We start from the raw sequence: 94,703 nt of genomic DNA, 5'->3' as shown, positions 1-94,703 counted from the left end.
GGATCGCCGCGGTGCTCGAGCAGACGCAGCCCTTGCCGGCGGGGCCGGTGGTGTTCAAGAGCGTAGGCTGCGCGGCGTGGGATCTGGCCGCGTGCCGGGTCGCGCGTGACGCGCTGGCGCGCGGCTGACCGTCAGCGGCCCAACCGGCAAATATCGCGCAAAATATCCCGAAAAAACGACTGTCTGGCGCGCAAGGTTGGCAACTTGCGCTAACCTGCGGCAGATGCTGCCGTGCAAACTATCTCGAAACGTTGCACCATAGATGTTTGCCGGAAAAAGCGCCATAGCGGACGTGAGCCGTAGCCCGTCCGCCCGCCGCCGATTCCTGATCGACGCCTTCCCCCTAGACGCTGCGACCGTGCCATGACGACCCAACAAGCTCCTGCCACACCCGACCTCCCGCTCGACATGATCATCTTCGGCGGCACCGGCGACCTGTCGTTCCGCAAGCTGCTGCCCGCGCTGTACATGGCGCATCTGCACTGCAACCTGCCGCCCGATACCCGCATTCTGACGATCGGGCGCAAGCCCTGGTCGCGCGAGGAATACATCAGCGAATTCATGGAGCAGAAGGCGAAGCCCTTCATCGACGAAAAAGCGTTCGACGCGTCGGCGTGGGACAAATTCCTCGCGATTTTCGAATACGTGCGGATGGACGTCGATGCGGCCGAGGACTACCTGCGCCTGAAGGAAGCGTCGCGCGACGGCGTGAACCGCGTGTTCTATCTGGCGACGTCGCCGGATCTGTTCACCCATATCTGCGACAACCTGTCGTCGGCCGGGCTCGTCGACGGCAATTCGCGGGTGGTGCTCGAAAAGCCGCTCGGCCACGATCTCGCGTCCGCTCAGGAGATCAACAACGCGGTCGGCAAGCATTTCGAAGAAGCGCAGATCTACCGGATCGACCACTACCTCGGCAAGGAAACTGTGCAGAACCTGATGGTGCTGCGCTTCGGCAATCCGATTTTCGGGCCGCTGTGGCAGGCGCCGTACATCAAGAGCGTGCAGATCACAGTGGCCGAAACGGTCGGCGTGGGCAGCCGCGCGGGGTTTTACGACAAGACCGGCGCGCTGCGCGACATGGTGCAGAACCACCTGCTGCAACTGCTGTGCATCGTCGCGATGGAGCCGCCGGTGTCGCTCGATCCCGACGCGGTGCGCGACGAAAAGCTGAAGGTGCTGCGCTCGCTGCGGCCGATGACGCCCGAGGACATCGCGCGCGACACGGTGCGCGGCCAGTACACGGCGGGCGCGGTGGATGGCGAGGCGGTCAAGGGCTACCTCGAGGAAGACAACGTGCCGGCGGGCAGCCGCGCCGAAACCTTTGTCGCGTTGCGCGCGCGGATCAACAACTGGCGCTGGGCCAACGTGCCGTTCTTCCTGCGCACCGGCAAGCGGATGCAGAAGAAGCTGTCGGAGATCGTCATCGAATTCTCCGATCTGCCGTTCTCGATCATCCCGAGCGGTGGACGAACCTACGGCAATCGTCTGGTGATCCAGTTGCAACCCGAAGAGTCGATCCAGTTGCAGGTGCTCGCGAAAGAGCCGGGCAGCGGCATGCACATGCTGCCGGTGAGCCTGAACCTCGACCTGCAGCAGGCGTTCACCGAGCGTCGCGCGGAAGCCTATGAGCGGCTTCTGATCGACGTGATCCGCGGACGTCTGACGCACTTCATGCGCCGCGACGAACTCGAAGCGGCATGGGCGTGGGCCGAGCCGATTCTCGAAGGCTGGGCGAAGTCGGGCGAGCGGCCGCGCTCGTATTCGGCGGGCACGTTCGGACCGGCGGCATCGACCGCGTTGATGACGCGGGAGAACGCCGTGTGGGCGGAGGAATCGCAGTAACGGGCTTTTGACAGCGCGCTATTCGAAGCGGCTCGCGACGTTGCAGTGGCGTCGCGAGCCGCTTTTGCGTGTGCTGTCGTTGCGGCGCTGATTATTCGTCATTCATACGGCTTGCGCCTATGATGGTTTTCTTGTCCGCGTCACTCAGCGGCATTCCAAACGGGGCATCGATGGGGCGAATTCTCGTGGCATTGATCTGGGCGGCAAGCGTGGCAATCACACTCGATCTCACGGCTTGCGCCAGCAGCAGTCTCGATGCCCGGAGCGATCCGCCGAAGGTGATCATCGACAGCGACTACAACACGCTCGGCGACGACGGCCAGCTCGGGGTGATGGCCGCGCAATTGCAGGCGCAGGGCTCGCTGAAAGTGCTCGGCATTACCGTGGTGTCGGGCAATCAGTGGCTGAAGCAAGGTGTTGCCGATGCGCTGAAATCGGTCGAACGACTCGGCGTCGAACAACAGATCGGCGTCTATGCGGGCGCCAACTACGCGCTGACGCACGACTTCAAAACGATCCAGCGGGAACTGAAGGAATTCCCCGGCGGCGATGGCTATGTTGGCGCATGGAGCAAGCCCGAGCCGAAATCGGCTAGCGACCTCGTCGCGCCGCCGGACGGCTTCGCGACGCACACGAAGGTGCAGAGCCAGAGCGCGATCGACTTCATCGCTGAATCGGTCAAGCGGTACCCGGGCGAGGTGACGATCCTCGCGATCGGCCCGCTGACCAACATCGCGTTGGCCACGCGCGAGCATCCCGAGATCGTGCCGCTGATCAAGCAGATCATTTACATGGGCGGCGCGATCGACGTGCGGGGCAATACCACGCCCACCGCCGAATTTAACTGGTGGTTCGATCCCGCAGCGGCGAAAGCGGTGCTGCGTCTGCCGATCAAACAGACGGTGATTCCGCTCGACGTGACGGATACCGTGAAAATGGACAAGGCACTGTACGATCGCGTCGCGCACGATCCGGCGAAACAGACCATCATCACGCAACTGTTCAGGACGCTGAACGGCTACGGATACGACGGCAAGAACGGCTTCGAGACCAATCCGAACTACACGACGAACATCTGGGACACGCTGACGCTCGCTTATCTGATGCATCCGTCGTTCGCGACGCAGACCGTCGAGGAGTGGGTGGATGTGGATACGGGCTTCGGCGCCAACGATGGCAAGGCCACGGGCTACACGAGTTCGCCGCCGCCGGGGTTGCAGAAGATGACGGTCGTCAAACGATTTGATAATCCCGCGTTTTTTAATTTCTATGTCGATCTGTTGACGCGGCCGGTGCCGGTGCGGCCGTTGGACTAGTCAACGCGCGAGCGCCGCGCGCCCGCACCCGCACCCGCACCCGCTTCACGCGGGATGCAGGCCGCGCAGCAACTGACGCACGCGCGACAGATCCTGCTCGACGTGCCCGGCTTTCTCGAACAGCTCCGCGAGCCAATCGACGAACGCGCGCACGCGCGGCGACACGCGGCGGTTCTTCACATACGCGACCGAGACCGGCATCGGCACGGGTTTCCACTGCGGCAGCACTTCATGCAGCAAGCCCGAATCGAGGTAAGGCTGCGCGGCGATGCGCGCGGGCTGGATCATGCCGAGGCCTTGCAGTCCGCAGGTCAGGTACGCCTGTTCGTCGCTGACTTGTACGAAGCCGTTGAGCTTGACCTTGCGCGCTTCGCCGCCCACTTCGAAATCGAAGTCGCATTCGCGGCCGCTATGCGGCGACACGCAGTTGACCGCGACGTGCGCGCGCAGATCGTCGAGATCGGCGGGCGTGCCGTGGCGGGCCAGGTAGGCCGGACTCGCGCAGGTGACCTGATCGAGCGTGCCGAGTTGCCGCGCGACGAGATTGGAATCGGGCAATTCACCGAGCTGGATGCTGCAGTCGATTGCTTCGGAGACCAGATCGACGGTGCGGTTGCTGACGCCGATCGCGAGGTCGAGGTTCGGGTAACGGGTGTGGAAGTCGTCTAGCGACGGCAGCACGATTGCACTCGCTACCGCGCTGGGCATTTCGATGCGGAGGCGGCCGGTGAGGTTGTCGGTCGAATTACGGAGGCTGGCTTCCATTTCGTCGATGTCGGCCAGGATTTGCGCGCAGCGTTCGTAGTAGGCGGCGCCCTCCGGCGTGATGCTCAGGCGGCGCGTCGTACGGACTAACAGCGCTGTGCCCAGCAGGGCTTCCAGGTTCTGGACGATCGTCGTCGCCGTTGCACGCGGAATGTTTAATGACTCCGCTGCGCGGGTGAAGCTGTTGGTGTCCACAATTCGGATGAATGTGCGCATTGCAGTTATTCTGTCGATCACTGGGATGCTCCAAATGGTTTTCTGTTTTTTTGCCTGCGGCGGATTTGTCTTTGTTCTTAGGGCGTTGGCCTTTCCTTGATTTCCTGTCGGTCTATTGGCGTTGCCCCTGTGCGGGGCGGCACCTACTTTCTTTGCTGCTGCAAAGAAAGTAGGCAAAGAAGACAGCTCAAAACCGCTAATTCTTAAGCGGGCACCGTGCTTCACGAATGGCAGTGGTGCATCTGGAATCCGTCCCCCCGCACATTCCACGGCAGTGACAAAGCCGTCATCCATCCCACTCCGCACTACGTGCGTCGCGGTCGGGTATGCAAGGAAAACCAGAGTGTTTTTTTAGGTTGGTGAGGCCATCGGCTGCGCCTCGGCGACGCGCCGAAACAACCAATGGTTTGAGAACAGCGCTTCGGCGCGCGCAGCGCCGCCGGAAGAATGACGGCCTTGTCACTAACGCGGAGTGTGCGGAAACACAGATTCCAGATGCACCACTACCCGCGGTGGACAAAGGGACCCGCTTAAGAGTTAGCGGTTTAAAGCTGTCTTCTTTGCCTACTTTCTTTGCAGCAGCAAAGAAAGTAGGTGCCGCCCCGCACAGGGGCAACGCCAATAGACCGACAAGAAATCAAGGAAAGGCCAACGCCCTAAGAACACAGAAAAAGGGCGAAGGCAAAAAAACACAACAACAAAACAGAACCCCGCGCCGCAGGCGCAAAAAAACCACCCGCCGCGCGGCCAAAAAGTTGCTATTACTTCCGCATCGAATCCATATCAACCACAAACCGATACTTCACATCGCTCTTGAGCATGCGCTCATACGCTTCATTGATCTTCTGCATCGGAATCATTTCAATATCAGAAGTAATGCCATGCTCGCCACAGAAATCAAGCATCTCCTGCGTCTCGGCAATACCGCCAATCAGCGAACCAGCAAGGCGCCGCCGCTTGAAGATCAGATTGAACACCTGCGGCGACGGATGATCGTGCTCCGGAGCGCCCACCAACGTCATCGTCGCGTCACGCTTGAGCAGATTCAAAAACGGATTCAGATCATGCTGCGCAGCCACCGTATTGAGAATGAAATCGAAGCTATTCACATGCGCTTCCATCTCCTGCGGATTCTTCGAAACCACGACTTCATGCGCGCCAAGCCGCTTCGCATCCTCGATCTTCGACGGCGAGGTCGTAAACAGCACGACATGCGCGCCCATCGCCCGAGCCAGCTTCACACCCATATGGCCGAGTCCACCGAGGCCGACAATCCCGACCTTCTTGCCCGGGCCCACGCCCCACGTGCGTAGCGGCGAATACGTGGTGATGCCCGCGCACAGCAGCGGCGCGACACCCGCGGGGTCGAGATTCTGCGGCACGCGCAGCGTGAAAGCCTCATCGACGACCAGTTGCGTCGAATAGCCACCGTAAGTGACCTGTCCGTCGACGCGATCGACACCGTTATACGTGCCCACCCAACCGTTCTCGCAATACTGTTCGAGACCTTCCGCGCAGCTCGAACAGGTGCGGCACGAATCGACCAGACAGCCGACCGCGACCAGTTCACCGACCTTGTACTTCGTCACCTTCGGACCAACCGCGGTCACACGGCCTACGATCTCGTGGCCCGGCACGACCGGGTAGATCGTGTTCTTCCATTCGTTGCGCGCCTGATGCAGGTCGGAATGGCACACGCCGCAGTACAGCACTTCCATCTGCACGTCATGGGCGCGGGGTGCGCGGCGCTGGATTTCAAATGGGGCGAGCGGCGCGGTGGCGTCGGTCGCTGCATAGGCATACGTCGTGCTCATGGATGGCTCCAGCAAAGAGGGTGATGGCGCAACATGCGACGCGCCGGCGATGCGCAACACTCGGTTGCGGATGCGGCGGGCCGCAGCGTGAACCGGATCGGGGCGCGAGCGTTGGGGGCCACCATTGGCAAGCTGTCGGCGCATGGCGGTCGATGACCGCGCACGCTGCGCGCGTCGAAAAAGGCGATCCGGCAGGGTTCCCATCTTAGGGACCCGTCGCTGCCCGGGGAATACCTGATCGTCTTGAAGGTTTGCCTAAAACTCTGGAGGGGCAGCGCGACAGGCTGTTTGATGCTAAATTTCAAGCATTATTCTCCTGGCCGTCGCCATATCGTCATGTCCACTCAAGCTGTCGGTTCCATTCCGGAAGACCCCGCGCAACGCCGCTTGCTCGAACTGTTCAACCTGCTCGCGCCGAATGCCGGCATGACGCGCTCGAGCCTCGAAGGCGTCAGCCTGCTGCGCGCGAATCGTCCGATGCCGCGCATGCCGGTCATGTACGAGCCGAGCATCGTGATCGTCTGTCAGGGGCGCAAGCGCGGCTATCTCGGCGATCAGGTGTTCCAGTACGACGCACAGCAGTACCTGGTGCTGTCGGTGCCGTTGCCGTTCGAATGCGAGACCGAGGCAAGCGAACAGGAGCCGTTTCTCGGCATGTCGGTGCGCGTCGATCTGACGATGGTCGCCGAACTGCTGATGGCGCTCAACGAAACCCAGGGCCTCGCGCAATACGAACCGGCCGGCATGTATTCGACGCCGCTCGATGCCGCACTGAGCAGCGCGGTGCAGCGTCTGCTGGAGGCGCTCGCGTCGCCGCTCGACGCGCAAATCCTGGCGCCTGGCATCGTCCGGGAAATCTGTTATCGCGTGTTGACCGGCGAGCAGGGCGGCGCGATTCGCGCGGCGCTCACGCATCAGAATCACTTTGGCCGCATCGCGAAGGCGCTGCGGCGCATTCATGCGGACTATCACGCGTCGCTCGATGTCGATACGCTCGCGGCCGAGGCCGGCATGAGCCTCGCGGTGTTTCATGCGCAATTCAAGGCGGTCACCGCGACCTCGCCGATGCAGTACGTGAAGACCACGCGTCTGCATCACGCGCGTCTGTTGATGGTGCAGGATGGCTTGAATGCGGGCGCGGCCGCCGTGCGGGTCGGTTACGAAAGCGCGTCGCAGTTCAGCCGCGAGTTCAAGCGGCTGTTCGGCCTGAGTCCCGTCGACGAGGTCAAGCGCATGCGCGTCGCTCACGATGCGCCGCCGCCGCGCGCGCACAAGCCGGTGCCGCGTTATGTGACCGCGGTCTAAAGCCCACTGAACCAGTTGTAGCCCTGATCTTCCCAGTAGCCGCCCGGGTTCGTGTTGGTCACGAAGATCGCGGCGATGTGCTTCGGGTTCTTGAAGCCGAGCTTGGTCGGCACGCGCAGCTTCAGCGGATAGCCGTATCTGGCCGGCAGCGGCGCGTTGCGGAAATCGAGCGTCAATTGCGTTTGCGGATGCAGCGCGGTCGCCATGTCGAGGCTCGAGTAATAGCGGTCCGCGCATTTGAAACCGACGTAGCGCGCGCTCAGATCGGCACCGATCAGTTCGAGAAACGTGCGAAACGGCACGCCGCTCCATTGTCCGATCGCGCTCCATCCTTCGATGCAAACGTGACGCGTGATCTGCGAGACCCGCGGCAACCTGCGCAGTTGCTCGAGACTCCAGCGGCGTTTATCCGCAACGAGCCCCGATACTTCGAGCCGATAGGTCGAGCCGTCGATATCGGGCGCGTCGAACTCGGGATAGAACGCGTTGAACGGAAACGGATCGGTGATATCGCGCGCCGAATAGGTCGGCGCGAGTTTGTTGCGATTGAACAGCCACGCCTGCACGCGGTCGTTCCAGCGCGACATCGCCCATAGCACCTTGTCGACGGAATCGTTGTCCTGCAGGTTGCAGCCGGACAGCATCGCGAGCGCGCCGATCGATAGCGAGGAGCGCAGAAACAAGCGGCGTTGCAACTGCTCGATCCGCGGCCGGTGCTCGGCAAGCACGACGCGTGAGCGGCGCGCGTCTTCTCTATTGGCGTGCGTATCGTTCGCCATGTCGGTTCGTTGCGGGGCGCTCATGCGCGAGTCCTCTGGGAGGCTTGATCGATGCGTTGCGCGCTGCGCCGGGCGCGTCCGGTGACCATCGGCGGCAACGTGCGCGGCACCAGCAGCACCAGCAGCAGATGCACGACGACAAAGCCGACCACGCCGGCCATCGCGACGAAATGCACGCGGCGCGCAAAATCGAAGCCGCCGAACAGCGCGGTTAGCCACGACAATTGCACCGGCTTCCAGATCGACAGTCCCGATGCGACCAGTAGCACGCCGAGCAGCAGTACCAGCAGATACACCGCGCGCTGCACGGCGTTGTACTTGCCGGTCTCGTGCGGCAGTCTGAGGCGCAACGCCAGCGCCGCATCGCGCGCCACCTCGCGGGCACGCACCGGCAGCAGCTTGCGCCGCAAATGGCCGCTCGCGACGCCATGCGCGAGATACAGCAGGCCGTTCGCGCACAGCAGCCACATCGCCGCGAAGTGCCATGCGATCGAGCCGCCGAGCCATCCGCCGACCGTCGCCCACACGGGGAACCGGAACGGAAAGATCGGCGACGCGTTATAGATCGCCCAGCCGCTCATCACCATGCAGGCCATCGCGAACGCATTGATCCAGTGCGTCACGCGAACGACGAGGGGATGAACGACAAGAAATGCTTGCGAGTCGGGCATTGGCTTCAAAGACGAGAGGGATGAAGACGAACGACGCGCCGCTTTACATCGGCGGCGTCACGCCATGCTCGCCGGCCGAAATGAAATTCGCCGCCATCGCGCCGTCCGCTTCCTTGTGCGCGAACAGCACGACCTTCGTGCCGGGCGTGAGCAACGCGCGGCTGCCCGGCTCCAGACTGACGATGGGCACGTCCTGCGGAATCACGATCTTCTTCTCGCCATCCTTGTACTTGACAGTAATCGTGCGGCCGTTGCTGACCACGAGCGAGCCGACCGTGCCGTTCGTCATCGTGCTGTTCGCGCCGAGATCCCACGGCCGATGACCTTCGCCCGAGCCGCGCATGCTCGGCGGGAATACATGCACTTCGAGCGCCTTCAACGTGCCGTCGGGCTGCGGAATCGCGGCGGTGCCGACGTAGCTGTCCGGCTTGATGTCGCTGACGTTGGCGAGCGTGACGCCGCGAATCGGCGTGTCGGCGGCGAGCTTCACGTCGACGTCCTGACCATCGCGCGTGTGGACTTGGAGCAGATCGCCCGACAGCGACGTCACCGTGCCGCGCACGCCGGTCGGCGCGGCGGTCTGGGCCGAAGCCGCGAACGTCGTCGCGAGCAGCACGGCGGCGAGTGCGGGGACGGCGAGGGCGCGCAGCGTTCGTGCGCGGGCGATCTTGATTCGGGTCTTCATGAGGCAACTCCAGGAAGGGATGCAGCGTGGTGGACGGTGCGTTCAGACTAGCCGTCGCATCGGCTCATCAGAGTGACGGGAGGATGACAAAAACGTCATCAAGGGTCGATGGCGGCCACGTAGAATGGCCGCCGGGAGCGCTGCGGTTGTTCTCGAGCGCTGTCATCAGGCTTTTTTGCGCGTGCGAGTGCGGCCTTTCCGGTCGCATCGCGCGAGAGGAGCAGCGAGCATCATGAGCATTCTGGTCATCGAAGACGATCCGAAAACCGGCGACTATCTGAAGAAGGGCCTGCGCGAGAACGGCTACGCGGTCGACCTCGCGCGCACCGGCACGGACGGCCTGCATCTGGCGCTCGAGCATGAATACGAACTGGTCGTTCTCGACGTGATGCTGCCCGGCATCGACGGTTGGGAAATCATGCGGGCGTTGCGTGCGCGGTGCGATCTGCGGGTGATTTTCCTGACCGCGCGCGATCAGGTCAGCGACCGCATTCGCGGTCTCGAACTCGGCGCCGACGACTATCTGGTCAAACCGTTTTCGTTTACCGAGCTGGTGCTGCGCGTTCGCACGCTGTTGCGCCGTGGCGTGATCCGCGAGAGCGACGTGTTCGAAGTCGCCGACCTCAAGCTCGACGTATTGCGCCGCCGGGTCACGCGCGAGGGCGTCGACATTGCGCTGACCAACAAGGAGTTCATGCTGCTGCATCTGCTGGTGCGCCGCGAGGGCGAAGCGCTGTCACGCTCGCAGATCGCGTCGGAAGTGTGGGACATGAACTTCGATAGCGACACCAACGTGGTCGACGTGGCGATCAAGCGCTTGCGCGCGAAGGTCGATCACCCGTTCGAGCGGAAGCTGATTCACACGGTGCGCAGCATCGGCTACACGTTCGGCGACGGCGCATGAAACTCTGGAGCGAACGCTCGCTGATCGCGCGCACCACGTTGCTGTTCGCGTTGATCGCCTGCGCGGTGATCGGCTCGCTCGGCGCGTATTTCTATCATTCCGCCGAAGTCTCGCTGCAACGCCGCGCCGACGTCGTGCTGAGCGGCCGTGTCGAGCATTTCAGCCGCATCGTGCACGACCTTTATTCGGTTAGCGAATTAAAAAAGCGCCCGCTGCTGTTCGAGACGATGCTCGGTGCGGAAGAGGACGTGCTGATCTTCCGGCGGCCGGGCGAAGCGCCGTTCGTCGACGTGAATCCGGGCAGGCTCGCGGTGCCTGATCTACAGGGCGGCCCGGCGGGCAATCCGCCGGGTGCCGCCGACATGCGTCAGACGCGCCTCTCCGACGGCGTGCCGGTGCATTGGGCGATTGCGACCGCGACAGCGCGCGAGGATGGCGCCGAAGTCGAGGTGATCGCAGGCCATCCGATGACGAACGAAATGCGCATGCTGGCCGAATACCGCAACCGCATCGTGCTGGCGACGCTGAGCGGCATGCTGGCCGCGACGCTGCTCGCTTACGGCGTGCTGCGCCGCGCGCTGCGACCGGTTCGCGAGATCGCCACGCGGGCCGCGCAAATCAGTCCGACGAACCTGGCGGTCCGGCTCGACGACGAAGCGGCGCCGGTGGAACTGCGTCAACTCACACACGCGTTCAACGCGATGCTCGATCGTCTCGCCGACGGCTATCAACGCCTGCAGCAGTTTTCCGCCGATCTCGCGCACGAGATTCGCACGCCGGTCGGCGCCCTGGTCGGCCAAACCCAGGTGGCGCTCGCCCAGCCGCGCGAAGCCGACGAATATCAGCAACTGCTCGAATCGAATCTCGAGGAGTTGAGTCGCCTGAGCCATATCGCGGAGAACATCCTGTTTCTCGCGCATGCGGATCATGCGGCGTTGTCGATCGAGCGGCAGCCGGTCGATCTGCATGGCGAGCTCATCAGGATCGCCGACTATTTCGAAGGCCTGGCCGACGAACGCGGGATGCGTTTCGAAGTCGACGCGGCGGGCGTCGCGTCTGCCAATCCGATGCTGTGCCGCCGCGCCATCAACAATCTGGTCGTCAACGCGGTGCGTTACGGCGCGGGCGACACGATCGTGCGCCTGCGCGGCGCGCAGGACGAAGCAGGCGCGCTGGTGACGGTCGAAAACGAGGGCGAGCCGATTCCCGCCGTGCAACTCGACCGGCTGTTCGACCGCTTCTATCGCGGCGACGCGGCGCGCAGCGCGTTCACCGAATCGAACGGACTCGGGCTCGCGATCGTGAAGGCGATCATGCATCTGCATGGCGGCAGTGCGCGCGTGGTGTGTCCGCTGCCAGGCGTCGTGCGTTTCGAGCTGCGCTTTCCGGGTGCGTGACTTGCTAGCGACGTAGGTCCGGCGCAGCCTCAGCCGACGCCGCCTATACTTTTCAAAGCGCTTTGAAAGGACCGTTCGCTGCCGAACTCACCAGGAGTCGCATCATGGTCAAGCTCGCTTTGTATGTCCGTCTGGAAGCCAAGCCCGGCAAGGAGAAGGAAGTCGAGGCGTTTCTGCTCGGCGGCCTGCCGCTCGTCGAGCAGGAACCGGCCACCGCCGCATGGTTCGGTCTGAAGCTCGGTCCGTCGACGTACGCCATTTTCGACGCGTTCGACGACGAAGCCGGCCGCGACGCGCATCTGAACGGCAAGGTCGCGGCCGCGTTGATGGAGAAGGCGGGCGAGCTGTTCGCGTCGCCGCCGGGCATCGTCAAGCTGGATGTGCTGGCGGCCAAGCTGCCGGGCTGAGGTTGAGCGTTGCGTTGGCGTGGTGAACGCCTGACGCCGGCGAGCGTTACTTCGCCGTCGCGTCCGCCCCCGGCTGCGCCTCGTAGTGCGCGTGCTTTTCCTCGTACATCAGCAGGTCGGCGCGCTGCACGCCCGCTTCCAGCCGATCGCCGCGCTGGCAGGTCGCCGCGCCCATCGAGAAGCTCCCACAGCGATACCGGCGAATGCTCGAAGAGCCCGCGCGCGTATTCTTCCGTTGCGCGACGCGGCGCCGCGCGCCTTCGAGCTCGGTGATGTCTTCGGTCGACACCAGCACGCGGTCCCAGCGTTCCTCGTGACCGGGCAGCACCGCGCCTTTCAGCAGTACGTCGAGGCGCCGTCCACCGAGCGTGTAGTTGACCGTGTGGCTCGTGAAGTTCGACTGTCCGGCCCACAGCTGTCACAGCTCTTCGAGGTGCGTTTTCAGCATGTCGTCGCGCAACACCGAGGCGAGATTGCTCGTCAGCGTGTCGAAATCGGCGGCCTCGAATTGCGTGAGCGTCTGGCGATTGACCTTGATCACGCGGATGCGATGAGCGCATTCGGCGACGCGGCGCGGGTCTTCGGCGAAATGGGCGCGCAGATCGGTCACGCCGGTGAAGCGCAGGCGGCGACCGAGGTCCGCTATTTCTGATCGTCGCGCGCCGCGCGCGTGCCGATGTACTCGTACTCCTCGGTATTGAGCCGCGAAATGCGCAGTTCGACCGCGCTGCGGTGATACGAGTACGCGATGCGCCGGATCTCGAGCAGCGGCGCGCCGACTTCGACGCCTAGTTGTGTGCTTTCGAGCTCATTGGCGAGCGCAACGCTCACATGCTCATCGGTCTCGACCACGTTGATGCCGAAACCGTCCTGATAGAAGTTGTACAGCGTGTTCGGCCGGTTGCGCAGCTTGCTTTCCGTCAAGCCGGGAAACAGCGCTTCGGGCACGGTGATATGTTCGATCAGCACGGTCTTGCCGTGCAGCGCGAGCCCGTTGACGAACTGCAGAACGCGCGCGCCGGTGTCGATGCCGAGCGCGGCGGCCGCCTCGCGCGAGGCACGCGCCTTCCTGAACCCGATCAGCGTGACGACCGGGTAGGCCTTGTCGCCGTCGCGCCGCACGATGCGAAAGAAGCGGAAGAAGTGCCGGTCGCGCTGATGCATCGCCACGAACGTGCCGAGCCCCTGATGACGGATCAGAATGTTCTCGGCGCACAGTTCGTCGATGGCTTTGCGCAGCGTGCCGATCGACACGCCGAAGCGTTCGGCGAGGCGCTTTTCCGAAGGAATGCATTCGCCGCCTTTCCATTCGCCGGCCGCGAGCGCCGCGAGAATCGCGCTCTTGACCTCCTTGTACCGTGTGCCTCCCACTGCGGGCGCATTGATCGCGAGCGTGCTCATGAAAACCTCTGGGATACGCGAGTCGTGCCGCTCGCCGGGGTTGAACCTGCCCTGATTCTAAACGACCAGGTCATCTAATCCATCTGGATGAATCGTATGTTGTCGGTGAATCGCGACAAGGGCCCGGTTCTCGCTCAGTCGTCTTACACATATAGATGACCTAGTTGACATTGGGTAAGTCGCCGCCTAATATCGATTCACCGCGGCGCACCTGGCTGCGCTGCCCCGGCGGCACCCTCACCGCATTCAAACTACGAATGGAGACGCTCATGAGCAATCCCACGGCAGACATCAACGACACCGCAGCGGGCGCGTCGGCGCCGCGCAGAACGATCCACATCGTGCTGCACGAGGCGAAAGACACGGTCGGCGTGGCGGTGGTCGAGGGCATCAAGGCGGGCACGCTGCTCAACGCATGGATCATGGACGACGACGAAATCGTCACCGTGCCGGCGAAGCAGGACATTCCGATCGGTCACAAGATCGCGCTGAAGGACATGGCCGTTGGCGACACGGTGTTCAAGTACGGCGTCGACATCGGCAAGGTGGTCGCGCCGATCAAGGCCGGCGAGCACGCCCACGTGCACAACATCAAGACGAAACGCTGGTAGGCAGAGCAGCGCCGCGCGCGCCGCGCTCGACGGCATGATGCTGCCGTTCGGCGGCGCGAAAGGCGCGATGCTGGCGCTCGTGGTCGAGCAACTGGCCGCCGCGCTGAGCGGCGCGAACTTCGGCTGCGACGCGGGCTCGTTCCTGACCGAGGAGGGCGAGCGCTCGCGCATTGGCCACCTGTTCTGAGATGATGCTGATGGATGACGACGTGCGCCTGCCCGGTTATCGCCGGGAGCAGCTTGCGCAGGCGGCATACGAGGAGGGCGTCGAAATTCCGGATGCGCTGATCGCGCAACTGGAGGGCCGCGCTTAAACGAGCGTCCCAGCGCACCTGACCGATCTCACCCGACTGGACACGCCGTCGAAAAAAGCGCATAGCTGAAAGCGAAACCGAAACTATCGGTGCGCCGGATAGTTTTGCTCGCAAATCGCGATTTCCCTTGTGAGGCAGGTGCGAATACGATGATCGGTATCGTATGAGCAGCGCGTATGACGCGCGCTTCGGCCCACCAGAAGCAACGACGGAGATGGCCATGGAGCACCACGCCCGCACGCAGAACGAACGGCTCGATGTCAAGACCACCACCTGCTACATGTGCGCGTGCCGCTGCGGCATCCGCGTGCATCTGCGCGACGGCGAGGTGCGCTATATCGACGGCAATCCGGAGCATCCGCTCAATCAGGGCGTCATCTGCGCGAAGGGTGCCTCCGGCATCATGAAGCAGTACTCGCCCGCGCGCCTTACGCAGCCTTTGATGCGCAAGGCCGGCGCGCAGCGCGGCAGCGCGCAGTTCGAGCCGGTCTCGTGGGACACCGCGTTCGACGTGCTCGAAAAGCGTCTCGCCGCGATTCGCTCGAGCGATCCGAAGAAGTTCGCGCTGTTCACGGGCCGCGACCAGATGCAGGCGCTGACCGGCCTGTTCGCCAAACAGTTCGGTACGCCGAACTATGCGGCGCACGGCGGCTTTTGCTCGTCGAACATGGCGGCCGGCATGATCTATACGATCGGCGGTTCGTTCTGGGAATTCGGCGGACCGGATCTCGACAGCGCGAAGCTGTTCTTCATGATCGGCACCGCGGAAGATCATCATTCGAATCCGCTGAAGATCGCGATTGCGAAGTTCAAGCGCGCGGGTGGCCGCTTCATCGCGATCAATCCGATCCGCACCGGCTATGCGGCGATCGCGGACGAATGGGTGCCGATCAAGCCCGGCACCGACGGCGCGCTGTTCATGGCGTTCCTGCACGAACTGATCGCCGCCGACGCGTGGGATCACGAGTTCGTGCAGCGCTACACGAACGCGGCGGAGCTGATCGATCTCGACGAAGCGAGCGAAAACTTCGGTTTGTTCGTGCGCGATCCCGAACGGGCCGAAGGCAATTCGCTGTTTCCGCAGAATCATCTGTGGTGGGACCCGGCCACCCAGCGCGCGGTGCCGCATCATGCGAGTGGCGTGAGGCCTGCGCTCGACGGCCGTTACACGCTCGACAACGGCAAGCCGGTAACGCCGTCGTTTGCATTGCTGCGCGAGCGCGTCGCCGAGTGCACGCCCGAATGGGCGGCGGCGATCACCGGCATCGCGGCCGAGACGATCCGGCGGCTCGCCGGCGAGATGATCGAGACGGGCCGCCGGCACCGCATCACGCTGCCGATCCGCTGGACCGACGCGTGGGGCGAAACGCATGAGACGGTCACGGGCAACCCGGTCGCTTTTCATGCGATGCGCGGGCTCGCCGCGCATTCGAACGGCTTTCAGTCGATCCGCGCGCTCGCCGTGCTGATGTCGCTCCTGGGCACGATCGACCGGCCCGGCGGCTTTCGTCACAAGTCACCGTTCCCGCGCGCGGTGCCGCCATCGGCGAAACCACCGAACGACCCCGCCGCGGTGAAGCCCAATACACCGCTTGCGACGGGTCCGCTAGGCTGGCCCGCCGCACCCGAGGATCTGTTCATCGACGAACACGGCGGCCCGGTGCGCATCGACCGGGCATTCTCGTGGGAATATCCGCTCGCGGTGCACGGCGTCATGCACAGCGTGATCACCAACGCGTGGCGCGGCGATCCGTATCCCATCGACACGCTGATGATTTTCATGGCCAACATGGCGTGGAATTCGTCGATGAACACGATGAAGGTGCGCGAGATGCTCGCCGACAAACACGCGAACGGCGACTACAAGATTCCGTTTCTCGTCGTGTGCGACGCGTTCCAGTCGGAGATGACCGCGTTCGCCGATCTGATCCTGCCAGACACGACTTACCTCGAACGTCACGACGCGATGTCGATGCTCGACCGGCCGATCTCCGAGTTCGACGGCCCCGTCGATTCGGTGCGTGTACCGGTCGTGCCGCCGACCGGCGAATGCAAGCCGTTCCAGGAAGTGCTGATCGAACTGGCGTCGCGCCTGAGGTTTCCGGCGTTCACCAATGCGGATGGCGGCCGGCGCTTTCGCGACTATCCGGACTTCATCGTCAATCACACGACCTCGCCCGGTTCCGGCGTCGGCTTTCTGATCGGCTGGCGCGGCAAGGACGGCGACAAGGCGCTCGTCGGCGAGCCGAATCCGAATCAATGGGAGCAGTACGCGAAGAACAACTGCGTATTCCATTACCGCTTGCCCGAGACCTTGCAGTACATGCGCAACTGCAACGGACCGTATCTCGACTGGGCGGTCAAAAACGGTTTCCGCAAATTCAGCGAACCGATTCTGATCCAGCTTTACTCGGACGTGATGCAGAAGTTCAGGCTCGCCGCGCAAGGACGCACGAGCGGCCGGCAGCCGCCCGACCATCTGCGCGCGCGCGTCGACAGGTACTTCGATCCGCTGCCGTTCTGGTACGCACCGCTCGAAAGCGCGGCGACGGATCTCGCGCGATTCCCGCTCGCCGCGGTCACCCAGCGGCCGATGGCGATGTATCACTCGTGGGATTCGCAGAACGCGTGGCTGCGGCAGATTCATGGGGAGAACTACCTTTATGTGAATCCGAAAACGGCGAGCGGGAACGGCATCGCCGACGGCAGCTGGATCTACGTCGAATCGCAATGGGGCCGGGTGCGCTGTATGGCGCGCTACAGCGAGACCGTCGAACCGGGCACCGTATGGACGTGGAACGCGATCGGCAAAGCGGCGGGCGCATGGAATCTCGGTCCCGACGCGAACGAATCGCAGCGCGGCTTCCTGCTCAATCACCTGATCACCGACGAGCTGCCGGGCTGCGACGAGGCACCCGCGCGCATGTCGAACTCCGATCCGGTGACGGGCCAGGCCGCCTGGTACGACGTGCGCGTGCGCATCTATCCGGCCGAAGCCGACGCGCGGCACACGCTGCCGCAGTTCGAGGCGATGCCCGAATTGCCCGGCGCGGTTGCACAGAAGAGTGTGGTGTCGCGCATCGTCCAGACCTATTTCGCGGGACGCGGAGAGTTCGCGGCTCGCCTGCGCGGGACGTTGCGCCGCGCCGAAACTAACGGCGACGACCGCTAAAGCCACGGCAAGGAGCTTGCAATGACCCAGATGGCGCTGGTGATCGATCTGAATGTATGCGTGGGATGCCAGGCGTGCGTGACGAGCTGCAAGGAATGGAACACGTCAGGCGAATCGGGCAGCCTCGCCGATTTCAATCCTTACGACGCGGACCCGTCCGGCACGTTCTTCAACCGTGTGCAGAGTTTCGAAGCGGGCAGCTTCCCCGACACGGAGATGATCCATTTTCCGAAGTCGTGCCTGCATTGCGAGGACCCGCCGTGCGTGCCGGTGTGTCCCACGGGCGCGAGCTACAAGCGCAAGGAAGACGGTCTCGTGCTGGTCGATTTCGATCGCTGCATCGGCTGCAAGTATTGCGCGTGGGCGTGCCCGTACGGAGCGCGCGAACTCGACGAAGCGCGCAAGGAGATGACCAAGTGCACGCTGTGCGTCGATCGCATTCATGACGAGCATCTGTCCGAGCGCGATCGCAAGCCGGCCTGCGTGCTCGCCTGTCCGACATCCGCGCGGCTGTTCGGCGATATCCACGATCCGGAGTCGGTAGTGTCGCAAGCGATCCGCGAGCGCGGCGGCTATCAGTTGATGCCGGAGTGGGGCACGCGTCCCGCGAATCACTATTTGCCGCGCGTGCCGATCACGTCCGCGAGTTGCGGCGGCGACGGGTGCTCGTGCAAATCGTCAGGAACGACCACCGGCGATGCCACGCACCCGTCGGGCTCGCCCGACTCGCAGCTCGAAGGGCAGCTCGCGCATGGCGAAGTGCATCTCGCGTCGATCGCGAAGCGCATTTGAACGACAACGAGGCCACACGATGAATCCGGCTTTTTCCGTAGTCTTCCTGACCACGCTGAGCGGCGCGGCGCAGGGGCTGTTGATCGCGCTCGTCGGCGTCGAGAGTGCGGCGTGCCTGGGCGTCGTTGCGCAACCCGCCGCCACCGCGTTCTACGTGAGCGGCGCGGCGCTCGCGGTGCTGCTGGGCGGTCTTGGTCTGATCGCGTCGTTCTTCCATCTTGGCCATCCGGAACGCGCGTGGCGCGCGATCGCGATGTGGCGCACCTCGTGGCTGTCGCGCGAATGCCTGTGCCTGCCGGCGTTTCTGGCGTGCGCGTGCCTGTATGGCGTCGCGCACTGGCTCGGCTCGCCGTGGTCGCTCGCGCTCGGCTGGCTCGGTGTGCTCGCCAGCGCCGCGCTGTTCGTCTGCACCGCGATGATCTATGCGTGCCTGCGCTTTCTGCAGGAGTGGGCGACGCCGCTGACGCTGGTGAACTTCGTGCTGCTCGGCTGCGCATCGGGCTTGACGCTCGCGACCGCACTGAGCGCATGGTTCGCGCCCGCGCTGACGGCGGGACTGGCGGTCTGCGCGTGCCTGCTGACGCTCGCCGGTTGCGCGAGCCGCTACGCGTCGCTCATGCGCAATGCGCGCTTGCGGCCGAAATCGACGGTGCAGAGCGCAACGGGCATCCGCAATCCGAAGCTCGTGCAGGTGTCACGAGGCTTCACCGCCGGTGCGTTCAATTTGCGCGAGTTCTTTCACGGCAAATCGGCGCGGACGTTGCGTGGCGTCAAATGGGGCTTTCTCGCGGGTGCGTTCGTCGTGCCGGTCGTGTTGATCGTGCTGGGCGCGGGGCTGCGTTCGCCTGGCGGGTCGTTCGGCTTGCTGGCCGCGGCTTGTCTCGTGCAGTATGCGGGGCTCGTGGCGGAGCGCTGGTTTTTCTTCGCGGAGGCGAAGCATCCGCAGAATCTTTACTACGCGAAGGTGGGGTGAGGCATCGCCTTCAACGAGCGCGTTCGGCCTGGGTGCCAGCGCGCTCCTCGCCTCACACTACCCGCACGCCCCCACCTCCCCACACGCAGTACAAAAATCGCAGCCGTCCTTGCGAATCACCGCATTCGCGCCGCACGAAGCGCATTTGCGTCCGAGCATCGTGTGCAGTCCTTGCGTGCCGTTCGGCTGCAGCAAGGTGTCGGCGCTATCCGCTGGATTCGGACGGATGCCGAAATCGGCGGACAGCGCCATGTCGGTTTTCATGTGCCCGCGCGGCAAACGCGCGAGCATCCGCGACGCGACCTGATTGCCCTCGGCGTCGAGAAAGCCGCGTCGATACAGGATTTGCTGGATCGCGAACGCGAGCGCCGCCACTTCGGAATCGTGCCAGCGCGGCGCGCGATGACCGTCGAGACGCTGCACGTCGCCAAGCCGCACCTGTCCGCGATCCCATGACACCTTGCGCATATCCTGCAGATTGCGCGCAACGAAGCCGCCGCGCGCGGCCAGCGACAGTGAACGCATCGTCGCGGTGATCCACTGCTGCGACTCGTCGCGCTGACCGGTCGGAATGAAGAACTCGATCGGCCGCTCGATCGACACGTCCTCGCCGCCGAGCCGCCCCGTCACCTCGATGAAGGACGCCGCGACATACAGCGACTTCTTGCCCGCCTGGGTCAGATACTCGACCTTCTCGATGATCGCCGGCAACTCGCCTCTGGGCCGATGATCGATCGCGATGCGCAGCGGGTCCTGGTCCATCTCGGCGAGCGTGTCGTCGGCCTGCGCGGGCGTCACGCTCAGCACCGCGCCGAGCGTGTCGTTGGGGCGATAGGTGGCAAGGCCCTTCAGCCCGCTTTTCCATGCATCGAAGTAGAGGCTTTCGAACGCGTCGAACGGATAGTCGGCTGGCACGTTGACGGTCTTCGAGATCGACGTGTCGACGTACGGCTGGACGGCCGCCATCATGTCGAGATGGTCGCGCGCCGACATCTGCAGCGCGCTGACGAAATAGTCGGGCAGCCGGCTCACGTCGCCGCCGAGCTCGCGATAGAGCCGGTACGCGTAGTCCTCGACGTCGAACGATTCGCGGCCGCCGTCGGCCATCACTTTCACGCGCGTATAAGTCCACGAGAACGCCGGCTCGATGCCGTTCGACGCGTTGTCGGCGAACGCGAGGCTCACGGTGCCGGTCGGCGCGATCGACAGCAGGTGGCTGTTGCGAATGCCGTCGCGGCGGATCGCCTGCTGAATGTCATCGGGCAGGCGCGACGCGAACGTGCCGGCTTCCAGATAGCGCGCGGCGTCGAACAGCTCGAACGCGCCGCGCTCCTTCGCGAGCTCGACCGACGCGCGATACGCCTCGTCACGCATCAGCCGCGCGATGCGCACCGCGAAATCGCGGCCTTCCTGCGAGTTGTAGCGCAGGCCCATCATCACGAGCGTATCGCCGAGGCCGGTGAAGCCGACGCCGATGCGCCGCTTCGCGCGCGATTCGTCGTATTGCTGCGGCAGCGGCCACAGCGTGACGTCGAGCACGTCGTCGAGAAAACGCACCTGCGTGCGGGTGCGCCGCGCGAGGCCGTCCCAGTCGAACGAGGGCTGGCGGCCCTGCAACTGCGCAAACGGATCGACGACGAAGCGCGTCAGATTGAGCGGCCCCAGATTGCAGCAGCCGTAGGCGGGCAGCGGCTGCTCGCCGCACGGATTGGTGGCGCGGATCGTTTCGACGGCGCGCAGATTGTTGTCCTCGTTCATCCGCGAGATGAACACGATGCCGGGCTCGGCGACGTCGTACGTCGAGCGCATGATGCGGTCCCAGATCGCGCGCGCCGGGTGTTCGCTGTAGACCCACAGGCCGTCTTCGCGCTGCCGCACGTCGCCGGCCGCGCGCAGCGCCGGCGACGGCTCGGCGCGATGGACCAGTTGCCACGGCTCGTCGTTTTCGACCGCGCGCATGAACTCGTCGGTGACGCTGACCGACACGTTGAAGTTGTTCCAGCGTCCCTTCGAATGCTTGGCCTCGATGAATTCGAGCAGGTCAGGGTGGTTGCAGTCGAGCACCGCCATCTGCGCGCCGCGCCGCGAGCCCGCGCTTTCGACGGTACGGCACGACGCGTCGAACACGTCCATGTAGCTGCACGGACCCGAGGCGGCCGAACTCGTGGTGTGAACGCGCGCCCCCTTCGGCCGGATCGCGGAGAAGTTGTAGCCGACGCCGCCGCCGCGCCGCATCGTTTCGGCCGCCTGCAGCAGGGCCACGTAGATGCCGGGCAAGCCCTGTTCATCGACGCCCTGGATCGAATCGCCAACCGGCTGCACGAAGCAGTTGATCAGCGTCGCGGCGATGCCGCTGCCCGCCGCGCTCATGATGCGGCCCGCGCCGAGCGCGCCGTGGCGCATGTTGTCGACGAACTGTTCCTCGACCGACGCGCGCAACTCGGGCGGCTCGGCCTCGGCGACACCGCGCGCGACGCGGCGATATACATCGTCGGCCGATTGCTCGTCGCCTTTCGCATACTTTTCGAGCAGCACGTCGAGAGAGAACTGCTGCGGCGGGATCAGCAAAGCGGGAGGAGCGGAGGAGGCGGGAGGCGTGGAAGCGGCGTTGGCCGCGCGGGTTTGCGGCGTGTCTTCTGCCATGATCGGCCCTCAAACGGCGTCGCGGCGGGCGCGGCGCGGTGGTGGAAGGCGCGCGGCCGGCACCGGATAGCGAGCCGGCGGTCGGGCGGGCGCAACGAGTCCACCTTAACGCACGAGGCGCGGGGCGGCAACCGGCAGCGGGGCCGGCGCGGCGCCGCATCTTGCGATGCCGCGGCCGCCGGGCACGCGCTCGCTAAGGGCACGTAGGCAGTAGGGAGATCGCCCCCGGAACAACGAATTGAAACCCGCGCTTGGTGCGCGGGACTCGGGAACGTTCCGTGCGTCAGGCCGCTTCAAGCAGCGGTTCGAGGATTTCCGCGCAGATCATCGCGGACGCATTCGACGGCGCCGGGCGCTCGGCCGGCTTGAACACAGGGTCACCGCGACGGATCTTGCGGCGCGACACCGCGCAGGTGCCGGAAGAATGCGCCGAGCGACGGCGCCAGCGCTGCTCACCGTAGTGGCAGCGGCCCGGCTCGACCCAGCGGATCACCAGCGTCGTGTCGGAGCTCTCGAGAATTTCGATGCGTACGCCATTGCTACCGTCGAGGGGGATGGACTCCAGGGTCATCATCGGCTCCGTATTGTGGAGTGCCGAATTTAGTCCCACGCGCCCCGGATAGCTATTGTGTCACCGTTGAAACACCGTTCCGGAATTAGCAATAATCAGACTTGACATTTGCGATTCGCCGAAATGACAGGCGTTGCAAGCATTTTTTATGTGATTTTTTAATAATGCATATTTTTGCAACGCTGTGTTGCCTGTGGCGCGACGAGGAGGGCGGCCGGGAAAGAGGCGGCAACGCTTCCTTTAAGATGTCGAATGTCGGGCGGCGAACTGAGCCGTCAGTGTAGCGGGTTTGAATTTTTCAGGTCGGCTCGCGCGCACACCGTTCAAAAACACAAGAGTTCACATGATTCCACGCCCTCCCGCAGTCCCCCCCAACTCTCCCGAAGCGTCGTCCGTCGCCGCCGAGCGCCTGAAAAAGCAGAAGGCGGCATCGCTCGTGCTGTATATCGGTCTCGCGCTGCTCGCATTGTGGGTGGTGCGCGATTTCATCGTGGTGGTGGCGTGGGCCGGGGTCGTCGCGATCGCGCTGTGGCCGCTGCTGCACAAGGTGGCGGGCAGCCACTGGTTCAAGGGGCGCGCGACCTTGCTCGCGACGGTCTTCACGCTGGTGATCGCCGTGCTCGTGCTGCTGCCGGTCGGGCTCGGCATCGCCCAGGCGCTGCGCGAGGCGCACGAGCTGAACGACTGGTTCCGCAGCGTGCAGGAGAACGGCATCGCGCTGCCGGACTTCATCAACCGTCTGCCGTTCGGCGTGCAGCAGATCACTTCCTGGTGGCAGGCCAATCTTGCTCAGCCGCTGCGCGACTCGGCCGCGATGAAAGGCTTGCACAGCAATACGGTGATGACGCTCGGCCGGCAATTCGGCGCGCGCGCCGCGCATGCGGCAATGGTGTTCGCGTTCATGCTGGTCACGCTGTTCGTGATTTTTCAGGCGGGGCCGCGGTTGTCCGGCTCGCTGCTGAAGGCCGCGCGACGCGGTTTCGGCGATAGCGGCGCGGACCTCGTCGCGCATATGGGTACCGCGGTGCGCGGCACCGTGTCGGGGTTGATCGTGGTCGGCGTCGGCGAAGGCCTGTTGCTTGGCGTCGCCTACTTCGTGACCGGGCTGCCGCATGCGGCGCTGCTCGGCTTCGTCACGGCGATCGCCGCGATGCTGCCGTTCTGCGCGCCGATCGTGTTCGGTCTTGCGGCGCTGTGGCTGCTCGTGCAGGGCTCGATGGTCGCGGCGGCCGGGCTGCTGGTATTCGGCGCGGTCGTCGTGTTCGTCGCCGAACACTTCGTGCGGCCGGTGCTGATCGGCAGCTCGACGCGCCTGCCGTTTCTGCTCGTGCTGTTCGGCATTCTCGGCGGCGCGGAGACGTTCGGGCTGCTGGGGATTTTCATCGGCCCCGCGTTGATGACGGTGCTGATGGTGCTGTGGACCGATCTCGTGGAGTAGCGCGGGTGCCGAGGGACGCGGGGCCGGGCGGCCGTGCGCCTCGCGTGCCGCGCCGGCTCAAGGGCGCTGATTCGACGGATGCTCCTGCGCCGGCGGCTTCACGCAGCCGAGCGTGTATTTGAGCGCGGCGGGCAACAGCGCGCTCCACACGTCCCACGTGTGGCCGCCGTCGATGATGCGCAGCGCCGCCGGATTGCCCGCGAGCCGCAGATGCGTGTACAGCAGCGAGGCGTCGGCCTGGATGTCGAGGTCGTCGTCGCCGGATGCGATGAACATCGGTAGGCGATACGCCTGGCTCATGTAGCGGTCCCACTGCGCCGGATAGTTGAGCTCGTGCCACACGCGCGGATCGAACTGGCGCTCGCCGAACACGCCGACCCGCCGCGCCGCCGACGCGCGCGGCGGCTCGTTCGTGTAGATCGCCGGACTGAGCAGCAGCGCGCCGCAAAACATCTCGGGCTGCGTCAGCGCGTAGCGCAGCGCGCCGAAGCCGCCCATCGACACACCGCCGATCATCCGGCCTCCGCGCTGCGTCGCGACCGCGTAGTGCGTTTCGATCTCGGGCAGCAGATCGTCGAAGAACGCGCTCTCCATCTTTTCCTTGCGGTCGACGTACCAGTCCGTGCCGCCTTGGGGCATCACGATGACGACCGGGGCAATCTCCTTGCGCTCGATCAGCGTGTCCGCGGCGTTCTGCAAATGACCTTGCGTGAGCCAGTCGTTGGCGTCGCCGTTATTGCCGTGCAGCAGGTAGAGCACCGGCAGGCGCGGACCGTCCGCGCGATAGCCGCCCGGCAGGTAGATCGTGTAGTTCCAGTCGCGGCCGAGCGCATCGGAATGGAAGCTGCGGCTCGCGACCGTGCTCGCGAATGCGGGCGCGCCGACGGCGCAGGCAAGCAGTGCGAGGGCGAAACTGAGGAATCGACGCATGTCAGTAGGGAAGGACGGCGGGCGCGGGACTCGCGCGCGGCCGTCATGCTATCAGCATTGGCGCCAGATTTGAGATGGAAAGTGGCGCAGAGAAGGACGGCGCTTTATGCGCGCAAAGTTCTACGGGCGCCAAGGGTAGGTCAAGTGCCCCGATAATCGCGACGCGTCAGGGACGCGCTCGAAGGGCGCTCGAAACGTTGCCGAAAAGTTCTTCAGCCCGACGTCCGCAGCCGCCCGTCCACGAGCCGCCCGACGAACCGCTTCAGCGGTTCCACGGCCAACGCGACGGCAAACAGCGCGCCGACCGCGGCCGCATCGGCGAGCAGTCCGAGCGGATAGTTCAGGTAACCATCGGTCGCCGCGTAGAGCAGCGAGTCGATCACCAGCGAAATCACCGCGCCGGCAATGAAGCACAGCAAACCCTGACGCCCGATCACGCCGACCCACGGCAGCCGCCGCGCGACCTTCTTCGCCCAGCCGAGTTCGACCAGATTGGCGACGAGCCATGCGATCGCGAGGAAGTTCCCAGCGCGCAGATAGGACAGGTTCTGCTTGAGGCTCGCGGCAAGTGGCGCATGCAGCACAACGAGCTTGTAGTACGCGGCGCCCACGACCACCGCGAACGCCAGCACGCTGACGAGCCACCCGAATCGATGCGCGCTGGTGCGCTGATACACCGGCTGGCAGCGCGCGAGCACGCCGAGCACGAACATCAGTTGCCACGCGAACGGGTTGAAGTCCCAGTGCATGTCGGGCGCGGCGGGAAGGTACTGGCTGACCGCCGGTGCGCCGGCCCACAGCGCGACGCTGCCGGCGACCAGCAGCCAAGGCTTGCTGCGCGCGAACGGCAGGATCGCGGGCACCAGCAGCGCGAAGAACGCGTACATCGGCAGCACGGACGCGAGGTACGGCTGGCGGCGTAGCAGCACGATGTCGCGCAGCGCGGCAAGCGGCGTGTCGATCAGGTCGTCGAGATCGGTCGTGGCGAGATTCGGCCCGTCGATGCTGAATGCGGTTAGCACCGCGCTGACCAGCAGCATCAGCCCGGCGGTGACGAGAAACGCGCGATAGATCTCGAACGAGCGGCGCAGGAAGCGGCCGCGCGCGATCGTCTCATTGCGCCGCTCGGCCAGCGTCGCATAGGCGGTGGCGGTCGCGAAGCCGCCGAGGAACACGAATACTTCGGCGGCATCGCACAGCGCGTACGCATGCAGCGTCACGCGCGACAGAATGCTGCCGCCGATGTGATCGACGACGATGATCAGCAGAACCAGTCCGCGGAAAAAGTCGAGCTCGATCAGGCGGGAAGATGACTTGGCCATTGTTTGCGTCAAAAGCAGCCCCGTGCGACGGCGCGCTGATCCAGCGCGGCGGGCGTCTCACAAGGCTTTTTAATATGGGATTGGGTGCTGCGGCGGTGAGGTGATCCGTGCTGGCGTCGCCTGTGGCCCATCTCGCCACGCTCGACCGGTATCGCAAGGCGGCCGTGTCAGCGGGCTGTGAAGATGACCTTCGCGGTGACGCCGAGTTCCGTTGCATCGCAGCAAAGGCGCAGATTATATTTCTTTTCATGACGATGACGCAGCGAGACCGCAGCAGCGGCTGCTGTTTACCTGAAGCGACGTTACGAAAAAAGAGGCAGCAGCGCGCAGTGGAGAATTAGCAACATTCTCGATGCTTGGCGCATCCACTCATGGACGGCCAGACGATGTCGTGTGAGGATTTCCGGAAAAGCGCAGCCATTGGAGCAGTCTTCAGAACTGCTGGAACAGTGACGAGAATAAAGAGCAAAGAGAACAAAGCGGCCGGATCGAGTTGTCCTATCACTCGAGGTGCAGGGAGATCATCATGAACAAGCAAGTGCTCGCGCTGGCTGTCTCCATTGCTGCGTCTGCCGTTCTTGCCGCGCCTGCCGCCGCGCAGACTAGCGTCACGCTGTACGGCGTGATCGACGAAGGCATCAACTACACGAACAATGTCGGCCACGGCCATGTTTATGAACTCGCCAGCGGTCTTGCGCAGGGAAGCCGCTGGGGCCTGAAGGGCTCCGAAGATCTCGGAGGCGGCCTGAAGGCGATCTTCCAGCTCGAGAATGGTTTCGATCTGAATTCCGGGCGGCTCGGGCAGGGCGGCCGCCTGTTCGGCCGGCAGGCTTTCGTCGGACTCAGTTCACAGGCGTACGGTACGCTGACGTTCGGCCGGCAATACGACTCGGTCGTCGATTATCTCGCGCAGACCACGGCCAACGGCAATTGGGGCGGCGAGCTGTTCTCGCATCCGTACGACAACGACAACACCGACAACACGTTCCGCCTCGACAACACCGTCAAGTACACGAGCCCGTCGATCTCGGGCTTCCAGTTCGGCGGCACCTACAGCTTCAGCAACGACACGAACTTCGCCAACAATCGCGCCTACAGCTTCGGCGGCCAGTACACGTACGGCGGGCTGCTGGTCGCGGCCGCCTATCTGCAGGCCGACAATCCGGGCAACGGCTCGAACGGGGCGATCACCGCGAACGACGCCGGCTTCGTCGCGACGCGCCTGCGCGTGTTCGGCGGCGGCATCACCTATACGTTCGGACCGGCGACGGCGGGCTTCGTCTATAGCAACTCGAACTACCTGGAGCCGACCGCAAACGGCTATCTCGGCATCGAGCCGCTGGTGCCGCTCGTGCCCGTCACACCGCCGGGCGTGCTGCTGAATTCGCTCAAGTATCAGAACTTCGAGATCAACGGCAAATATCAGATTTCGCCGGTGTTGTTCGTCGGCGCGCAGTACGTGTACACGATGGAAACCTACGACGCATCGAACGGCGGCGTGAAGCCGCGCATCCATACGTTCGGCCTGATGGCCGACTACAACCTGTCCAAACGCACCGACCTCTATCTGCAGGGCGCCTATCAACAGGTCACCGGCGATTCCACGCTATCGATCCTCGATTTCGCATTCATCCCCGGCACGCAGTCGCCGTCGTCGACGTCGAAGCAGGTCGTCGTGCGCGCGGCGATCCGGCATAAGTTCTAGTTCGCTGCCCTTCAAACGCAGATCGGCCAGCCTTCGGATTTCGAAGGCTGGCTTTTTTTGCGCCCTCCGACGCGACGCATGGCTATTCAAGTTCTCCTCGCGCCTGCCGATAAGTCGAATGTCAACAAGTCTGAACGCGCCGCGGCGAAGCGGTGATGTGTGCGTCGTTGGCGTCCCGATACACGTGCGGGTCGTAACGCGGAAATACGGCTCGTAACGTCTGTATCAGAGTGTGTGGGGAAGGGCGTTTTTATTAAACGACACTTTAGAATTCCGCGAGAAATTTGATCGACAAGCAGGCAGGAAATGAGCGCCATACGAGGCGGCCTCGCCGTGCCGTCGGGAAGGCCGCGCGGCCGAAGATCGCGCACCTCGTCCGCGGCATCGGGCTATCCGGCTTGCGCATCCATACAGCAGGAGTCGAACAGGATGAGAAAGCGTTTCGACAGAACGTTATTGGCCAGTATCGCCGGCGCGTGGGTCGCGCTGGCCGTCAGCGGTTGTGCGAACGTCGGGCAGCCGAATGTGCAGAACGGTGCGGCAACCAGCGCCAACGCGGCGTCCGGCGTGCCGGCGGCGAATGCGACGGGAGCGGCGTCCGGCGTGCCGGCGGCGAATGCGACGGGAGCGGCGTCCGGCGACCCGGCGGCAGCCGCGCCGCTGTCGATCGGCGCCAGCGATAACACGCCGCTGAAAAAGTCGCCGCCACTCGTGTATCGGGTCAGGCGCGGCGACACGCTCGCGCGGGTTGCGCAGCATCATCACATCAGCGTGAAGCAGTTGCAGGCATGGAACGGATTGAAGGCATCGGCGCGGCTGAAGCCGGGGCAGGTGCTGCACGTTGCGTCGCCGGAAACGGTGCGCGCGGTGCAGGCGGCCAATGCGGCGGCCGCCGCGAAGGCGGCGGCGCAATCCGCGGCGCAGCGTGCGTCACAAGCGGCAGCGCAAACGTCGTCGCAAGCTTCGACACAGTCCGCCGCGCCGGCTCCGGATGCCACCGCAGTCCGCGAGGTCACGCAGGAAACCCGCCGGCACGCGAGCAACGTGGCGCTCGCGTGGCCTGCCGCTGGCAGCGTCGTCGAAGCGTACCAGCCCGGCGAAACACGCGGCATCGAAATCGGCGGCAAAGCGGGCGATCCGGTGCGAGCCGCCGCCGACGGCAAGGTGATGTACGCGGGCACCGGACTGAACAGCTACGGCAGTCTGATCATCGTCCAGCACAACAAGGATTTTTTGACCGCGTATTCGCACAACCGCAAGCTGATGGTCAAGATGGGCGACATCGTCCGCAAGGGACAGCAGATCGCGGAGATGGGCGACGAGAACAACTCGCGTGTGTCGGTGGGGTTCGAAGTGCGGCGCGACGGCAAGCCGGTCGATCCGCTGTCATATCTGCCTCAGGGGCGCGGCTGAGCTTCCACGTTCCCGCAAAAGCTCACCTTGGATTTATTCAGCTAAACCAGGTAATTTGATCGACCGCGCATTCCGGCGGTCGACGAATCGTTGCAAAAGTACCTTCACGTCAGAGCATTCCGCTCGATCTGCGCAAGAATACCGACGATCAACCATGCGGCCTCGACCCGCAGCCGTTTATGAACGGTGAGGCAATGCAGGAGCCGGCAGGCAGCGCACGCGCCGCCGCCGTGCCTGGCGCGGATCGCCGTTACGTCGTTTGCCCTCCGCGCAGCAGCCGCGCTACCTCGCCGTGGTAATGCAGGATCGCGGGATCGGCCTGCAAGAGCGGCAGATAACGCGGCAGGAAGTGATTGTGCGGTTGATCGGGCGAGAACAGGCCGACCACGGCCTCGGCGGTCGCGAGACGGTCGCCGGCCTCGGCTTCCGCGTCGTCGAGAACTTCGTCGACGCTCGCGATCACCGTCGACAGCGGCGTCAGCCAACGAAACCCCGAGCCGTTGATCAGGACCTGCAGGAATGCCGCCGGCGTTACCGGGCCGAACTCCTTTTCGTACGCGGCGCGTTCGTGGTCGAGAATCGCCTTGTGCAGCGCAAGCAATGGTCGGCGAATCTCCGTGAGGAATTGAGTGCATTGCGGGTCGTTCATCGGCGGCTCCAGCGGCTGAGGTGATTCGACGGAATCGTGCGTCGCAACACCACGCAGTGCGATGCAGCGGGTCGCGCGATCACGCTAACGGATCGATCCGTCGATGGTAACGCATCGCTCCAGCCCACACATGCGATCCACCGCGCACAGCATGCGATGTGCCGCCTGGCACCGCCAAAGCGAACTTCTTTCGACACGACTACAATCGGCCGGTTTTCTTGCGACACCCGCTCGCTCACGGGCCGCATTTCATGGCTTATTAGCGCGACACGCCGAACAAAACCGGTGCATGTCGGCGCTCTGGTGCGGTGTCGCGATCTAAACCGCGTGACCACAACAACATCCCCATCCGGAGCCGCTCATGACAACGCTCAATATCAACGGCGAAACCCATACCGTCGATGCCCCGCCCGACATGCCCCTGCTGTGGGTGCTGCGTGATCTCGTCGGGCTGACCGGCACCAAGTTCGGCTGCGGCATCGCGCAATGCGGCGCATGCACCGTGCATCTCGATGGCGTCGCGGTGCGCTCGTGCGTGTTCCCGGCGGCGGCGGTCGGCGACCGCAAGATCGTCACGATCGAAGCGCTCGGCGCCACGCCCACGGGCCAGAAAGTGCAGCAGGCCTGGCGTGAGCTCGACGTCGTGCAATGCGGCTACTGTCAGTCGGGGCAGGTGATGTCGGCGGCGTCGCTGCTCGCGCGCAATCCCAATCCGAGCGACGCCGACATCGACGCCGCGATGGCGGGCAACATCTGCCGCTGCGGAACCTATCACCGCGTGCGCGCGGCGATCAAGCACGCCGCGAAGGGGGCCTGACATGTCCCAGGGATTGCTCGATGCACAGAACGGCGCGCAGCCGGCTGACACCGACACGCGGCATGCGCGCGGCATCTCGCGGCGCGGCTTCCTCAAATTCGGCGTGACGGTCGGCGCCGCGGCCGGCGGCGGTCTGCTGCTCGGCTTTAGCATGCCGGCCGCGAGCCAGGATCAGAAGGCGGGCAAGAGCGTGATCGGCGGCGACGCGAACGAGGCGCCGCAAAGCGGCGTGTTCGCGCCGAACGCGTTCATCCAGATCGACAACGCCGGCAAGGTCACGCTCGTGATACCGAAGGTCGAGATGGGTCAGGGCGTCTATACGTCGATTCCGATGCTGATCGCCGAGGAACTCGAAGTGCCGCTCGGCACGGTCACGCTCGATCACGCGCCGCCCAACGAAAAGCTCTTCATGGACCCGCTGCTCGGCGGGCAGTTGACCGGCGGATCGACGTCGATCCGCTTCGCGTGGGAGCCGATGCGCCGCGCGGGCGCGACTGCGCGCGTGATGCTGATCAACGCGGCCGCGCAGCAGTGGCAGGTCGATCCGGCGAGTTGCCATGCGCAGGCCGGTCAGGTGATCCACGCGGCCAGTAATCGCACCGCGAGCTATGGTCAGCTCGCGCAGGCCGCCTCCGCACTGCCCGCGCCGCAGAACGTGCCGTTGAAAGACCCGAAGGACTTCAAGCTGATCGGCACGCCGGCGAAGCGTCTCGATTCGCCGGAGAAAGTCGACGGTACCGCGCAGTTCGGCCTCGACGTGCGCTTGCCTGACATGGTTTACGCGGCGATCGCGAACTGTCCGGTGTTCGGCGGCACGCTCGCGAGCGTCGACGATACGCATGCGAAGACGATCCCCGGCGTGCGCGAGGTCATCAAGCTCGACAACGCGGTCGCGGTGATCGGCGCTCACACGTGGGCCGCGAAGCGCGGCCTGCAGGCGCTCGACATCAAGTGGAACGAAGGCGCGGGCGCGCAGGTATCGATGAAGCGCATCGTCGACGATCTCGCGGCGGCCTCGCAACATGGCGGCGCGGTGGCGCGCAAGGACGGCGACGTCGGCCGCGCGTTCGGCGATGCGAAGTCGCGCGTCGACGCGGTCTACCAGCAGCCGTTCCTCGCGCACGCGACGATGGAGCCGGTCAACGCCACGGTCCACGTGCGCGGCGACGCCTGCGAAATCTGGCTCGGCTCGCAGGTGCCGACGCGTGTCGTCGATGCGGCGGTCGCGGTCACGGGCTTGCCCGCCGACAAGATCATCGTGCACAACCATCTGATCGGCGGCGGCTTCGGACGGCGGCTCGAAACCGACATGGTCACGCAGGCCGTGAAGGTCGGCAAACAGGTGTCGACGCCGGTCAAGGTGCTATGGACGCGCGAGGAGGACATCCAGCACGACATGTACCGACCGTACTACTACGACACGATCTCGGCCGGGCTCGACGCGAACGGCAAGCCGATCGCGTGGCAGCATCGCATCGCCGGGTCGTCGATCATGGCGCGCTTCGCGCCGCCCGCGTTCAAGAATGGGCTCGACCCCGATGCGGTGGAGGTCGCCGCCGATCTGCCGTACGACCTGCCGAATCAGCTGGTCGACTACGTGCGCGTGGAACCGCACGCGGTGCCCACCGCGTTCTGGCGCGGCGTCGGGCCGACGCGCGGCACGTTCGTCGTCGAGAGTTTCATCGACGAACTCGCCGCGCACGCGAAGATCGATCCGGTGCAGTACCGGCGCGATCTGCTCGGCAAATCGCCGCGCGCGTTGAACGTACTCAACCTGGCCGCGCAAGCGGGCAACTGGGGCAGCGCGCTGCCCAAGGGGCAAGGGCGCGGCATCTCGGTGATGCACGCGTTCGGCAGCTTCTTCGCGATCGTCGTCGAGGTCGCGCTCGAGCAGGGCGAAGTGACGGTCAAGCGCGTTAACTGCGCGGTCGATTGCGGGATGTTCGTCAACCCGAACACGATCGAAGCGCAGGTGCAGGGCGGCATCATCTTCGGCATCACGGCGGCGCTTTATAGCGAGATCACGATCAAGGACGGTCGCGTCGAGCAGAACAACTTCACCGACTACCGGATGCTGCGCATCGACCAGACGCCGCCGATCGACGTGCATATCGTGAAGAGCGGCGAGGCGCCCGGCGGCATCGGCGAACCCGGCACCGCGGCGCTCGCGCCCGCACTGACCAACGCGATCTATGCGGCCACCGGCACGCGGCTGCGGCAATTGCCGGTTGGCCGTCAACTGCACAGCGCCTGACGCGAAAGGAGCCCGACATGAAAAAAATGCTGAAGGGTCTTGGCGCGGCGCTATGCGTCGCATTGCCGTTTATCGCCCAGGCACCTGCTGATGCCGCAACGCCGGCAGCCACCGGCGCAGCCGATCAAACGCTCGTGCAACGCGGCGCTTACCTCGCTCAACTCGGCGATTGCGCCGCCTGCCACACCGCGCCGAAAGGCAAGCCGTTTGCCGGCGGCCTGCCGATGAACACGCCGATGGGCCGCATCTACGTGACCAATATCACGCCCGACGCACGGACCGGCATCGGCGGCTACACCGAAGCCGACTTCGCGCGGGCGCTGCGTGAGGGCGTCGCGAAAGACGGCCACAACCTGTATCCGGCGATGCCGTATCCGTCCTACGCGAAGGTCGACGACGACGACGTGAAGGCGCTGTACGCGTTCTTCATGCACGGCGTCGCGCCAGTGCAGCAGGCGAATCGCGAGTCCGACATCAAGTGGCCGTTGAACATGCGCTGGCCGCTGATGTTCTGGAACATGGCGTTTCTCGAGAAGGGTGCGTATCGCGACAAGCCAGGCAAGGACGTCGCGTGGAATCGCGGCGCGTATCTGGTGCAAGGGCTCGGACATTGCGGGTCGTGTCACACGCCACGCGGTGTTGCGTTCCAGGAAAGTGCGCTCGACGAAAGCGGCAGCGCATTCCTGAGCGGCGCGCTGCTCGACGGCTGGTTCGCGTCGAACCTCACGGGCGAGCACAACACCGGGCTCGGCCGCTGGAGCGACGAGGATCTGCGCACGTTCCTGAAGACCGGCGCGAATCGCCATGCATCGGCGTTCGGCGCGATGACGAGCGTGATCAACAACAGCACGCAAGCGATGAGCGATCAGGACGTCGCGGCAGTCTCGACGTATCTGAAGTCGCTGGCGCCGGTCGGCGGCACCGGCGCGGCCGCCTATACGTACGATCCGCAGGCGACGAAGGTGTCGCTCGATCGCCCCGCGAACGATGCCGGCGCACGCGTCTATACGGCGTATTGCATGCATTGCCACGGCGTCGACGGGCACGGCTTCGCGCCGATGCTCGCGCCGCTCGCCGGCAATCCGAACGTGCTCGCGAAGGACGCGTCGTCGCTGATCAACGTCACGCTGAACGGCACCGGCGATCTCGTGATCGACGGCGTACCGTCGCCGTTTCCGATGCCCGGCTTCGCCGCGGTGCTCGACGATCAGCAGATCGCCGATGTGCTGAGCTTCGTGCGGGCTGGCTGGAACAACGGCGCGCCGGCGGTCGGTGCGGCGGAGGTGGCGAAGTTGCGGCAGTCGACGCAGGCGGGGCGTTGATCGCCCGCTGAGTGCGGCGCAGAAGCGCGCTTGCCGACCTCGCGCCGTTTCAGGTCGTGGGCCAACCGACGGCAGCTATCATAGTGGGACGGCACACCGCGCCTTCGTCCGCCGCGCGGCGTCGAAGTCTCTGCGCGAAGCTCATGGACTTCCGACATGACCCTATCCAGTCAAGCCCGAAACGTGTCGGTCACACCGTCGGCTTCTCGCCTGTCGACGCTCAGTCACATACAGATCGCGTCGCTGTGGTTTGCGCTCTTTACCCAATGGATGACGGTCGTTCCAGTGCTCGTGCCGGCACAGGTCGCCGATATGCTCGGACGCGATGCCGCGTTGAAGGAAGGCGTGGCCGGCTCCGTCATTGCGTCCGGCGCATTCATTGCGATGATCGTGGCGCCACTGGCCGGCGCGCTTTCAGATCGCTGCTCTGCAAAACATGGACGCCGGCGACCGTTTCTCGTCACCGGCGTGTTCGGCATTGCGGTTGCACTGGTATGGCTTGGTTCATTCGACGGCGGGGGGAGTCTATGGATGTATACACTCGCGTTCCTGCATCTCCAGTTCTGGTGGAACTGGGCGGCGGGGCCGTACGCCGGGCTGGTGCCCGATGTCGTGCCAAAACAGGAAACCAACCGCGCGAGCGCGTGGCTCAACGTGATGACCGTGCTCGGCACGATCACTGGCAACGTGGTGCTCGTTGTCCTCTATTCGCCGGGCCACCTGTATCCTACGGTTGCCGCGTTCATTGCGATCATGTTGCTCTGCCTTTGGCTGACGATTCGCGGCTCGCGCGAGCCGACACCTGTCAGATCCCGACAACGGTTCGAGCTCGTCACGTTCATGCGCTCGTTCTATCTCGATCCACGTCTGCACCGAAACTTTTACTGGGTGCTGGTAACCCGTCTGTTCGGTAACATGGGAATCTGGTCGATCTTCACCTTCATGTTGTACTACCTGCAGGACGTGATCGGCATTCGTCATCCGACCAGTCTCCTGAATGGGCTGCTTGGCGTCGGCGTGGTGCTAGCGATCCCGGCCAGCCTGCTGGGCGCACGGCTCGCCGACCGGCACGGCGTCGTTCCCGTCGTCCGCCTGACCAGCTGGATCATGGCCGGAGCCGCGATCGGCTTTGTCCTGCTGGCGTTGCATCCAAACCTGTTGCTGGTGATCACAGTCGGGCTGGTTTTCTGCGCCGCTTACGGAACCTATCAAGCCGTCGACTGGGCACTCGCGCTGCAAGTGTTGCCAGACGATGCGTCCAGCGGCAAGGACATGGGCATCTGGCAAGTGTCGATGGTGCTACCGCAGATCCTCGGCCCTGCCGCCACCGGGTGGATGCTGTCATCGGTCAAGGCGTTTGCCGGTGCCGGACCCGCCTATGTCGTCGCGTTCGTCGTCGCAGCGGGGTGGTTCGTGCTCGCGGCGTGGTTCGTCTCGCGCATCAAGATTGCTTCCCGGCAGCACGTATCCGTGACTTGAACTACCGACCGCGAATCACCTCACCTCACCTCACCGATGCTGTCCCACCTTCTGCCGCTTTTCGAGCACGCGAGCATACCAGGTCAGCGGAAAACACATCGCGAAGTAGATCATCGCGACCATGCCGTAGATCGGAAACGGCCGGAACGCGGCATTCGTGATCATCGTGCCGGTCTTCGTCAGTTCGGCGAAGCCGATGATCGACGCGAGCGCGGTGCTCTTGACCACCTGCACGAGAAAACCGACGCTCGGCGCGACCGCGATCTTCAGCGCCTGCGGCCACACGATGTAGCGCAACTGCTGGCCGAACGTCATGCCGAGGCTCGCACCCGCGGCCCACTGACCGCGCGGCACCGCTTCGACGCAGCCGCGCCAGATGTCGACCAGATACGCGCTCGTATAGAGCGTCAGCGTGACGGTCGCGGCGGCCCACGGCGACACGTCGATGCCGATGAGCGGCAAGCCGAAGAAGGCGAGAAAAAGCTGCATCAAGAGCGGCGTGCCCTGAAACACCTCGACGTACAGCACGACGATGCGGCGCAGCCACGCGATCGGCGACACGCGCATCGCGAGCAGCACGAGCCCGACGATCCCGCCGCCGACGAACGCGATCAGCGACAGCAGCACGGTCCAGCGCGCGGCGAGCAGCAGGTTGCGGGCGATGTCCCACAGCGTAAATTCGACCATGATCAGCGCTCCGTCGGCAGGGTGCGCGCGCCGCGCCACATCAGGCGGCTGCGCCAGTTGCGCGGCAAGCCGTCGTTGCCGCTCCTACTGCTGTTGTTACCTCGTGCCGCACGGCCCGCGAACAGCCCGCGGCCGAAGCGGTTCAACAGCTGCCGCAACACGATCGACATCAGCAGATAGGCAGCCGTGATGATCACGTAGCTCTCGAACGAGCGGAAGTTGCGAGACTGGATGAAGTTCGCCGCATAGGTCAGGTCGGGCACCGAGATCTGCGACACGACGGCCGAGCCGAGCATCACGATCAGCACCTGGCCGAGCAGCGCGGGAAACACGTTGGCGAGCGCCTGCGGCAGCACGACGTAGCGGAACACCTGGCGTCCATGCAGGCCGAGCGCCTGCGCGGCCTGCACCTGGCCGCGCGAAATCGAATCGATGCCGGCGCGCACGATCTCGATCGCGTACGCGCCGAGATTGACGGTCATCGCGAGAATCGCGGCCTCTATCTCGTCGATATGAATGCCGAGGCTCGGCAGGCCGAAAAACACGAAGAACAACTGCACCAGAAACGGCGTGTTGCGGATCAGCTCGACGTAGCTCGCGACCAGCCAGCGCGCCCACTTCGGCCCGGCCGCCGCGATGCTCGCGCCGGCGATCCCCACCAGCCCACCCGCCAGGGTCGACACGGCCGTGAGGCCGAGCGTCACGGCGGCGCCGCGCGCGAGCATCCCCGCATACAGGCCGAAGCCGCTGAAATCGAACGCGTAAGTCATGGCCTCGTGCCCATCGTAGGATCAGATCGCGGCGCGGCCTTCACGGCGCCACGCCAAAGGTTTCAAAGATCGGCCGGCAGCGGCGCGCGCAGCCACTTCTGCGAAATCGCGTTCATCGTGCCGTCCTTGCGGGCCTTGGCAATCGTTTCGTCGACCTTCGCCTTCAGGCGCGGCTCGTTCTTGTTCAGACCGACGTGATCGGGCGAGCTGAACAGCGCGAACTTCTGCTCCGGATCGTTCGCCGGATGCCGCGCGAGAATCGTCGCGCCGACGTCGTTGCCGACCACCATCAACTGTACCTGACCAGAAAGAAACGCCGAAATAGCGCCGTTCGGATCGTCGAAACGTTTGATGTTCGCCGACGGCGGCGCGATCTTCGTCACGCTCAGGTCTTCGAGCGTGCCGCGCGCGACCGAGATCGACTTGCCGCCGAGGTCGGCGGCGTTTTTCACCGGCAGCGACTTCGGTCCGAACACCGCGAGGTAGTACGGCGCGTAGGGTTGCGAGAAGTCGATCACTTTTTCGCGCTCGGGCGTCTGGCCGACCGACAGCAACATGTCGGCCTTGTGGTCGGCGAGAAAGGCCATGCGGTTGTCGCCGGTGACCGGCACCAGTTCGACCTTCGCGTTGAGCGCCTTGCCGATCAGATTGGCGACGTCGATGTCGTAGCCGACCGGTTTCATGTCCGGACCGATCGAGCCGAACGGCGGATAGTCCTCGAATACGCCGATGCGCACGGTGCCCGACTTCGCGATGTCGTCGAGCGCGTCGGCATGCGCGGCCGACGGCAGTGCGCACAGCGCGCCGAGCGCGGTCATCGCGAGCGTCGCGGCGAGCGTCGCGAACACGCGGCGGGTCGATTGGAGAGCGGGGCGCTGGTTCATGATGTGTTCCTCTGTCGTAATACGGTAGTTATTCAGGCAAAGCCGTGTGATGGGTTCGGGTATCAGGCGGCGCGCGCGGCGATCAGCTTGCACGCGTGCGGCGGCAGCTCGGCGAGCACCGGCATGCCGAGCGCGAGCCCGGGCGTTTCGCGCGGCGTGGTCGCGGCGGTCAGCGTGAAGCCCACGCAATCGATCGTCGCTTCGAGCGAGGCGCCGACGTCGCGAATGAACGTGACGGTACCGGGCAGCCGGTTCGGGTTCGGTGCTTCCGTGGCCGCCTTCACGCAGATGTCCTCGGGGCGAATCAGCAGGCGGATCGCGTTGCCGGCCGGACCCGGCTGCCGCGCATCGGCGAGCGGCGCGCCCCGGTGCGGCGTCACCGCGATGCGCCGTCCGCCCGGCAGGCTCACGACGCCCGCGCCGTCGTACCGCACCGGCAGAATGTTGCCGAGCCCGATGAAGTCGGCGACGAACTCGCTGACCGGATCGCGGTAGATGTCGAGCGGCTTGCCGACCTGCGCGATGCGGCCTTTCTCCATCACGACGATCTCGTCGGCCATCGTCATCGCTTCGCGCTGGTCGTGCGTGACCATGATCGTCGTGATGCCGAGGCGTTGCTGCAGCAGGCGGATTTCGACCTGCATCGCTTCGCGCAGCTTCGCGTCGAGCGCGGACAGCGGTTCGTCGAGCAGCAGCAGTTGCGGCTCCGAAGCGATCGCGCGCGCGATCGCGACGCGCTGGCGCTGCCCGCCCGACAGTTGCGTGACCGGCCGGTTCGCCATGTGCGGCAGCTGGATCAGCTCGAGCAGTTCGGCGACGCGGCGCGTTTGCTTCTCTTTCGCGACCTTGCGCAGCTTCAGCGGATACACGACGTTCTGCGCGACCGTCATATGCGGAAACAGCGCGAGCGACTGGAACACCATGCCGAAGTCGCGCCGATTGGCCGGCAGTCGCGTGATGTCGCGGCCGGCGAAATGGATGCTGCCCTCGGTCGGCGTTTCGAGGCCTGCGATCATCCGCAGCAGCGTGGTCTTGCCGCAGCCGGACGGGCCGAGAAAGCACACGAGCTTGCCGTCGGGCACGCTCAGGTCGACGTCGTCGACGGCATGCACGGCGCCGAAGCGCCGCGTGACGGCCTGCAAGGTCAGATGGGTCATCGGAAGCTCCTGCAAGGTGGCGGGTTCACAGCGCGACGCCTTCGTCGCCGATCAGCTTTTCGAGCAGCCAGATCAGCGCGAAGTCGATCGCGACGATGACCACCGCGAAACAGAACACGGTCGGATCGAGCGACGACACCGTGCGGCTATAGAGCCATACCGGCAGCGTCATCGTGTCGATGCTGTACAGGAAGAACGTCACCGTGAACTCGTTGAACGACACGATGAAGGCGAACAGCATGCCGGCGAGAATGCCGGGGCGCATCAGCGGCAGCACCACGTCGATGAGCGCGCGGCCGGGGCTCGCGCCCATCACGAGCGCGGCTTCCTCGAACTCGGGGCCGATCGACGCGACCGACGCCGCGCAGTTCTTCACCGTGAACGGCAGCGCCAGGATCACATGCGCGATGATCAGACGGCCGACGCCCAGCTCGACCGGCAGCACGTTGAACACCAGCAGCAGCGACAGGCCGAGCATCACGAGCGGATAGACGAGCGGCAGCGCGACCAGTTGCTCGACCACCGGCTTGCCGTGAAAACGGTAGCGCGACAGCGCGTACGCGGCGGGCACGGAGACCAGCGTCGCGATCAGCATCGTCGCTAGCGCGACGACGAGACTCGTGCTCAGCGCGGCGCCCATCGACAGCGTATCGGTCGCGTCCGGTGACACGAAGCTGTGCCACGCCGCGCGGTACCAGTGCAGGCTGTACGCGTGCGGCGGGAATTCGAGCGTGTCGGCCGCGCTGAACGACATCGCGATCATCGTCAGGATCGGCAGCGCGGCGAGAAACAGCACCACGCCGGCGACGAGCGCGGTCGCGCGGCCGAGCTGGCCGGGCATCGTCTGCGGCAGGCGCGGGAAGCGTGGCGAACGAGGTTCGATGCGCGGCAGGCGCGAACTCGGCAGCGGCGTGCTCATGCGTGAGGCTCCCCGGTCAGACGTTGGGTGCGGCGCACGAGCCGTTGCGACAGCGCCATCACGGCGAGCGTCGCGATCATCAGCACCACGCCGGAAGCGGAGGCGGCCGGCCAGTTCAAGAGCGGCGCGACCTGATCGTGCACCAGCACCGCGAGCATCGGCACACGCCGGCCGCCGAGCAGCAGCGGCACCGCGAACGCGCTCGCGTTGTACGCGAACACCAGCAGCGCGCCCGACACGAGGCCCGGCATCGCGAGCGGCAGCAGCACGTGACGCAGCGTTTGCCAGCGTGTCGCGCCGAGCGTCGCGGCGGCTTCCTCGTACGAGATCGACACCGCGCGCATCGCGCTGGACAGCGGCAGCACGGCGAGCGGAAACGCGGTCTGGATCAGCCCGAGCAGCACACCATGCTCGCGATACAGCCACATCACCGGACGCTCGACGAGTCCGCTCGCGAGCAGCGCGTGATTGAGCAGACCCGCCGGGCCGAGGATCACGAGCCAGCCATAGCCTTGCAGCAGCAGATTGACGAGCAGCGGCAGCAGCACACCCGCGAGCAGCAGCCGGCGCGCGAGCCGAGATGTCGTGCGCGCCATCGCGAGCGCGACCGGAATCGCGAGCACGACCGCGCATAGCATGCTCTGGAACGCGAGCCGCAGCGTCAGCCACAACGATTTCAGGAAGTAGCCGTCGAGCAGGTCCGCGTAGTTCTGCAGCGTGAAGCTGCGCCATTCGTTGCCGGACGTGCCGAAGCTCATGCGCAGCACGACCAGTGCGGCCGCGCCGAGTATCGCCAGAAACAGCAGGATCGGCGCAAGTAGCAGCCACGGGCGCGCTTTCGCGAGCGTCGTTGCGCCGGCAGCGGGGTCGGTCACGGCCGTCGCAACAACTGCGGAAGCGGAGGCGCCGCCGCCGGGCGCTGGGCCCGGCGCGGCTTCGTCCGGCATCATCGCGGCACGCCGCGGGAAGCGCGCGAGCATCGTGGTTACGCCGAGAAGATTTCGGTGTAGCGCTTGATCCATGCCGGCTGCACGGCAGCGAGCGCCTTGTCGTCATGCAGCACGGCTTTCTCGGCGATCTGCTGCGGGCTCGGCACGAACGCGCGGCTCTCGGCCGGAATCATCGCTTTCGAATTGACTGGGCCGTTCAGCACATCGGCGGCCATGCGGCCTTGCACGCCGGCGTCGAGCGAGTGATTGATGAACGCGTGGATCAGGTCGGTGTCGCCCGGATGCGCTTTCGGAATCACCGTGAACATCAGTTGCGTCGCGAAGCCTTCCTTCATGCCGTAGGTCACGCCCATCTTGTATTCGGGCTTGCGGATCTGATCCGGGAAAAACGCGGGCGAGTAGATGCCGCCGATGTCGAGCGAGCCCGTGCGGAACAGGTCGGCCACCTGGTTCGGGTTCTCGCCGAGCGTCATCACGTGGTCTTTGAGCTGCGCGAGCTTCTTGAAGCCGGGCTCGATGTTCTGCTGCGAGCCACCGTTCATCTTCGCGGCGATGATCGCGAGATCGACCGCTTCGGCCCACTCGGGCGGCGGCAGGAATACGCGGCCGGCGTACTTCGGGTCCCACAGCGCCTCGTACGATGAAGGCGGCGTCTTGACCGTCGCGGTGTTGTAGATGAGGCCGTCGGACCACAGCAGATAGCCGACGCCGAAGCCGTTCGCGCCGGTGCGGTATGGCGGCGCGACTTCTTTCAGGTTCGGCAGGCGGTCGAGGTCGGGCTTCATCAGCAGGCCCGCGTCGGCGAGGCCGGAGGCGCCGACGCCGGCGAGCGTGATCACGTCATAGGTGGGGCGCTCGCCCGCTGCCTTGACTTTGGCGACCATGCCGGAGGTGCCGTCGGCGCGATCGGCGATGACCTTCGCGCCGGTCTTCGCGGTGAAGGTCGCGGCGATGTTGCGCAGCGCGGCCGTGCCGGTATCGTCCGACCACGTCAGGATGCGCAGCGTCTTGCCGCTGAAGTTGTGCTCCTGCGCGCGCAGGTTGAGGAACGGCATCGGCAGCGCGGATGCCGCGAGCGCCGTACCGATCGTCTTGATGGCCTGCCTTCTACCCCGTTTGATCTGCTGCATGGCGGTCTCCTGTGTTGAACGCCCGTTGCCCATGATTCGCCGTGACCGCTGCCGGATCTACCGTGCGTGGATGCACTGTAGGTTTGCCAAAATCACGCAACAATCGAAATATGCGCATGGATCGCATGACGTACGCTCATGGCTCGCCGCCGGCGAACGCGGTGGCGAGCGGTTTGGCGACACGCCGGGAAGCTACGGGCGATGGCTTATGCGGGTTAACGTCCATATCTGGCTGAGGAATCCCAGCGTGCGTCGAGGTATGAGGAAAGCTCGGTTCTGGTGCGATTGCTGAAGGCTATTTTGCACCGCGCCGGTGCGACATTCCTCGGTACGGGCGTTTTTCACGCATGCCATGAGTCGAACGCATGCGGGTTTGCCTGCGCGCCCACTCGTGCGCGCATAGCCGATCGCGTATGCTGTGGGCTTGACGGGCAGGGCGGCGAGGGGCGCTGCCGCAGCCACGCAATGATTTTTTCTGATCCTGGACATCCGATGCGACGCCTACCGCCGCTCAACGCGCTGCAGATTTTCGAAACCGTCGCGCGCCATCGCAGCTTCACGCGTGCCGCCGACCATCTGTGCCTGACGCAAGGCGCGGTCAGCCGGCAGATCATCGCGCTCGAGGAGTACTACAAGTTTCCGCTGTTCAAGCGGCACGCAAAGGGGCTGACGCTGACCGCCGAGGGCGAAATGCTGCTGCCGGCGGTCAAGGAGAGCTTCGCGCGGATCGAGGAAATGTCGCTGCGCTTGACGAGGCAGCGCACTGATCTCGCGCTCAAGGTGCCGACCTGCGTGATGCGCTGGATGCTGCCGAAGATCATGCGCTTCCAGTCCGACTATCCCGATCTGCACGTGCAGATCACGACCACCTGGCAGCACGACGTCGATTTCCAGAGCGAGCCGTTCGACGCGGCGATCATCTACGGTTCGTCGCCCGGTGCGGACGTGCAGGCGGTGTCGCTGTTCGAGGAGCGTCTGACGCCGGTCTGCACGCCCGAGCTGCTGAAGGACAAGCCGCTCGCGCAGGTGGCCGATCTCGGGCGCCACACGCTGCTGCATCCGACGCGCGATCACCGCGACTGGAAGATGTGGCTCGCGAAAGTCGCGGAAGCCGATTCGGCGGGCGCCGCGACGATCGACGCGGAGGTCGGCCCGAGCTTCGATACGCTCGACATGGCGACCAACGCCGCCGCGCAGGGCTTCGGTGTCGCGATCAGCGACCTCGCGCTAATCGACGAGGACGTCGCCGCCCGGCGCCTCGTGCGGCCGTTCGATACCGTGCTGAAGACCGGCTGGCGCTATTACTTCGTGTATCCGGATTCAGTCGCGCAACAGCAGAAGCTGAATCTGTTCCGCGACTGGATCGCCGAGCATTGGGAAGAGTGAGGTTGCCGTCCGCCCGCGCCGGGTAAGGCATCGCGTCACGGCGCGAACGACAGAAACAGATAAGCCGCGAACAGCGACAGATGCACGGCGCCTTGCAGAATCGTCGTGCGCCCGGTGCTGAGCGTCAGCGTGGCGACCACCAGCGTGAGCGCGAGCAGCACCATGTCCTTGCCATCGATGCCGAGTACGATGGGCTGACCGATGTACAGGAACACGCCGGCGACGGTGGGAATGGTCAGGCCGATACTCGCCAGTGACGAGCCGAGCGCGAGGTTCAGGCTGGTCTGCAGACGGTCGGCGCGCGCCGCGCGCAGCGCCGCAAGTCCTTCCGGCAACAGCACCAGCGACGCAATCACGATACCGACCACCGCCGGCGGCGCGCCCGCGCTCAGCACCGCTGACTCGACCACCGGCGACAGCACTTTCGCGAGCAGCACGACCGCGACGAGGCTCACGAGCAGCAGCACGCCGCTGATTGCGGCGAGGCGCGCGCCGGGCGGCTCGGCATGGACGTTTTCGTCGGGCACGCCGGCGAGGAAGTAGTCGCGATGGCGCACCGTCTGCACGAACACGAACACGCAGTACAGCACCAGCGACGACACGCCGGCAAACGCGAGCTGCGACGGCGACAGGACAGGCCCCGGGCTGGTGGTCGTGAAATTCGGCATCACGAGCGTCAGTACCGACAGCGACGCGAGCACCGCCAGCGCGGCCGCCGCGCCGCGGCTCTGGAAGTCCTGTTCCAGATGGCGGATGCCGCCCACCAGCAGACACAGCCCGACGAGCCCGTTGCAGACGATCATCACGGCCGCGAATACCGTATCGCGCGCGAGGCCGGCTTTCTCGGGACCGGACGTCAGCATCACCGAGACGATCAGCGCCACCTCGATCACCGTGACGGCGACCGCGAGCACCAGCGTGCCAAACGGCTCGCCGACGCGATGCGCGACCACTTCGGCGTGATGCACGGCAGCAAACACGGCCGCGCATAGCGACATGCCGGCCAGTGCGAGCATTAGCGTGTTGCCCGGCATCGCGTAGGCGGCGCCGAGCACGATCCAGCTAACGATCGGCGCGACGAGGGTCCAACGAGGCAAGACGGTCGCGGACGAAGTCATGCGGCCTTCCTTTCGGTGCGTGTATGAACCTGAAGTAATATCTTAACAAGTGACGTTAAGCTATTAAATTATCGGGGATAACTCGTTACGAGAAGCCGTCGCCACGCGTTCGGGTCGTCATCACGACGCGCGTAGCGCATTAAAAATATCGCGGTTTCGGGGGCGCGGGGAATCGCCGCGTCGGATGGTGCGATGGCCGGCACCGTGAGGCAATGGTGTCGAGCGCTGCATCGGAGGGGGAATTGGCGTCGCGGCGGAGCTTTCCGCCGTCGACGCCAGCTTGCTGCTGTTACCGCAACTTCTTTGGCCGTTCGACCGGATTACTGGCCGATCGCGCGGATCGACAGTGCGCTCTTCACCGACGTCACGCCTGCCACGCCTTGAGCGGCGTTCGTCGCGAGTTCGATCTGAGCCTGTTCCGGCACCGAGCCTTCCAGCGTGACGGCGCCTTCGCGTGCGCGCACGGTGATGTTCCCGACGGTCAGGCCCTTCGTACGTGCGAGCGTCGCGCGGACCTTCTTCTGCAGCGCGCGATTAGCCGCGCGAGTCTGCTTGGCGGTCGGTGCCGTTGCCGCCGGCGCTGCGGTCGCGGCCGCATCGCTGCTTTGCGCGTACGCGTTGAGGGAAGCGAGAACGACCAGCGCGCCGCCGATCATCTTGATTGCCGAGAATGCTTTCATTCAACCATCTCCTGTTGTCGTAGAACGTCGATCCCCGGATGGGATCGATTTTTTTTTACACCAGCGGGTACAGCGGGATTCAATGCCAATGGAACAGGTACAGCAGTCTGCGAACGCTTTCGGCCGACACGCAGTTTCAGCAAGCCGCGAAGTGTGCGCCGAAACATGCAAACGGCCGTGTGACCGGCCGGATGAACACAATACAACAATTGGTGCCATGTTGACTTCCATGGCGCAGAAAATGAGGCTTCGGTACAACGAATTTGTCGAGCGCAAGCGGTCGATGACGTGGGAGTGGGGCGACTGCGCGCTTGTCGCGAGGCCGTAGGTTTCAGCACCGATTTCAGCACCGACTCAAGGACACCCAGCGCATGCGAAACCAAGCTCTTCCGATCCGACCGTTGCGCCGCGAGGATCTGCCGATCGATACCGTGGAACTCGCGCGCTTCATGGTCGGCAAATATCTCGTGCACGATCTGCCAGAAGGACGCCTGAGCGGACGCATCGTCGAGACCGAGGCGTATCCGCTCGGCGACTCGACGAGCCATGCGTTCATCGGACGTCGTCCGTACAACGGGTCGATGTTCCTCGCGCGCGGTCATGCTTATGTGCGACTGACCTACGGCGTGTCTTACATGCTCAACATGTCGTCCGAAGCGGAGGAGGTCGGCGCCGGCATCCTGCTGCGCGCGATCGAACCGCTCGAAGGACTCGCGCTGATGGAAGCGCGCCGTCCCGGCGTGCCGCTGCGCGATCTCGCGCGCGGACCCGGCCGGCTGACGGTGGCGTTCGGCATCGGCCAGGCGTTCGACGGTCGCGATTTGTGTACGGGGCGGGGGCTATGGATCGGCGTGATCGAGACTGGCGACGTGCCGATCGGCGTGACGACGCGCATCGGCCTGTCGCGCGAGAGGCACCGTCCGTTGCGATTTTTCGAGCCGGGCAGCGCGTTCGTCAGCGGCCCGCGCAAGCTACTGACGATTCCGCATTCGGGCGCATGACGTCGCAGCTATGCGCGTACATCGATTCGGACGTTTCGGCGTGCGGGCGGGCGAATTTTTTCTTCAATCAGACGTATTTCGGAAACATCAGACGCAAAGGTGACGATCCCTGCAATTGTTACCCCGAAGATCATGTTAACGGAGGCGGTTCCACGATATTTCCCGAGATCGTTGCGAACTGAGCAATTTTCTATCTCGAAATTAAGGGTTTTCCCTTGGCCGTGCGGTGACTAGACTCAAGTCATTCGCTGGACACCGAGGTGTCGGCGATGCAGATAAAACCACATTGGAGGGAAGTCACCATGAAATCGCTGATCAAGGCAGTTGCCATTGCGGCCCTTGTCGCCGCGCCAGTCGTATCGTTCGCGCAGTCGAGCCAGCAGCCGGTCACCCGCGCGGAAGTCCGCAGCGAACTGATCCAGCTGGAGCATGCGGGCTACAACCCGTCGACCTCGAGCGACCCGAAGTATCCGGCCGACATCCAGGCCGCCGAGCAGCGCGTGCAAGCGCAAAATCCGGCCGTCGCGCAAACCCAGCCGACCGCTGATACCAGCGGTTACGGCGCGCCGATGGGCGGATCGACCCAGGCGGGCGGCGTGAAGCAGCCGATGAGCGGCCCGAAGAGCGTCTATTTCGGTAACTAATTTCGGTAACTAGGCAGGCAGCAGAATCTGTGTGCGCGTCGTTTGACGGCGCACACAGCGTTTCATACCCGGTACTGTTTCAAACGAGCGCGCCGCACTCATGCGCCCGAGAGCGTGTCATCCGCGCGCGTTGCGTTCCTCTTTCCGAAGGAACCTCCGCTGCCGCAAGGTAGCTTGGCCCAAGCTCTTAGAGGTTTGGGCTTTTTTTGCGCCTGGTCCCGCGCGGATGATCGATGCGGTGTCGCTCAGCGAAAACCGTGCTGCCTGTCAGAGCCGTTCGCCGTGAATATAGAACTCGAGTTGCTGAATCGTGAACTGCTGTTCCGCGATGATGTCCTTCACGAGGTCGCCAATCGACACCATGCCGACCAGCCGCTCGTTGTCGATGACAGGCAGGTGACGCATGCGCCGCTCGGTCATCAGCGCCATGCAGTCTTCGGTCGTCTGGTCCGGACGAACGAAGCGCACCGCCTTGCTCATGATGTCGCGCACCGGCGTCGCCTTCGACGACCGGTCCATCAGCACGATCTTGCGCGCGTAGTCGCGCTCCGTGATGATGCCGGCGATGCTGTCGCCGTCCGTCACCACCAGCGCGCCGATGCTTTTCTCGGCCATCAACCGGATCGCCTCGTAGACGGAATCGTCGGCGCCGATGGTGTAGACCTCGGAGGGGTTCGGTTTCGTTTTAAGAAGCTGTGCAACGCTTGTCATGGAGCGGCTCCGTTTCGCAATGCAGCACGCCGAAGTGGCGCACTGTGGTGAGGGACAGGCGATACCAGTATAGGCGCGACGTGCGCCCGCGGTACACCGGGAATACCTCGGGCGCGCCGGACGATGCGCGCTGGATTGACGCGGTCCGCGCGGGCTTGTTTCGGGTCTCGGGGTCGTGTTTCGCGTGATGCGCGCGTGCCGGGTGCGGCTTGTCGCGGGGCAGCGTCCCGTGCAAGCGAAGGGGCATCCACGTGCTGCATGCGGATTAGCGGTAAACTCGCAGTCCACACCTTATCCCCGGCTCGACCGGGTTCATGCCAGCACCATTGTTCAACGCCATGCTCACGTCTCAGGATCCATCGCCCGCAGCGGACGGCGCCGTCACCGGCGAATGCGTCGTGCTCGACGCCACCGCCACGCTGCCCACGCGCTACGGCACGTTCACTTCCTATGTGTTTCGCGTGGTCGACAGCGGCGCCGAACATCTCGCGCTCGTGATGGGCGATGTCGCCAACCAGTCGTCGGTGCTGACGCGCCTGCATTCGGAATGTCTGACGGGCGACGTGCTCGGCTCCTATCGCTGCGACTGCGGCGAGCAGCTCGATCTCGCGCTGCGCTATATCGCGGCAGAGGGTTGCGGCGTACTGCTGTATCTGCGCGGCCACGAAGGACGCGGCATCGGTCTGTCGAACAAGATCCGCGCGTATGCGCTGCAGGAGCAGGGGCGCGATACCGTCGAAGCCAACCTCGATCTCGGCCTGCCCGACGATTCACGCGAATACGATTCGGCCGCGGGCATCCTGCGCACGCTGAAGGTCACGTCGGTGCGGCTGATGAGTAACAATCCCGAAAAGTTCGACACGCTGTCGAAGCACGGCATTCCGGTGTGCGAGCGTGTCGCGCTCGCGATTCCGATGCGCGAGGAAAACGAGCGGTATATCCGCACGAAGCAGCTGAAGTTCGGGCATTACTTCGACGAGAACGAATAGCCATGTTTTCAGGCTTGTCTCGGTAAGCCCCAAGCCTTCCCAGGATATACCGCAAGTAACTGGATTTTAAGAAGAATATTAACGCTTCAGGCCCATCGGTTGGTGTGTCGACGCGTGTCTCCGCTTACCCAAACTTGTGATGCTGGCGTAGGTTTTTGTGCCGTTATGCAGAAACCTGCGCCGGGTATGCTTGTCTCGGAAAAACCTGCGCCGAGGGAAGAATGCGCTTTGATGCACGTGCCGTGGCCAAGCTGCCGAGCGGCGAGCACATGACGTTTGAGGGATTTCCAGGACTACGCCTACCAGGCTTCAACGAGCCGCGAGTCATGGACGTATCGCTATACCAGGCTTTCGATTTCCGCGAGTCGTATCCCCGTCTTAAGCATCCTTTCAGTTTCGTCTGCATACCATACGATTATCCGTTTCGTCCGGTGGCGCAGCCGATGTCCACGTCATTTGGTGGCGGTCGAGTTGATCACCAGGAAAAGAGCCCAGGGGCACCTTCATGACCTTCGGGGACTTTCGTGTTCCGCCTGACTCGCGGCGGTTCCCATGATCCATAAAAGTTCGACCGTTAGCGTACCGGCCGTGACCGATGTGCCGCGGCACATTGCAATCATTATGGACGGCAATGGCCGCTGGGCGGCGCAGCGCAGGCTGCCCCGAGTGGCCGGTCACGTGAAGGGTGTCGAAGCGGTCCGCGCAATCGTCGAGGGCTGCGCGCGGCGCGGCGTCGAATTCCTGACGCTGTTTGCATTCAGTTCGGAGAACTGGCGCCGGCCGGAGGACGAAGTGTCGTTCCTGATGCGTCTGTTCGGGGCGACGCTACAGCGTGAAACGGCACGGTTGCACAAGAATGGCATCCGCTTGCGCGTCGTTGGTGATCTATCGGCGTTCGATGCGCACCTTCGGGCGCTCGTGAAGCGAGGGGAAATCAGAACCGCCCACAATACACGTATGACGCTGACCATTGCGGCGAATTACGGCGGTCGCTGGGATATCCTTCACGCTATAAGCGAGCTACCCGCACGGAGTGCCGTCGATGGTCACGCCGTGCCGGTCGACGAAGCCAGCTTCGCGCAATATCTGGCGATGGCGTACGCGCCGGAACCCGATCTGCTGATCCGGACCGGAGGTGAGCAGCGCATCAGCAACTTCCTGCTATGGCAGCTCGCGTACACTGAACTCTACTTCACCGACATATTCTGGCCAGATTTTGACGAAGCCGCGCTTGATGCCGCACTCGCATCATATCGGGCGCGCGAACGTCGTTTTGGGCGCGCAAATGCATGACAGAGGTGTGAAGTATTCACTCATGCTAGACGCCTACTTTATCGGGAGGAGATGGGTCACTCAGACAATCTCCTGCTGTACGAAATGGCCGGTGCCATTCTGTCAGCCGCGCCGCGATCGCGGCACGCCACTGGCGTTCATTCGGCGATCATCGCAGACCGCGTCATTTACGGGGAAGGCATTGTCACGTTATTAGCAGGGGTTAAGGGGGGCGGCGACAATGTCGTTCATGAAAGCAGCCGCCCAACAGAACGCCACTGCCGTCGACAACCCGCGCTCCTGTGTTGGCTATCAATTTCCGCTTGACGTGATCAGCTACGCGGTGTGGTGGTATTACAGTTTCCCGCATCCGGTCCACCCCATTGGCCCCAGGCGACAGGTGGCACTTCGACGAAGTGGTGGCCACGATCAACGGAGAGAAGCACTGGCTTTCCCCCAAGAGGACTTCCTTCGGGGCGTGGCGCGCGGTGGACCAGCATGGCGGGGTGCCCGACGTGCTGGTGCAAAGCCGCCGCGACAGGCACGCAGCCCGGCGACTCATGCGCAAGCTGCTCAGCAGGCACGGCCGCGTTCCGCGCATGCTGATCACCGCCAGGTTCAAGAGCTACGCCGCGGCGTCGATTTCATGAACGCCTCCAGTTGGGTTGGTCAGTGCAATGAGAAGAACGTGAGAGAAGTCCAGGATACGAAGCTTATCTGATGCTTAGCGAAGTCATGTTTGGGATGACTGAGCAAACCAGAGCGATGCTTCGAGCCGTGGAATTTCTCATGTGCATTGCCTTACACGAAGAGCCGCTACCGTGACCTCGATTGCGATAGTTCAAGTTTCAGTGGAGAAAAATGGCTAACTTGCTTCAATCGACGGTGCGCGTGTTGGTCGCGTGACGGTCGTTTGTGGCCGGGGTAAGCGTCAGGAACAGGCCCAGCCGGCATCATTGTGACTGTGGGGCACAAAGCAGGCAAAAATTGGAAGCGGGCCCATGACAACGACATCCGGCAGCACGTCGCATTGGGGGCTGACCAGCGCGCAAGCCGCGCGTCTGCTGAGCGAGCGCGGCAGGAACGAGCACAACGAGCATCGCATCGGAGGGCCGACGCGTATCGCGGCACGGTTTTGGGCGCCCGTACTCTCGATGCTCGAGGCGGCGATCACCCTTCAACTGATCAACGGCGAACGTGTCGAAGCGTGCATTGTCGGCGCGCTATTGGTGTTCAATGCCGCGCCCGGCCTCTTTCAGGAAGAGCAGGCAAATGGTGTCGTCGATGCATTGAGGCAGCGCAGAGTCGGCTCGGTGTCGATCCGGCTCGCGCGTTATCGTGATGATGTGGGCCGCCGGCCTTCAATGCTTCAGGCAAGTGTCGGCGTTCTTCCATGTGCAGACGTCGAGTCCGGTGTGAATGACCGGAGGTACCGACTTCCCTTCCGCGAGGTCACGCATGACCATCGCGGCGCGGTAGCCCATTTCCTCGGGCCGCTGGCCGACGAGCACATTCACCTTGTGGTCCTTGAGCGCTTGCAGTTCGGGCCCGAGCGTATCCGCCGAGACGATCACGAACTTGCCGTTCTTGATCTTGTCCATTATCGGCGCGACAACCTGCGAAAAGGCCTGCGGCGCAAAGAGAGGCCAGCCGCCCGCTAGCAGAAAGGCGTCGAGACCGGTAGGGTGGGCGGTCAGCGTGTCCTGCATCATCTGGTTCGCCTTGGCGGCGTCGTCGTTCACGTAGAGCGGACAGCCACTGATCTCATGCCAGCCGTTCTCGCCAGCGAGCTTCGTGATCCCTTTCTTCCCGGAGAGCACATCGCGCGCACCCTGGGCCCGCTGGTTGATGTTCTCCGCTGCCGGATTGCCCATCACCAGGCAGACATTGCCGCCTTTCGGCATCAGCATCTTCAACTGCTCGCCAAGCTTGGCGCCCAGTTCGTAGTTGTCGGTGCCGACATAGCTCTTGCGCAGTGACGCATCCTTCGGCAGCAGATCGGCATCCGCGGTGATGACCGGGACCGATCCGCCGCGGCGGCGCAGCACCTCCGCCACAGCCGGCGCGTTCGCTGGCGAGATCGCCATGCTCGCGACGCCCTTGGTCAGCAGGTCGTCGATGATCTGCACTTGCGCGCTCTCGTCCGCGGCGGTCGCGGGACCGGTGTAGTAGCAGTTGTAGCCTTGCTTGTTGAGTTCCTTGTTCGCCCGTTCGCATCCTTGATGCATGAGGTCGAAGTACGGGTTGTCGAGACCCTTCACCACCAGCGCAAGGGTCTTATCGGCCGCGAAGCCCGAGGACGCCAGCATCGCAAGTCCTCCAGCCGCAGCAAGACACATCCACAGTTTCTTCATTGCTTCCTCCTGTTCGGCGCCGGCTCTACGGTGCCCATGTCGGCCTACACAGTCTTCATAACGATCCAACGTCAGGCCCGAAATCGGAACTCGGCCTTGGAGCGGATCCTCGCGGTCTTGTGAACCCATGCGTGCGGCAGTTCCGCGTCCAATCCGGCCGCACCCGCTTCCCGCGGCACCGGCCGGGAAGCGGCCGGTGCGTCCAACGACATTTCAATCTCCTTGCCGCTCGCCACCGAGCCTGTTAAAGAGCACCGCGACGACGATGAAGCTGCCGACGACCGTGCCCTGCCAGAACGCGTCGACGCCAAGCAGGATCAGGCTGTTGCGGATGACCTCGATGAGTGCCGCGCCGACGATCGTGCCGAAGGCGCTGCCAACCCCGCCGGCCAGATTGGTCCCGCCGACCACGGTAGCAGCGATTACGCGCAGTTCGTCGCCCGTGCCGAGGCCTGTCGTCACCGCGCCTAGCCAGCCGACTTCGAGAATCGCCGCGACGCCCGCCATGAGGCCGCAGAGCGTGTAGACGGAACAAACGATGCGGCGCACCGGTACGCCGGTGAGAGTCGCCGCATGACGGTTGCCGCCGATCGCGAACACATAGCGGCCCCAGCGCGTCCAGCCGAACGCGAACCAGAACAACAGCCCAAGCAGGATCAGGAACCACACCGGATTGGCGACGCCGAGCGTCGCGCCGCCGCCGAGCGCGAGGAGCTTGCTCCCGTCGGGGCCGAAATCGAAAATGGTCCGGCTGCGGGAGATCACGAGTGCGAGGCTGCGGCCGACGCTCAGCATGGCGAGCGTCACGACGAAAGGCTGCATGCCGAGATACGCGATGAGCAAGCCGTTGACGAGGCCGACCAGCCCGGCGGTCAGTAGTCCCATGCCGATACCGGCCCAGATCGGGTAGCCCGCGTTCATGACGACCGAGAGCACGATACCGCTGATGCCGATCGTCGAGCCAACCGAAATGTCGATGCCGCCCGTGACGATCACCGCCATCATTCCCAGCGCCACGATGGCGACGAAGGCGAAGTTTCGCGTAACGTTGAAAAGATTCTCGGAGGTCGCGAAGGTCGAGGTCGCGAAAGACAGGGCGATACAGGCGACGATCGTTGCCAGCACGACCCAGAACACCTGGCTTGCGAGCAATCCCGACCAGCGAGTATGCGTCCTCGCGGACTGTGGATCATCGAGCAATGGCGGCACTGTAGGGGGCCTTCGCGGCGCGTCGTTCAATGTGGTGGCTCCGATGCGAGGCAGGTTCAGGCAGCGGCGATGGCGCCGGTGATCAGACCTGTCACTTCTTCCGGGGAGGACTCTTCGGTCTTCTTGTCCGCGACCTTGCGCCCGCGCCGCATGACAACCACCCGGTGGGCGACGGCGAATACGTCAGGCATGCGGTGGCTGATGAGGATGACGGCGATACCGTGTTCGGACAGGCGTCTGATGAGATCGAGCACCTCGACGACCTGGCGCACACTGATCGAGGCGGTCGGCTCGTCCATCAGAACGAGCCTCGCTTCCGAGAGGCGCGTGCGGGCGATGGCCACCGCCTGCCGCTGTCCCCCCGACATTTGCCTGACGAGGTCGCGCGGGCGCGTCTCGGACTTCAGTGCCTTGAACAGTTCACCCGCACGCCGATACATGGTCGCGTGATCGAGCACGCGGATAGGCCCGAACCCGACTCGCAGTTCGCGGCCAAGGAAAACGTTGGCGGCTGCCGTCAGGTTGTCGCAGAGCGCGAGATCCTGATAGACGACTTCGATGCCGCGCGCGCGCGCGTCGACCGGCTTGTTGAAATGCACGGGATTTCCATCAATGAGAATTTCGCCGTGCGAAGGCGGAAAGTTGCCGGCGACGACCTTCACCAAAGTCGATTTCCCGGCCCCGTTATCGCCCATGAGCCCCACGACCTGACCTGGCTCCAGACTGAGCGTCACGTCGGTCAGGGCCTGAATGGCGCCGAAATGCCTGGAAACGCCTCTGAGCTCAAGAAGACTCATGGACAGTCGTGCTCGCTGGGTGGAGGCGTCCATGGCATTGGCCGGACGGCCAGTAGACACGCGAAGGAAGTAAATGTTTTTTAGCGCACGATAGGGCATTTAGCAAGGCACTTTGGCCATCTGTCGAACGTGCCGCCGGATCGGAAGGCGCGTCCAGTGCGGCTGCGCACGAAGCGGCGAGCGGTGGCCGCTGTGGGGCGTCGAGCCACTCGCGTCTTGAGAATGGGTCGTACGGACACGGGCTAAAGGGCTGGCACGCGGAGATCGTCGCTGGCGCGCCGGCCGTCGACGGATGCTCATCCCTGGCGCCGCTGCATGATCACCAATCTGGCGATTTGGCCGCTCCGCCAACCAGTGGTGTCTGTTGAACCTGAAACTGCCCCAGTGCCCAACCGAATGACTCGATTTCCCGCTTATGCAGCATCGCGAGCTTCAACAGGCACCGCTCGCCTTTTTCCGTCAGGTGGACCTGCACGAGTCGCCGGTCGGAAGCGTCGGGGCGACGCTCGACGAGCCCGGCTGCTTCGCAGCGGGACACGAGCGCCGCGGTGCCGTTGGGCGCTGCCTGCAACCGTTCAGCCAGCTCGCCGATACTGGCCCAGGAGCGGTCGGGAAATCCCCTGACGTGAAGGAGCATCTGATATTGCAGAGGCGTGACTCCTTCCGCGTGAGTAATTTCTTCCGAATACCGCAGGAACCTGCGTAACTGGTAACGGAATGCCGACATGGCTTCGAGATCCAGCTTGTTGGGCATGCCGACCCGGATGTGCGGTGATGTTTGCTTCACTTTGCTACCTGTCTCGTTCGGAACATGGATCAGGCGCCTGAAACCGGCTTCTCTGCAGCCTTGCTGAAATCCTGTTGCTCTATCGCAAAGCGCACCGGCAATGCGGCGTGACGGGGTGACAGCGCAAAATCGTATCAGATGGATTGCGTGCCCGCGCCGGATTGAGATGCAGTGAGCGTTGGGTGTTCCGTATCGCCACGACCATCAAGGTTGGTGAACACGCGTTGATAGGACTATAGTGCATGGCACGGCATGACATGATTGCCGAGGCCTGTCTACCCGGTCGCACCGACCGATTCAGGCGGGCGGTGCGATGTTCGATGTCCCCCCAAGACCGCTCGGCTTCTTTCTGCGTGGACCTTGTATTGCGTGCATGGGACCGCTCGAGGCTCCCGCGCCGAACGATGACGCGGTGTTGTCATGCGAGGAGAGGCGGGATATGGCCCCCACGAAGCTCGACGGCAAGGAAGGAGATTCGGCGCCTCCTGAAAACGCGCAAGAAGTCGCGAAGCCGCTCGACCTCTATCGCATGAGCATGCTGGGGTTCTGCCTCGGGATCGTGACCGGTTTTGGCGCGGTCGTGTTCAGGTTGCTGATCGGCACTATCCATAATGCGGCGTTTCTCGGACGCCTTTCGCCGCTCTACGACGCGAGCCAGTTTACCCCGCCGTCGCCGTGGGGCGCATGGGTGATTCTCGTGCCGGTAGCAGGCGGCTTCGCGGTCACGTGGCTGGTAAGCCGCTTCGCACCGGAAGCAAAAGGGCATGGCGTGCCAGAAGTGATGGACGCGATCTATTTCGGGGGCGGCGTGATCCGTCCGGTCGTGGCGGTCGTCAAGTCGCTCGCATCGGCGATCGCGATCGGCACCGGTGCGGCGGTGGGCCGGGAAGGTCCGATCATCCAGATCGGTTCGGCACTGGGCTCGACGCTGGGTCAGTGGCTGCGGATGCCCGCCAGTCAGCGGATCATTCTCGTTGCGAGCGGCGCGGGGGCCGGCATTGCCGCGACGTTCAATACGCCGATCGGCGGCGTACTGTTCGCGACCGAGCTGATGATGCCGGAAATCAGCGTGGGGACTTTTCTGCCCGTCGCACTGGCAACGGGCACCGCCACGTTCGTGGGACGGCTGTTCTTTGGCGGAGCAGCGGCTTTCCTGGTTCCCCCTCAGCTCGGAGCGCTCGATAACCATCTCGCGAGCGGCTTCACGCTGCTGCTTTACGCGCTGCTCGGGGTCGTGGCCGGCGTGGCGGCCGCGTTGCTGATTCGCGTATTGCACTGGGCGGAGGACGCCTTCGAGCGCGTTCCGGGGCGTTTTGCGCGCCACGCGCTCGGCATGCTGTTCGTCGGCGCAATGATGTATCTGCTGATGCGCTACGCAGGCCACTACTACGTGGAGGGCGTGGGCTACGCAACGATCCAGGCGACGCTCAATGAACAGTTGCAAGGTGGCCTGTTCCTGCTGCTGCTTGCGCTGTGCAAGATCGCCGCGACGTCGGTTAGCCTCGGCTCCGGCTCGTCGGGCGGCGTGTTCTCGCCGTCGCTGTTCATCGGCGCGACGTTGGGCGCCGCGCTGGCGTCCCTGTTCCATCTGCTGGTGCCGGCCGCTCCGGTCAGCGTGCCTGCATTCGCGATGGTCGGCATGGGGGCGGTGGTCGCGGGCGGCACGGGTGCCGCGATGACGGCAGTGGCGATGATCTTCGAAATGACGCGCGATTACGACATCGTGCTGCCGATGATACTTGCGGTTGCGTTCAGCATCGGCACCCGCCGGCTCCTCTCGCGCGAGACGATCTACACGATGAAACTCGTCAGGCGCGGTCATGTCATTCCGGATGCGTTGCACGCCAATATGTTTCTCGTGCAGAACGCGGGGGCGATCATGGAGGCCGACATACTGGTGCTCGACGCGGACGTCCCGTTTCGCGATCTCCTCGATCGCATGGGCGTCGCGCCGTTCCGGCACATCGTCGTCACGAAGGCAGGCATGCTGTACGGCGTGCTGCGCATCAACACCGGCCTGCGCCGCGCGGTCAGCCATGACAATCCGACGGTCACGATCGGGCAGCTCGCGCATCGCAACTTCATCGTCGTGAAGCGATCCGATGCGGCGTTCGAAGTGATCAGCGAGCTCCGGCAGCGCCGCGCGGTGATGGCGGTGGTCCTCGTCGATACCGCTGTCGATGGCGCGTTCGACGTGTCCGGCGTGATTGCGAAGGAGCATATTGCGGACGCCGTCGCGCGCAGTATCGATATTTTCCAGCCCCGGGCTCGCGCAAGGACTGCCACGTCGACGCAATCCGTGCGCGTCAACGACGCTTCGTATGCCGTGCACGGCAGGGGTCTCAAGGTGAGCGACCGTGAAGCTGAAAACTGAGTGGCGGACGTTGCGCGAGCGGCTCAAGGCCGCGGCGCACCTTGCGGATTCCGGGAGCACACGGGAAGACCGTTCGCCCGACGCAACCCCCGACCCGCGCGAGTGGGTGATCGTCTATCGCACCGAGCGCGGGTTCTGCTGCATGTACCGGGGCGAGCCGGTCGAATTCGACGAGATGCTGGACGTGCAGATATGGTCGGAGGAAGAGGACGTGCGGCTCTGGTACTTCGGGCTTTGAACTGGTCCGCGCGTCGTGCGCTGCGCGATTAACGGTACACCAGGTCGGCGCGGCGATTTTGCGACCACGACGCCTCGTCGTGCCCCAGCGCTACCGGTTTTTCCTTGCCCAGGCTGACGGCTTCCAGTTGCGTCCCGGGCACGCCAAGCGTTTCCAGCTCACGCATGACGGCCTGCGAGCGCCGCTCGCCCAGGGCGAGATTGTATTCGGTGGTGCCGCGCTCGTCGGTGTTGCCCTGTATCAGCACATGCTGGGACGGATGCCGGCGCAGATAGTCCGCATGTGCCTGGAGTAGCGCCTGATAGTCATCCCTGACCGTATAGCTGTCGAAATCGAAATAGATGCTTCGCTTTGCAAGCGGACTGTTGGGATTGTTCAGTTCGTCGATCGTCGAGGGACCGGTACTGAGCGCCGACGCATTGGCAGCCTGGCCGCTCGATGTGACCGTTTGCGGCGTTTTCGTTTCCGAATGACATCCGGCGAGCAGCGCGAGCATCACGAACGTGAGCCGGATCGTGCATTTTTTCATTCTGTCTCCCAGAAAAGTGACGACGTGGAGCAGGGCAGTACGTCGAGGGAAGCGACGTCTTGAAGTCTATGTGGCGTTTGCGTGGTGTGCCTCCGTATTTTCCCAGGCGATGCCGCCATCGGAGCAGCCGCCGTTATCTCACGAAGGTCATCTGAATGAACTCCTGCCGTGTTCCCCCTTCCTGGTTTTACGAAAAAGGTGCAGGAATCGCTTGAATAAATGTCACAACGTGCTTATCCTAAGGGCTAGTGGTATGGGACCTGGCGTGCCGATATTGCATGTTATGGCGTATGGTCCGGCAGCAAGCCCACTCGTTTTCAGGCGACAGAAGGCGATTCCCCTCCGCCCAGCTTCACGGCTGGGCTTTTTTTGCGTTGATCCATATCTGACGTTGAAATCGTCTGCCACTTTCTTCCGCATCCTGGACAGAAGAACGCTGCAACATGTTCGGCGGCTTTGGTTCCACTATGGAATCTTCTGGGTGAGCCCGTTGGTCACCGCTCTCGTTGCAGTGCTGGAAGCGCATCTGATTGACGCAGATTGTGACATATTGCGGCGTGCCGACGATCCACGTCGGCCATCGCTGATGCTTAACCTGCGGCACTTCCATCCCGCGCGATTTCGGACCATCCGCGGCGTCGATCTCGAGCACAGGCTCGCGTTCGCCGGCGCCCCCACAGGCCTGTCGGCGGCGTTCAATGCGCCGCTTGTGAACGCGGTCTTTGCCATCAAGGAATTGACCCGCAGCTTCGACGCACGCATGAGCGGCGTGATCATTACGGCGCAATCGAAGTAGGCAATTACATGCCCGGTCTGCTCGCCGTCGCGGTGCTGCTGATCGGCGTCATCTCCGGGTTGGCAAGGCCTTCGTGATTGTCATCGCGATGATCAATAGGGAGCACCGGGTGTGGGATCCATCGGTGCGCTGCACTCGCAGATAGGGAGTAAACACAGATTTATTTGGCAGAGGCCACCCGCTATCATGCAGCGACTGTGCCGTGAGGCGGCAAGTTCCAAACGTCTGAATTCTGAAGTGATACAGCGATCATTCATGAAGTCTGCGCCAGACTCATCAAAACTCCTTCGCAAGCTCACCAGGGCCGTGCTGTTGGTCGCGACAGCCATTTGCGGTAGCGTGAACGCGATGACAGGTGATCGGATGCTGGACGAGTTAGTGCCGCTGGATTCCTCTGGTCCATGGGCCAAGATGAGGTCTTCGAGCAGAGGCTCGACCTCTGAGGCAGTATCCTCTCCAACGACACCATGGTATCCGGAGCGCGCCGATCCGTATTCCCGGTCTTCTTTGGCGGACATATCGCTGGCAGCGCACGGCGAAATCCTGGCGTTTGACGATGCATACACGCCGTCACGTAATGCGTTTGGCGCAGGAAGTTTCGCACTCAGCGCGTTGGGTTTCGGGGCTTCGAGCCTCGATTAATCATCTCAATCGCGGTAGCGAGGGCCGTGGCTGGTCTTGCCTGATTGTGGGGGGGGGGGGGGAACTCACCCATTCGAAATCGGCCATCTCTGTAACGGACGCCGCGCACGAAACGCCGATGTGGTCCCACAATTTCGCGTTCGCTTTGGCGCAATCTTTGACAACCGGATCGGTTGCGAGCGCGACCACTGCCGACGATGCTGCCAGATCTCCCAACACCCGGCGCGAGCATCGGAGTTGTTCCATGCCTCAATGGAGGAAGGGTTCTTCAGAGTGGAGGTTTTCCCGAGTCTCTTTCATGCGCATCCCGGGACATTTACTGAAGCGCTTTACCCGCGCACCGCGCCGGTGTGCGTTGAATCACCGCGATAGACTGGCTGGAACTCAGACGTTTCGTTACATCTCATGGAATTATGTCATATCGTGCACTAACATTTGATATGCGTTGGAAATCCGAAGCGTAGAAATCGGAACCAGCTTTCCCAGGAGGAGAGCGCGAGCATTGCTCGGACGTGTCCATTCTGTGGGAGACCGAAATGAGAAGACTATCGACCGCGGGCCGACGGCATCGCCGGCTCGTACTGAAGGCTGCTGCCGCAGCCGGAATTGCGCAGATCGGCGCACCCTTCATCATCAAGGCGCGCGGAGAGGTTCCAATCAAATTCGGGCTCGACGACCCGTTGACAGGTACCTACGCCGAACTCGGCAAGAACGAGCAAATGGGTTGCGAATACGCGATCGATCAGATCAATGCGCGCGGGGGCATATTGGGTCGTCCGGTTCAGCTCATCGTGGAGGATTCCACCAGCGCGGATACTGGCGCTGCTGTACAGAAAGCGCGCAAGCTGATCGAACGTGACAAGGTGGACTTCCTGCTTGGCAATGTCAACTCGGCTATGGCGCTTGCGATCGGGCAGGTTTCAAACGAATTGAAAACACTGCATATTGTGACGGGTGGGCATACCGACGCCGTGACCGGTACAGATTGTCACTGGAACGTCTTTCGGGTCTGCAATACGACGAGGATGGAAACCAACTCGGTATCGAAGGTCCTGTTCGACCGGTACGGAAAAAAATGGTTTTTCATCACCCCCGATTACGCATTTGGCCACACCTTGCAACTCGGCTTCGAGGCGAGCCTGAAGAAGTTCGGAGGGGTGGAGGCTGGAGCCGCGTTGGCGCCGCTTGGCACCACCGACTATTCGTCATATTTGATCAAGGCGCAGGCTGCCGATCCTGACGTCATCCTGTTTCTTACCGCCGGTCAGGATGCAGTCAATTCGCTTAAGCAGGCGGTGCAGTTCGGCCTTAACAAGCGTTTCCACATCGCCGGGGCGCAGCAGGAACTGGAGGTGCTCGAGGGCTTGCCGCCGGATGCGCGAATCGGTACGTGGGTATTCGAATGGTACTGGGACCAGCCCAACGTACCCCACGTAGCGGAATACGTGGCCGGCATCCGTAAGAAGGCCGGGAGAGTGCCGACTGCCAGACACTGGTTCGGGCACGTCGCTGTCAATAGCGTTGCACTCGTCGCTAATCAGGAGAAGACGCTTGACGCGGTGAAACTGGCGCGGGCGCTTGAAGGCTTCAAGTTGCCGCCGGACGTAGGGCTGATGCCGGACACACCGTTCTATCGGGCCGGCAACCATCAGCTCATGCCGGATCTCTATGTGGGACATGCGGTAGCGCAAGGACCTAGACCTGATGATCTATTCCACGTCGATCAGTTGGTAAAGGGCATCGACGCGGCGCTGCCGGTCAGCGAAACCGGCTGCCGTCTCACATGGGCATGACCGGTTCGGGGAGCCAGACAGGGGCTGAGTGCCTAATGACGTCGCGCTGCCGCAACTGCCGCGCGACCGATGAGCCGGGACATCGGAAGCGGACGTCGGCAGCACAGGTAACGGTATGACGCAACTGATCCTGTTCAACGTTTTCAACGGTATCGTCATTGGCGCGTTTTACGCGCTAATGGCGCTTGGCCTGTCGCTGATCCTGAATCTGAGCGGTGTCATCAACTTCGCGCACGGCGGATTCCTGGCAATTGGCGCTTACCTCGCCTACACGATCATGCCGTATGTCGGCTTTTGGGCGGCGCTTGTTATTGCACCCTTGCTGACGGCTGCTATCGGACTGCTGATCGAGCGGGTACTGATTCGCCCGCTGTATGGAAGAGATCCCCTATACAGTCTGCTGCTCACGTTCGGGCTCGCGTTTCTGCTGCAGGACGGTAGCCGCTATATCTGGGGGCCTCAGACATTGCCGTATCAGATTCCGGACGCGCTGAACCGGCCATTGACGTCCTCGTTCTTCTTTCTAACGGGCTATCGTGTGTTCATGGTCGTACTGGTTGTGATCGTCGTGGCGGCGCTCTTCATGTTCCTGAAGTTCACTCGATCCGGCATTCGTATCCGCGCTGGTGTCGGAGACCTCGAAACGGTCGCGACACTGGGCGTGAATGTACGGTGGCTTCGCAGCATGAATTTCGGCCTCGGCATCTTTCTCGCGGGGCTGGCTGGCGTACTGGCAGCCGGCATGCTCGGACTGCAACCGACCATCGGTGATTCGCTCATCATGCCGAGTTTCGTTGCGATCATCGTCGGGGGACTGGGCAGCCTGCCGGGTACGCTGCTCGGCGGCATTCTCATTGGCGTCGCTTCTGGCCTGACTTCTGTCTTTTTCCCGTCCGCGACCGAAGCGGTGATTTACGTCCTGATGGGGCTAGTGCTGCTCGTACGTCCGCGCGGACTGCTGGGTGAGGAAGGGAGGGTCCAGTGAGATCATCACTGCAACTCGCGGGGGATGCGGCGGTCTGGCTGGCGCTCGCAGCCATGCCGTACTGGATCACCTGGCTCGGCGGCTATACGGCACTTGGTACACGCGTAGTAGTAATGGCATTGGCGGCGATGGCGCTCAATTTTCTACTCGGTTTTACAGGCGTGTTGTCGTTCGGTCACGCGGCATATTTTGGTCTCGGCGCGTATGGCGTTGGTATGACGATCCGTTATCTGGTGCCGAATACGCCGCTTGGTATCGTCATTGGGGTCGCGGCCGGCACGCTGGCGGCGGCGCTCATCGGCGCGCTGATTGTCAGGCTTCGGGGCGTCTATTTCGCGATGGCGACGATCGCATTCGGCCAGGTGTTCTACTTCGTCGCCTTTCGCTGGAACGCCGTGACTGGCGGCGACGATGGACTCTCCGGATGGCATCGCATGCCTCTCCACTTTGGCCAGCAGAGAATCGACATTCTTGGCAACAGCACCGTGTTTTACTATTTCGTTTTGCTTTGCTTTGCCGTGTCGGTTGGCGTCATGACTGCGCTGTTGCGCTCTCCGTTTGGCCGTACGCTTCTGGCGATACGCGAGAACGAAAAACGGGCGCGCTTCCTGGGGCTGCCGGTGGAGCAGCATATCTGGCTGTCGTTCGTGATCTCCTGCTTTTTCGTGAGTTTTGCCGGTACCTTGTACGCGCTGCTCAATAACTTCGCCGATCCGCATGATCTGCGGTGGGACCAGTCAGGCGATTTTGTGATCATGGCCGTGCTGGGGGGAATGCGCTCGTTGTGGGGACCGCTGATCGGCGCGGCCGTCTTCGTGCTGGTTCAGGATTACATCTCCACACGGACTGAGAACTGGATGTCGTTTATCGGCCTGCTGTTCATCCTCGTCGTTCTGTTCTTTCCCCGTGGCGTGCTGGGCATCCGGACGGGCGGGGTGCGTTCATGAGCCTGCTCGTAGTCGATCACGTATCTCACCGGTTCGGCAATCTTCGCGCGGTTAGCGATGTTTGCCTGACTGTGGAAGCCGGTGAGCTTCGCGCGGTAATTGGACCTAACGGTGCAGGAAAGACGACGTTCTTCAACCTGATCAGTGGGTTCTTTCCGCCTACGTCGGGGCGTATCGAGTTCGACGGACGCGACGTGACCCGGCTTGCGCCTCATCGCCGCGTTGCCATGGGAATGGCGCGGACTTTCCAGATTACGGAAGTTTTTCCTGAGTTGTCCGTTCGCGATAATCTGCGGATTCCGGTCGAACTTCGGGCCGGGCACAGGCTCTCGCCGTGGCTCTCGAGGGCGGCGCGCACGACCGTCAACCAGCGGCTGGAAGAATTGCTCGTGCTCGGCGGACTCGAGCAGCGTGCTCGCCGGTTGGTGGGTGAGCTGTCGCTTGGCGACCAGCGAGCCACGGAAATCATCATGTCGCTCGCACTCGAACCCAGGCTCCTGCTCCTCGACGAACCGACCGCGGGGATGGGAGATCAGGAAACCTACGACGTGACGCAACTGATACGACGCCTGCACCGCGATCGATCGCTGACGATGATTCTGATCGAGCACGACATGCGCGTCATCTTCCAACTGGCACAGCGCATCATGGTGCTCGCCGAAGGCAGGATTCTGGCAGAAGGAACGCCCGAAGAAATCACCGGCAATCAAGCCGTGCAAGCAGCCTATCTGGGAACAGCAAAATGAGTGCCCTGGTTGCCGAGGGACTGCAGACCTGGTACGGCAAGAGCCACATTCTGCATGGCGTATCGGTGGACGTTGACGACGGCCAGATTGTCGCCCTGGTAGGGCGCAACGGCGCCGGCAAGACGACAACCATGCGAAGCCTGATGGGATTGACCCGGCCACGCGCGGGAAGGGTGAACATTCTAGGCCGCGAAACGACCGGCTGGCCGCCAGACCGGGTCGCGGCGCTCGGTGTCGGATATGTGCCGGAGGGTAGGCGCATATTCGCGAGTCTCAGCGTGGAAGAAAATCTGCTTGTGCCCAACGGGCGCACCGGTCCTTGGACTATCGCACGTGTGTTTGAGCTTTTTCCCCGGTTACGCGAGCGTCGGAACAGCAAGGGCCGGCAACTCTCCGGAGGGGAGCAGGAAATGCTCGCGATCGCACGCGGCCTGCTGCTCAACCCACGCGTACTGCTTCTCGATGAGCCGTCTCAAGGTCTCGCACCGCTGATGGTGCAGGAAGTGTTTGATGTGATCGTCAGAATGCGCGCCGAAGGCATGTCGGTGCTTCTGGTTGAGCAGAACGTTCGAGCGGCTGTCGAGATTGCCGACGCGGCTTGCGTGCTGGACGATGGTCGGGTCGTTTTTTCCGGATCCGCGCAAGAACTTGCGCGTGACGAAGCTCGTGTGCGTACTCTGGCCGGGGCCAGTGCGAGCGATTGGCGCATGCTCGACGATGCTTGAATCGCATGAAGCCATGCCACGAATTTGAAATGGCACAGTGTGAACTAACGCTCGTCGAAGCGCACAGGCATTTCCAAGCCCTTTAATTGTCGCTTCGGTTCACGGCGGGAATTTTATCGCCGTCTTTGCGGTCGAAGCGTTCAGGGTGAGCCGTTCATGTATGACGGTGCGCGGATGCGCACCGCCTCTTTCGCGCAACGCCGGTTCAAAAACCGAACTCCGGGGCAGGCGCAAGGAGACCAGAAATGAGCACGATTTCCGACCTGACGCTATCGGGCAAACTGCGTCGCGATGCTGGGATAGTGGGGTTGCTGTTCGCAAGCACCACTAGCATGATTGGTTCAGGGTGGCTGTTCGGCGCCTACCATGCATCGAGAATAGCCGGTCCGTTGAGCATAGGCAGTTGGGCGCTTGGCGCTGTCATCATCATGCTGATTGCGCTATGTTTCGCGGAGCTTGCCGCCGTTTTTCCTCGTAGTGGGGCGCTGGTTCATATGAGCCACGCGAGCCATGGCGACGGACTTGGAAGGTTGTGGTGCTGGCTGCTCTTCCTCGCCTATGTCCCGGTGCCTGCAGTCGAAGCCGAAGCAATCGTCACCTATGCAAGCAACTATCTGCCATGGCTGATCCGTCCTGGCTCCGCCGGGGTGCTGAGTTTGGCGGGCTTCTTCGTGTGCGCCGGTTTGCTCGGAATCACCGCGCTGCTGAATCTGATGGTGATCAGATGGCTGCTCAACGTCAATTCAACCATTACGTGGTGGAAAATTCTGGTACCGATACTGACCATCGTCGGCTTGATGGCAGCGAGCACCCACTGGGATGTCGTGCGTGCGGCGCCTGACACCTACAAGCTCTCCGGCATGTTCACGGCACTTCCCGCAGCAGGTATCGTTTTCAGCTATTTGGGCTTCCGTACTGCGATCGACCTCGGCGGCGAAACGGCCAATCCACATCGCGACATTCCGCTAGCCGTGATTGGCTCGGTCGTGCTCGCTGCAGTGGTTTACATCATGTTGCAAGTGGCCTTTATCTGGGCGCTGTCGCCGGTCGATCTCGCGCACGGATGGGCACACCTCAGCTTCAAGGGGGAAATGGGACCGTTCGCTGGACTTGCCGCGACGCTCGGGCTCGGCTGGATGGCGACGCTTCTCTATATCGACGCCTATATATCGCCTGGCGGCACGGGGCTGATGTATGTAACCGGCGGATCGCGCGTCCTCTTTGCTACGGGCGAAATGGAGGCTGGTCCCCGCATGCTGACAAAGCTGAACCGCAACAAGGTGCCATGGCTGGCGGTTCTCGTGATGTGGGTCGTTGGCACCATTTTCCTGCTGCCGTTTCCTGCATGGCAGAAGATGGTCGACTACATTACGTCGGTTACGGTGCTGACATATGGTCTTGGTCCGGTCGCGTTGCTGGTGTTGCGCCGTAACCTTCCGGAACTGCATCGTCCATTTCGCATGTGGGCCGCGCCTGTGCTGGCGCCAGTCGCATTTATCTGCAGCAACCTCGTAATATATTGGACTGGCTTTGCAACGAACACCTTTCTGTTTGCGCTGGTGGCGATCGGTTTCGTACTCTACGCGGCGTACTACCACATCGTCTTGCGCAAAGCTGCGAAAGACTTCGGCTGGAACAACATTGCGTGGCTGTTGCCGTGGTTTGGGGGCATCTGGTTATTGTCTTGGCTCGGCGGCATCGGTGGCGGACTCGGTGTGATCGGATTCGGTTGGGACATTCTTCTAGTGGCGCTCTGGAGCGTGATCGTGATGAGGCTAGCAATGCGCTGCGCGTTGCGCGTCGAGCAGACGCGAGCAATGATGGAGCGAATGGACGCGACGAGTTGACTGGCAACGCCATCGTTCAGCGAGGGAGGAGTCAACGGAAGCTCTATCGTAAGCACCTCGCGACGGCCGTCCGCAACGCGGCGCCCGCGTGAGGCATGATCGGGAATCGGGTTACGTGTCAGCAGACGCCGATGGGCCAGCCTGCCGAGGCAGCTTCGTGGCCACGTTCCAGGGCAACAGTTCGTCGATGCGGTTAATGGGATGGTCAGCGATATGGGTCAGGACGTATCAGTGCTGCCGCCTTGCGTCCGGATGGCTCCTTCTTAAGCGTCCTTTAAGCACCACGGCCTAGCTTTAAAGCGTCAACTGTTCGAAGTTCAAGCCCTGTGAAAGTCTCGCATGCCATATGCGCCGCCGATGTGAGCGCGCAACCGCATGCGACGTCTGGAACTGGACACTCGCTGAGGAGAATGAACCATGAAAAGGCATCAGGTTATCGCTGTCACGTGCGCGTTGTTCTCCGCCGCCTATTGTGGTGCGACCGTGCAGGCCGCCGAGTCCCCGCCGGCCGTCGCGTCGGACATGGGCAAAGTCTCGGGGAAAGGAAACGAGGCCTTCCAGCAGATCGAACTTGCGCGACTCGCAATCTTCAACGGTAACGGTTCGGAGGCCGCCACGCTTGTAAAAGCCGCCCAGAAATCACTGCAGGAAGCGCAGGCTGACAATACTGCTTTTACCAAGGCTGAAAAAGACTTGAAACTTCCACCCACGGCTTCCAGCGCGCCGCATGTCCAAGCGGACGTCGCTCGCGCTTCGCAGGAGCTGATGTGGCTTCCAGTTGGCGCTGACGTAACTATCACCGACAATCTCGCCCAGTCTTCCGAGAAATCCAAAGCGGTGGCATCCGCGAACGAGCACATCAAGCAAGGTCAGCGGGATCAGGCGCTCAACGCCCTGAAGGTCGCGAATATCAACGTTGCCTACACCATGGAACTCGTTCCGCTAAAACTGGTGATCGCGGACGTCAATGACGCTGCGAGGCTGATCACTCATCACCAGTACTATCAAGCAAATGACGCGCTCCGGCAGGCGGTGGCGAGCGTGCGGTATGACTGGGTCGACCTGGACGCCATTCCTCAGCACGCACAAACCGCACAAATGGCTTCGAAGCCTGCCGAGCATTCCGCCTCGTCCGCGAGCGCACGATGAATCTGTTCGCGATGCCAAAGCGTCCCTGGCGGTACAGAGGGACAATTTAGCGTTAGCTTATTCTGAAGGGTCATCACGCCCCCAAAGAGCAGTCGATCACGGCATTTATTGCCTCCGCTTATGCCACAACAGAACGAACGTCGTGCGCAGCTAATGAGCGCTGACCGCGAGTTAGATTCAAGTCGACCTGCCTGCGCGCCGGTAAGGTATGGTCCGCGCATCTGATCTTTATATAGCACAATGTGCCACATTGTCCTACACTTTGGATATCGAGATTAGCGCAAGCCTCGTTGCTGGTTATAAGCGTCGATTGCATCAGGCGGCCGTCTCGGCGGCCGTCGCAACGGCACAGTTGTCCTTCGCGGAGAGGTCTGTATGCTTGTTAGGTTCAAGTGCCGTTCAACTCCGGACGTCGTCATGCTGCGGAACCTCGCGGAATATCTCCTCGCAGCCATCGGTAAGCAAGTCGCCACTCGTGGCGTCATCAGCCACGACGAACTGGGTACGGTGATAACGCGACTTGAACGCGCTATCGAAGATCAGGCACGCACTGAATTAGCCCTCAACGTCCTCCATCACGTGCCGAACGACCATAGTTCAAACAGTGCGGCCGCGACGGTCGAACATCGCGCCTGGCCATTGCTCGACATGATGCGCGAGGCCCATCGCCATGGCGACGATATTCTCTGGGGTATTTAGACCGTTGGAGCGCTGCGGCGCGCAGGCGCATGTCTTCGTTATCGCGAGACAGCGCCGATGCCGTTGTCAGCGCAAGGGCGTTCCAGAGGATAGACGCGATAAGTCTGCAGATGCGACCTGACGTTCAAACGATCATCGTCGCCACGCGCATCGAACCCGGCGCCGACGCATCATCTATTAGCGACCTGCCGCATCGGACCAATAATTCTCGACATGTCGCGAAGCTAAATGATTGCGATCCGACGTAATCTGCGCGAGCGGTAAATCGCGCGTGCCCTTCGTCGTGCGGCCGTAGGACGAGAGGTCTGACCGCATCCGAACCGCTTCCCGGAGCGGGAGCCCTCGCGGCGCTCAGGGTTCCAATGACCGTCTGGGGATCGTTGAAGGCCGCATAAAAGAGCGCGCCGTCCCAGATCACCAGGGTCTCAAGCAGCACGCCGGCGGCGGTGCCGCGCGCGACACGAGCGAGGGCTCACGGGCCGGGTTTTAAGTTTCGTTTAAGTTTTCGCGTCTAAATTCCGAGAAATGTCATGTCGTGCCATAATATTGCATTAGGCTTTCAGCGGGTGCGGCGCGGAATCGCGTGACTTCGACGTGTCCTCAGCTTGCCGGTCAAGCACGTCCGACTGCAGCATCGGCAGCTATCTTCACCCAGCGACTGCTGGGTTTTTTTTTACACGATATGAGCGCAACTTCCACATCGGCCACTTCCCGCTCGCGCATGAGTGCGCTCGAGCTGCGAGCGACGCTGTCGCTCGCAGCGATCTTTGCACTGCGCATGCTCGGTCTCTTCATGATCATGCCGGTGTTTTCGGTGTACGCGAAAACCATTCCCGGCGGCGACAATCTCCTGCTGGTCGGCATCGCGCTGGGGGCGTACGGCGTCACTCAATCGCTTTTCTATATCTTCTACGGCTGGGTTTCCGACAAGGTTGGCCGCAAGCCAGTTATCGCGACGGGTCTCGTAATATTTGCGATCGGCAGCTTCGTCGCCGCGGGGGCGCACGATATTGTGTGGATCATCGTCGGTCGCGTGATCCAGGGAATGGGCGCCGTTTCCTCCGCGGTGCTCGCTTTTATTGCCGACCTCACTACCGAGCAGCACCGCACAAAAGCAATGGCGATGGTGGGTGCCTCGATCGGCATTTCTTTTGCGGTGGCGATCGTGGGTGCGCCTCTGGTGTTCCACTGGCTCGGGATGAGCGGCCTGTTCTCGCTGGTCGGCGCGCTCTCGATTCTCGCGGTGGGCGTGGTGATCTGGGTCGTGCCGGATTCGCCGAACCGGCCCGTCCACTTGCGGGCGCCATTTGCCGAAGTGCTCCATAACGTCGAGCTGCTGCGCCTGAACTTCGGCGTGCTCGTACTGCACGCCACGCAAACGGCGCTGTTCCTTGTGGTGCCTCGCCTGCTCGTCGACGCAGGGCTGCCGGTCTCGTTGCACTGGAAGGTCTATCTGCCGGTCATGGGTATTGCGTTCGTCATGATGGTGCCGGCCATCATTGCCGCGGAGAAGCGGGGGAAAATGAAGGCCGTGGTCGTCTCTGCAATCGGTCTGATCCTCATTGGCCAGCTATTGCTTGGCTCGCTCGAACATACACTCGTTATCGTGCCCTCCGTGCTGTTCGTGTATTTCCTCGGCTTTAACATCCTCGAAGCGTCGCAGCCCTCGCTCGTCTCGAAGCTCGCGCCGGGCGATCGGAAGGGTGCGGCCACGGGCGTGTACAACACCACGCAGTCGATCGGCCTTGCCCTCGGCGGCGTGGTTGGCGGCTGGCTTCTAAAACACAATGGCGCGAACGCGGTGTTTTACGCGTGCTCCGGGCTCGTATTGTGCTGGCTCGCAATCGCGTTCAATATGAAGGTTCCGTCACCGCGGAAAGCCTGAGTCGCGCTTCTGGCGCGAAATGCAGCCGGTGAGGGCGTCGCCGGAAAAAACCTAGAAGAAAAACAGGGGAACAGATCGTGCGCATTCTCGCGCTGATGGACCGTCGAAAGCTGCAGCGCATCAACCGGTTATGGCTCCACTATGGCGTGTTCTGGCTGGGGGCGATCGCCGTAGGCCTGGTCGCGGTGCTTTACGCGAAGCTGATCGATTTCGGCTACGCTGTGTTCCTTCGCTATGCGGCTGACCGGTTCTGGCTGCCTCTGATTGTGGCGCCCGCAACCGGCGCCGTTACGGTGTGGCTTACACGGCGCTTCTTTGACGGTTCCGAGGGCAGCGGTATCCCCCAGGTGATCGCCATGCTGCACGGGCCGAACGAACTCGGGCCACGGCTGCTCACACTGCGTATTCTCGTTGGAAAGATTCTGGTCTCGTTCCTGGCCCTGCTCGGTGGCTTTACCATCGGCCGCGAAGGTCCGACCATTCATGTTGGCGCCGCCCTGATGTTCAGCCTGAGGCGCTTTTACCCGAGGCGTTTTCTGGCGATCCGGCCGGGCGTGCTGGAGCGCAGACTCGCGCTCGCGGGTGCGGCCGCCGGTTTGTCGGCGGCGTTCAATGCTCCGCTCGCAGGCGTGGTGTTCGCCATTGAGGAACTGATGCGCAGCTTCGAGGAGCGCGCGAGCGGCGTGCTGATCACGGCAATCATCTTCGCTGGCGTCGTTTCACTTGGGCTTCAGGGAAACTATGTGTATTTCGGCACGATCGATATCGGGTCGGGATTGCCCCGATGGATCAGCCTCGCCGTAGTGCTGATTGGTGTCCTTGCGGGCGCGCTAGGGGGATGCTTCTGCTGGCTGTTGCTCAACACGAAGCGCTGGATGCCCGAAGTTCTGCTCGAACTGCGCGTGAAGCGGCCTGTGCTATTCGGCGCGCTATGCGGCCTGGTCATTGCGGTCGTCGGCGTGAGCGCAAATGGCCATACATTTGGCAGCGGCTATGCCGAAGCGCGGAGCATGCTGGAAGGCAGCGCGCATGTCAGCGCGGCATACCCGCTCCTGAAGATGGTCTCGATGGTGGGATCGTATCTGCCAGGCGCGCCCGGAGGCCTGTTCGCCCCGTCGCTTGCGATCGGGGCTGGCATCGGCAACACGGTTCACATGGCGTTCTCGCAGATCCAGCTTCCGATGCTCATCGCGCTCGGCATGGTCGGCTATCTGGCGGCGGTCACCCAGAGCCCAATCACGGCGTTCGTGATCGTCATCGAGATGATCAACGGGCACGCGCTCGTTATCTCGCTGATGGCCACGGCGCTCATCGCGAGTCGCGTCTCGCGCCTTTTTGCGCCACCGCTGTACGAGGCGCTTTCGGAGCGTTATCTGCGCAAGCCGTGAGGCAAAGGCGACGGTAGGTCGAACAGACATCGACGGAGTTCATATGGGGATCGCAGACAGAATCGAAAAGCGTCTATTGGGCATGGCGCGCGTGCTATGTCTCATCGCGCTAGTTGGCGCCATCCTGGCGATGATCGCATTAATGTTTGCGCTTGGCGTTCCGAGGACGGCAGCTGTTATCACAGATCCGCCCGTCAGCGCGAGCGAGGTACTCTCTTCGATAGCGGGTTCGGAGGCGGCCAATGACGGTCTGAAGATCGGCAGCGCGAACGGCAACGCCATGGCGGATATCGCTGGCGCCGCGGGATTAATTATCCCCGCTTCGCTTAATGCCCTGTTGAACCAGAATAATGCAAGCCAACCGCTGCTCAAGGCGTGGCTCGAGCGTATTCCCCAAGCCGACCGACAGCAGTTCCTGGATGAACTGTCCGACGTTGTTGCGGCTGCCGGGCAGCACGCTGCTACGTGGGAATGGGACAACCGCGAGCGGTATGTTGCAGCGGCCATGGATCAGTATGCCCGTGTCAAGATTGGGCGGATTGATGCGGCCCAAAGCGCCGTTCAGGCGGCAGAGGGCAAAAACGCTCAGTTCGGTTCGTCGCTGGGAATTCTTCTCGCGTTGACAGGTTTCCTGACTTTGCTGCTACTGCTCACAGCGATCGAACGCAATACGCGTAATAGCGCGGTGAAAAGACAGGAATGAGTTGGCGCGACTTGAGATGGGATGCCGATGTAAGGTGTTTTCTGTTGCACCAGCTGTCCAGAACAGGCGCGACCTCTCGCCACTCGCACAGCGCGGGCCGGAGACGAACGCCGGATTAAAGTCGAGACAGGTGGCGCAGTCGCTCTTCTGACGGCAGAGTCGATCGCTCGACCTGCTGGTTTGATCTGTCGGCGCGTTTCGGAGGCCGCGCCAACGCGAGGCCAAACTCACTTCTTGCGATTCTGACCGATGGCCCGGGCAACGTGCCGAGCGGGAGATCACTGCGAACAGGAGCCTATCGACAGAGCAGTCCCTGGGTAGATAAGGGTCCAGGTCCGCATCGCGAAGCTCGCACAACTTACAGCTCTGCAGCCGTTAGCTTCGGGCGGCGACGCTGGCATGTGCGTCGCAGCACCGCAAATGGGCACGTCGTGCGACGCAGGGTTCAGAGAAGGTCGGTTTCACAGAACGATTGGAAAAACCCGATGGGCAATTGCGGAGGGCTATCTGATTGACGTTACATGGTCAGAGCGCTGTCATCGTCGCTATTCTCTGATCGTCTTTTTCGCGCCCCGGCGAAATATTGTCCAAGCTGCCCAGGATCGGCGCGTTTTCCATGCGTTAAGCCTACATCGGTCGACGTTACAAGTGTTCACGACAAACGGTCCACGACAAACGACGTGCTTAACGATGCATCTCGACCGTTCGGTTGACGTGCAATCTCGCTTGGTCATCAGGAGACCCGTAACCCGGCGTCCGCCCGAATCGAGCCGTTGTCCATCAGCCAATCTTGCAGAGCCGGAACTGCAGTTGCTCTTCCGTGCGCTATCAGTGCAAAGCCCTTTCAAGACCAACGATGACTTACGGTACTTTTCCAGCCTGGCTCCATAGTCTGTCAATCGCCTGGTTTGTGTTAGGCGTGGTGTGTGCCGTCATCATTGTGACTGACGAGGTAAGACATCCGCAGAAGATGTGGATCATGAGCCTGGTTTGGCCGCTGACCACGCTATTCGGCACGGTTCTCTGGCTTGCTGCCTATTATGCATGGGGACGCAACTTGCTCGCCGCCGAAGCTAGCGATAAAACGCAACCGTTCACAGTGATCGTGATGAAAGGCACGAGTCATTGCGGCGCTGGTTGCACACTCGGCGACATTGTTGTCGAATGGTCAGCCTTTGCGTTTCCAGGGTTGGCGGTGTGGTTCGGATGGCACAGCATATTCAACGAGAAAACTTTTGCCGTCTGGATCCCAGACTTCATGATCGCCTTTCTGCTAGGAATCGGTTTTTAGTATTTCACGATCAAGCCGATGCGCGACCTGTCAATTGGACAGGGCGTGATCGCTGCAGTCAAAGCGGATATTGCCTCGATAACCGCGTGGCAGATTGGCATGTATGGAGCAATGGCGATCATTCAGTTCCTATGGTTCAAGCGGGTTTTTGGCGGCATCGCGAACGTTACAAGTTGGGAGTTCTGGTTCGCCATGCAGATCGCCATGCTCGCGGGCTTCGTAACGAGCTACCCTGTGAACTGGTGGCTGATTCGTTCCGGTGTGAAGGAGAAGATGTAGACCAAACCCTCAGCGAAAAGGGCGCCGATAGCGAGAAGCAAAATCGCAACTGACGTGAAGGCGGTCCCACAGGATGTGCGGCGATTGGATACTAGCTGCGTCCCAAACGCGTTCACCCGGACAAAACGTGCATTGTGATGGATGCCGGATGACCGTAGTAATCTGGACCTCACCCGCCTTCCGCGTCCAGAAAATACCCATTGACCGCATGAAATCTGCCGCGCTTCGGAGCGGGTTGATCGCCACTGCTCTGTTCGCTGCGCGTGCAGGTCCGCCGGCGCGAACCGAAGCTTGCCGGCGGAATGTCACAGCAGACCGATCGTAGCTAGCGCGGCTACGTAGCGGCGCTGCATTAAGACCTCAGCTCGTGGTTGTACCTTAAAAGTCGTCGTTGTGGTCAGAGAAGCTCGAACCCTGGTTCAGGGTTGATCGCGTTGAAAAAGGCCGTGACCCGACTGTATCGCTGACGGTATCAACCTCTCAGTGGTCCGGCGTAAGCTTTGGCGTAGGGTTGTACGAGAAGGCTCGCCCGCGTCACCATTTCGACGAGAACGAGTAAACCGGCTCGATAAGCGGGTTGGCGGCGGCTTGCGGTGCTTGCCGCCAGGCCGGCACCTTCAGCGCCGCTTGACCCGCCCGCGGCTCATGACTGAGAACCTGGAACACGCCGAAATCGTCATTGCTGTCGGGAATCGCGGCGAGCAGGTTGGCAAGCGCGCGCCAGCCCATGAAGCTCGATAGCCTTATCGCTATGCGCAGCCAGCGCTCGGCGCGTGAGCTCGGGGGCGTTGACGGTCTTGACGCTACGCACTGCATCCGTCGCATTGCGTTTTTCGTTGATCTGGCGTCGATCGATGCGCGAAGCAACGGGCAGGTCTGCATGCTGTCTCTCCAGTGTTGAACGCCCTCGACGCTGTTCGCGCCGCGCCACGCCGTCCGCTTGCCGGACATCCACGCGGATCACCGCGCCGCCGCTGCCGCACCGGCCACGCCCGATAGCAGCGCCCTCAATACCTGTCGCAACGTGGTGGCGCCGAAGCGTCGCTCGCTGATATTCGCCTCGACGTCGATCCGTCCAGCGTTGTGCGCGTCGTACAGATCGACGATCAGTTGGGCGTGCCGCTCGCCGAGCCCGGCGCCGCGCAGCACGGCACTCCATTCGTCGCGCGGCACCCGGTGGGCGATAACGGGCCGCCCGGACAGTTCCGCCAAGGTACGCGCGACGTCGAGCGCGCTTACCCGCTCTTTCCCTTCGATACTGACCACCCGTGGCGTCGCGCGCGAAGGCCCTTCATCGAGCAGCAACTGCGCGGCAAGCTCGCCGACGTCCTGCGCCGCGACGGTCGGAAACAGCTTGTCGAGCGGATCGTGCAGACTCGGCAGCGCGCCCCGGCCGAGCGCGACCGGCAGCACGCGTGCCCAGTTCTGCATGTGCTCGGCGGCGCGCAACAAGATCAGCGACGACGCGACGGTGCGCAACTGCGTTTCGAGGTAGTGGAACAGCGTCGTGATGCCGGTGCCATCCGCGTGCTCGGCGCCGTAGTCGGACAGCGCGAGGAGCCGCGGTGGCGCGCTGATGCGCAAAGCCGCGACGCCCGCGTCGATGATGCGCCGCATCGCGGCCGCGGGATCGTCATGCGCTCGCGGCACCGGACAGAGCCATTGCACTGCCTGCGCGCCGTCGATCGCGCGCGCGACCAGTTGTGGGTCGTTCAGGTCGGCGATCGCGAGCTCGCAGCCGATTGCCGCGAGCGCTTCGGCTTGCGTGGCGTCGCGCACCACCGCGCGTACCTGGTGGCCCGCGCGACGCAAGGCGGTTGCGCTCGCGTGTCCCACGTGACCGGTCGCTCCGAAAATGACGAACACGTTGTGCTCCTTTTGAGGATCGCTATGACGTGATGGTAGGGACGCGGTGCTCGCGAGGCGCTCAGATCTGGATGACTTTGCGCAGATCTGGATGATTTTTTACGCCGATGCCGCGCAGGTCGCGCGAATCGCGTTGGCTGATCGCGAGCTACGAAGTTCCGTCACGCCGGCGAACCTGCCAAAAACGCCGCACAATGCAGGCATCTCGCCGTCATTCAGCTCACTCAGGAGACAAGCGATGAACGCCGTCACCCCGATTCCCGCGCCTGCGCCGCACAGCGGCTCGCGCATCGCCGTGCGCACGAGCAGGGCGCTTGGCTGGCAAGGCTTCGGTGCGGAGCTGGTCAACGTGTCGGCCGGTTTGCATCGGATGCCCGCGTTTCGCCATCATCGCGTGGGCGTGCACGTTGGTGCGCCGGTGACTGCGCGCTGTCTGTGCGATGCGCGCCGCCACATGCGGATTCAGGCGCACGGCGACGCCGACGTGATCCCCGCGGGGCTCGAAGGTCAGTGGAACGATGACGCCGCCTGCACGATTTTCAGCGTCTGGTTTGCCGAGGACTTCGCGCGACGGACCGTCGAGCAACTCGCGTTGAACTCGGCCGACGCGCAGCTGCGCCCGCGCTTCCAGATGCGCGATCTGCGCTTTCAGCATCTCGCCTGGGCGCTGCGCGCGGAGCTCGAAGCGGACGATGCGTCCGCTCCGCTCTACGCCGAAAGTCTGTGTACGGCGATGCTGGTGCGTCTGATCGGCGTCGAAGCCATGCCGGGCAACCGGCGGCGTACGCTCGCGCCGCGCACGGCCGCGCGTGTGATCGAGTTTATCGACGCGCATCTCGATCAGCGTTTGACGCTCGACGAACTCGCCGCGCAGGCGCAACTGAGCGTGCCGCATTTCAAGGCGCTGTTTCGCGACACGCTCGGTGTGCCCGTGCATCAGTACGTGGTACAGCGCAGGGTCGAGCGCGCGCGAACGCTGCTGCTGCAGGGACGCCTCAGCGCAAGCCAGATCGCGCTCGAAACGGGCTTTGCGCATCAGAGCCATATGGCGCACTGGATGTCGCGTTTGCTCGGTGCAACGCCGCGTGAACTGCGCGGCGCCGCGCGCGATGACACGGCCATGTCGGGGCAGGAGAACCCACGACGTTGATGCGCGAACCGCGCGGCGCGGAACCCATCCGCTTCAACCGGGCGCGGCCCCCGTCAACTGCGCATAGACATCATGCGCGAGCTGCAGCAGTTCCTTGCGATCGATCCCACCCGACACCGCATAGCCAAAATCGCCGTCGACCCAATAGAACACGTTGACGGGCCCCGCCTGATACAGCTTGAACGCAGTCGTATTCGCGTTCTCGCGACGATGCGAGATGCACAGCGTGACGCGCTCGCCGTTCGGTCCGCGATACATGAACTGCGCGGTCGGACCGTCGTCGCCGGGCAGCAGGCGGCCGCCTGACAGCATGAATCCGCTCTTCGACAGCATCGGCGGATGGACCTCGGTGCCGAGCCGGTTCGCGAGCCATTGCACGAAGTCCTGCTCGCGATCGGCGCTCATGTCGCCCGGCCGGTCGATCGCCGGCATGTAGACGACGTGCGCGAGCGCCGCCTGGCGCGCGAAGCCCTCGGCGCTGTCCGCGCTGACCGGACGATTTCCGGCTTGCGTTTCGGCCCCTGGGTCGGTTCGATCGATCGCAACCGGTGGAATCAGATCGTTCCTGTGCATGCCGATGCCCACGCCGAGCACGAGCGCCGCGGCCATGCCCGCGAACTGCGCGGCAAAACGCGGCCAGTTCGCGGCCGCTCGCGCGCGGCGCGGCACGCCGGTCTGCAGACGCTTCGGCACGGGCTCGCTGAGCACGCGGTCGTAGCGCTCGTGAAGCAGACCATTGAGCGAAAAGTAATCGCTGACGCGCGCGGCCAGCTCCGGATTCTGTTCGAGCGCGCGCTCCACCTCGTCGCGCCGCTCGCCGGACAGCGTGCCGTCCACGTACGCGTGCAAGTCTTCTTCGCCGATCGGCATTTGCGGCTCGCTCATCGCACCACCTGTAATTTCGCACCGGGCTGGGCGCCCGCCATCAAAGCCCGCAGCCGTTCGCGTCCGCGCGAGAGCCGCGACATCACCGTGCCGATCGGAACGTTCAGCGCGAGCGCGACATCGGCATAGCTCATCTCCTCGAGACCGACCAGCAGCACCACCTCGCGCTGTTCGACCGGCAGCCGCTGCAACGCGTAGTCGAGGTCGCGCATTTCGAGCGAACGCGTCTGGCCCGACGGCACCGCGAGCTCGCTTTCGGCGATGCTGTCGTCGTCGACCGCGACGTGGACTGCGCGCGCCGACGCCTTGCGCGCCTGATTCGCGAAGACGTTGTGCATGATCGTGAACAGCCACGCGCGCAGATCGGTGCCCGGCTGGAACAGACGGGTGCGGCCGAGCGCGCGCTCGAGCGTGTCCTGCACGAGGTCGTCGGCGAGTTCCCGATTGTTGATCAGCGCCCGCGCATAGCGCCGCAGACGCGGCACGTGCTCGATCAGCTCGTCACGGACATCCATGGTTGATCCCCGTCAAGGGGCGTGGGGGTGGCATCGGCTTCACTCGCGTCGGTATCGATACGCGCCGGGCCGGTCGCGGAGGCTTCCGTCGCACGATGCGTTCGAACTGCAAACACCTGTCAGCGCATTTTATTCCGCGAGGGCCGCGCGCACCGGCGTCAGCGCGCGCTCATCACGTCGGCGGCGCGCATCAGGCCGTGGGTGCGCGCATTGCCCGCGACGACGAAACGCTGCCGCTGCGCGGTCCACGTCAACAGCCGCAGCTCGCCGATGCGGCGCGCGGCCCACTGCGGCTCTTCCCGCGCAAACGGCGCCGCGGCCGACAGCACGACCACCGGTTGCTGATCGCCGTTCAGATAGACGAGTTCGTCCGCGCGTTGCAATGGCCCGAGCCGCAGCACGCGTTGCTCGACGAGGCGCAGGCCGATCGCGCCGAGATCCGGCGCGGCTGGATCGACGCGCGTCGGCGATGCCGAGGAAAAGGGCCGTGCGGTGGCTTCGGCGAGCGCCATCACGGCGGCATTATCGAGCGCCCGTGCCGACACCTGAGTCGCCAGGAGCCAACCGCTGATGGCGCTCAGCATCAGCGCGAGCGCGACGAGCGCGACGAGCGTTCGGCGTGCGCGACCACCCGGTTGCGGGCGCATGCGCAGCGGGCGCGATCCGCCGAGGCGCCCGGGCGCGGGCTCCTCGGCGGTCTGAAACGTGGCCTGGATCTGTGCGTTCAAGCGGTCGTAAAAGGCGACCCGCCGTGCTTCCGCCGGATGCTTGCCGAGGTAGTCGCGCAGCGACGCGGCGCGCTCGGGCGTCAGCGTGCCGTCCGTATAGGCCTGGATGTCGTCTTCGGAGAGCGGAGCGCCGGAGGGGCGGTGAGTCGAGGTCATGATGATGCGCGGTCTTGATTGCTGCTATCGGACGGCAAACACGGCGGCGGGGACATTTATTCCCCGCGCCGGCGATGTTTTTTTCACGCCGCGAATACAGGAATAAACGCTGCCCACCCGTGGTTCTCCCTCGTGCGAACCCGCACAACTCTCCAAGGAGTCGATCATGAAAAAGTTTTCGTTCGTTGCTTTGTCGTTCGTCGTTCTCGCCGCTTCGTCGAGCGCGTTTGCGCAGGGCAAGACACGTGCTCAGGTGTACCAGGAACTGATCGAGGCGCAGCAGAACGGTCTCGACTACATCACCGACGCGTCGTATCCCGATGTCAGTCCCGTGTTCGCACGTCAGGTCGAGCAGCGCAAGCAGGCGCTCGCCGCGCAAGCGGCGCTCGCCGCGAGCCACGTCGCGAACTCGGGAGCGCCGGCTGTTGGCACCCATTGAAGCAGCATCGGCCACTGGCGCGCGAATGGGTTTGAATGTGCGCGCCAGGGCCGGATGGAATAGACCGTAGCGAGGCGTGTTCGCCCGTACGTCGGTCGATGAGTCGATCGACCCATCGATCGAATCATCGATCCATCCGGCAAGGAGTTTCCGTGACACCACCCTTCGCACCCAAACCCAACCCCGCCGGCTCCGACCCGCGGCCGATCTGCGTGCCATGCCGGCTCGCCGCGATCGGCGCGGTCGCGCTCGCGCTCGCGGGCGGCTTCGCGTACACCGCGGGGTGGCTGACGCCCGCGCGTCTGACCGCCCCGCGCATCATCGATACGTTCGAGGCGGTCGCGGGCCCGCATCCCGGCTATCGACGCAATCACGCCAAGGGCCTGTGCGTCGACGGCTATTTCGACAGCAACGGCAATGGCGCGGCGCTGTCGCACGCGGCAGTGTTCGCGCCGGGCCGCACGCCGGTGTCGGGTCGCTTCGCGGTGCCCGGCGGCAATCCGTCCGCGCCCGATACGAGCTCGCCGGTGCGCAGTCTCGCGCTGCAGTTCCGGCTTCGCGATGGCGAACAGTGGCGTACCGGCATGAACTCGACGCCGGTGTTCGCGGTGCATACGCCAGCGCAGTTCTATCAGCAATTGCTGGCCACGAAGCCCGACCCTGCGACCGGCAAACCGGACCCCGCGAAGCTGAAGGCGTTCTACGCGGCCAATCCCGAGACGCAGCCGTTCCGGCGCTGGGTCAAGTCGCACGCGCCGTCGTCGAGCCTCGCGAACGCCGCATACTACGGCATCGACGCGTTTCTGTTTACCGATGCGCACGGCACGACGCGCGCCGTGCGCTGGGCCGTCGTGCCCGACACGCCTTACGCGCCGATCACCGCGGCGCAGCAGGCCGAAAAGAACTTCCTCGCCGCCGAGCTCGACGAGCGTCTGCAACACGGACCGTTGCGCTGGCATCTGCTGTTGACCGTCGCGCAACCGGGCGACCCGACCAGCGACGCGACGCTGCAGTGGCCCGACGACCGCCAGCGCGTCGACGCGGGGACGCTCGTGATCGAACGCACGACGTCGCAGGAGGACGGCGCCTGCCGCGACATCAACTTCGATCCGACGATCGTGCCCGCCGGCATCGCGCCATCGGACGATCCGTTGCTCGCCGCGCGCTCTGCGGCCTACGCACAGTCGTTCCAACGCCGCACGCGCGAGGAGGCGCTGCATCCCGAGATCCATCGAACCCAGCCAAACGGAGAGCCTTCATGACGCGCACCCGCACACACTTCAGTCCGCTCGCGCGGCTGCTGCACTGGACGATGGCGCCGCTGATCGTCGCGATGCTGTTTATTGGCGTGGGCATGGTCGCGACGGTATCGCGTGCCCATGATGCGTTGGTCGCGCTGCATCGGCCGCTCGGCATCGCGTTGCTGCTGCTCGTGCTGGTGCGGCTCGCGGTGCGCATGATGCGCGGCAGTCCGCCATTGCCCGCGCGCATGTCGAAGCCGCAACGAATCGCGGCGCATGCGTCGCACTTCGTGCTGTACGGGCTGATGCTCGCGATGCCGCTGATCGGCTGGGCGATGCTATCGGCGGCCGGCTATCCGGTCACGCTGTTCGGTCCGCTGCATCTGCCGCCGATCGCACCGCACAACGTCGCGCTGTTCGCGCTGCTGCGCGCGCTGCATACGTGGCTCGCGTTCGCGTTGTTCGCGACGGTGCTGCTGCATCTGGCAGCGGCGTTGTTGCATGGGCTGATTCTGCGCGACGGAGTATGGGGCAGCATGGCCCGCGGCGAACGCTAATATGGGTCGAACCGCGGCTTGACCGGGTTGCTCCCGAACTGTCCAGATCGCCCGCCCTGGCGATTTTCGTCCAACGCGTAAAATGGCCGGTTATCACTGGCAAATCGCAACTGGACAGAATCGGCCGGGCGTCGCGCGGCGCCCCGTCATGGTCCACGCGCGCTTGCCTTCGCCGGTTTGAACAGGAATGCACGCGGATGTCATCAGTTTTCTTCGATCGGGAAAGGATTGCGGAATGGCTCGGTGAGCGCACCGTCGCCAAGGCGCGCTCGGTGGGCGCGGTCAGCAACGTCAAATGGCAGGGAGACACGCTGTCGGGCGACGTGCAGGGCTCGCAGCCGCGGCCGTACCTGACACGGGTTCGCTTTCGTACCGATGGCGGGTCGCCGTCGGCCGAAGGCAAATGCACGTGCCCGGTCGGCCGCAACTGCAAGCACGTCGCGGCGCTGCTGCTCGCGGAACTCGACTACCACGACGAGATGGATCACATCACGCAGGTCGAGGACGACAGTGACCCGGCGACGTCGGCGGTGTTCATCGCGCGACGGATTACGGTGCCGGGCGCGCCGCCGGCGCCATCACCGTCTCCATCTCCATCTTCATCTCAAGGTGTGCGACCCGAACTGGTCAGCTGGCTCGAGCGTTTTCGCGCGCGCGCCCGCGCGGCCGACGCCGCCGGAAAAGACGCCGCCCGGAAGCTCGACGCCACGCGCAAGGAAACGCTCGCCTATCGGCTCAACTGGTCGCGTCTTCATATGCGCCACGAAGTCGTGCTGCATCGCGCGCGTTGCGACGCGGACGGCGTGATCGTCGAAGTCGGCGACAGCTGGGGCGACGTCGAAGGCGCGCTGCTCAGGCAGCCGCGCTTCGTGTCCGACGAAGACCTGTCGATCCTCCGCGGCCTATGGCTCGGTCGCTCGCGCGAGGACCTGGGCCAGTTCGTGCTGCGTGGCACGAGTGGCGCGGAAACGCTGCAGAAGCTGATCGCGACCGGGCGCCTGTTCTTCGACTTCGGGATCGCGCCGGGCCAGGCCGGACCGACGCCGCTCGCGCGCGCCGCCGACCGCCTCGGGCGCATCGAATGGGAGCCGCTCGCCGACGAGCGCCTGCGCCCGGTACTGCGCACCGAACCGCGCGCGAGCATGGTGCTGCCGACCGAGCCGGTCTGGTACGTGGACGGCGTCGCCAACGAGGCGGGCGTCGTGCCACTGTCGCTGCCGTTCCAGCAACTGCCCGACTACCTCGCGATGCCGCCGATCTCGCTCGCCGAGGCGCCGCTCGTCGCGTCGGTGCTGCGCGAGATCGCGCCCGAGTTGCCGCTGCCGCCGACCCACGACGCGCCCGCGATTCGGGTGATCGACGTCGAACCGGTGCCGGTGCTGACGCTGAACAGCCATGCGCTGCCCGGCGCGGGGAAGGGCATCAAAACGGCAAAAACCGCGAAGGCCGCGAAGGCCGCGGAGCGCAAGTCCGCCGCGGTAGAACTGGCCGCCGCGAGCTTCGACTACGACGGTGTCAGCATCAACGCCGACAGCAGCGTGACGCTGGTGCCGTTGCCGCGCGGCGACGTGATTCACATCCGCCGGCGCTACGACGCCGAGAAAAAGCGTCTGCTGGAATTGCGCAAGACCGGTCTGCAAAAGGTGCCGACGCGCAACCTGCATGCGTCGCGTCTGTTGCCCGACACGATGCTCGGTCTGCCCGACACCGACGCGTGGTCCGAGTTCGTCAACGACGCGGTGCCGGATCTGGTCGCGAAGGGCTGGCGCGTGACGATGGCGCCCGAGTTCCGCTACAACGTGATCGAGATCGACGCGATCGACGGCACCGCGCAGCAGGCCGGCGACGGCTGGTTCGATCTGGAGATGGGCATCCGCGTCGGCGAGCGCAACGTGCGGCTCGAACCGCTGCTGGCCGATCTGTTCCGGCGTGACCGGCGCTGGCTCTCTGGCGCGCTGGAGCGTATTCGAGACGACGAGCCGATCGAGCTGAAGACCGAGGAGAACAAGCGCCTGCGGTTGCGCGCCGATCGTCTGAAGCCGGTGGTGCGCGTGCTGGTCGATCTGTTCGATTCGCTCGGCGGCGCGCTTGCCGAAGGCGCGCCTCTGCGCGTGCCCGCGGTCGATGCGGGTCGCCTCGATGCGCTGCACGACACCGGCCGCTGGCAGTTCAGCGGCGACGATTCGATCCGCGAGCTCGCACGCCGTCTGCAAGCCGGTCCGGGCCTGCGCGAAGTGCCGGTGCCGCGCGGGCTGAAGGCCGAGCTGCGCGGGTACCAGCACCAGGGCCTGAACTGGATGCAGTTCCTGCGCGAACAGGATCTGGCCGGCGTGCTCGCCGACGACATGGGCCTCGGCAAAACCGTGCAGACGCTCGCGCACGTTCTCGCCGAGAAGGAAGCGGGGCGGCTCACGCATCCCGCGCTGATCGTCGTGCCGACCACGCTCGTGCACAACTGGCGCGAGGAAGCGCGCCGCTTTGCGCCAGAGCTGAAAGTGCTGGTGCTGAACGGGCCGCAGAGAAAGGAGCGTTTCCAGCAGATCGGCGAAGCCGAGCTGATCCTGACCACTTATGCGCTGTTGTGGCGCGATCAGAAGGTGCTCGCCGAGCACGACTATCATCTGCTGATTCTCGATGAGGCGCAGTACGTGAAGAACGCGACCACCAAAGCCGCCCAGGCGATTCGCGGCTTGCGGGCGCGGCATCGGCTGGGCCTGACGGGCACGCCGCTCGAGAATCATCTCGGCGAGCTGTGGTCGCAATTCGATTTTCTGCTGCCGGGCTTTCTCGGCAGCCAGAAGGACTTCACGCGACGCTGGCGCAATCCGATCGAAAAGAACGGCGACGACGTGCGCCGCGCGTTGCTCGCGCGCCGCATCCGGCCGTTCATGCTGCGCCGTCGCAAGGACGAGGTCGCGAAGGAGCTGCCGCCGAAGACGACGATCGTGTGTCCGGTCGATCTCGAAGGCGCGCAGCGCGACCTGTACGAAACCGTGCGCACCGCGATGCAGCAGAAGGTGCGCGCGGCGGTCAGCGCACAGGGGCTCGCGCGCAGCCACATCATCGTGCTCGATGCGTTGCTGAAGCTGCGCCAGGTGTGCTGCGATCCACGGCTCGTGCGCACCGCCAGCGGTATCGCGGACGGCGCTGCCACGGGCGGCGGCGAGCGCGCGATGCGCTCGGCCAAGCTCGATCTGCTGCTGTCGATGCTGCCCGAGCTGATCGAGGAGGGACGCCGCGTGCTGCTGTTCTCGCAGTTCACCGGCATGCTCGCGTTGATCGCCGAGGCGCTCGACGAAGCCGCGATCCCGTACGTCATGCTGACGGGCGACACGGCCGATCGCGTGAGCCCGGTCGAGCGGTTCCAGCAGGGCGAGGTGCCGCTGTTCCTGATCAGCCTGAAGGCCGGCGGCGTGGGGCTGAACCTGACCGCCGCCGACACGGTGATCCACTACGACCCGTGGTGGAACCCGGCCGCCGAGAACCAGGCGACCGACCGCGCGCATCGGCTGGGACAGGACAAGCCGGTATTCGTGTACAAGTTGATCGCGGCCGGCAGCATCGAGGAAAAGATCGTCGCATTGCAGGAGCACAAGGCCGGGCTCGCCGACAGCATTCTCGCGGAAGATGCGGCCGGCGCCGCAAAGTTCTCGGACGACGATCTCGACGCGCTGTTCGCGCCTATGCCGGACATCGAAGGCGCGCGTTGAACGCGCGGGCAAGCGACCGAACGACGCAATGCAGACGGGCCACGCAGACACGCAAGGGGGAAATCTGACGCGCCGCAGCAACGCCAATGGGGGCCATACTGTAACAAAGCGTCTGTGTATGTAAATTGCCGTTGATGGGGGCTTCAACTCATACCAATTTCGAACTCGCGCTGTGTAGGACTTGCGCGTCGCGCGCGCTGGTGCGGCGCGTAATAACTACTTCGCCAGCGGTTACAAAGGAAGTTCTTTCGTCTTGAGCCCGGCTTTTCCGCGGGCTAACGTGACGTTACTCGTGCGGTTAGACCCCGGCGAGCGTGTGTAGTGTTTGTGGCGGCGTTGCTTCGAAAGGGGCAGCGCCGCATTTTTTTGCCGGCGGCCCTAACGCTGCGCATCACCCGCTGACGGTCCGTCTCGCGGCGCGTCATCGCTCGGCCGACAATGTGAAGCAGTCAAGCCGACTGCCTCGAATGACAACTCGACCGGGACAAAATCTAACAATGTTTAAACGATTTATTTTGAGATTATTCTTATACTGAACACGCAATTGTTAAATAAGAGTACCTGAAAGGAATCTTAAAGCCGATAAGCGAGCGTGGTCAAAAAGCCGCTCCAGCAAGGATCTTCCGTCCGCAGTGTCACTTCCTTCCGGCGCCGGCTAGTGGTGGCAGACCAGACAAACCTGAAAAGCGCGTCAGCCGTTTCTGATTAGGGTTTTTCGCGACGGATTGCCGGTACACGGCAAACGGGAAGAAAGAAGGTTTTCGATTATCATGATCTGCCCTGCATAATCGCTATGGAAATTACATTTATGCGCTGATTTCCGCTTCATGAAAGCAGCGTCATGGCGGGGTACGGCGAGGGACCATTAATCAGAAAGTAACAGCCGGAATTTTTTGGGAAGCCGGATCGGCGGTGCTGCGCCGTCATCCCGGTCGTCGCCGGTATACCGGCCGTCAGCCATGAAGGCGCTGTTGCGTTGTGGGGTGTTATGAGAATTGCAGTCCTCGATGATGATTCGGCTCAGGCCGACCTTGTGTGTCAAACGCTGTCCGCCGCTGGACACGTCTGTCACGCGTATGGCGCAGGGCGCGAACTCGTGCGCCAGTTGCGTCGTCAGACGTTCGATCTGCTCGTGCTCGACTGGAACGTTCCCGACATGTCCGGCGAAGAAGTGCTTCGCTGGGTGCGCGAAAGCCTGTCCGAGCGCCTGCCGGTGCTGTTCATGACGAGCCGCGGCCGCGAAACCGACATCACTTCGATTCTGAATACCGGTGCCGACGACTATCTCGTCAAGCCCGTGTCGGGCGCCGTGCTGCTCGCGCGGGTTGGTTCGCTGCTGCGGCGCGCGTATTACCTGAAGCCGCCGGCAACGAGGGAAGTATTCGGCGACTTCGAGTTCGACCTGAGCGTCAAGCACGTCGTGGTCCGCGGCACCCCGGTCTCCGTCACGCAGAAAGAGTTCGAACTCGCGCTGCTGCTGTTCCAGCATATGAGCCGGCCGTTGTCGCGCGCACACATTCTCGACGTGATCTGGAAGCAGGCCACGGACATCCCGTCGCGCACGATGGACACTCATGTGTCGATGTTGCGCAGCAAGCTCGGTCTGCGCCCCGAGCACGGTTATCGGCTCACGCCGATCTACGGCTATGGCTACCGCCTCGAGCGGATCGAAACCGACACACCACCGGCCGCCGACGACGAACCCACTGAAGAAGCGGGGGAAGCGTGACGGTCTGCGTGGATGGGGCGGCATCGGGCAGCGCCGCCATGCCCGGCCGCCGCGCCGCCGCGTGGCTTGCCGCGGCCTGTCTGATTGCAACGGGCGCGACCGGCTGGAGCGCGCTCGCGCACGCGCAGCCCGCGCGCGGCAAGACCGGAGCGAAGGCGTCGCCGGTCTACGCTTCGTACACGACGCACGAGGGCGACACGCTGTATGACATCGCCGCCCGCTACATGGCCGATCCGACCGACTGGGCGCTGTTGAGCAGCCTCAATCACGTGCCCGCGCCGCGCCGCATGGCGGCCGGCATCGTGCTGCGTTTGCCCTCCCGAAGGCTGCGCCAGGATCGGGACACGGCTCGCGTGGTCGCGACCAGCGGTCCGGTCGAGCACGCGTTCGACTCGAGCCCCTATCTGCCGCTGAAAACCGGTGAAACGCTGGCCGAAGGCGATCGCTTGCGCACCGGCGCGAACGGGTTCGCGACGCTCGAGCTGCCCGACGGCTCATACGTGACGGTCGCGCAGAACGGCGAACTCAATATCGAGAGACTGCGGCACGTCACGCTGACCGGCGTGGCCGATCGCGTCTTTGAGCTGCGCGCCGGCGAGGTCGAGAGCCAGGTCACGCATGCGAAGCGACGCGATGATCGCTTCCAGATCCGTTCGCCTTCGGTGGTCGCCGGGGTGCGCGGCACGCGTTTCCGCGTCGATTACGACGGCGACACGCAAACCACCGCGGTGGCGGTGCTCGACGGCGCGGTCGGCGTCGATCCGGCCGCGCAGCATGGCCAGAGTGCCGCGCCGGCGCCAGGCAGGCCGTTGCAGGCGTCCGAACAGCTGGTCGAGGCAAGCTTCGGCAACGTCACGCACTCGGGCGGCGCGGTCGGCAGTCCGGTCCAGCTGTTGCCCGCACCCGGGCTCGCGCGGCCGGCGCGCGTGCAGGACGGCAAGAGCGTCGCGTTCGACGTCAACCCGGCCGAGCACGCGGTCGGCTATCGGCTGCAGATTTCGCACGACGCCGATCAACTGGACCTGGTGCGAGACCTGCGCGTGAGCGCGCCGCATGCCGACTTCGGCGATCTGCCCGACGGCACGTACTTCGTGCGCGTCGCGTCGACCGATAGCAACGGTCTCGACGGCCTGCCGAACGTGTACGCGTTCGAGCGCCGCCAGCTAGGGCTGGACGCTTCGGCCGCGCAGCGCGCGGGTAGCCGCGACTACGAGTTCCGCTGGTTCGTCAGCCGCAGCAACGTGCCGACCCGGTTCCGCTTCCTGCTCGCGAACACGGCCGAACTGAGCCATCCGGTAATCGATCGCCCCGATCTGCCGGGCGGCGAACTCGTGATCAGCGATCTGCCTCCGGGCGTCTACTACTGGACGATCGTCGCCGAGCAGTTCGACAACGGCCGCTTCTACGAAAAGAGCAGTCCGGTGCGCTCCTTTACGCTTGCGCGCTGACGCTGGTAGATTCTCGGGGCCGGCCTGCTGGCCGGTCCGTCCTCCCGTTCCCGACTACATCGTCCCGTGCCCGCCACTTCTTCGCGAATGAGCCTCGATCCGCGCGCCCGTCTCGGACGGCGCGCCGGCCGGCGCTTTCTGATCGAGTGGGTCAGCGTTGGCTGTCTCGGTCTCGTGGTGATCCTGCTGACGTCGTTCGGGCGCGTCGGCGCCGGCATCGATCTGCTGGTGTACGACCAGTTTCTGAAGCTGCGCGAGCAGCCGCTGCTGTCCGACATCGTCGTCGTCGAGATCGACAACGCGAGCATCGACGCACTCGGCCGCTGGCCGTGGCCGCGCAGCGTGCACGCGCGGCTGCTCGAGCAGATCGCCGCGGCCAAACCTGCCGCGGTGATCTACGACGTACTGTTCACCGAGCCCAATGTCGGCGACGCCCAGCTCGCCCACGCAATTGCGCTGAGCCCGACCTATCTGCCCGTGCTGCTGACGCCGCCCGATGCGAGCGGCAAGCGCACCGTCGATGAACCCGTCGCGCCGCTCGCGCAGGCTGCTGCCGGGCTCGGTCACATCAATTTCGAAGTGGACAGCGACGGCATCGTGCGCAGCGTCGCGCGCTTCCAGGGCGACGAGCGCTCGCGCTGGCCGCAACTGACGGTGCTCGTCGCCGACGCGGTCGAACACGGCAAGCTGCATCTGCGCGGCGGCCTGCCGCCGCGCCCCTCGAACGAGCCCGCGCGCGGCAGCGACGACGGCGGCGAAGAGCGCTTCCTGATTCCCTTCGGCCCGAACGCCGCGAACTACCCAAAGCTCAGTTTCGCCGACGTGCTTGCCGGCAAGGTGCCGGCCGATCAGTTGCGCGGGCGCATCGTCGTGATCGGCGTGACGGCGTCGGGTCTGTACGACCGCTTCGCGACACCGGTATCGGGCGAGCTCGGTCCGCTGCCCGGCGTCTACATCCACGCGAACGTGCTCGACACGCTGCTGAGCGGCCGCGAGATCCAGCCGGTCGCGCTGTGGGTCGTGTTCGCGGCGGCGCTCGGGCCGCTCGCCGCGCTGCTCGCCGGCTTCCTCGTGCTGTCGCCGCGCCGCTCGTTGTTGCTGACCGGCGCGCTGGTGCTGCTCGCCGCGACCGGCAGCGCGCTGCTGCTGTACGGCGGCAGGCTGTGGATCTCGCCGGTGCCGGCGATCCTCGGCGTCGTGATCGTCTATCCGATCTGGAACTGGCGACGCCTCGAAATGACGATGGCGTATCTGCGCGGCGAACTGCAGCGTCTCGCCGACGAGCCGCATCTGCTGCCCGAGACGCCGAAGCGCCGCCGCGAGTTCGGCGGCGACGTGCTCGCGCAGCACATGGCGCTGATGGCGCAGGCCGCGCAACGGGTGCAGGACATGAAGCGCTTCGTGTGGGACAGCCTCGATAGCGTGCCGGAGCCGATTCTCGTCAGCGACGTGGCCGGCGTCGTGCTGATCGCGAATCACGCGGCGAAAGCGCATTTCGCTCGGCTAGGCGCGCCGATGCCCGAAGGCCAGCCGATGCAGAGCGTGCTCGGCGGTCTCACGCTCGTGAAGACGATCGACACCGGCGCGGCCACCGACAACGAGCGCAATCTGTCCGCGCACGCGCACTGGCCGGCGCTCCTCGATCCGACGCGCGGCGAGTTCGCGGCGCTGATGGCGCAGGGCGTCGAGGTGCGCGACGCGAACGAGCGCGACCATCTGCTGCGCTATGCGACCTGCACCAACGCGCAGGGCGAGACGACCGGCTGGATCGCCGGTCTCGTCGACGTGTCGGCGCTCCATGCGGCCGAGCGTCAGCGCGAAGACGCGCTGCGGCTGCTGTCGCACGACATGCGCTCGCCGCAGGCGTCGATCATTGCGCTGGTCGAGATCGAGCGCGCGCGGACCGAGCCTGCGCTCGCGCGCAGCGTGCTGGAGCGCATCGAACGCTACGCACAACGCGCGCTCACGCTTGCCGACGACTTCGTGCAACTGGCGCGCGCCGAATCGCAGGCCTATGTGCTCGAGCCGCTGAGTCTGACCGAACTCGTCATCGATGCGAGCGACGAGGTCTGGCCGCAGGCGCATGCGAAGCGCATCGCGCTGCATACGGAATCCGGCGACGACGCCGACGACGATCCCTGGATCTGCGCCGACCGCTCGCTGATGACACGCGCGCTCGTCAATATCCTGAACAATGCGGTCAAGTACAGTCCGCCCGACACGCGCATCGTGTGCAGCTTCGCTGGCCAGCCGGCGGCAAAGCGCGCGGGCAGCGAGGCGCCGCGCGTGTCGTGCACGATCCGCGACCAGGGCTATGGCATTCCTGAGGAGCAGCAAGCGGGATTGTTCGAGCGCTTTCGCCGTTTTCACGAGGCGGAGCGGCCGGAAGTGGGTGGGGCGGGACTCGGCATGGCGTTCGTCAAAACCGTCGTCACGCGCCACGGTGGCAGCGTCGAAGTCAACAGCGCGCCCGGCGAGGGGACCGCCTTCACGATCTGGCTGCCCGCGCTCGACGACGCGCCCCTCGACGAATCGATCGCACCGCGCGTCTGATGCGCCTTTGATGTATTCGATGTACTAGAGAGAAAACAAAAAATGGCAAAGATCGCTCACCTCTGTGCCGCGCTGGCCGCGGCGAGCCTCACCGCTTGCGCGGGCCTGAGCGCCGACGTGCACAGCGTCTCCGCTAACGGCGCCGACCGCGCCGTTGCGCTGCAAGGCGAGCAGACCTATTCGCTCGCGCGCACGCAGCCGCAGGACGACAGCGCCGACCATCCGCAAGTCGAAAAGCTGTTGCGCGACGAGTTGGCGAAACACGGGTTCGTCGATACGGCGGGCAAGCCCGCGCATTATCTGCTGTCGATGGCGTATAGCACGCGGCCGGCGTCGATCGGCATCGGCGGTGAGGAATGCGCGCCCGCCGATTGCGGCGCGAGCGGCGACGGTCCAGGCGCGCTGCTGTTTGGGCGCAAGTATCAGCACGCGCTGACGCTGCGCTTTTTCGACTACGCGAGCGGCGCCGAGCGCTACAAGGTCGGCGCGGTGTTCATGGATCGCGATGCGGACCCGCTGCATGCACTGCCGTTGCTCGTGAAAACCGCGCTCGCGAAGCTGCCGTTCGATGCGCCGGCCGACTGGCGTGTGAAGCTCAGCATCGACAAGACGAGCGGTGTGCCGAACGTCGACTCGATGGAGCCGCTGCAGCGTTAAAACACAGCCTCGGATCGCCGGGGCCGCGAGTATCAGTTATTCCTGCGCCGGCTCGTCTTGCGGCCAGCGGTTTTCGAACACGCAATCGGCGAGCGGCAGACGGCTCGCCCAGCGCTCCGTTTCGAGCATCGGCTCGCTATAGAACGCAGCGACGTGGCCGAGGCACAGAATCGCGACCGGCCGCGCGCCTTCCGGCATCCCCAGTAGCTCGTGCACCGCGTCGACATCGAATAGCGACACCCAGCCAAGCCCGAGTCCTTCCGCGCGCGCGGCGAGCCACATGTTCTGGATCGCGCACGCGACCGACGCGAGATCCATCTCCGGCAGCGTGCGGCGGCCGAAGACGTGTCGCTCGCGCCCGTCCATCAACGCGATCACCAGCAGCTCCGCGCATTCGCGCATGCCTTCCACCTTCAGCTTCATGAACTCGTCGCGGCGCTTGCCGAGCGCGTCGGCGGTGGCGAGCCGTTCGCGCTCGACGATGTCGCGCAAGCCCGTGCGCAGCGCCGCATCGGTGATGCGCACGATCCGCCACGGCTGCATGTAGCCGACGCTCGGCGCGTGATGCGCCGCGTCGAGCAAACGCCGCAGCACCGCCGGATCGACCGGATCGGGCACGAAGTGGCGCATGTCGCGGCGTTCGTAAATCGCGCGATAGACCGCATCGCGCTCGGAGTCGTCAAAAGGTTTCGCCATGAAAGAGGGCGGCCGTGAAAGCCGGGTTGGAGGGCCAGTAAGCGTGCATATAGGTTGCCACAATCGGGCCCACGCGGAACACCGCTTCGCCGGGCGTGTCGCTGTGCGCGCGCGTGGCGAAGCGCTGCGGCGCGAGCGGCGTCGCGAGCTTCGAGTAGTGGAACGTGTGGCCGGTCAGCGTGCCGTGGACGCCATCGATCTGCTGCATACCGAGCGACGTGAAGCGCGTTTGCATCGTCGCGTGACCGGGTAGCAGGCCCAGCATCGGCGTGCTAGTGCCTTGCGCGTCGGTCAGCGTGTCGAGCAGATAGAGCATGCCGCCGCATTCGGCGACCACCGGGTTGTCCGCCTCGACGTGCGCGCGGATCGATGCGGCGCTGTTCACGTTGCCCGCGAGCGTCGCCATATGCAACTCGGGATAGCCGCCCGGCAGATAAAGCGCGTGCGTGCCGGCGGGCAACGCTTCGTCGGCAAGCGGCGAGAAATAGCTGAGCCGCGCGCCGAGCGCTTCGAGCAGCGCGACGTTGGCCGGATAGATGAACGAGAACGCGGCGTCGCGCGCGATCGCGATGTGCTTGCCTTCGAGCAGACGCGGCAGCACTTCGGGCGAGGGCACGCCGAAATCGACCGGCGGCGGCAGTTCGGCGAGCGCGGTCGACGCGAGCGTATCCGCCGCGCGTTCGAGGCGCGCTTCGAGATCGTCGATTTCATCGGCCTGGTGTAGGCCGAGGTGGCGGTCGGGCAGCGTGATCTCGTCGCTCGCGGCGAGGTGGCCGCACCAGCGCAACTCGGGCGGCAGTGCTTCCTGCAACATCTGCGCGTGCCGAGACGAGCCGACGCGATTCGCGAGCACGCCGTGGAACGGCAGTTGTGGTCTGAAGCGCGCAAGGCCGAATGCGAGCGCGCCGAAGGTCTGCGCCATCGCCTGCGCGGAAATCACCGCGAGCACCGGCACGCCGAACGTGGTCGCCAGATCGGCGCTGCTCGGCGTGCCGTCGAACAGGCCCATCACGCCTTCGATCAGGATCAGATCGGCTTCTTGCGCCGCCCGCGCGAGCAGGTTGCGGCATGCGCTTTCGCCGACCATCCACAGATCGAGCGACAGCACCGGCGTGCCGCTCGCGCGCGCGAGGATCATCGGATCGAGAAAATCCGGTCCGGTCTTGAACACGCGCACGCGACGTCCGAGCCGCCGGTGATAGCGCGCGAGACCGGCGGTGATCGTGGTTTTGCCTTGTCCCGACGCGGGCGCGCTGATGAACAGCGCGGGGCACGCCCCGAAGGAAGTCCCCTGGGGGGACGCCCCGAAGGAAGTCCCCTGGGGGGACGCCCCGGACGAAGCCCCGTTGGGGGACGCCGACATCGCTCAGAACTCCACGCCGCGCTGCGCCTTCACACCTTGCTCGCGATACGGATGCTTGATCGCGCGCATTTCGGTGACGAGGTCGGCGGCTTCGATCAGCGCGTCCGGCGCATGGCGTCCGGTCACGACGACGTGCAACATCGGCGCACGCGCGTTGATCACCGCGAGCACTTCGTCGAGCGGCAGGTATTCGTACTTCAGCACGGTGTTCAGCTCGTCGAGGATCACCATCTGATAGTCGCCGCTTTCGATCATCCGCCGCGCTTCGTTCCAGCCTTTGCGCGCGGTCGCCATGTCGGCCTCGCGGTTCTGCGTGTTCCACGTGTAGCCGTCGCCCATCGTGACGAAATCGCATTGCGCGATCGCGCCGAGGAAATCGCGCTCCGACGTATGCAGCGCGCCCTTGATGAACTGCACGACGCCGAGCCGCATGCCGTGGCCGAGCACCCGCACGGCCATGCCGAACGCGGCCGTGCTCTTGCCCTTGCCGGTGCCGGTGTTGACGATCAGCAGGCCTTTTTCGACGGTCGCGCCGGCCTGCTTCTTTTCGTGGCCTTCGCGGCGGCGTTCGGTCATGCGTTGATGCGATTCCGGATCGGTTTTCATCGAGGGTCCTGGTTTTGAGGGGCGGGATGGGAT

The 94,703-nt window shown here is 63.9% G+C and carries 82 protein-coding genes and 5 pseudogenes; 50 read left to right on the top strand and 37 right to left on the bottom strand.

Annotated elements, in window-relative coordinates:
- From F6X39_RS36955 to F6X39_RS23125, 3 genes and pseudogenes are all read left to right on the top strand, one after another.
- A pseudogene (locus tag F6X39_RS36955) lies at positions 1-128 on the top strand (delta(1)-pyrroline-2-carboxylate reductase family protein); the annotation flags it as partial.
- Positions 129-363: 235 nt separating this feature from the next.
- Complete coding sequence (zwf, locus tag F6X39_RS23130; RefSeq protein WP_090806032.1) at positions 364-1,845, top strand: glucose-6-phosphate dehydrogenase; 1,482 nt, start codon at positions 364-366, stop codon at positions 1,843-1,845.
- A 170-nt stretch (positions 1,846-2,015) separates the two neighbouring features.
- A complete protein-coding gene (locus F6X39_RS23125) occupies positions 2,016-3,161 on the top strand; it encodes a nucleoside hydrolase (RefSeq protein WP_187618248.1) in 1,146 nt (381 codons plus the stop codon).
- Positions 3,162-3,206: 45 nt separating this feature from the next.
- Here F6X39_RS23125 and F6X39_RS23120 read toward each other — a convergent pair whose 3' ends face one another.
- Both F6X39_RS23120 and F6X39_RS23115 read right to left on the bottom strand, forming a co-directional pair.
- Positions 3,207-4,163, bottom strand: a complete 957-nt coding sequence (locus F6X39_RS23120; RefSeq protein ID WP_184034115.1) for a LysR family transcriptional regulator — start codon at positions 4,161-4,163, stop codon at positions 3,207-3,209.
- Positions 4,164-4,903: 740 nt separating this feature from the next.
- The gene (locus F6X39_RS23115; RefSeq protein ID WP_187618247.1) at positions 4,904-5,956 is read right to left on the bottom strand and encodes an NAD(P)-dependent alcohol dehydrogenase; all 1,053 of its coding nucleotides are present in this window, start codon (positions 5,954-5,956) and stop codon (positions 4,904-4,906) included.
- Positions 5,957-6,292: 336 nt separating this feature from the next.
- Here F6X39_RS23115 and F6X39_RS23110 point away from each other — a divergent pair, with 336 nt between their 5' ends.
- Entirely contained in the window at positions 6,293-7,261 is a 969-nt protein-coding gene (locus tag F6X39_RS23110) for an AraC family transcriptional regulator (protein WP_026225869.1), read from the top strand.
- On the opposite strand, the gene F6X39_RS23105 is transcribed toward F6X39_RS23110, so the two are convergent.
- From F6X39_RS23105 to F6X39_RS23095, 3 genes are read right to left on the bottom strand one after another with little or no spacing between them, the layout of a single operon-like run.
- A complete protein-coding gene (locus F6X39_RS23105) occupies positions 7,258-8,064 on the bottom strand; it encodes a molybdopterin-dependent oxidoreductase (RefSeq protein ID WP_187618246.1) in 807 nt (268 codons plus the stop codon). The two genes, F6X39_RS23110 and F6X39_RS23105, sit on opposite strands and share 4 nt — an antisense overlap.
- Complete coding sequence (locus tag F6X39_RS23100) at positions 8,061-8,711, bottom strand: cytochrome b/b6 domain-containing protein (protein ID WP_187618245.1); 651 nt, start codon at positions 8,709-8,711, stop codon at positions 8,061-8,063. The genes F6X39_RS23105 and F6X39_RS23100 overlap by 4 nt, the downstream gene beginning before the upstream one ends.
- Positions 8,712-8,754: 43 nt before the next feature.
- Entirely contained in the window at positions 8,755-9,396 is a 642-nt protein-coding gene (locus F6X39_RS23095) for a hypothetical protein (RefSeq protein ID WP_187618244.1), read from the bottom strand.
- A 232-nt stretch (positions 9,397-9,628) separates the two neighbouring features.
- On the opposite strand from F6X39_RS23095, the gene F6X39_RS23090 reads away from it, so the two are divergent.
- The 3 genes from F6X39_RS23090 (at position 9,629) to F6X39_RS23080 (ending at position 12,104) form a co-directional block, all read left to right on the top strand.
- Positions 9,629-10,300: a heavy metal response regulator transcription factor gene (locus F6X39_RS23090; RefSeq protein ID WP_187618243.1), complete on the top strand. Its 672-nt coding sequence runs from the start codon at positions 9,629-9,631 to the stop codon at positions 10,298-10,300.
- On the top strand, positions 10,297-11,697 hold the full coding sequence (locus F6X39_RS23085; RefSeq protein WP_187618242.1) for a heavy metal sensor histidine kinase: 1,401 nt from the start codon (positions 10,297-10,299) through the stop codon (positions 11,695-11,697). The genes F6X39_RS23090 and F6X39_RS23085 overlap by 4 nt, the downstream gene beginning before the upstream one ends.
- Positions 11,698-11,801: 104 nt before the next feature.
- Positions 11,802-12,104, top strand: coding sequence for a putative quinol monooxygenase (locus tag F6X39_RS23080; protein ID WP_184034096.1), 303 nt, complete (start codon positions 11,802-11,804; stop codon positions 12,102-12,104).
- A 46-nt stretch (positions 12,105-12,150) separates the two neighbouring features.
- On the opposite strand, the gene F6X39_RS36950 is transcribed toward F6X39_RS23080, so the two are convergent.
- The 3 genes and pseudogenes from F6X39_RS36950 to F6X39_RS23070 form a co-directional block, all read right to left on the bottom strand.
- Positions 12,151-12,279: a hypothetical protein gene (locus tag F6X39_RS36950; RefSeq protein ID WP_262414784.1), complete on the bottom strand. Its 129-nt coding sequence runs from the start codon at positions 12,277-12,279 to the stop codon at positions 12,151-12,153.
- Positions 12,275-12,726 (bottom strand): annotated as a pseudogene (locus tag F6X39_RS23075) (histidine kinase); the annotation flags it as partial. The gene F6X39_RS36950 and the pseudogene F6X39_RS23075, both read right to left, overlap by 5 nt.
- A 20-nt stretch (positions 12,727-12,746) precedes the next feature.
- Entirely contained in the window at positions 12,747-13,505 is a 759-nt protein-coding gene (locus F6X39_RS23070; protein ID WP_184008499.1) for a GntR family transcriptional regulator, read from the bottom strand.
- 269 nt (positions 13,506-13,774) lie between these two features.
- Between F6X39_RS23070 and F6X39_RS23065 the strand changes: the two genes are divergently transcribed.
- The 5 genes from F6X39_RS23065 to F6X39_RS23045 all read left to right on the top strand — a co-directional run bounded on the left by F6X39_RS23065 (position 13,775) and on the right by F6X39_RS23045 (position 19,367).
- Positions 13,775-14,116 (top strand): UxaA family hydrolase, encoded by a 342-nt coding sequence (locus tag F6X39_RS23065; protein ID WP_187610244.1) that lies wholly within the window; start codon positions 13,775-13,777, stop codon positions 14,114-14,116.
- Between the two features lie 34 nt (positions 14,117-14,150).
- A complete protein-coding gene (locus F6X39_RS36945) occupies positions 14,151-14,303 on the top strand; it encodes an Ldh family oxidoreductase (RefSeq protein WP_262414783.1) in 153 nt (50 codons plus the stop codon).
- A 347-nt stretch (positions 14,304-14,650) separates the two neighbouring features.
- Positions 14,651-17,602 (top strand): molybdopterin-dependent oxidoreductase, encoded by a 2,952-nt coding sequence (locus tag F6X39_RS23055; RefSeq protein ID WP_187618241.1) that lies wholly within the window; start codon positions 14,651-14,653, stop codon positions 17,600-17,602.
- A 21-nt stretch (positions 17,603-17,623) separates the two neighbouring features.
- The gene (locus tag F6X39_RS23050; RefSeq protein WP_187618240.1) at positions 17,624-18,394 is read left to right on the top strand and encodes a 4Fe-4S dicluster domain-containing protein; all 771 of its coding nucleotides are present in this window, start codon (positions 17,624-17,626) and stop codon (positions 18,392-18,394) included.
- Between the two features lie 19 nt (positions 18,395-18,413).
- Positions 18,414-19,367, top strand: coding sequence for a dimethyl sulfoxide reductase anchor subunit family protein (locus tag F6X39_RS23045; protein WP_187618239.1), 954 nt, complete (start codon positions 18,414-18,416; stop codon positions 19,365-19,367).
- Between the two features lie 57 nt (positions 19,368-19,424).
- Here the strand turns inward: F6X39_RS23045 and F6X39_RS23040 are convergent, their stop codons facing one another.
- Together F6X39_RS23040 and F6X39_RS23035 are read right to left on the bottom strand one after the other, a co-directional pair.
- Positions 19,425-22,010: an adenosylcobalamin-dependent ribonucleoside-diphosphate reductase gene (locus tag F6X39_RS23040; RefSeq protein ID WP_187618238.1), complete on the bottom strand. Its 2,586-nt coding sequence runs from the start codon at positions 22,008-22,010 to the stop codon at positions 19,425-19,427.
- A gap of 283 nt (positions 22,011-22,293) precedes the next feature.
- The gene (locus F6X39_RS23035) at positions 22,294-22,581 is read right to left on the bottom strand and encodes a DUF3331 domain-containing protein (RefSeq protein ID WP_013091570.1); all 288 of its coding nucleotides are present in this window, start codon (positions 22,579-22,581) and stop codon (positions 22,294-22,296) included.
- A gap of 343 nt (positions 22,582-22,924) precedes the next feature.
- On the opposite strand from F6X39_RS23035, the gene F6X39_RS23030 reads away from it, so the two are divergent.
- On the top strand, positions 22,925-24,019 hold the full coding sequence (locus tag F6X39_RS23030; RefSeq protein ID WP_187618237.1) for an AI-2E family transporter: 1,095 nt from the start codon (positions 22,925-22,927) through the stop codon (positions 24,017-24,019).
- Between the two features lie 57 nt (positions 24,020-24,076).
- Here F6X39_RS23030 and F6X39_RS23025 read toward each other — a convergent pair whose 3' ends face one another.
- Positions 24,077-24,949 (bottom strand): alpha/beta hydrolase, encoded by an 873-nt coding sequence (locus F6X39_RS23025; RefSeq protein WP_187618236.1) that lies wholly within the window; start codon positions 24,947-24,949, stop codon positions 24,077-24,079.
- 212 nt (positions 24,950-25,161) lie between these two features.
- The gene (locus F6X39_RS23020; RefSeq protein WP_187618235.1) at positions 25,162-26,271 is read right to left on the bottom strand and encodes an OpgC domain-containing protein; all 1,110 of its coding nucleotides are present in this window, start codon (positions 26,269-26,271) and stop codon (positions 25,162-25,164) included.
- Positions 26,272-26,797: 526 nt separating this feature from the next.
- Between F6X39_RS23020 and F6X39_RS23015 the strand changes: the two genes are divergently transcribed.
- Entirely contained in the window at positions 26,798-27,976 is a 1,179-nt protein-coding gene (locus F6X39_RS23015) for a porin (protein WP_187618234.1), read from the top strand.
- A 429-nt stretch (positions 27,977-28,405) separates the two neighbouring features.
- Entirely contained in the window at positions 28,406-29,389 is a 984-nt protein-coding gene (locus F6X39_RS23010) for a peptidoglycan DD-metalloendopeptidase family protein (RefSeq protein WP_187618233.1), read from the top strand.
- Positions 29,390-29,639: 250 nt separating this feature from the next.
- Here the strand turns inward: F6X39_RS23010 and F6X39_RS23005 are convergent, their stop codons facing one another.
- Positions 29,640-30,038, bottom strand: coding sequence for a hypothetical protein (locus F6X39_RS23005; RefSeq protein ID WP_184049902.1), 399 nt, complete (start codon positions 30,036-30,038; stop codon positions 29,640-29,642).
- A gap of 361 nt (positions 30,039-30,399) precedes the next feature.
- Here F6X39_RS23005 and F6X39_RS23000 point away from each other — a divergent pair, with 361 nt between their 5' ends.
- The 4 genes from F6X39_RS23000 (at position 30,400) to F6X39_RS22985 (ending at position 35,910) form a co-directional block, all read left to right on the top strand.
- Positions 30,400-30,855 (top strand): (2Fe-2S)-binding protein, encoded by a 456-nt coding sequence (locus F6X39_RS23000; RefSeq protein WP_018420878.1) that lies wholly within the window; start codon positions 30,400-30,402, stop codon positions 30,853-30,855.
- A gap of 1 nt (position 30,856) precedes the next feature.
- Positions 30,857-33,109, top strand: a complete 2,253-nt coding sequence (locus F6X39_RS22995) for a xanthine dehydrogenase family protein molybdopterin-binding subunit (RefSeq protein ID WP_187618232.1) — start codon at positions 30,857-30,859, stop codon at positions 33,107-33,109.
- A gap of 17 nt (positions 33,110-33,126) precedes the next feature.
- Complete coding sequence (locus F6X39_RS22990) at positions 33,127-34,431, top strand: c-type cytochrome (RefSeq protein ID WP_187618231.1); 1,305 nt, start codon at positions 33,127-33,129, stop codon at positions 34,429-34,431.
- A gap of 156 nt (positions 34,432-34,587) precedes the next feature.
- Positions 34,588-35,910: an MFS transporter gene (locus tag F6X39_RS22985; protein ID WP_187618230.1), complete on the top strand. Its 1,323-nt coding sequence runs from the start codon at positions 34,588-34,590 to the stop codon at positions 35,908-35,910.
- A 30-nt stretch (positions 35,911-35,940) separates the two neighbouring features.
- Here the strand turns inward: F6X39_RS22985 and F6X39_RS22980 are convergent, their stop codons facing one another.
- The 7 genes from F6X39_RS22980 to F6X39_RS22950 form a co-directional block, all read right to left on the bottom strand.
- Positions 35,941-36,597: an amino acid ABC transporter permease gene (locus F6X39_RS22980; protein WP_184034006.1), complete on the bottom strand. Its 657-nt coding sequence runs from the start codon at positions 36,595-36,597 to the stop codon at positions 35,941-35,943.
- Between the two features lie 2 nt (positions 36,598-36,599).
- Entirely contained in the window at positions 36,600-37,367 is a 768-nt protein-coding gene (locus tag F6X39_RS22975) for an amino acid ABC transporter permease (protein ID WP_184034003.1), read from the bottom strand.
- A 62-nt stretch (positions 37,368-37,429) separates the two neighbouring features.
- Positions 37,430-38,251 (bottom strand): transporter substrate-binding domain-containing protein, encoded by an 822-nt coding sequence (locus F6X39_RS22970; protein ID WP_018420884.1) that lies wholly within the window; start codon positions 38,249-38,251, stop codon positions 37,430-37,432.
- A 62-nt stretch (positions 38,252-38,313) separates the two neighbouring features.
- On the bottom strand, positions 38,314-39,408 hold the full coding sequence (locus F6X39_RS22965) for an ABC transporter ATP-binding protein (RefSeq protein WP_187618229.1): 1,095 nt from the start codon (positions 39,406-39,408) through the stop codon (positions 38,314-38,316).
- Between the two features lie 25 nt (positions 39,409-39,433).
- Entirely contained in the window at positions 39,434-40,327 is an 894-nt protein-coding gene (locus F6X39_RS22960; RefSeq protein WP_187618228.1) for an ABC transporter permease, read from the bottom strand.
- Positions 40,324-41,307 (bottom strand): ABC transporter permease, encoded by a 984-nt coding sequence (locus F6X39_RS22955; protein WP_187618252.1) that lies wholly within the window; start codon positions 41,305-41,307, stop codon positions 40,324-40,326. Before F6X39_RS22955 ends, F6X39_RS22960 begins: the two co-directional genes overlap by 4 nt.
- 5 nt (positions 41,308-41,312) lie before the next feature.
- Entirely contained in the window at positions 41,313-42,407 is a 1,095-nt protein-coding gene (locus tag F6X39_RS22950; protein WP_018420888.1) for a PotD/PotF family extracellular solute-binding protein, read from the bottom strand.
- 492 nt (positions 42,408-42,899) lie between these two features.
- Between F6X39_RS22950 and F6X39_RS22945 the strand changes: the two genes are divergently transcribed.
- On the top strand, positions 42,900-43,793 hold the full coding sequence (locus F6X39_RS22945) for a LysR substrate-binding domain-containing protein (RefSeq protein ID WP_184008535.1): 894 nt from the start codon (positions 42,900-42,902) through the stop codon (positions 43,791-43,793).
- Positions 43,794-43,828: 35 nt separating this feature from the next.
- On the opposite strand, the gene F6X39_RS22940 is transcribed toward F6X39_RS22945, so the two are convergent.
- A complete protein-coding gene (locus F6X39_RS22940) occupies positions 43,829-44,911 on the bottom strand; it encodes a calcium:proton antiporter (protein ID WP_187618227.1) in 1,083 nt (360 codons plus the stop codon).
- A gap of 320 nt (positions 44,912-45,231) precedes the next feature.
- Positions 45,232-45,591: a BON domain-containing protein gene (locus F6X39_RS22935; RefSeq protein ID WP_184033987.1), complete on the bottom strand. Its 360-nt coding sequence runs from the start codon at positions 45,589-45,591 to the stop codon at positions 45,232-45,234.
- A 371-nt stretch (positions 45,592-45,962) separates the two neighbouring features.
- On the opposite strand from F6X39_RS22935, the gene F6X39_RS22930 reads away from it, so the two are divergent.
- Both F6X39_RS22930 and F6X39_RS22925 read left to right on the top strand, forming a co-directional pair.
- Entirely contained in the window at positions 45,963-46,592 is a 630-nt protein-coding gene (locus F6X39_RS22930; RefSeq protein WP_187618226.1) for a DNA-3-methyladenine glycosylase, read from the top strand.
- Between the two features lie 302 nt (positions 46,593-46,894).
- Positions 46,895-47,236, top strand: coding sequence for a DUF4148 domain-containing protein (locus F6X39_RS22925; protein WP_187618225.1), 342 nt, complete (start codon positions 46,895-46,897; stop codon positions 47,234-47,236).
- A 267-nt stretch (positions 47,237-47,503) separates the two neighbouring features.
- On the opposite strand, the gene F6X39_RS22920 is transcribed toward F6X39_RS22925, so the two are convergent.
- On the bottom strand, positions 47,504-47,947 hold the full coding sequence (locus F6X39_RS22920; RefSeq protein WP_184033976.1) for a CBS domain-containing protein: 444 nt from the start codon (positions 47,945-47,947) through the stop codon (positions 47,504-47,506).
- Positions 47,948-48,285: 338 nt separating this feature from the next.
- Here F6X39_RS22920 and ribA point away from each other — a divergent pair, with 338 nt between their 5' ends.
- From ribA to F6X39_RS37645, 4 genes and pseudogenes are all read left to right on the top strand, one after another.
- Complete coding sequence (gene ribA / locus F6X39_RS22915) at positions 48,286-48,936, top strand: GTP cyclohydrolase II (RefSeq protein WP_090805969.1); 651 nt, start codon at positions 48,286-48,288, stop codon at positions 48,934-48,936.
- A 552-nt stretch (positions 48,937-49,488) separates the two neighbouring features.
- On the top strand, positions 49,489-50,229 hold the full coding sequence (uppS, locus tag F6X39_RS22910; protein ID WP_187618224.1) for a polyprenyl diphosphate synthase: 741 nt from the start codon (positions 49,489-49,491) through the stop codon (positions 50,227-50,229).
- 398 nt (positions 50,230-50,627) lie between these two features.
- Positions 50,628-50,858: a DDE-type integrase/transposase/recombinase gene (locus F6X39_RS22905; RefSeq protein ID WP_316251715.1), complete on the top strand. Its 231-nt coding sequence runs from the start codon at positions 50,628-50,630 to the stop codon at positions 50,856-50,858.
- 351 nt (positions 50,859-51,209) lie between these two features.
- A pseudogene (locus F6X39_RS37645) lies at positions 51,210-51,371 on the top strand (cation-transporting P-type ATPase); the annotation flags it as partial.
- Positions 51,372-51,569: 198 nt separating this feature from the next.
- Here the strand turns inward: F6X39_RS37645 and F6X39_RS22900 are convergent.
- From F6X39_RS22900 to F6X39_RS22885, 4 genes are all read right to left on the bottom strand, one after another.
- A complete protein-coding gene (locus F6X39_RS22900; RefSeq protein ID WP_260330570.1) occupies positions 51,570-52,691 on the bottom strand; it encodes a sugar-binding protein in 1,122 nt (373 codons plus the stop codon).
- A gap of 84 nt (positions 52,692-52,775) precedes the next feature.
- The gene (locus F6X39_RS22895) at positions 52,776-53,714 is read right to left on the bottom strand and encodes an ABC transporter permease (protein ID WP_222945291.1); all 939 of its coding nucleotides are present in this window, start codon (positions 53,712-53,714) and stop codon (positions 52,776-52,778) included.
- Between the two features lie 113 nt (positions 53,715-53,827).
- Positions 53,828-54,568 carry an ATP-binding cassette domain-containing protein gene (locus F6X39_RS22890; RefSeq protein WP_187618222.1) on the bottom strand — a complete coding sequence of 247 codons (741 nt, stop codon included), beginning with the start codon at positions 54,566-54,568 and terminating at the stop codon, positions 53,828-53,830.
- 319 nt (positions 54,569-54,887) lie between these two features.
- A complete protein-coding gene (locus tag F6X39_RS22885; protein ID WP_187618251.1) occupies positions 54,888-55,322 on the bottom strand; it encodes a MarR family winged helix-turn-helix transcriptional regulator in 435 nt (144 codons plus the stop codon).
- A gap of 472 nt (positions 55,323-55,794) precedes the next feature.
- Between F6X39_RS22885 and F6X39_RS22880 the strand changes: the two genes are divergently transcribed.
- Positions 55,795-57,729, top strand: coding sequence for a chloride channel protein (locus F6X39_RS22880; protein WP_187618221.1), 1,935 nt, complete (start codon positions 55,795-55,797; stop codon positions 57,727-57,729).
- The gene (locus F6X39_RS22875; RefSeq protein WP_184033945.1) at positions 57,713-57,967 is read left to right on the top strand and encodes a hypothetical protein; all 255 of its coding nucleotides are present in this window, start codon (positions 57,713-57,715) and stop codon (positions 57,965-57,967) included. The genes F6X39_RS22880 and F6X39_RS22875 overlap by 17 nt, the downstream gene beginning before the upstream one ends.
- 28 nt (positions 57,968-57,995) lie before the next feature.
- On the opposite strand, the gene pal is transcribed toward F6X39_RS22875, so the two are convergent.
- Positions 57,996-58,496, bottom strand: a complete 501-nt coding sequence (gene pal / locus F6X39_RS22870; protein ID WP_184069367.1) for a peptidoglycan-associated lipoprotein Pal — start codon at positions 58,494-58,496, stop codon at positions 57,996-57,998.
- Between the two features lie 481 nt (positions 58,497-58,977).
- Here pal and F6X39_RS22865 point away from each other — a divergent pair, with 481 nt between their 5' ends.
- From F6X39_RS22865 to F6X39_RS22835, 7 genes are all read left to right on the top strand, one after another.
- A complete protein-coding gene (locus F6X39_RS22865) occupies positions 58,978-59,292 on the top strand; it encodes a chloride channel protein (RefSeq protein WP_187618220.1) in 315 nt (104 codons plus the stop codon).
- 1,178 nt (positions 59,293-60,470) lie between these two features.
- A complete protein-coding gene (locus tag F6X39_RS22860; protein ID WP_187618219.1) occupies positions 60,471-61,727 on the top strand; it encodes an ABC transporter substrate-binding protein in 1,257 nt (418 codons plus the stop codon).
- Positions 61,728-61,842: 115 nt separating this feature from the next.
- Positions 61,843-62,712, top strand: coding sequence for a branched-chain amino acid ABC transporter permease (locus F6X39_RS22855; RefSeq protein WP_187618218.1), 870 nt, complete (start codon positions 61,843-61,845; stop codon positions 62,710-62,712).
- Between the two features lie 53 nt (positions 62,713-62,765).
- The gene (locus F6X39_RS22850; protein WP_260330577.1) at positions 62,766-63,659 is read left to right on the top strand and encodes a branched-chain amino acid ABC transporter permease; all 894 of its coding nucleotides are present in this window, start codon (positions 62,766-62,768) and stop codon (positions 63,657-63,659) included.
- Entirely contained in the window at positions 63,656-64,405 is a 750-nt protein-coding gene (locus F6X39_RS22845; protein WP_187618217.1) for an ABC transporter ATP-binding protein, read from the top strand. The genes F6X39_RS22850 and F6X39_RS22845 overlap by 4 nt, the downstream gene beginning before the upstream one ends.
- Positions 64,402-65,130, top strand: coding sequence for an ABC transporter ATP-binding protein (locus F6X39_RS22840; protein WP_187618216.1), 729 nt, complete (start codon positions 64,402-64,404; stop codon positions 65,128-65,130). The genes F6X39_RS22845 and F6X39_RS22840 overlap by 4 nt, the downstream gene beginning before the upstream one ends.
- Positions 65,131-65,375: 245 nt before the next feature.
- On the top strand, positions 65,376-66,977 hold the full coding sequence (locus F6X39_RS22835) for an APC family permease (protein ID WP_187618215.1): 1,602 nt from the start codon (positions 65,376-65,378) through the stop codon (positions 66,975-66,977).
- A 111-nt stretch (positions 66,978-67,088) separates the two neighbouring features.
- On the opposite strand, the pseudogene F6X39_RS22830 reads toward F6X39_RS22835, so the two are convergent.
- Positions 67,089-67,205: pseudogene (locus F6X39_RS22830) on the bottom strand (transposase domain-containing protein); the annotation flags it as partial.
- A 189-nt stretch (positions 67,206-67,394) separates the two neighbouring features.
- Here F6X39_RS22830 and F6X39_RS22825 point away from each other — a divergent pair.
- From F6X39_RS22825 to F6X39_RS37405, 6 genes and pseudogenes are all read left to right on the top strand, one after another.
- Positions 67,395-68,126: a YfdX family protein gene (locus tag F6X39_RS22825; RefSeq protein ID WP_187618214.1), complete on the top strand. Its 732-nt coding sequence runs from the start codon at positions 67,395-67,397 to the stop codon at positions 68,124-68,126.
- Positions 68,127-68,501: 375 nt separating this feature from the next.
- A complete protein-coding gene (locus F6X39_RS22820; RefSeq protein WP_187618213.1) occupies positions 68,502-68,825 on the top strand; it encodes a DUF1840 domain-containing protein in 324 nt (107 codons plus the stop codon).
- A gap of 721 nt (positions 68,826-69,546) precedes the next feature.
- A complete protein-coding gene (locus F6X39_RS22815) occupies positions 69,547-70,710 on the top strand; it encodes an MFS transporter (RefSeq protein ID WP_187618212.1) in 1,164 nt (387 codons plus the stop codon).
- Positions 70,711-70,805: 95 nt separating this feature from the next.
- Entirely contained in the window at positions 70,806-72,098 is a 1,293-nt protein-coding gene (locus F6X39_RS22810; RefSeq protein WP_184069442.1) for a chloride channel protein, read from the top strand.
- A 43-nt stretch (positions 72,099-72,141) separates the two neighbouring features.
- Complete coding sequence (locus tag F6X39_RS22805) at positions 72,142-72,801, top strand: hypothetical protein (RefSeq protein ID WP_187618211.1); 660 nt, start codon at positions 72,142-72,144, stop codon at positions 72,799-72,801.
- A gap of 856 nt (positions 72,802-73,657) precedes the next feature.
- A pseudogene (locus F6X39_RS37405) lies at positions 73,658-74,371 on the top strand (DUF4396 domain-containing protein).
- 534 nt (positions 74,372-74,905) lie between these two features.
- On the opposite strand, the gene F6X39_RS22795 reads toward F6X39_RS37405, so the two are convergent.
- Together F6X39_RS22795 and F6X39_RS22790 are read right to left on the bottom strand one after the other, a co-directional pair.
- On the bottom strand, positions 74,906-75,253 hold the full coding sequence (locus F6X39_RS22795; RefSeq protein ID WP_187618253.1) for a hypothetical protein: 348 nt from the start codon (positions 75,251-75,253) through the stop codon (positions 74,906-74,908).
- Between the two features lie 78 nt (positions 75,254-75,331).
- Positions 75,332-76,237 (bottom strand): NmrA family NAD(P)-binding protein, encoded by a 906-nt coding sequence (locus F6X39_RS22790; protein WP_187618210.1) that lies wholly within the window; start codon positions 76,235-76,237, stop codon positions 75,332-75,334.
- Between the two features lie 238 nt (positions 76,238-76,475).
- On the opposite strand from F6X39_RS22790, the gene F6X39_RS22785 reads away from it, so the two are divergent.
- Entirely contained in the window at positions 76,476-77,387 is a 912-nt protein-coding gene (locus tag F6X39_RS22785; protein WP_187618209.1) for a helix-turn-helix domain-containing protein, read from the top strand.
- Positions 77,388-77,420: 33 nt separating this feature from the next.
- On the opposite strand, the gene F6X39_RS22780 is transcribed toward F6X39_RS22785, so the two are convergent.
- The 3 genes from F6X39_RS22780 to F6X39_RS22770 form a co-directional block, all read right to left on the bottom strand.
- Positions 77,421-78,272 (bottom strand): anti-sigma factor family protein, encoded by an 852-nt coding sequence (locus F6X39_RS22780; protein ID WP_090805934.1) that lies wholly within the window; start codon positions 78,270-78,272, stop codon positions 77,421-77,423.
- Positions 78,269-78,787: a sigma-70 family RNA polymerase sigma factor gene (locus F6X39_RS22775; RefSeq protein ID WP_018421072.1), complete on the bottom strand. Its 519-nt coding sequence runs from the start codon at positions 78,785-78,787 to the stop codon at positions 78,269-78,271. Before F6X39_RS22775 ends, F6X39_RS22780 begins: the two co-directional genes overlap by 4 nt.
- A 158-nt stretch (positions 78,788-78,945) precedes the next feature.
- Positions 78,946-79,671, bottom strand: coding sequence for an anti-sigma factor family protein (locus F6X39_RS22770; RefSeq protein WP_187618208.1), 726 nt, complete (start codon positions 79,669-79,671; stop codon positions 78,946-78,948).
- Positions 79,672-79,837: 166 nt separating this feature from the next.
- Between F6X39_RS22770 and F6X39_RS22765 the strand changes: the two genes are divergently transcribed.
- The 8 genes from F6X39_RS22765 to F6X39_RS22730 all read left to right on the top strand — a co-directional run bounded on the left by F6X39_RS22765 (position 79,838) and on the right by F6X39_RS22730 (position 92,005).
- A complete protein-coding gene (locus F6X39_RS22765; RefSeq protein ID WP_184069395.1) occupies positions 79,838-80,110 on the top strand; it encodes a DUF4148 domain-containing protein in 273 nt (90 codons plus the stop codon).
- 206 nt (positions 80,111-80,316) lie between these two features.
- Positions 80,317-81,372: a catalase family peroxidase gene (locus F6X39_RS22760; RefSeq protein WP_410450275.1), complete on the top strand. Its 1,056-nt coding sequence runs from the start codon at positions 80,317-80,319 to the stop codon at positions 81,370-81,372.
- Positions 81,369-81,908, top strand: coding sequence for a cytochrome b (locus F6X39_RS22755; RefSeq protein ID WP_187618207.1), 540 nt, complete (start codon positions 81,369-81,371; stop codon positions 81,906-81,908). Before F6X39_RS22760 ends, F6X39_RS22755 begins: the two co-directional genes overlap by 4 nt.
- 197 nt (positions 81,909-82,105) lie before the next feature.
- Positions 82,106-85,618 carry a DEAD/DEAH box helicase gene (locus F6X39_RS22750; RefSeq protein ID WP_187618206.1) on the top strand — a complete coding sequence of 1,171 codons (3,513 nt, stop codon included), beginning with the start codon at positions 82,106-82,108 and terminating at the stop codon, positions 85,616-85,618.
- Between the two features lie 988 nt (positions 85,619-86,606).
- The gene (locus F6X39_RS22745) at positions 86,607-87,347 is read left to right on the top strand and encodes a response regulator transcription factor (RefSeq protein ID WP_187618205.1); all 741 of its coding nucleotides are present in this window, start codon (positions 86,607-86,609) and stop codon (positions 87,345-87,347) included.
- Complete coding sequence (locus F6X39_RS22740; protein WP_187618204.1) at positions 87,344-88,795, top strand: FecR domain-containing protein; 1,452 nt, start codon at positions 87,344-87,346, stop codon at positions 88,793-88,795. The genes F6X39_RS22745 and F6X39_RS22740 overlap by 4 nt, the downstream gene beginning before the upstream one ends.
- A gap of 66 nt (positions 88,796-88,861) precedes the next feature.
- Positions 88,862-91,348 (top strand): CHASE2 domain-containing protein, encoded by a 2,487-nt coding sequence (locus F6X39_RS22735; RefSeq protein ID WP_187618203.1) that lies wholly within the window; start codon positions 88,862-88,864, stop codon positions 91,346-91,348.
- Between the two features lie 42 nt (positions 91,349-91,390).
- The gene (locus F6X39_RS22730; RefSeq protein WP_187618202.1) at positions 91,391-92,005 is read left to right on the top strand and encodes a DUF4136 domain-containing protein; all 615 of its coding nucleotides are present in this window, start codon (positions 91,391-91,393) and stop codon (positions 92,003-92,005) included.
- A 36-nt stretch (positions 92,006-92,041) separates the two neighbouring features.
- Here F6X39_RS22730 and bluB read toward each other — a convergent pair whose 3' ends face one another.
- From bluB to cobO, 3 genes are read right to left on the bottom strand one after another with little or no spacing between them, the layout of a single operon-like run.
- Complete coding sequence (bluB, locus tag F6X39_RS22725; protein WP_187618201.1) at positions 92,042-92,701, bottom strand: 5,6-dimethylbenzimidazole synthase; 660 nt, start codon at positions 92,699-92,701, stop codon at positions 92,042-92,044.
- Complete coding sequence (locus F6X39_RS22720; protein ID WP_262414781.1) at positions 92,685-94,064, bottom strand: cobyrinate a,c-diamide synthase; 1,380 nt, start codon at positions 94,062-94,064, stop codon at positions 92,685-92,687. The genes bluB and F6X39_RS22720 overlap by 17 nt, the downstream gene beginning before the upstream one ends.
- Positions 94,065-94,067: 3 nt before the next feature.
- On the bottom strand, positions 94,068-94,670 hold the full coding sequence (gene cobO, locus F6X39_RS22715) for a cob(I)yrinic acid a,c-diamide adenosyltransferase (RefSeq protein WP_090805916.1): 603 nt from the start codon (positions 94,668-94,670) through the stop codon (positions 94,068-94,070).
- Positions 94,671-94,703 lie beyond the last annotated feature (33 nt).

Source organism: Paraburkholderia sp. UCT2 (genome assembly GCF_014397665.1).
Lineage (GTDB): Bacteria > Pseudomonadota > Gammaproteobacteria > Burkholderiales > Burkholderiaceae > Paraburkholderia > Paraburkholderia tuberum.
This window is presented reverse-complemented; position numbering and strand designations above follow the sequence as displayed.

What these genes read in the sequence shown, in the direction of transcription:
- zwf (WP_090806032.1), top strand. Translation starts at nt 364, where the DNA reads ATGACGACCCAACAAGCTCCTGCCACACCCGACCTCCCGCTCGACATG.
- F6X39_RS23125 (WP_187618248.1), top strand. Translation starts at nt 2,016, where the DNA reads ATGGGGCGAATTCTCGTGGCATTGATCTGGGCGGCAAGCGTGGCAATC.
- F6X39_RS23115 (WP_187618247.1), bottom strand. Translation starts at nt 5,956, where the DNA reads ATGAGCACGACGTATGCCTATGCAGCGACCGACGCCACCGCGCCGCTC.
- F6X39_RS23110 (WP_026225869.1), top strand. Translation starts at nt 6,293, where the DNA reads ATGTCCACTCAAGCTGTCGGTTCCATTCCGGAAGACCCCGCGCAACGC.
- F6X39_RS23105 (WP_187618246.1), bottom strand. Translation starts at nt 8,064, where the DNA reads ATGAGCGCCCCGCAACGAACCGACATGGCGAACGATACGCACGCCAAT.
- F6X39_RS23100 (WP_187618245.1), bottom strand. Translation starts at nt 8,711, where the DNA reads ATGCCCGACTCGCAAGCATTTCTTGTCGTTCATCCCCTCGTCGTTCGC.
- F6X39_RS23095 (WP_187618244.1), bottom strand. Translation starts at nt 9,396, where the DNA reads ATGAAGACCCGAATCAAGATCGCCCGCGCACGAACGCTGCGCGCCCTC.
- F6X39_RS23090 (WP_187618243.1), top strand. Translation starts at nt 9,629, where the DNA reads ATGAGCATTCTGGTCATCGAAGACGATCCGAAAACCGGCGACTATCTG.
- F6X39_RS23085 (WP_187618242.1), top strand. Translation starts at nt 10,297, where the DNA reads ATGAAACTCTGGAGCGAACGCTCGCTGATCGCGCGCACCACGTTGCTG.
- F6X39_RS23080 (WP_184034096.1), top strand. Translation starts at nt 11,802, where the DNA reads ATGGTCAAGCTCGCTTTGTATGTCCGTCTGGAAGCCAAGCCCGGCAAG.
- F6X39_RS36950 (WP_262414784.1), bottom strand. Translation starts at nt 12,279, where the DNA reads ATGGGCGCGGCGACCTGCCAGCGCGGCGATCGGCTGGAAGCGGGCGTG.
- F6X39_RS23070 (WP_184008499.1), bottom strand. Translation starts at nt 13,505, where the DNA reads ATGAGCACGCTCGCGATCAATGCGCCCGCAGTGGGAGGCACACGGTAC.
- F6X39_RS23065 (WP_187610244.1), top strand. Translation starts at nt 13,775, where the DNA reads ATGAGCAATCCCACGGCAGACATCAACGACACCGCAGCGGGCGCGTCG.
- F6X39_RS36945 (WP_262414783.1), top strand. Translation starts at nt 14,151, where the DNA reads ATGATGCTGCCGTTCGGCGGCGCGAAAGGCGCGATGCTGGCGCTCGTG.
- F6X39_RS23055 (WP_187618241.1), top strand. Translation starts at nt 14,651, where the DNA reads ATGGAGCACCACGCCCGCACGCAGAACGAACGGCTCGATGTCAAGACC.
- F6X39_RS23050 (WP_187618240.1), top strand. Translation starts at nt 17,624, where the DNA reads ATGACCCAGATGGCGCTGGTGATCGATCTGAATGTATGCGTGGGATGC.
- F6X39_RS23045 (WP_187618239.1), top strand. Translation starts at nt 18,414, where the DNA reads ATGAATCCGGCTTTTTCCGTAGTCTTCCTGACCACGCTGAGCGGCGCG.
- F6X39_RS23040 (WP_187618238.1), bottom strand. Translation starts at nt 22,010, where the DNA reads ATGGCAGAAGACACGCCGCAAACCCGCGCGGCCAACGCCGCTTCCACG.
- F6X39_RS23035 (WP_013091570.1), bottom strand. Translation starts at nt 22,581, where the DNA reads ATGACCCTGGAGTCCATCCCCCTCGACGGTAGCAATGGCGTACGCATC.
- F6X39_RS23030 (WP_187618237.1), top strand. Translation starts at nt 22,925, where the DNA reads ATGATTCCACGCCCTCCCGCAGTCCCCCCCAACTCTCCCGAAGCGTCG.
- F6X39_RS23025 (WP_187618236.1), bottom strand. Translation starts at nt 24,949, where the DNA reads ATGCGTCGATTCCTCAGTTTCGCCCTCGCACTGCTTGCCTGCGCCGTC.
- F6X39_RS23020 (WP_187618235.1), bottom strand. Translation starts at nt 26,271, where the DNA reads ATGGCCAAGTCATCTTCCCGCCTGATCGAGCTCGACTTTTTCCGCGGA.
- F6X39_RS23015 (WP_187618234.1), top strand. Translation starts at nt 26,798, where the DNA reads ATGAACAAGCAAGTGCTCGCGCTGGCTGTCTCCATTGCTGCGTCTGCC.
- F6X39_RS23010 (WP_187618233.1), top strand. Translation starts at nt 28,406, where the DNA reads ATGAGAAAGCGTTTCGACAGAACGTTATTGGCCAGTATCGCCGGCGCG.
- F6X39_RS23005 (WP_184049902.1), bottom strand. Translation starts at nt 30,038, where the DNA reads ATGAACGACCCGCAATGCACTCAATTCCTCACGGAGATTCGCCGACCA.
- F6X39_RS23000 (WP_018420878.1), top strand. Translation starts at nt 30,400, where the DNA reads ATGACAACGCTCAATATCAACGGCGAAACCCATACCGTCGATGCCCCG.
- F6X39_RS22995 (WP_187618232.1), top strand. Translation starts at nt 30,857, where the DNA reads ATGTCCCAGGGATTGCTCGATGCACAGAACGGCGCGCAGCCGGCTGAC.
- F6X39_RS22990 (WP_187618231.1), top strand. Translation starts at nt 33,127, where the DNA reads ATGAAAAAAATGCTGAAGGGTCTTGGCGCGGCGCTATGCGTCGCATTG.
- F6X39_RS22985 (WP_187618230.1), top strand. Translation starts at nt 34,588, where the DNA reads ATGACCCTATCCAGTCAAGCCCGAAACGTGTCGGTCACACCGTCGGCT.
- F6X39_RS22980 (WP_184034006.1), bottom strand. Translation starts at nt 36,597, where the DNA reads ATGGTCGAATTTACGCTGTGGGACATCGCCCGCAACCTGCTGCTCGCC.
- F6X39_RS22975 (WP_184034003.1), bottom strand. Translation starts at nt 37,367, where the DNA reads ATGACTTACGCGTTCGATTTCAGCGGCTTCGGCCTGTATGCGGGGATG.
- F6X39_RS22970 (WP_018420884.1), bottom strand. Translation starts at nt 38,251, where the DNA reads ATGAACCAGCGCCCCGCTCTCCAATCGACCCGCCGCGTGTTCGCGACG.
- F6X39_RS22965 (WP_187618229.1), bottom strand. Translation starts at nt 39,408, where the DNA reads ATGACCCATCTGACCTTGCAGGCCGTCACGCGGCGCTTCGGCGCCGTG.
- F6X39_RS22960 (WP_187618228.1), bottom strand. Translation starts at nt 40,327, where the DNA reads ATGAGCACGCCGCTGCCGAGTTCGCGCCTGCCGCGCATCGAACCTCGT.
- F6X39_RS22955 (WP_187618252.1), bottom strand. Translation starts at nt 41,307, where the DNA reads ATGCTCGCGCGCTTCCCGCGGCGTGCCGCGATGATGCCGGACGAAGCC.
- F6X39_RS22950 (WP_018420888.1), bottom strand. Translation starts at nt 42,407, where the DNA reads ATGCAGCAGATCAAACGGGGTAGAAGGCAGGCCATCAAGACGATCGGT.
- F6X39_RS22945 (WP_184008535.1), top strand. Translation starts at nt 42,900, where the DNA reads ATGCGACGCCTACCGCCGCTCAACGCGCTGCAGATTTTCGAAACCGTC.
- F6X39_RS22940 (WP_187618227.1), bottom strand. Translation starts at nt 44,911, where the DNA reads ATGACTTCGTCCGCGACCGTCTTGCCTCGTTGGACCCTCGTCGCGCCG.
- F6X39_RS22935 (WP_184033987.1), bottom strand. Translation starts at nt 45,591, where the DNA reads ATGAAAGCATTCTCGGCAATCAAGATGATCGGCGGCGCGCTGGTCGTT.
- F6X39_RS22930 (WP_187618226.1), top strand. Translation starts at nt 45,963, where the DNA reads ATGCGAAACCAAGCTCTTCCGATCCGACCGTTGCGCCGCGAGGATCTG.
- F6X39_RS22925 (WP_187618225.1), top strand. Translation starts at nt 46,895, where the DNA reads ATGAAATCGCTGATCAAGGCAGTTGCCATTGCGGCCCTTGTCGCCGCG.
- F6X39_RS22920 (WP_184033976.1), bottom strand. Translation starts at nt 47,947, where the DNA reads ATGACAAGCGTTGCACAGCTTCTTAAAACGAAACCGAACCCCTCCGAG.
- ribA (WP_090805969.1), top strand. Translation starts at nt 48,286, where the DNA reads ATGCTCACGTCTCAGGATCCATCGCCCGCAGCGGACGGCGCCGTCACC.
- uppS (WP_187618224.1), top strand. Translation starts at nt 49,489, where the DNA reads ATGATCCATAAAAGTTCGACCGTTAGCGTACCGGCCGTGACCGATGTG.
- F6X39_RS22900 (WP_260330570.1), bottom strand. Translation starts at nt 52,691, where the DNA reads ATGGGTTCACAAGACCGCGAGGATCCGCTCCAAGGCCGAGTTCCGATT.
- F6X39_RS22890 (WP_187618222.1), bottom strand. Translation starts at nt 54,568, where the DNA reads ATGAGTCTTCTTGAGCTCAGAGGCGTTTCCAGGCATTTCGGCGCCATT.
- F6X39_RS22885 (WP_187618251.1), bottom strand. Translation starts at nt 55,322, where the DNA reads ATGCCCAACAAGCTGGATCTCGAAGCCATGTCGGCATTCCGTTACCAG.
- F6X39_RS22880 (WP_187618221.1), top strand. Translation starts at nt 55,795, where the DNA reads ATGGCCCCCACGAAGCTCGACGGCAAGGAAGGAGATTCGGCGCCTCCT.
- pal (WP_184069367.1), bottom strand. Translation starts at nt 58,496, where the DNA reads ATGAAAAAATGCACGATCCGGCTCACGTTCGTGATGCTCGCGCTGCTC.
- F6X39_RS22860 (WP_187618219.1), top strand. Translation starts at nt 60,471, where the DNA reads ATGAGAAGACTATCGACCGCGGGCCGACGGCATCGCCGGCTCGTACTG.
- F6X39_RS22855 (WP_187618218.1), top strand. Translation starts at nt 61,843, where the DNA reads ATGACGCAACTGATCCTGTTCAACGTTTTCAACGGTATCGTCATTGGC.
- F6X39_RS22850 (WP_260330577.1), top strand. Translation starts at nt 62,766, where the DNA reads ATGCCGTACTGGATCACCTGGCTCGGCGGCTATACGGCACTTGGTACA.
- F6X39_RS22845 (WP_187618217.1), top strand. Translation starts at nt 63,656, where the DNA reads ATGAGCCTGCTCGTAGTCGATCACGTATCTCACCGGTTCGGCAATCTT.
- F6X39_RS22840 (WP_187618216.1), top strand. Translation starts at nt 64,402, where the DNA reads ATGAGTGCCCTGGTTGCCGAGGGACTGCAGACCTGGTACGGCAAGAGC.
- F6X39_RS22835 (WP_187618215.1), top strand. Translation starts at nt 65,376, where the DNA reads ATGAGCACGATTTCCGACCTGACGCTATCGGGCAAACTGCGTCGCGAT.
- F6X39_RS22825 (WP_187618214.1), top strand. Translation starts at nt 67,395, where the DNA reads ATGAAAAGGCATCAGGTTATCGCTGTCACGTGCGCGTTGTTCTCCGCC.
- F6X39_RS22820 (WP_187618213.1), top strand. Translation starts at nt 68,502, where the DNA reads ATGCTTGTTAGGTTCAAGTGCCGTTCAACTCCGGACGTCGTCATGCTG.
- F6X39_RS22815 (WP_187618212.1), top strand. Translation starts at nt 69,547, where the DNA reads ATGAGTGCGCTCGAGCTGCGAGCGACGCTGTCGCTCGCAGCGATCTTT.
- F6X39_RS22810 (WP_184069442.1), top strand. Translation starts at nt 70,806, where the DNA reads ATGGACCGTCGAAAGCTGCAGCGCATCAACCGGTTATGGCTCCACTAT.
- F6X39_RS22805 (WP_187618211.1), top strand. Translation starts at nt 72,142, where the DNA reads ATGGGGATCGCAGACAGAATCGAAAAGCGTCTATTGGGCATGGCGCGC.
- F6X39_RS22795 (WP_187618253.1), bottom strand. Translation starts at nt 75,253, where the DNA reads ATGCAGACCTGCCCGTTGCTTCGCGCATCGATCGACGCCAGATCAACG.
- F6X39_RS22785 (WP_187618209.1), top strand. Translation starts at nt 76,476, where the DNA reads ATGAACGCCGTCACCCCGATTCCCGCGCCTGCGCCGCACAGCGGCTCG.
- F6X39_RS22780 (WP_090805934.1), bottom strand. Translation starts at nt 78,272, where the DNA reads ATGAGCGAGCCGCAAATGCCGATCGGCGAAGAAGACTTGCACGCGTAC.
- F6X39_RS22775 (WP_018421072.1), bottom strand. Translation starts at nt 78,787, where the DNA reads ATGGATGTCCGTGACGAGCTGATCGAGCACGTGCCGCGTCTGCGGCGC.
- F6X39_RS22770 (WP_187618208.1), bottom strand. Translation starts at nt 79,671, where the DNA reads ATGACCTCGACTCACCGCCCCTCCGGCGCTCCGCTCTCCGAAGACGAC.
- F6X39_RS22765 (WP_184069395.1), top strand. Translation starts at nt 79,838, where the DNA reads ATGAAAAAGTTTTCGTTCGTTGCTTTGTCGTTCGTCGTTCTCGCCGCT.
- F6X39_RS22755 (WP_187618207.1), top strand. Translation starts at nt 81,369, where the DNA reads ATGACGCGCACCCGCACACACTTCAGTCCGCTCGCGCGGCTGCTGCAC.
- F6X39_RS22750 (WP_187618206.1), top strand. Translation starts at nt 82,106, where the DNA reads ATGTCATCAGTTTTCTTCGATCGGGAAAGGATTGCGGAATGGCTCGGT.
- F6X39_RS22745 (WP_187618205.1), top strand. Translation starts at nt 86,607, where the DNA reads ATGAGAATTGCAGTCCTCGATGATGATTCGGCTCAGGCCGACCTTGTG.
- F6X39_RS22730 (WP_187618202.1), top strand. Translation starts at nt 91,391, where the DNA reads ATGGCAAAGATCGCTCACCTCTGTGCCGCGCTGGCCGCGGCGAGCCTC.
- bluB (WP_187618201.1), bottom strand. Translation starts at nt 92,701, where the DNA reads ATGGCGAAACCTTTTGACGACTCCGAGCGCGATGCGGTCTATCGCGCG.
- F6X39_RS22720 (WP_262414781.1), bottom strand. Translation starts at nt 94,064, where the DNA reads ATGTCGGCGTCCCCCAACGGGGCTTCGTCCGGGGCGTCCCCCCAGGGG.
- cobO (WP_090805916.1), bottom strand. Translation starts at nt 94,670, where the DNA reads ATGAAAACCGATCCGGAATCGCATCAACGCATGACCGAACGCCGCCGC.